At 38.2% G+C, this 112257-nt stretch carries 97 protein-coding genes, 3 tRNA genes, 3 rRNA genes and 2 pseudogenes (1 of these 105 cut by a window edge); 66 read left to right on the top strand and 39 right to left on the bottom strand.

Annotated elements, in window-relative coordinates; translation table 11 throughout:
• The first annotated feature begins 376 nt into the window (after window positions 1–376).
• From F981_RS16760 to F981_RS16735, 6 genes are all read left to right on the top strand, one after another.
• A 16S ribosomal RNA gene (locus F981_RS16760) occupies window positions 377–1915 on the top strand.
• 59 nt (window positions 1916–1974) lie between these two features.
• Window positions 1975–2051: transfer RNA gene (locus F981_RS16755), tRNA-Ile, on the top strand.
• Window positions 2052–2095: 44 nt separating this feature from the next.
• Window positions 2096–2171: transfer RNA gene (locus tag F981_RS16750), tRNA-Ala, on the top strand.
• A 337-nt stretch (window positions 2172–2508) separates the two neighbouring features.
• Window positions 2509–5399 (top strand): 23S ribosomal RNA (locus F981_RS16745).
• A gap of 235 nt (window positions 5400–5634) precedes the next feature.
• A 5S ribosomal RNA gene (rrf, locus tag F981_RS16740) occupies window positions 5635–5749 on the top strand.
• Together the 16S, 23S and 5S rRNA genes with 2 tRNA genes alongside form the textbook arrangement of a ribosomal RNA operon.
• Before the next feature lie 185 nt (window positions 5750–5934).
• On the top strand, window positions 5935–6246 hold the full coding sequence (locus F981_RS16735) for an ankyrin repeat domain-containing protein (RefSeq protein WP_004723570.1): 312 nt from the start codon (window positions 5935–5937) through the stop codon (window positions 6244–6246).
• Between the two features lie 266 nt (window positions 6247–6512).
• Here the strand turns inward: F981_RS16735 and F981_RS16730 are convergent, their stop codons facing one another.
• Genes F981_RS16730 through tssH form a run of 6 tightly spaced genes read right to left on the bottom strand, consistent with a single transcriptional unit; the run spans window position 6513 to window position 14082 of the window.
• The gene (locus F981_RS16730; RefSeq protein WP_004723569.1) at window positions 6513–7496 is read right to left on the bottom strand and encodes a M15 family metallopeptidase; all 984 of its coding nucleotides are present in this window, start codon (window positions 7494–7496) and stop codon (window positions 6513–6515) included.
• Window positions 7493–8089 (bottom strand): hypothetical protein, encoded by a 597-nt coding sequence (locus F981_RS16725; protein WP_004723568.1) that lies wholly within the window; start codon window positions 8087–8089, stop codon window positions 7493–7495. The genes F981_RS16730 and F981_RS16725 overlap by 4 nt, the downstream gene beginning before the upstream one ends.
• 11 nt (window positions 8090–8100) lie before the next feature.
• The gene (gene icmH, locus F981_RS16720; RefSeq protein WP_004723567.1) at window positions 8101–8901 is read right to left on the bottom strand and encodes a type IVB secretion system protein IcmH/DotU; all 801 of its coding nucleotides are present in this window, start codon (window positions 8899–8901) and stop codon (window positions 8101–8103) included.
• Window positions 8902–8915: 14 nt separating this feature from the next.
• On the bottom strand, window positions 8916–10280 hold the full coding sequence (gene tssK, locus F981_RS16715; RefSeq protein ID WP_004723566.1) for a type VI secretion system baseplate subunit TssK: 1365 nt from the start codon (window positions 10278–10280) through the stop codon (window positions 8916–8918).
• 6 nt (window positions 10281–10286) lie between these two features.
• Window positions 10287–11390 (bottom strand): type VI secretion system protein TssA, encoded by a 1104-nt coding sequence (gene tssA, locus F981_RS16710; protein WP_004723563.1) that lies wholly within the window; start codon window positions 11388–11390, stop codon window positions 10287–10289.
• A 19-nt stretch (window positions 11391–11409) separates the two neighbouring features.
• Window positions 11410–14082 (bottom strand): type VI secretion system ATPase TssH, encoded by a 2673-nt coding sequence (gene tssH / locus F981_RS16705; protein ID WP_004723562.1) that lies wholly within the window; start codon window positions 14080–14082, stop codon window positions 11410–11412.
• Window positions 14083–14447: 365 nt separating this feature from the next.
• Here tssH and F981_RS16700 point away from each other — a divergent pair, with 365 nt between their 5' ends.
• From F981_RS16700 to F981_RS16645, 13 genes and pseudogenes are all read left to right on the top strand, one after another.
• A complete protein-coding gene (locus F981_RS16700) occupies window positions 14448–15092 on the top strand; it encodes a hypothetical protein (protein WP_004723561.1) in 645 nt (214 codons plus the stop codon).
• 29 nt (window positions 15093–15121) lie between these two features.
• A complete protein-coding gene (tssB, locus tag F981_RS16695; protein ID WP_004723560.1) occupies window positions 15122–15631 on the top strand; it encodes a type VI secretion system contractile sheath small subunit in 510 nt (169 codons plus the stop codon).
• Window positions 15624–17105, top strand: a complete 1482-nt coding sequence (gene tssC / locus F981_RS16690) for a type VI secretion system contractile sheath large subunit (RefSeq protein WP_004723559.1) — start codon at window positions 15624–15626, stop codon at window positions 17103–17105. The genes tssB and tssC overlap by 8 nt, the downstream gene beginning before the upstream one ends.
• A gap of 46 nt (window positions 17106–17151) precedes the next feature.
• Window positions 17152–17655, top strand: coding sequence for an Hcp family type VI secretion system effector (locus F981_RS16685; RefSeq protein ID WP_004723558.1), 504 nt, complete (start codon window positions 17152–17154; stop codon window positions 17653–17655).
• 63 nt (window positions 17656–17718) lie between these two features.
• Window positions 17719–18192, top strand: coding sequence for a type VI secretion system baseplate subunit TssE (tssE, locus tag F981_RS16680; RefSeq protein WP_004723556.1), 474 nt, complete (start codon window positions 17719–17721; stop codon window positions 18190–18192).
• A gap of 17 nt (window positions 18193–18209) precedes the next feature.
• Complete coding sequence (gene tssF / locus F981_RS16675) at window positions 18210–20018, top strand: type VI secretion system baseplate subunit TssF (RefSeq protein ID WP_004723555.1); 1809 nt, start codon at window positions 18210–18212, stop codon at window positions 20016–20018.
• Window positions 19982–20974 carry a type VI secretion system baseplate subunit TssG gene (gene tssG, locus F981_RS16670; protein WP_004723554.1) on the top strand — a complete coding sequence of 331 codons (993 nt, stop codon included), beginning with the start codon at window positions 19982–19984 and terminating at the stop codon, window positions 20972–20974. The genes tssF and tssG overlap by 37 nt, the downstream gene beginning before the upstream one ends.
• Window positions 20975–22366 carry a hypothetical protein gene (locus F981_RS16665; RefSeq protein ID WP_004723553.1) on the top strand — a complete coding sequence of 464 codons (1392 nt, stop codon included), beginning with the start codon at window positions 20975–20977 and terminating at the stop codon, window positions 22364–22366.
• A gap of 34 nt (window positions 22367–22400) precedes the next feature.
• The gene (gene tssM / locus F981_RS16660) at window positions 22401–26306 is read left to right on the top strand and encodes a type VI secretion system membrane subunit TssM (RefSeq protein WP_004723552.1); all 3906 of its coding nucleotides are present in this window, start codon (window positions 22401–22403) and stop codon (window positions 26304–26306) included.
• A 34-nt stretch (window positions 26307–26340) separates the two neighbouring features.
• Window positions 26341–26737, top strand: a pseudogene (gene tagF / locus F981_RS24440) (type VI secretion system-associated protein TagF); the annotation flags it as partial.
• A 71-nt stretch (window positions 26738–26808) separates the two neighbouring features.
• Window positions 26809–27300 (top strand): annotated as a pseudogene (locus F981_RS24435) (type VI secretion system-associated protein TagF); the annotation flags it as partial.
• A 118-nt stretch (window positions 27301–27418) separates the two neighbouring features.
• Entirely contained in the window at window positions 27419–28069 is a 651-nt protein-coding gene (locus tag F981_RS16650) for an OmpA family protein (RefSeq protein ID WP_434087049.1), read from the top strand.
• Between the two features lie 38 nt (window positions 28070–28107).
• Window positions 28108–28374, top strand: coding sequence for a PAAR domain-containing protein (locus tag F981_RS16645; protein WP_004723549.1), 267 nt, complete (start codon window positions 28108–28110; stop codon window positions 28372–28374).
• A gap of 226 nt (window positions 28375–28600) precedes the next feature.
• Here F981_RS16645 and F981_RS16640 read toward each other — a convergent pair whose 3' ends face one another.
• Window positions 28601–29143, bottom strand: a complete 543-nt coding sequence (locus F981_RS16640) for an NADPH-dependent FMN reductase (RefSeq protein ID WP_004723548.1) — start codon at window positions 29141–29143, stop codon at window positions 28601–28603.
• A 158-nt stretch (window positions 29144–29301) separates the two neighbouring features.
• On the opposite strand from F981_RS16640, the gene F981_RS16635 reads away from it, so the two are divergent.
• A complete protein-coding gene (locus F981_RS16635; protein WP_004723547.1) occupies window positions 29302–29868 on the top strand; it encodes a 5'-methylthioadenosine/S-adenosylhomocysteine nucleosidase family protein in 567 nt (188 codons plus the stop codon).
• Between the two features lie 103 nt (window positions 29869–29971).
• On the opposite strand, the gene F981_RS16630 is transcribed toward F981_RS16635, so the two are convergent.
• From F981_RS16630 to ubiG, 14 genes are all read right to left on the bottom strand, one after another.
• Complete coding sequence (locus F981_RS16630; RefSeq protein ID WP_016539535.1) at window positions 29972–30586, bottom strand: TetR/AcrR family transcriptional regulator; 615 nt, start codon at window positions 30584–30586, stop codon at window positions 29972–29974.
• An 805-nt stretch (window positions 30587–31391) separates the two neighbouring features.
• Window positions 31392–32189, bottom strand: coding sequence for an ATP-binding cassette domain-containing protein (locus F981_RS16625; protein ID WP_004723545.1), 798 nt, complete (start codon window positions 32187–32189; stop codon window positions 31392–31394).
• Window positions 32190–32198: 9 nt separating this feature from the next.
• Window positions 32199–33020, bottom strand: coding sequence for an aliphatic sulfonate ABC transporter permease SsuC (ssuC, locus tag F981_RS16620; RefSeq protein ID WP_004723544.1), 822 nt, complete (start codon window positions 33018–33020; stop codon window positions 32199–32201).
• Window positions 33017–34186 carry an FMNH2-dependent alkanesulfonate monooxygenase gene (ssuD, locus tag F981_RS16615; protein WP_004723543.1) on the bottom strand — a complete coding sequence of 390 codons (1170 nt, stop codon included), beginning with the start codon at window positions 34184–34186 and terminating at the stop codon, window positions 33017–33019. Before ssuD ends, ssuC begins: the two co-directional genes overlap by 4 nt.
• A 21-nt stretch (window positions 34187–34207) precedes the next feature.
• Window positions 34208–35140 carry a sulfonate ABC transporter substrate-binding protein gene (locus tag F981_RS16610; RefSeq protein ID WP_085942780.1) on the bottom strand — a complete coding sequence of 311 codons (933 nt, stop codon included), beginning with the start codon at window positions 35138–35140 and terminating at the stop codon, window positions 34208–34210.
• Between the two features lie 94 nt (window positions 35141–35234).
• A complete protein-coding gene (locus F981_RS16605) occupies window positions 35235–36194 on the bottom strand; it encodes a sulfonate ABC transporter substrate-binding protein (protein WP_004723541.1) in 960 nt (319 codons plus the stop codon).
• Window positions 36195–36530: 336 nt separating this feature from the next.
• A complete protein-coding gene (gene argA / locus F981_RS16600) occupies window positions 36531–37886 on the bottom strand; it encodes an amino-acid N-acetyltransferase (protein ID WP_004723540.1) in 1356 nt (451 codons plus the stop codon).
• Between the two features lie 420 nt (window positions 37887–38306).
• A complete protein-coding gene (locus tag F981_RS16595) occupies window positions 38307–38669 on the bottom strand; it encodes an RcnB family protein (protein ID WP_004723539.1) in 363 nt (120 codons plus the stop codon).
• Window positions 38670–38862: 193 nt separating this feature from the next.
• On the bottom strand, window positions 38863–39159 hold the full coding sequence (locus F981_RS16590) for an RcnB family protein (protein WP_004723538.1): 297 nt from the start codon (window positions 39157–39159) through the stop codon (window positions 38863–38865).
• A gap of 206 nt (window positions 39160–39365) precedes the next feature.
• Window positions 39366–39767, bottom strand: coding sequence for an RcnB family protein (locus F981_RS16585; protein ID WP_004723537.1), 402 nt, complete (start codon window positions 39765–39767; stop codon window positions 39366–39368).
• Window positions 39768–40048: 281 nt separating this feature from the next.
• A complete protein-coding gene (locus F981_RS23965; RefSeq protein WP_004723536.1) occupies window positions 40049–40204 on the bottom strand; it encodes a hypothetical protein in 156 nt (51 codons plus the stop codon).
• A 215-nt stretch (window positions 40205–40419) separates the two neighbouring features.
• Window positions 40420–41166, bottom strand: coding sequence for a YciK family oxidoreductase (locus F981_RS16580; RefSeq protein ID WP_004723535.1), 747 nt, complete (start codon window positions 41164–41166; stop codon window positions 40420–40422).
• Between the two features lie 261 nt (window positions 41167–41427).
• Window positions 41428–42102 carry an HAD family hydrolase gene (locus tag F981_RS16575; RefSeq protein WP_170266086.1) on the bottom strand — a complete coding sequence of 225 codons (675 nt, stop codon included), beginning with the start codon at window positions 42100–42102 and terminating at the stop codon, window positions 41428–41430.
• A complete protein-coding gene (gene ubiG / locus F981_RS16570; RefSeq protein WP_004723533.1) occupies window positions 42099–42812 on the bottom strand; it encodes a bifunctional 2-polyprenyl-6-hydroxyphenol methylase/3-demethylubiquinol 3-O-methyltransferase UbiG in 714 nt (237 codons plus the stop codon). The genes F981_RS16575 and ubiG overlap by 4 nt, the downstream gene beginning before the upstream one ends.
• Window positions 42813–43041: 229 nt before the next feature.
• Here ubiG and F981_RS16565 point away from each other — a divergent pair, with 229 nt between their 5' ends.
• Complete coding sequence (locus F981_RS16565) at window positions 43042–43659, top strand: thiol:disulfide interchange protein DsbA/DsbL (protein ID WP_004723532.1); 618 nt, start codon at window positions 43042–43044, stop codon at window positions 43657–43659.
• A gap of 80 nt (window positions 43660–43739) precedes the next feature.
• Here the strand turns inward: F981_RS16565 and F981_RS16560 are convergent, their stop codons facing one another.
• The gene (locus tag F981_RS16560; protein ID WP_004723531.1) at window positions 43740–44384 is read right to left on the bottom strand and encodes a TetR family transcriptional regulator; all 645 of its coding nucleotides are present in this window, start codon (window positions 44382–44384) and stop codon (window positions 43740–43742) included.
• A 174-nt stretch (window positions 44385–44558) separates the two neighbouring features.
• On the opposite strand from F981_RS16560, the gene F981_RS16555 reads away from it, so the two are divergent.
• The 6 genes from F981_RS16555 (at window position 44559) to F981_RS23960 (ending at window position 50866) form a co-directional block, all read left to right on the top strand.
• Complete coding sequence (locus F981_RS16555; protein ID WP_004723530.1) at window positions 44559–45581, top strand: ferredoxin reductase; 1023 nt, start codon at window positions 44559–44561, stop codon at window positions 45579–45581.
• Window positions 45582–45700: 119 nt separating this feature from the next.
• Complete coding sequence (locus F981_RS16550) at window positions 45701–46840, top strand: fatty acid desaturase family protein (protein WP_004723529.1); 1140 nt, start codon at window positions 45701–45703, stop codon at window positions 46838–46840.
• 365 nt (window positions 46841–47205) lie between these two features.
• Window positions 47206–47922, top strand: coding sequence for a ribonuclease PH (gene rph / locus F981_RS16545; RefSeq protein ID WP_004723527.1), 717 nt, complete (start codon window positions 47206–47208; stop codon window positions 47920–47922).
• A gap of 219 nt (window positions 47923–48141) precedes the next feature.
• A complete protein-coding gene (locus F981_RS24340) occupies window positions 48142–48270 on the top strand; it encodes a hypothetical protein (RefSeq protein ID WP_004723525.1) in 129 nt (42 codons plus the stop codon).
• A 20-nt stretch (window positions 48271–48290) separates the two neighbouring features.
• Window positions 48291–50471, top strand: a complete 2181-nt coding sequence (locus tag F981_RS16540) for a phosphocholine-specific phospholipase C (protein ID WP_004723524.1) — start codon at window positions 48291–48293, stop codon at window positions 50469–50471.
• A gap of 230 nt (window positions 50472–50701) precedes the next feature.
• A complete protein-coding gene (locus F981_RS23960; RefSeq protein WP_004723523.1) occupies window positions 50702–50866 on the top strand; it encodes an ABZJ_00068 family colistin stress protein in 165 nt (54 codons plus the stop codon).
• 14 nt (window positions 50867–50880) lie between these two features.
• Here F981_RS23960 and F981_RS16535 read toward each other — a convergent pair whose 3' ends face one another.
• From F981_RS16535 to nadC, 3 genes are all read right to left on the bottom strand, one after another.
• A complete protein-coding gene (locus F981_RS16535; protein ID WP_004723522.1) occupies window positions 50881–52758 on the bottom strand; it encodes an LTA synthase family protein in 1878 nt (625 codons plus the stop codon).
• 171 nt (window positions 52759–52929) lie between these two features.
• Complete coding sequence (locus tag F981_RS16530) at window positions 52930–54093, bottom strand: tetratricopeptide repeat protein (protein ID WP_004723521.1); 1164 nt, start codon at window positions 54091–54093, stop codon at window positions 52930–52932.
• Between the two features lie 150 nt (window positions 54094–54243).
• Window positions 54244–55089, bottom strand: a complete 846-nt coding sequence (nadC, locus tag F981_RS16525; protein WP_004723520.1) for a carboxylating nicotinate-nucleotide diphosphorylase — start codon at window positions 55087–55089, stop codon at window positions 54244–54246.
• Window positions 55090–55564: 475 nt separating this feature from the next.
• On the opposite strand from nadC, the gene ampD reads away from it, so the two are divergent.
• Window positions 55565–56137, top strand: a complete 573-nt coding sequence (gene ampD, locus F981_RS16520; protein ID WP_004723519.1) for a 1,6-anhydro-N-acetylmuramyl-L-alanine amidase AmpD — start codon at window positions 55565–55567, stop codon at window positions 56135–56137.
• A gap of 88 nt (window positions 56138–56225) precedes the next feature.
• Complete coding sequence (gene murJ, locus F981_RS16515; RefSeq protein ID WP_171066951.1) at window positions 56226–57776, top strand: murein biosynthesis integral membrane protein MurJ; 1551 nt, start codon at window positions 56226–56228, stop codon at window positions 57774–57776.
• 264 nt (window positions 57777–58040) lie between these two features.
• Here the strand turns inward: murJ and F981_RS16510 are convergent, their stop codons facing one another.
• The 5 genes from F981_RS16510 to F981_RS16490 all read right to left on the bottom strand — a co-directional run bounded on the left by F981_RS16510 (window position 58041) and on the right by F981_RS16490 (window position 63426).
• Entirely contained in the window at window positions 58041–58730 is a 690-nt protein-coding gene (locus tag F981_RS16510; protein WP_004723517.1) for a BamJ family beta-barrel-assembly machinery protein, read from the bottom strand.
• A 46-nt stretch (window positions 58731–58776) separates the two neighbouring features.
• Window positions 58777–59484 carry a BamJ family beta-barrel-assembly machinery protein gene (locus tag F981_RS16505; RefSeq protein WP_004723516.1) on the bottom strand — a complete coding sequence of 236 codons (708 nt, stop codon included), beginning with the start codon at window positions 59482–59484 and terminating at the stop codon, window positions 58777–58779.
• Between the two features lie 190 nt (window positions 59485–59674).
• Complete coding sequence (locus F981_RS16500) at window positions 59675–61870, bottom strand: polysaccharide biosynthesis tyrosine autokinase (protein WP_004723515.1); 2196 nt, start codon at window positions 61868–61870, stop codon at window positions 59675–59677.
• Between the two features lie 22 nt (window positions 61871–61892).
• Window positions 61893–62321, bottom strand: coding sequence for a low molecular weight protein-tyrosine-phosphatase (locus F981_RS16495; RefSeq protein ID WP_004723514.1), 429 nt, complete (start codon window positions 62319–62321; stop codon window positions 61893–61895).
• Between the two features lie 4 nt (window positions 62322–62325).
• Window positions 62326–63426 (bottom strand): polysaccharide biosynthesis/export family protein, encoded by a 1101-nt coding sequence (locus F981_RS16490; protein ID WP_004723513.1) that lies wholly within the window; start codon window positions 63424–63426, stop codon window positions 62326–62328.
• A 399-nt stretch (window positions 63427–63825) separates the two neighbouring features.
• Here F981_RS16490 and rfbB point away from each other — a divergent pair, with 399 nt between their 5' ends.
• From rfbB to galE, 18 genes are read left to right on the top strand one after another with little or no spacing between them, the layout of a single operon-like run.
• On the top strand, window positions 63826–64884 hold the full coding sequence (gene rfbB / locus F981_RS16485) for a dTDP-glucose 4,6-dehydratase (protein ID WP_004723512.1): 1059 nt from the start codon (window positions 63826–63828) through the stop codon (window positions 64882–64884).
• A complete protein-coding gene (gene rfbA, locus F981_RS16480) occupies window positions 64884–65756 on the top strand; it encodes a glucose-1-phosphate thymidylyltransferase RfbA (RefSeq protein ID WP_004723511.1) in 873 nt (290 codons plus the stop codon). The genes rfbB and rfbA overlap by 1 nt, the downstream gene beginning before the upstream one ends.
• A gap of 2 nt (window positions 65757–65758) precedes the next feature.
• The gene (locus tag F981_RS16475; RefSeq protein WP_004723510.1) at window positions 65759–66166 is read left to right on the top strand and encodes a sugar 3,4-ketoisomerase; all 408 of its coding nucleotides are present in this window, start codon (window positions 65759–65761) and stop codon (window positions 66164–66166) included.
• The gene (locus F981_RS16470; RefSeq protein WP_004723509.1) at window positions 66166–67230 is read left to right on the top strand and encodes an ATP-grasp domain-containing protein; all 1065 of its coding nucleotides are present in this window, start codon (window positions 66166–66168) and stop codon (window positions 67228–67230) included. Before F981_RS16475 ends, F981_RS16470 begins: the two co-directional genes overlap by 1 nt.
• Window positions 67227–68126, top strand: a complete 900-nt coding sequence (locus F981_RS16465; RefSeq protein WP_004723508.1) for an NAD-dependent epimerase/dehydratase family protein — start codon at window positions 67227–67229, stop codon at window positions 68124–68126. The genes F981_RS16470 and F981_RS16465 overlap by 4 nt, the downstream gene beginning before the upstream one ends.
• A complete protein-coding gene (locus F981_RS16460; protein ID WP_004723507.1) occupies window positions 68110–68718 on the top strand; it encodes an HAD family hydrolase in 609 nt (202 codons plus the stop codon). Before F981_RS16465 ends, F981_RS16460 begins: the two co-directional genes overlap by 17 nt.
• Window positions 68719–68721: 3 nt before the next feature.
• Complete coding sequence (locus tag F981_RS16455; protein ID WP_004723506.1) at window positions 68722–69306, top strand: acyltransferase; 585 nt, start codon at window positions 68722–68724, stop codon at window positions 69304–69306.
• Between the two features lie 21 nt (window positions 69307–69327).
• Window positions 69328–70443, top strand: coding sequence for a DegT/DnrJ/EryC1/StrS family aminotransferase (locus F981_RS16450; RefSeq protein ID WP_004723505.1), 1116 nt, complete (start codon window positions 69328–69330; stop codon window positions 70441–70443).
• 2 nt (window positions 70444–70445) lie between these two features.
• On the top strand, window positions 70446–71699 hold the full coding sequence (locus tag F981_RS16445) for an O-antigen translocase (RefSeq protein WP_004723503.1): 1254 nt from the start codon (window positions 70446–70448) through the stop codon (window positions 71697–71699).
• On the top strand, window positions 71699–72844 hold the full coding sequence (locus tag F981_RS16440) for a glycosyltransferase (RefSeq protein ID WP_004723502.1): 1146 nt from the start codon (window positions 71699–71701) through the stop codon (window positions 72842–72844). Before F981_RS16445 ends, F981_RS16440 begins: the two co-directional genes overlap by 1 nt.
• Before the next feature lie 20 nt (window positions 72845–72864).
• Window positions 72865–73752, top strand: coding sequence for a glycosyltransferase family protein (locus F981_RS16435; protein ID WP_004723500.1), 888 nt, complete (start codon window positions 72865–72867; stop codon window positions 73750–73752).
• 3 nt (window positions 73753–73755) lie between these two features.
• Window positions 73756–74835, top strand: a complete 1080-nt coding sequence (locus tag F981_RS16430) for an EpsG family protein (RefSeq protein WP_004723499.1) — start codon at window positions 73756–73758, stop codon at window positions 74833–74835.
• On the top strand, window positions 74835–76013 hold the full coding sequence (locus tag F981_RS16425; RefSeq protein ID WP_004723498.1) for a glycosyltransferase family 4 protein: 1179 nt from the start codon (window positions 74835–74837) through the stop codon (window positions 76011–76013). The genes F981_RS16430 and F981_RS16425 overlap by 1 nt, the downstream gene beginning before the upstream one ends.
• The gene (locus F981_RS16420; RefSeq protein ID WP_004723497.1) at window positions 75997–76617 is read left to right on the top strand and encodes a sugar transferase; all 621 of its coding nucleotides are present in this window, start codon (window positions 75997–75999) and stop codon (window positions 76615–76617) included. The genes F981_RS16425 and F981_RS16420 overlap by 17 nt, the downstream gene beginning before the upstream one ends.
• Window positions 76618–76641: 24 nt before the next feature.
• Window positions 76642–77517, top strand: coding sequence for a UTP--glucose-1-phosphate uridylyltransferase GalU (galU, locus tag F981_RS16415; protein WP_004723496.1), 876 nt, complete (start codon window positions 76642–76644; stop codon window positions 77515–77517).
• A 14-nt stretch (window positions 77518–77531) separates the two neighbouring features.
• The gene (locus tag F981_RS16410; protein WP_004723494.1) at window positions 77532–78791 is read left to right on the top strand and encodes a nucleotide sugar dehydrogenase; all 1260 of its coding nucleotides are present in this window, start codon (window positions 77532–77534) and stop codon (window positions 78789–78791) included.
• A complete protein-coding gene (pgi, locus tag F981_RS16405) occupies window positions 78788–80449 on the top strand; it encodes a glucose-6-phosphate isomerase (RefSeq protein WP_004723493.1) in 1662 nt (553 codons plus the stop codon). The genes F981_RS16410 and pgi overlap by 4 nt, the downstream gene beginning before the upstream one ends.
• Before the next feature lie 17 nt (window positions 80450–80466).
• Window positions 80467–81486: a UDP-glucose 4-epimerase GalE gene (gene galE / locus F981_RS16400; protein WP_004723492.1), complete on the top strand. Its 1020-nt coding sequence runs from the start codon at window positions 80467–80469 to the stop codon at window positions 81484–81486.
• 55 nt (window positions 81487–81541) lie between these two features.
• On the opposite strand, the gene F981_RS16395 is transcribed toward galE, so the two are convergent.
• Entirely contained in the window at window positions 81542–82912 is a 1371-nt protein-coding gene (locus F981_RS16395) for a phosphohexomutase domain-containing protein (protein ID WP_035372168.1), read from the bottom strand.
• Window positions 82913–83329: 417 nt separating this feature from the next.
• Between F981_RS16395 and F981_RS16390 the strand changes: the two genes are divergently transcribed.
• The 3 genes from F981_RS16390 to F981_RS16380 are packed head-to-tail and all read left to right on the top strand — an operon-like array spanning window position 83330 to window position 88280.
• Window positions 83330–84895, top strand: coding sequence for a TolC family protein (locus F981_RS16390; protein ID WP_004723490.1), 1566 nt, complete (start codon window positions 83330–83332; stop codon window positions 84893–84895).
• On the top strand, window positions 84892–87027 hold the full coding sequence (locus F981_RS16385) for a type I secretion system permease/ATPase (RefSeq protein ID WP_004723489.1): 2136 nt from the start codon (window positions 84892–84894) through the stop codon (window positions 87025–87027). The genes F981_RS16390 and F981_RS16385 overlap by 4 nt, the downstream gene beginning before the upstream one ends.
• A complete protein-coding gene (locus tag F981_RS16380; RefSeq protein WP_004723488.1) occupies window positions 87024–88280 on the top strand; it encodes an HlyD family type I secretion periplasmic adaptor subunit in 1257 nt (418 codons plus the stop codon). The genes F981_RS16385 and F981_RS16380 overlap by 4 nt, the downstream gene beginning before the upstream one ends.
• Before the next feature lie 183 nt (window positions 88281–88463).
• On the opposite strand, the gene F981_RS16375 is transcribed toward F981_RS16380, so the two are convergent.
• Window positions 88464–88539 (bottom strand) — tRNA-Gly (locus tag F981_RS16375).
• 217 nt (window positions 88540–88756) lie between these two features.
• On the opposite strand from F981_RS16375, the gene F981_RS16370 reads away from it, so the two are divergent.
• The 4 genes from F981_RS16370 to F981_RS16355 all read left to right on the top strand — a co-directional run bounded on the left by F981_RS16370 (window position 88757) and on the right by F981_RS16355 (window position 90825).
• The gene (locus F981_RS16370; protein ID WP_004723487.1) at window positions 88757–89065 is read left to right on the top strand and encodes a BolA family protein; all 309 of its coding nucleotides are present in this window, start codon (window positions 88757–88759) and stop codon (window positions 89063–89065) included.
• Window positions 89066–89083: 18 nt separating this feature from the next.
• The gene (locus F981_RS16365; protein WP_004723485.1) at window positions 89084–89476 is read left to right on the top strand and encodes a SirB2 family protein; all 393 of its coding nucleotides are present in this window, start codon (window positions 89084–89086) and stop codon (window positions 89474–89476) included.
• Window positions 89477–89561: 85 nt separating this feature from the next.
• Window positions 89562–90398, top strand: coding sequence for a ParA family protein (locus F981_RS16360; protein ID WP_004723483.1), 837 nt, complete (start codon window positions 89562–89564; stop codon window positions 90396–90398).
• A 13-nt stretch (window positions 90399–90411) separates the two neighbouring features.
• Window positions 90412–90825: a hypothetical protein gene (locus F981_RS16355; RefSeq protein WP_004723482.1), complete on the top strand. Its 414-nt coding sequence runs from the start codon at window positions 90412–90414 to the stop codon at window positions 90823–90825.
• A 67-nt stretch (window positions 90826–90892) separates the two neighbouring features.
• On the opposite strand, the gene F981_RS16350 is transcribed toward F981_RS16355, so the two are convergent.
• Window positions 90893–91543, bottom strand: coding sequence for a DedA family protein (locus F981_RS16350; protein ID WP_004723481.1), 651 nt, complete (start codon window positions 91541–91543; stop codon window positions 90893–90895).
• A 196-nt stretch (window positions 91544–91739) separates the two neighbouring features.
• Here F981_RS16350 and F981_RS16345 point away from each other — a divergent pair, with 196 nt between their 5' ends.
• The 4 genes from F981_RS16345 (at window position 91740) to F981_RS16330 (ending at window position 95672) form a co-directional block, all read left to right on the top strand.
• On the top strand, window positions 91740–92156 hold the full coding sequence (locus F981_RS16345) for a DoxX family protein (RefSeq protein ID WP_004723480.1): 417 nt from the start codon (window positions 91740–91742) through the stop codon (window positions 92154–92156).
• A 124-nt stretch (window positions 92157–92280) separates the two neighbouring features.
• A complete protein-coding gene (locus tag F981_RS16340; RefSeq protein ID WP_004723479.1) occupies window positions 92281–92907 on the top strand; it encodes a hypothetical protein in 627 nt (208 codons plus the stop codon).
• A gap of 120 nt (window positions 92908–93027) precedes the next feature.
• Window positions 93028–94596: a glutamine-hydrolyzing GMP synthase gene (guaA, locus tag F981_RS16335; RefSeq protein WP_004723478.1), complete on the top strand. Its 1569-nt coding sequence runs from the start codon at window positions 93028–93030 to the stop codon at window positions 94594–94596.
• A 155-nt stretch (window positions 94597–94751) separates the two neighbouring features.
• Window positions 94752–95672 carry a restriction endonuclease gene (locus F981_RS16330; RefSeq protein ID WP_004723477.1) on the top strand — a complete coding sequence of 307 codons (921 nt, stop codon included), beginning with the start codon at window positions 94752–94754 and terminating at the stop codon, window positions 95670–95672.
• 146 nt (window positions 95673–95818) lie between these two features.
• Here F981_RS16330 and F981_RS16325 read toward each other — a convergent pair whose 3' ends face one another.
• A complete protein-coding gene (locus F981_RS16325) occupies window positions 95819–96586 on the bottom strand; it encodes a putative porin (RefSeq protein WP_004723476.1) in 768 nt (255 codons plus the stop codon).
• 484 nt (window positions 96587–97070) lie between these two features.
• On the opposite strand from F981_RS16325, the gene prfB reads away from it, so the two are divergent.
• The 5 genes from prfB to F981_RS16300 all read left to right on the top strand — a co-directional run bounded on the left by prfB (window position 97071) and on the right by F981_RS16300 (window position 102108).
• A protein-coding gene (gene prfB / locus F981_RS16320) for a peptide chain release factor 2 (RefSeq protein ID WP_151027092.1) occupies window positions 97071–98166 on the top strand; the annotation gives its coding sequence in 2 pieces (ribosomal slippage) (window positions 97071–97142 and window positions 97144–98166; 1095 coding nt in all).
• Between the two features lie 140 nt (window positions 98167–98306).
• On the top strand, window positions 98307–98606 hold the full coding sequence (locus tag F981_RS16315) for an ArsR/SmtB family transcription factor (RefSeq protein WP_016539735.1): 300 nt from the start codon (window positions 98307–98309) through the stop codon (window positions 98604–98606).
• Window positions 98607–98644: 38 nt separating this feature from the next.
• Window positions 98645–99703, top strand: coding sequence for an alkene reductase (locus F981_RS16310; protein WP_004723473.1), 1059 nt, complete (start codon window positions 98645–98647; stop codon window positions 99701–99703).
• A gap of 350 nt (window positions 99704–100053) precedes the next feature.
• The gene (locus F981_RS16305) at window positions 100054–101334 is read left to right on the top strand and encodes a 3-deoxy-D-manno-octulosonic acid transferase (RefSeq protein ID WP_004723472.1); all 1281 of its coding nucleotides are present in this window, start codon (window positions 100054–100056) and stop codon (window positions 101332–101334) included.
• Between the two features lie 60 nt (window positions 101335–101394).
• Window positions 101395–102108 carry a 16S rRNA (uracil(1498)-N(3))-methyltransferase gene (locus F981_RS16300; RefSeq protein WP_004723471.1) on the top strand — a complete coding sequence of 238 codons (714 nt, stop codon included), beginning with the start codon at window positions 101395–101397 and terminating at the stop codon, window positions 102106–102108.
• Here F981_RS16300 and F981_RS16295 read toward each other — a convergent pair.
• A complete protein-coding gene (locus F981_RS16295) occupies window positions 102091–103074 on the bottom strand; it encodes a mechanosensitive ion channel family protein (RefSeq protein ID WP_373868811.1) in 984 nt (327 codons plus the stop codon). The two genes, F981_RS16300 and F981_RS16295, sit on opposite strands and share 18 nt — an antisense overlap.
• Window positions 103075–103532: 458 nt before the next feature.
• The gene (locus F981_RS16290) at window positions 103533–104114 is read right to left on the bottom strand and encodes a DUF805 domain-containing protein (protein WP_004723467.1); all 582 of its coding nucleotides are present in this window, start codon (window positions 104112–104114) and stop codon (window positions 103533–103535) included.
• A 293-nt stretch (window positions 104115–104407) separates the two neighbouring features.
• Between F981_RS16290 and acs the strand changes: the two genes are divergently transcribed.
• A complete protein-coding gene (gene acs / locus F981_RS16285) occupies window positions 104408–106351 on the top strand; it encodes an acetate--CoA ligase (protein ID WP_004723466.1) in 1944 nt (647 codons plus the stop codon).
• A 168-nt stretch (window positions 106352–106519) separates the two neighbouring features.
• Complete coding sequence (locus F981_RS16280) at window positions 106520–107704, top strand: acyl-CoA dehydrogenase family protein (RefSeq protein WP_004723465.1); 1185 nt, start codon at window positions 106520–106522, stop codon at window positions 107702–107704.
• 217 nt (window positions 107705–107921) lie between these two features.
• On the opposite strand, the gene ampC is transcribed toward F981_RS16280, so the two are convergent.
• From ampC to msuE, 3 genes are all read right to left on the bottom strand, one after another.
• The gene (gene ampC / locus F981_RS16275; RefSeq protein WP_409360508.1) at window positions 107922–109046 is read right to left on the bottom strand and encodes a class C beta-lactamase; all 1125 of its coding nucleotides are present in this window, start codon (window positions 109044–109046) and stop codon (window positions 107922–107924) included.
• Between the two features lie 345 nt (window positions 109047–109391).
• Window positions 109392–110510 (bottom strand): dimethylsulfone monooxygenase SfnG, encoded by a 1119-nt coding sequence (gene sfnG, locus F981_RS16270; protein ID WP_004723462.1) that lies wholly within the window; start codon window positions 110508–110510, stop codon window positions 109392–109394.
• A gap of 46 nt (window positions 110511–110556) precedes the next feature.
• Complete coding sequence (msuE, locus tag F981_RS16265; protein ID WP_004723461.1) at window positions 110557–111294, bottom strand: FMN reductase; 738 nt, start codon at window positions 111292–111294, stop codon at window positions 110557–110559.
• Between the two features lie 378 nt (window positions 111295–111672).
• Between msuE and F981_RS16260 the strand changes: the two genes are divergently transcribed.
• Window positions 111673–112257 carry the 5' portion of a response regulator gene (locus F981_RS16260; protein ID WP_004723460.1) on the top strand. 69 nt of this gene lie beyond the right edge of the window, so 585 of the gene's 654 nt are visible here — the first part of the coding sequence; its start codon is at window positions 111673–111675; its stop codon lies beyond the right edge, outside the window.

The following is a 112257-nucleotide window of genomic DNA, read 5'->3' as shown; positions in this document are numbered from 1 at the left end:
GAATGCTGTAGAATGCACATCCATCGGCGGTGATGTTAAATAAAACTTCTGATAAATCAGGCACTTGATTAAGTTGTTAAGATTTCGAATTGAGATTTTAAGATGAGGTTAGGGTTGGGTTTGTTAGAAAAAATAATTAACATTATTGATTGACTTTTTAGAGATAGAGAGTAGTATAGCCGACCTAGCTTGATGCTGACGAAGCATTGAGAAGATCATTAAGAGAATATGAAGAACAACTTGTGTGGATTTTTACTGATTGATTGATCGAAATATTATCATTGATTGATTGGTTTAAATTACTCGAAGTTTATTTGAGAGAATTTGTCAGTACATTGATGAGCCAGAATTGTGACCTTAAGTCACTAATGATTTTTAACTGAAGAGTTTGATCATGGCTCAGATTGAACGCTGGCGGCAGGCTTAACACATGCAAGTCGAGCGGGGGAGATTGCTTCGGTAATTGACCTAGCGGCGGACGGGTGAGTAATACTTAGGAATCTGCCTATTAATGGGGGACAACATCTCGAAAGGGATGCTAATACCGCATACGCCCTACGGGGGAAAGCAGGGGATCACTTGTGACCTTGCGTTAATAGATGAGCCTAAGTCGGATTAGCTAGTTGGTGGGGTAAAGGCCTACCAAGGCGACGATCTGTAGCGGGTCTGAGAGGATGATCCGCCACACTGGGACTGAGACACGGCCCAGACTCCTACGGGAGGCAGCAGTGGGGAATATTGGACAATGGGGGGAACCCTGATCCAGCCATGCCGCGTGTGTGAAGAAGGCCTTATGGTTGTAAAGCACTTTAAGCGAGGAGGAGGCTCTCTTGGTTAATACCCAAGATGAGTGGACGTTACTCGCAGAATAAGCACCGGCTAACTCTGTGCCAGCAGCCGCGGTAATACAGAGGGTGCGAGCGTTAATCGGATTTACTGGGCGTAAAGCGTGCGTAGGCGGCTTTTTAAGTCGGATGTGAAATCCCCGAGCTTAACTTGGGAATTGCATTCGATACTGGGAAGCTAGAGTATGGGAGAGGATGGTAGAATTCCAGGTGTAGCGGTGAAATGCGTAGAGATCTGGAGGAATACCGATGGCGAAGGCAGCCATCTGGCCTAATACTGACGCTGAGGTACGAAAGCATGGGGAGCAAACAGGATTAGATACCCTGGTAGTCCATGCCGTAAACGATGTCTACTAGCCGTTGGGGCCTTTGAGGCTTTAGTGGCGCAGCTAACGCGATAAGTAGACCGCCTGGGGAGTACGGTCGCAAGACTAAAACTCAAATGAATTGACGGGGGCCCGCACAAGCGGTGGAGCATGTGGTTTAATTCGATGCAACGCGAAGAACCTTACCTGGTCTTGACATAGTAAGAACTTTCCAGAGATGGATTGGTGCCTTCGGGAACTTACATACAGGTGCTGCATGGCTGTCGTCAGCTCGTGTCGTGAGATGTTGGGTTAAGTCCCGCAACGAGCGCAACCCTTTTCCTTATTTGCCAGCACTTCGGGTGGGAACTTTAAGGATACTGCCAGTGACAAACTGGAGGAAGGCGGGGACGACGTCAAGTCATCATGGCCCTTACGACCAGGGCTACACACGTGCTACAATGGTCGGTACAAAGGGTTGCTACCTAGCGATAGGATGCTAATCTCAAAAAGCCGATCGTAGTCCGGATTGGAGTCTGCAACTCGACTCCATGAAGTCGGAATCGCTAGTAATCGCGGATCAGAATGCCGCGGTGAATACGTTCCCGGGCCTTGTACACACCGCCCGTCACACCATGGGAGTTTGTTGCACCAGAAGTAGGTAGTCTAACCGTAAGGAGGACGCTTACCACGGTGTGGCCGATGACTGGGGTGAAGTCGTAACAAGGTAGCCGTAGGGGAACCTGCGGCTGGATCACCTCCTTAACGAAAGATTGACGATTGGTAAGAATCCACAACAAGTTGTTCTTCATTGATGTATCTGAGGGTCTGTAGCTCAGTTGGTTAGAGCACACGCTTGATAAGCGTGGGGTCACAAGTTCAAGTCTTGTCAGACCCACCAAGTCTACTGAACACAGAAGAGCAGATATATTAAGATCTTAAGCTGGGGACTTAGCTTAGTTGGTAGAGCGCCTGCTTTGCACGCAGGAGGTCAACGGTTCGACTCCGTTAGTCTCCACCACTAATTAAAGACTAAGTGATTACAGAACTTAGTAAGCAGATAGCTTATTAAGTTCTGTGATTTATCACAGTTAACTACTCGCTGACGAGGCGGTAGTGAATCATTAACAGAATATATTTGAGTTGAAATAATTGTTTAAACTCGTTTTAGTTGATATTAGCAAGTAATTGTTAATGTTGAATGAAATGAGCACTAGCGATAAAACTGAATCAAGCGTTTTGGTATATGAATTAAATTGAAGCTGTATAGTGATTAAGTTCACAGGCAACAAATAGAAGTGATTAAGTTCACATTGTTGATCCTCCTTGTAGGGATTAACGACTGTTTGGGGTTGTATAGTCAAGTAATTAAGTGCATGTGGTGGATGCCTTGGCAGTCAGAGGCGATGAAAGACGTAATAGCCTGCGATAAGCTTCGGGGAGGCGGCAAATATCCTGTGATCCGGAGATTTCTGAATGGGGAAACCCACTTACCATAAGGTAGGTATCGCATGATGAATACATAGTCATGCGAGGCGAACGAGGGGAAGTGAAACATCTCAGTACCCTTAGGAAAAGAAATCAATTGAGATTCCCTCAGTAGCGGCGAGCGAACGGGGATCAGCCCATTAAGTTATATGTGTTTTAGCGGAAAGCTCTGGGAAGTGCTACCGTAGAGGGTGATAGTCCCGTACACGAAAGGGCACATATAATGATGACGAGTAGGGCGAGGCACGTGAAACCTTGTCTGAATATGGGGGGACCATCCTCCAAGGCTAAATACTCCTGACTGACCGATAGTGAACCAGTACCGTGAGGGAAAGGCGAAAAGAACCCCTGTGAGGGGAGTGAAATAGATCCTGAAACCGCATGCATACAAGCAGTGGGAGCCAACTTGTTTGGTGACTGCGTACCTTTTGTATAATGGGTCAGCGACTTATATTCAGTAGCAAGGTTAACCGTATAGGGGAGCCGTAGAGAAATCGAGTCTTAATAGGGCGTTTAGTTGCTGGGTATAGACCCGAAACCGGGTGATCTATCCATGAGCAGGTTGAAGGTTGGGTAACACTAACTGGAGGACCGAACCCACTGTCGTTGAAAAGCCAGGGGATGACTTGTGGATAGGGGTGAAAGGCTAATCAAACTCGGTGATAGCTGGTTCTCCCCGAAAGCTATTTAGGTAGCGCCTCGGACGAATACCATAGGGGGTAGAGCACTGTTTCGGCTAGGGGGTCATCCCGACTTACCAAACCGATGCAAACTCCGAATACCTATGAGTACTATCCGGGAGACAGACTGCGGGTGCTAACGTCCGTAGTCAAGAGGAAAACAATCCAGACCGCCAGCTAAGGCCCCCAAATTATAGTTAAGTGGGAAACGATGTGGGAAGGCATAGACAGCTAGGAGGTTGGCTTAGAAGCAGCCACCCTTTAAAGAAAGCGTAATAGCTCACTAGTCGAGTCGGCCTGCGCGGAAGATGTAACGGGGCTAAAACTATATGCCGAAGCTGCGGATGTATACTATGTATACGTGGTAGGGGAGCGTTCTGTAAGCCGATGAAGGTGTATTGAGAAGTATGCTGGAGGTATCAGAAGTGCGAATGCTGACGTGAGTAACGACAATACGAGTGAAAAACCCGCACGCTGAAAGACCAAGGGTTCCAGTCCAACGTTAATCGGGGCTGGGTGAGTCGACCCCTAAGGCGAGGCCGAGAGGCGTAGTCGATGGGAAATTGGTTAATATTCCAATACTTCTGTGTAATGCGATGAGAGGACGGAGAAAGTTAAGTCAGCCTGGCGTTGGTTGTCCAGGTGGAAGGCAGTAGGCATGCATCTTAGGCAAATCCGGGGTGCTCTATGCTGAGAGCTGATAGCAAGCTAGTTTACTAGCGAAGTGGCTGATACTATGCTTCCAGGAAAAGTCTCTAAGCTTCAGTTACACAGGAATCGTACCCTAAACCGACACAGGTGGTCAGGTCGAGTAGACCAAAGCGCTTGAGAGAACTCTGCTGAAGGAACTAGGCAAAATGGTACCGTAACTTCGGGAGAAGGTACGCTGCTGACGGTGATAGGACTTGCTCCTTGAGCTATTGGCAGCCACAGAAACCAGGCCCCTGCAACTGTTTATTAAAAACATAGCACTCTGCAAACACGAAAGTGGACGTATAGGGTGTGATGCCTGCCCGGTGCTGGAAGGTTAATTGATGGGGTTAGCGTAAGCGAAGCTCTTGATCGAAGCCCCAGTAAACGGCGGCCGTAACTATAACGGTCCTAAGGTAGCGAAATTCCTTGTCGGGTAAGTTCCGACCTGCACGAATGGCATAATGATGGGGGCGCTGTCTCCAGCAGAGACTCAGTGAAATCGAAATCGCCGTGAAGATGCGGTGTACCCGCGGCTAGACGGAAAGACCCCGTGAACCTTTACTGCAGCTTGACATTGAACTTTGATCTTACTTGTGTAGGATAGGTGGGAGGCTTTGAAGTAGTGACGCCAGTTGCTATGGAGCCATCCTTGAAATACCACCCTGGTAATATTGAGGTTCTAACTCTGTCCCGTTATCCGGGACGAGGACCATGTCTGGTGGGTAGTTTGACTGGGGCGGTCTCCTCCTAAAGAGTAACGGAGGAGTACGAAGGTGCGCTCAGCGTGGTCGGAAATCACGCGTAGAGTATAAAGGCAAAAGCGCGCTTAACTGCGAGACCCACAAGTCGAGCAGGTACGAAAGTAGGTCTTAGTGATCCGGTGGTTCTGTATGGAAGGGCCATCGCTCAACGGATAAAAGGTACTCTGGGGATAACAGGCTGATACCGCCCAAGAGTTCATATCGACGGCGGTGTTTGGCACCTCGATGTCGGCTCATCTCATCCTGGGGCTGAAGCAGGTCCCAAGGGTATGGCTGTTCGCCATTTAAAGAGGTACGCGAGCTGGGTTTAGAACGTCGTGAGACAGTTCGGTCCCTATCTACCGTGGGCGTTGGAAATTTGAGAGGATCTGCTCCTAGTACGAGAGGACCAGAGTGGACGAACCTCTGGTGTACCGGTTGTGACGCCAGTCGCATCGCCGGGTAGCTATGTTCGGAAGGGATAACCGCTGAAAGCATCTAAGCGGGAAGCCTACCTCAAGATAAGATTTCCCTAGGACTTTATGTCCTCTAAAGAGCCGTTGAAGACTACGACGTTGATAGGTTGGATGTGGAAGTGCGGTGACGCATGAAGCTGACCAATACTAATTGCTCGTGAGGCTTGACTATACAACACCCAAGCAGTTGTATATGAAGCATCATTTGATTCATAAAAGATCAAACATACTTGATTTAGTTATAAAGCTAGTTACATGAGCGAGGAATAAACAAACATTAATTATGTTTGTCCGAGCGCAAGACATTAAGCTATGCTTTATGTTAAAATCAACTCAAATGTTCTGTTAAACTCATTTGGTACGAAGTAAGGCATTTAAATAAGACCCGAACAAGTCCATAACAGTTTGCTGGCGACAATAGCAAGAGTGAACCACCTGATCCCTTCCCGAACTCAGAAGTGAAACCTCTTAGCGCTGATGGTAGTGTGGGGTTACCCATGTGAGAGTAAGTCATCGCCAGCTTTTAAATCTAAAACACCCCGATCTTTAACGAGATTGGGGTGTTTTTTTATGCGCGGTGTTTATTAGCGAAATGAAATAGATCTAGTTATATTAAGCTAATTGATCACTGAATTCATTGAATAATGAACTGTTGACCTTTAAAATTTTTAGCTAAATAATAATTGAACAAAAATTTGGTATTTCTTATGAAACTTAACTCATTCTCACCGCTTCCTAATAATGATGAAGAATTACATCTTCCTGAACTGGTATATGCTGCATCTTTAGGAGAGTTTGAACAGGTCGAACAACTATTATCACAAGGTGTTGATGTCAATCAAACTGATGATGAAGGCTATAGTGCGCTACAAGCTGCGGCGGAAAATGATCATTTAGATATCGTTAAATTATTGATTTCTAAAGGCGCAAACAAAGACTATAAAAGCCAATTTACCGCATTAGAGCTCGCAGAAATGGCTGAAAATCAACAGATTATTACGTATTTAAAGGGTTTATAGATTCTCAAACAATATGATGTGAATCAGATATTCTATAGATATAAAAAGAAAACCCCATCATCCTGATGGGGTTTTCTTCGTATTGGTGTGTTAGATCTGACTCCTGTCGAATCTCACGTTCCTGATGCTCAGACGCTTTATTGTTGTTTTATGTCTGGGAAACTTCCTGTTCCCTATAACTATAGAATATAAGACTGTGCTTTGATCGTATAGATGACAATCGCTGTGATTGCTGTAAGCATTTTCCTACACAGACAACATGGCTATTAATTTACATCAATATTATTTGCCATAAGTCCTTTGCCTTGTGCTTCAGCAATCAAGCGTTCAGCAGATTCACGGTTTTTACGCAGTCCTGGCATACGGAACTCAGTATGACCATAGTCGTGAATGCGTGTCCAACGTCCACCCCATGTTAAACCTACAGATTCAGCAACAACCCCATACAATTGATAACCTTTCCATGCCCAAGGATCTCGTTCAGAAATAACAACTTTACCATCTCGTTTAAAGGCAACATCGGCTGCTAAACCAAATTGATGATAACTTTGATAGGCTTTGGCTAAAGTCGTGGCTGTATTGCCAGATAAACGAGTTTGACGCTCTGGACTACGATAACCTTCTAAAAGCACCATTTCATAACCATGGCGCTCTTTCATGATTTTAAAGACCATCAGTAAACGCTGCTTATAACTTGGATGCATTTTGTCCCATTTACGGTCAACCATTGCTGTATCGAAGCTGCTACGTTGATCTCCAACCCCTTCATTATCAATAGCTGATGGATTTACACTCGGGAATTGATGATTTGGAACAGGGTTGTCTCTTTCTAATATTTGTGCTTGAACAATCGCAGCATCAATTAAGCTTTCATCCACTGCAGGAGGAGGGGTTAAAACTTCACCATTTAATAGTGCATAAATTTGTGGGTCAGTTTTTCTTAAATATTCTGCTTCAACCTTTGTCGGATCAATTGGTCGTGTAAATGCAAAAACAAGAATGCTGGAAAGTAAAAAGAAACCCGCAATCAAAATCCACCATTGCTGTAAATGCCAATGGGTTTGGGTCTGATTGGCTGAGGCTGCTTGATTCATTTGTTCTGCAAAGTGCTTTGCAGAAGCCAGCTTTCTCTTACCTTGCGGTAAAAGTGCTTTAAGGTAGTCTAAGGTTTTATGTCTAATTTCATAAGACATCAGAAAAGTTAGACCAAGCACCAAAAAGATAAAGCAAATGACAACAAACAAAATCATGGTTTGTTTTCTATGACTTTACGGTCTATCGTCATTTTCACTGTACCTTCAGGGGAAGCTTCTTGCGCTTCCTCTTTTTTAGGTGCGGCTTCTTTTTCAGTAGGTTTAGCAGCAACTTCTGGCTTTGCTTCTACTTTAGCTTTTGGTACTGGTTTTGCGGTTATTGCAGCTTGTGGTCTGGTTGCAGCTGGCGGTGGCACTGCTGGTTTCGCCTCCGGTTTTAGCATTTGTTCAAACGGTGAGGCATTCGGATTTGGGTTTTTCTGAGCAGCAACCTTATTTTCATGTTTAAAAATCTGATTGAAATCTTTTTCATTGATATGCTGCTTATATGCACCAGCATTTTCATCATGATGATTGGTTGCTGCTTCTTCAGCATGCACGTCACGTAGCTCAGGTTCTTGTGTTGCAACCGAATCTGTATTGGTACTGGCACTTTCTGTTGGGTTCATATTGATAAAAACAAAAAAGAAAATAGCAGAAATAACCATCCCAGCAATTAAACCAAGTAGAAAAACAAATGATTTCCCCAATGTTTTTTTAGCGGGTTTACTTTGTAATATACGAATAGATGTTTGTTTTTCTTGTGTCATAATTCAACCTGTCAAGGCAATTGAATAGTGATATGTGCTTGTTCAGCAGGTGCAGAAATCACATTATTAAATTTCGCAATAGAAGCATTTTCCGTCTTATTCAACATGAATTTTAGGCCAGCGAAAGCCAGTACAGCAAATAACAACAGGAAAATTAAAATCCAAACAAAGGGTAATTCTTTATGAATAATATTTTTGATTTGATCTGGTAAAGCCGCAAAAGGAGAAAAGGCAGTCTTTTTGCCTTTTAAATAATCGATTTCATCACCGACTCGTGCCACAAGATGATTTAAACTTTCAATCGATTCAATACGATACTTACCTTGGAAACCAAGCAATAAGCAATAGTGAAAAACTTCGAGTGAAGCCAATCTTTCTTTACCACGAGCACGAATCAGTTCGAGAAACTCAAAGAATCGATAACCTGCAAGTTGTGAACCAAATAAAGTTAATTGAAGTGGACTGATTAACCAATGATTTTGCAGGTTAAAGAATGATGGATCTTGTTGAGTAACAATGGTTTCATCAATTAGGGCACAATATGCATATTTTGCATCATGGATATCTTCAGGAGAAAACTGCAGTTTTTTTGCTTGATGTTCAAAACGATTTAACAAGTCTAAAATTTTGTCTTTAAAGCCGTTTGCATTTTCTGGCACATACTGATTCTTCAATAAGAAAACAATATAAAATCCGTCATGTAGAAGGTCGACTAAATTGGTTGCTTGTGTGATTTTGGATTGTTGCGGTAAAGAACCTCCACCGATTTGTCCATCATCAAACAGTGAGGGGGCAATATTATTCTGGCTCATGACATACTCCTCGCTTAACCATTCATCACTGCAATTAATTCAATACTGATATCTGGGAAACCTGCAGGGACATAAATACAGATGGTTTCAGAATCAAGCATACGTTGATACATTTCATGATGTGGTTCAATTTCAAAATAATTCACACCAGAACGCACCGGGATAGCAGTTGGAATTTGGACTAAATGATGAATTGGGATTGCAGGAAGTGCCGCAACAACACGTTGTTCAACATCGACAGTATTCCCGACTTTGAAACGCAGTGGGACAATTTGAATCAGTTCATGGGTTTGCATCATGCTACTAGAAACAGCGATATAAAGTCTTGATTCTTTGGTGATTTTATCTGTTTCTAAGCTTCCGACCCAATAAGATGGGCGAATTTCTTTTAGCGCAATACTGATATAACGACTTGAAATAATCGTATCGAGCAATTCGCGTAAAATTTTATCAAGCTGACTAAAGCTATCTTGCAAGTTATGATGTTGATATTGTGGCAAATGTTCAACTTCATATGCGGTAGAGAATGTCAGCAATGAACCCGTTAAACGCAGAAGTTCAAAAAATAGTTTTTCAGGGTGAATCTGCGGATTTTGTAACAGATGATTCAAGGTCGCATGAGCAGTATTTAGTGCATTGACCAACCAGAATGAAACAATATCACCCGATCTAAATTCAATGAGCTTTTGTTCATTTTCACGATTATTGGTTTGAATCATTTTAATTTTGGCACGAACAACGTTCAATGTTCGCTTCAAATTTGCCAATAAGGTTTCATTTGACTGAATATGTAAAATTGGTGGAATATATTTTGAATCAATCTCAAAATTCCCTGAACTATGACGTCGAATTTTTCCGATAGCAAGATATAAAAAACCATCTAAATCTTGATTTGGATCTGCTTGAACATCAAAAAGTTTAAATTCAGTTCGGCGTCGAAGAAATGTAATTTCAGCAGGGGATGCATCAGTAAAAAGATCGTGAGTTTCATTCAAATATGAATGGTAGCGAGCAGGTTGTTTATCCTGTTCATCAGAGATGTTCTTTTTATTCGGTTGTAAAATAGGCAATGCTAAGTAGATTAACATTTCCCCACGCAAGTTCAGTTCATCCAATAAAATTGGTTGTGGTAACAGATCTTTGGCCGGCGCTTGGTAAATTTCACCATCCTGCCAAATCATATCGATTTGCTCTAAAGCAAGCACATGTGTGCCCAGTTGTGTTTCGTCAAATCGAAGATTTTTAATTCCATAAGGATAAGGAATCGTTGAACGAATGGTGTGGTTAAGTCGTTGTTCTTGATACGTATCTTGTAATTGGAAGTGTTGTGGTCTTAAAAATAAACCTTCACCCCAAAGAACTTTTTCTGCTTTAAACATAGATGATTACCATTCAGAAGATTCATTATTTTGGTTTACGCCCAATAATTCTTGAATAGAATCAAGGGGATTATCATTTTTAATGACTTGAGTTAACCATTCATGTAAAGGCATTTGGCTCCATTTAATTGTTTTTTGCAGCATATAACTCACAGGACTATGCGGCTCATTGGTTTGAAAGTAATCGGCAATCTCTTGTAAAACCCGCATTGCCTGTTCACGGTTTTGTAAATGGCTTTGTGGTTGAGGTTGAAATGTTTGCGCTTGTGGAATTGGAGCTGAATGCGTTGTTTCTGTTACTGGCATTGTCATTTGAGCTGGGGTATCTTCAACTGCAGCTGTATTGGTGTTGTTTCCAAATGAGTCTGCTTTATAGATTTTTTTCAGGTTCATTTGAATATTTTCAAACTGTGAATCGATACTCGCAAAACTTGGTGCTTCCAGCTCCATTAATGCATCTAATGTTTGTTTGATAATATTCCAATGCTGCAAAATTTCTTGAAATTGCTGATAATTTTGATACTGAAAAGTCCGTGAGGTGTTGAATAGCGCCTGATTGAATTGATCTAATTCTAAGGACGCTTCTACACTGTCAGAATCTTCGGCTTGCTTACGACGATTATTCTGTAGATGTAAGAATTTTTCGTATTGGGCAAGTGAATAAAACGGTTGAATGTTGATGAGCGGAACATTCTTTACCAAGCTCGGTAATTGGGTGGTAAAACCTTGCAGTAAGCCTAAGCGTTGATCTAAGTCGTCATCTTCAATTTCAGGATGAATCTTTAACCAGAACTGTTCTAAAACACGGTGACTCAGTTCCAGTCCTTTAATTAAGCCTTCAAAGCCATAGAGGTTTGTCCAAGCTTCTGTAAGCCAGGTTAATAAACGAATATCTTTGGTTTTTTGCGTGAGTAATTGGATTGATTTTTCTGCAACAAATGACCAGTCGGCTTGCTTTGGCTCAGAAATCCAATCACCTTGGTCTAATAAAGGATCATCATGGGTACGTGCTTTTTTGATTTCGTGAAACTCATTGGAAAAAGATAAATCTTCTCCACACGGATGAGCATCAGAAATAGGCTCTAATAAGACGTCTAAATTTATATCCATTTTCTATACTCGTATATATTTAAGCTTCCACAACTTTTGACTTTTTGCTCGACTTTTTCTTTGCTGGCTTCGCTTGTGGATCTAATAGGTAAATGATTTCATCATCTTTAGTATCAATATGAATGACTTTTGGTATTTTTTGTTCAGCCAAAGCCACCAATATTTCAGTGGCCAAAGCAGGTAACACTGAGGCATTTAAAATGTTATCAACATTACGTGCGCCACTATCAACTTCAGTACAACGACTTAGAATTAATTCGATTAAATCATCGCTATATGTCACTTTGGTTTCATACTGCTTTTCGAGTCGTGCTGTAATTTTTCCTAGTTTATGCTCAATAATTCTGACTAATAGATCATCATGTAATGGGAAGTAAGGGACAATTCGCATACGGCCTAAGAATGCTGGCTTAAATTGTTTGTATAAGCTTGGTTTGAGTTGTTCAGTCAGCTCTTCAGCACTTGGCCATTCTTCGACAGGTTGATTTAAGCATGCCTGCATGATGGCATTTGAGCCCGTGTTTGACGTCAGTAATATCGTGGTGTTTTTAAAATCAATCACACGACCTTCACCATCTTCGAGCGTACCTTTGTCAAAAACTTGGTAGAACAGTTCTTGGACATCGCTGTGTGCTTTTTCAATCTCGTCTAATAACACAACGCTATACGGATTACGTCGAACGGCTTCAGTCAAAACACCGCCTTGACCATACCCGACATATCCTGGAGGCGCACCTTTAAGCGAAGAAACCGTATGCGCCTCTTGGTATTCAGACATATTGATGGTGATTAAATGTGACTCACCACCATAAAGTTCATTGGCAAGTGCTAAGGCAGTTTCTGTTTTACCCACACCACTTGGACCGACAAGCATGAAAACACCCTGTGGTTTATTTGGGTCTTCTAAACGTGCTTTTGATGTTTTAATACCTTGAACCAACTGATGTAGGGCATAATCTTGTCCCATCACACGTTTTTCAAGTTTTTCTTCCAGACTGAGAATTTGCTTAATTTCATCATTGACCATTTTACCAACAGGAATACCCGTCCAGTCTGAAATAATTTCATTAATAATTTGGGCATTTACACGTTCAAAGACCAGTGGTTGCTGACCTTGTAGCTCAGATAGCTGCGTACGTGTACTGAGAATCTCATCTTTGTTGGAATCAGCCTGTTCAGCAGTTTCTAATGTTTGGATTTTTTGAATCAGTGCCAATTCAGCTTGCCATTGTTGTTCTGTTTGCTGAATTTCTTGATCAAGCAATTCCAATGATGATGTTAATTGAGCTAAACGTTCTTCATGAATTGGCTGGTGACGGTGTTCATTTTCAATAATATTGAATTCAAGATTTAAATTATGTTGTTGTGCTTTAAGTTGATCGAGTTTGACCGGTTGAGCATTTTGGGTTAGCGCAACACGAGCCGCAGCGGTGTCAAGCACACTAATGGCTTTATCTGGGAGTTGGCGGCCACTAATATAACGATGTGAAGAATGAACAGCGGTGATAATCGCTTCATCATCAATGCGTAAATTAAAGTGATTGGCCATCACTGGAATCATGGCACGTAGCATATCGATCGCGACTTCTTCAGTCGGTTCTTCTACTTTGACCACTTGGAAACGACGACTTAAAGCAGCATCTTTTTCAAAATATTGTTTGTATTCAGCCCAAGTTGTTGCTGCAATTGTGCGTAATTCACCGCGCGCAAGTGCAGGTTTTAATAAGTTCGCAGCATCATTTTGCCCAGCTTGGCCGCCCGCACCAATCATGGTGTGAGCTTCATCAATAAACAAAATAATTGGATGAGAAGACTGTTGTACTTCTTGAATCACTTGTTTTAAGCGGTTTTCAAACTCACCTTTAACACTTGCACCCGCTTGTAACAGGCCCATATCCAAAGAGTGTAATTGGACATTTTTTAACGCATCGGGCACTTGGTTCTGTGAAATTTTTAATGCCAGACCTTCTACAACAGCCGTTTTTCCCACACCAGGTTCACCCGTTAAAATAGGGTTGTTTTGACGACGACGCATCAAGATATCAAGCATTAAACGGATTTCATATTCACGACCAATGACTGGATCAATCCCACCTTTTTGGGCTTTTTCAGTCAAATTAATGGTGAACTGATCTAATGCAGGTGTCTTTTTGCTCGAAGCGGAATTGTCTGTTGGCTGATTCTTAAGTTCAGCTTCTTGTTCTTGAGAATTTGTTGGAATATTTTCGGCGCTGTTTACACAAATTTCCAAAAATTTATGCTTCATCGTATCGATTGGAAACAGATCAAATAAGCTCGATGCTCGAATAGCAATTTGGTAAAGATCAGATGCTGTTAAAAGTGCAATTAATAAATGACCGCTTCGGATCACTGGGTCTGGTTCAGCCGAAGCAAGTAACCAAGCTTGTTCAAGAAGTCTAACAATTGATTTGGAAAAAATAGGTGTACGGGTATTTCCTTTAGGAAGTTGAGAAATACACTCTAATAAATCCGTTAAAAGTGCATCTTTTGAAATTTTGTATTTATTAAGTAGAAGTTCAAGATCATTGGATTGTTGTTCTAATAATTTGACAAAAAAATGTTCGATTTCGATTTCAAAATTTTGATGGTTTACACATAAGTTGGCGGATTGTTCTAAAGATGTACGTGAAGATGCTGATAACTTTTTAATCAAAACTTTTAGATCTGTCATTTTCTGTCTCTCTCAAAAAACTTTATTTCTAGGCAAATAAATTCTAAATTTTCTAGCCTATAAATTTGGCATTAAAATTAGTATATTGAAATCAAATATTTAATAATTTTTTAAAAATCACTGGAAATATTTTACATAAAAAAAAACTTTTGTGAAGACAGGATATTATGTATATTATGCAACCAATTAAAAAAGTCATTTTTATCAAACGGTTAAAATATTGATACGAAATTTAACTTGACGAGGGTACGTTTTTTTAGTCTTATTTTTAAGTCTTTAACGAAATTGCTTAATTATACATATTTATAAAACATCAAAAGTAAATCTATTGAATAACTGAATCAAGTAAATATTGAGGTTGGATTTTGAAGAATTTTATTCCATATATTTTAGTTCTTGGCGCATCATTGGCGACTACATTTGTCTACGCGGATGATGAAATCAAACTAAAAAGATCCTGTATAAAAGATTACCCAATGGTCGAGGGAGAAACCAATCCTGAGTTGTTGGCGGTCTATTCACAATTGTGTGATAAGAAAAATAAAGACAATAAAAACAAACTGTTGGTCTCAGCGGCAGAGAAGTTTCAGCAAATTGGAAAAAATGATAAAGCCATCCAAATTGTCAATTATTTAGAAACGCAAAACATCCAAAGCAATGAATTAACGGATGTCAAATTCCTTGCAGGAATTGGCTTAGCTTCTGACGCATTGAATAAAATGCGCACACGTGAAATGAGATATTTGACTGAGGATAAAACCTATCCTGTTGCGAAAAGTTTTACTGACGCAGTTAGACAAGCAATGCCAGCAGCAGTTTTGGTTGAAAAAAATCAGGAAAGTGCCCCAGTTGTAGAGCGTGCTCGTCCACAGAAGGTAAGTCGCCCTCAGAAGAACCGTGCTACACCAACACGCTCAACGCCTGCTGCAAAACCAGCGACAAAGCCTACTGCGACGCCAGCGAAACCGAAGTCTACGTCATCAGCACCAAGACCGAACTTCCCAACATAATTTATTGCCCAAATTAATGGATAACAAAAATGTCAAAACGTGAAAGTGTACAGAAGAAATTACAGCGAATCCGACCACCACGTGTTCAACTGACTTATGATGTTGAAGTCGGTGATGGTAAAGAAATTAAAGAGTTACCTTTTGTTGTCGGTGTTTTAGGTGACTTTTCTGCTGCTTCTGAGTTAGAAAAAACCAAATTAAAAGATAAAAAATTCATCAATGTCGACTTAGAAAACATTGATGAAGTGATGGAGTCGTTGTCTCCACGTGCCGCATATCAAGTTGAAAATACGCTGACTGAAGAGGGTGGGCGTATGTCGGTCGACTTAACCTTTAAATCGATGGAAGATTTCAGACCAGAACAAGTGGTACAACAAGTAGAACCATTGAGAAAATTAGTTGAAGCTCGTGAACGCTTAACGGATTTGAGAAATAAGATTTCAAATAGTGAGCGTTTGGAAGATTTACTTGATGAAGTCTTACAAAATACTGATCAGATTCGTAAATTAAGCGCTGAGGCGGGTCCTGAAAATGAGTAATTTACAAACCAATACTGTGCAAGATGCAGACGTAGAAGAAGTAAGTTTACTTGATTCTATCGTGGAGCGTAGCCGAATTGCACGTAATGACGAAGAGCATGACCGTGCGAAAAGCTTGATTGGTGAATTAGCCAAAGAAGTGATGGCAGGAACAATCACTGTTTCAGAAAATATGTCTTTATCGATTGATAAGCGTATTGCTGAAATAGATGCGTTGATTTCAAAGCAGCTCAGTAAAATCATGCACAATGAGCAGTTTCAGAAAATTGAATCGACTTGGCGTGGTTTGTATTACTTCTGTCAGGAGTCACCTTCAAATCCATTGATCAAAATTCGTATGTTAAACACAACGAAAAAAGAATTGGTCAAAGATTTCCAAGGTGCGACAGATTTCGATCAAAGTACTTTGTTTAAAAAAGTTTATGAAGAAGAATACGGTTCATTCGGTGGTGCACCTTATGCAACATTGATCGGTGACTTTGAGTTTGACCGTACTCCTTCAGACATGTATCTGTTAGAACAGATTTCACATGTTGCAGCAGCGGCACATGCTCCGTTTATTTCGGCAGCAAGCAGTAATATGTTAGGCCTTGAATCATTTACAGATATTGATCGTCCTCGTGACGTTTCAAAAGTATTTGAAACAGCAGAATATGTACAGTGGCGTTCTTTCCGTGAAAGCGACGACGCTCGTTATGTTGCGTTGACAATGCCACGCGTTTTAGGCCGTTTGCCTTATGATCCAAAAGAAGGTTGGGCGACTGAAGGCTTTAACTTTGTGGAAGAAGTTTCAGGGCAAAACCATGATGAATATTTGTGGATGAATGCAGCTTATGCGTTTGGTACTCGTTTGACCAATGCATTTGACCTCCATGGTTGGTGTGCTGCGATTCGCGGAGTTGAAGGTGGTGGTATGGTCGAAGGCTTACCAGTACATACTTTCAAAACCAATGATGGTGAAGTTGTATTTAAGTGCCCAACTGAAATTGCGATCACTGACCGTCGTGAGAAAGAGTTGAGTGACTTAGGTTTTATTCCACTTGTTCATTGTAAAAATACAGATTACGCAGCATTTTTTGGTGCACAGTCTACGCAAAAACCGAAGAAGTATGACAGTGATACGGCAAATGCGAACTCATCATTATCTAGCCAGATCCAATACATCATGGCAGTTTCACGAATTGCACATTATTTAAAAGCAATGATGCGAGATAAAGTCGGAAGCTTTGCTTCAGCGGGTAATGTAGAAGCATTTTTAAATGAATGGCTATCACAATACGTATTGCTTGATGATGGTGCTTCACAAGAAGCTAAAGCGCAGTATCCATTGCGTGAAGCTTCTGTAAAAGTTGTAGAGAATCCTGCAGAGCCAGGGCACTACAAGTCTGTGGTCTTCTTAAGACCGCATTTCCAGCTAGATGAGTTGTCGGTTTCTTTGCGACTTGTCACTGAGTTACCTCAGTCCTCGAATTAAAATAGAGCGTGGCTAAATAATAACTTTAAAAAATAAGGGTAATCCAATGAAAGATATATACGTTCAATTCCAAGGTAAGTACAAGGTTGATGGCGAGTCACGTGATTCTGAGCACAAAAATTGGCTAGAAGTTAATTCTTGGTCTCATAATATTCGTCAGCCGAAATCTGCGACTTCTTCAAGCGTTGGTGGTCATACTGCTGAACGTGTAGAACACTCAGATATGCTTTTTGTTAAAGATTTGGATGCAACTAGTCCAAAACTTTGGGAAGCTTGTTCTGCGGGTTATACATTTGATGAAGTTCAAATTGACTTCTACCGTGCAAATGGTGACAAACGTATTAAGTACCTTCAAATCAAACTTAAGCATGTACTTGTTTCAAGTGTAACGCCTACGGTAAATGAAGAAGGTGTTCCAACTGAAGCATTTGGTCTTAAATATGCTGCGGTTGAGTGGACTTATAATCAACAAGATATTAACGGTTCTGCTAAAGGTGCCGTTACTAAGAAATGGTCTCTTTCTAACAATACAGCATCTTACGCTGCTTAATTGTTTGTTGGAACAGATAGGGACTCGGGTCCCTATCTGTTTCATATTATTAGAATATACATTATGAATTTAGATCAACTATACCCATATGGATTTCGATCTACACTATTTGATCGTTTAATTGTTGAAGATGATTATATTAAAGGGCTTTCGATTCATGAGTTAAGAGAGTCTGTTGCTCATGATTTAGAAGATTTATTAAATACACGAATTGCCAAGCTAGATCTGGAAATCGATGATTTTCCTTTAGTGAAAAAGTCTATTGTACAATTTGGCATTATTGATTTTGTTGGGCTTTCAACAGCGAATCCAACCGATCGAGATACCATCTGCCAGTCTATAGAACAATCGATTGCTGCACATGAACCACGCTTAAAACAAATTAAAGTAGAAATGCAGTTAGATGACCAAAATGTTGGTTCGTTATGCCTAAGCATTCAAGCTTATTTAAATATCCACCCACTTTATGAACCTGTAATTTTTGATGCCTTACTTAAGCCAACAACACAGCAATATGTGATTTCTGCCAGATCTTAAAATAAAGTAGGTATGTCGTGATAGAAGAACTTTTACCGTATTATGAAAAGCAATTACAAGAATTTGGACAGCAGTCGCGTGCCTTTGCAGATAAATACCCAAAAATTGCACAACGATTATCTTTAAATCAAGAACAAATTGATGATCCACATATTGAACGCCTGATACAGGCATTTTCTTTAATTGCCGCACGTATTGATAAAAAGTTAGCTGATAGTTACGACATCTTTACACGTTCTTTATTTGAGGTGATGTTTCCTCAATATTTACGCCATTTCCCGGCGTGTTCAGTTGTGAGTTTTGAAGACTTAAACAAGCAAAAACAATTGACAGATGTTCATATTATTCCCAAAGGGACCACTTTAAAATCGAGAAGTTTCAAAGGTGTCCAATGTGAGTTTAATACCAGTGCTGAAGTTAAATTACTGCCGATCCAACTGGAAAGCCTGAGTTTCCAAACCAATCCTAGCGCACATATTCATTTAAACCAAAATGCGACATTAAATTTAAAATTTGAGTTATTAAACCCTGCTAAAAATTGGTTGAAAAATGAAAAGCTCCCCATTTATTTGGATGCGATTTCAAACTTTCCTTTGCAAGTTCTAGATCATATCTTTCATAAAGAGACCAGTTTTAGTCTTCGTATCAATCATAAAGTTGTGGCGATAAAAAATCCGTTTGAAGTGATGGGTTTTGATGAAAATGAAAGTTTATTGCCGGTTGATCAACATACCCATCATGCTTACCGATTATTAATCGAATATTTCTGCTTTCCTGAAAAGTTTAGTTATTTAAATTTGAATTTAGATTTTTTAAAATTATTAAAAGAAGAAAATCTAAGTTTTGAAGTGCAGATCCATTTAAAACTGAATTTAAATGACCAAGCCATTATTCGCAATTATTCAGAATTGAATGTGGCAAATTTTAAGTTATTTACCAGCCCAGTCGTCAATTTGTTTGAGAAACAAGCTGAGCCACAAAAAATCAATCATAAAAACTTAGAATATCCTTTGATGACAGATGCACATCATCCTGAGTTCTATCAAGTGTATTCAATCGTTGAAATGAATTTGATCCGTGAAAAAAGCAACCAAGATCAAGTGGTTTATCCGATTTTACCTTTCTTTGCCATGAGTCATTATCACGGTGATGATATTCAGTTTTTTTATGCATTAAATCCAACCGTTTTACAAAATCAATATGTCGAAACGGGCTATTCGATTATTTCTAAACAATTAGAACCGCACAGTATTAAGTCTGATTTTGTCAGTTGTAAATTGTTATGTTCCAATCGTGAATTACCGCACGAAGCTTTGGGTCAGTCAAATAATGTCTTGAATTTGAATGACAGTACCGTTGCTCGTCGTGCATTGGTGTTAAAAAGACCTACTGCACCGTTCCAATTTGAAAAAAATAAGAATGAACAATGGCGTATTATTTCGCATCTTTCATTAAATACTTTAGCGTTAATGAAAGGTGATGCTGTCAGCCATATTAAAGAATTATTAGAGCTTTATAACCTACCAAAATCTAAAGAAAATCATTTAATTATTGATGCAATTAAAAACATTGAGTTTGAAATCACCAATAAACTGGTTGAAGCCAAACCCTTTCCAATGTTTGTACGTGGGGTGAAGGTTTTAATGGATGTAGATGTCCAAGTCTTTAGAGGGCATAGCTTATATATTTTCAGCGAATTGATCAGTCATATCTTTAACTTAAAAGTACAGATGAACAGTTTTGTTGACGTTTTTGTTCGAGATTTAAATACAAAACAGGAGTTATACCAATGCGTACAGAACGTTGGTGGCAAGAAGCTTCTGTAATTGATGAGCTTTTTAAAACCCCTACAGCTTTTGAATTTATCCAATCCACACGATTATTTAGACATGCGCCCAATACTGCTGTTTTAAAGAATTGGTCTGACGATTTTCTTTTTGAAAGTTCATTAAATTTGAACTTCCCAAAACATGAAATTGAATTACTCGAACAACAAGATGAAAAAATTCATCTTACCAATTTGATTGTCGGTTTAACTGGTATGCAAGGCGCAATGCCGTATACCTATACCAATAAAGTGAAACAAGCACCGCGTAAACAGCGTGTTGAAGTTCAAAAGTTTTTAGGCTTATTTAATCATAAGCTTACAGCTCAATTTGTTGAAGCCAGTTTAAGTTATAACCTGCCTGTACGTTATGAGGTTGAGAAAGAAAATAATTACTTAGAAATCCTGCATGCATTAAATGGTTATATTCGGACACAACATCAACAGAGTGATTTAGACGATTATTTTGCTGAATTTTCTGGGCTGATGCAGGGGCAAAACAATACAGCCCATGCACTAAAGACAATGCTGACCTGCGTATTCAATCAACACGTTGAAGTCAAAGAATATATTACCGAAAAGTTTAAACTCGGCGATGAACAGAAAACTACATTGGGAGGCAAGCAACCCTTTTTGTTAGGTGTAAATACTTTTTGTGGAGAAACGATTCGACAAATTGATGGAAAAATTGAGATTCAAATTGGACCATTGAGCCATGCACAGTATTTAGAATTTTTACCCAAGAAAAAATTGAGTAAGAAGTTAAAGAAAATTCTGCAAAGTTGGTGTAGTCCCACCTTACTTGTCGATCTACGTTTAGTCTTGGCAAAAGAGGAAGTCCAGCCTTTACAACTGAGTTCAACAACACAAATCGGTTTGGCACAAGGTGCTTTTGTGATGCCAAAAACTCAAAGTGACAATGATGAAACCTGTTATGCACTGATTGGAGTGTCATAAGTGATCAAAATAATTTTAGGAACTTTAGTCAGCACAATATTACTGGTTTCGGTAATCGTGGTGTTTTATTGGCGTGATATTAAATATGACCCAAATGGGCAAGATTTTCTGATTTTCTTTGGGGTGATTCCAGTAGCGATTACTTTGTTAATTCTAAGCCCAATGTTGATCAAAAAGATTTATCAAAGCCGCCAAGAGAAGAAAGAACAACAAAGAATTGAGGCAGAACAATATTCAGAACAACAACAAACCACTGAAGCTAAAGTTGAAGAAAAAATTGAATGGGTAGACTTGAAAGTTTATTCAGCGACAAGTTTAAGTGCCTTAGGCGAAAATGAAGCACAGCTTGATCAGCTTCAAGATGTGGCAAGTCCTGAACTTGATTCGCAATTGGTCAATGGTTATGGCTTACCGATTCTTTCATTCCGTGTTCAAGAGATTGAAGAACCGTTAGAGGATGAGGCATCTAGTCTTTCCAGTCGTCAAAAGCGTATAAGTGCATTAATTCAGCAGCAATTAGAACAGAATACTGAAACTTTATATCAAATTGCAGAGCACCTAAAAAACTCAGCACTCTTTTATGATGCGAAACTTGCACATGAATATCGTATGCATCCTGCTTGGATTGACCCGCATCGTGACTATGAGGATGAGCCGATAGAACAACAGGTCGCAGAAGCAGTACCGCGACTTAATCGTTTGAATATTCATATTATTTTGCCAGAAAATTTATTCCATAGCTGGGATGAAAGTTCAGCTTCAGAATTGGTTCATCATTACCTTACTGAACTGGGCATTCTCGATCAGCAATTTGGCACTGAATATCATTATTGGGGTGAAACAACTGCGTATAAAGACTGGATTAAGTTGCTGAAAAGAACCCAACTTCTGGATTCTGAGGCATCACTGTTTATTGCAGTAGATTCAGAAATTGATCAAGAAACCATAGATGATCGGACGTGGATGACTGAAAAATATATTCCATCTGAGTATATCAGTACCTGTTGTATGACAAATACTCAGGTCGAATTGCAAAATTTACAAGCAATAAAGTATATTCGAATTGCTTTAAATTCTGATCAGGCATCTAAAACATTAAAAGAGTTGAATTTAGACCAAGCAGAACAGTTTGATCAAGAACAGCCCTTTGTCTTGGTCTTAGACGACCCAGCAGAGATCAAGCTGTTAAAGAAACTTGAACAAAACTTTGCCGAAACAGCGATTGAAGCGCATCATTATCTTTATAGTAAAAATAGCCTAGGCCATACCCAACCCTTAGCCAAAGTTTTTGGTTTTATGTTGAGTTTGCACTTTAAAGATGAGTTGTACGGTTATGTTTATAGTGCTGAACATCAGCAAACCCAAGTGCTTGTTGGGACTGAGTTTGCATAGAACTTACAGATAAATTTAGAAAGAAATAGAGAAAATGATACAAACAATTTTAAGCTATGCATGGCAGTACATCACAAACCCGAAACTGGTGATTGCGCTTTCGATTCTGGTGGCGATCGTTTCTTCATATAGTGTAGTGCCGCGTCAGTACTTCTTTATGATGGTTGCAGCTTACATTCTTGGATTGGTGATTTACGGCATCTACTGGTTGATCCAGCGCCGTAAACATGCAGAACAAGGTGAAGCATTGGCTGAAGCGATTCAACAAGACACCACTGCTGAATATGGAAAACAAAAAGATAAAGAAGAATTAAATCTGATCAATCAGCAGATGAAAGATTCGATCCAGTTGATTCGTAAGTCTAAATTGGGTGATAAAAGTGGTAATGCGGCACTCTATGAGTTGCCTTGGTATATGGTGATTGGTAACCCTGCTGCGGGAAAAAGCTCGGCAATTTACCATTCTGGACTAAAATTTCCCTTTGAAGAGACCCATCAAAAAGTGGTGTCTTCAGGACTCAGTGGTACCCGAAACTGCGATTGGTTTTTCTCAACAGAAGGGGTCTTGCTGGATACAGCTGGTCGATACTCTGTGTATTCTGAAGACCATTCAGAATGGTTAGGCTTTTTAAATATTCTGAAAAAGAACCGCTCTAAAGCGCCGATCAATGGCTTAATTGTGATTGTTAGTGTGGCTGAATTGGTCAGTCAAAGCCCTGAAAAATCGATCAAATTGGCGAAAAGTTTAAGAGCGCGTATTCAAGACTTAACTGAACGTTTAGAAATTTTTGCACCTGTTTATTTGGTCTTTTCTAAAATGGATTTGATTGCAGGATTCACTGAATTTTTTGAATGTTATGAATCTGCTGAGTTTGATCAAGTGTGGGGTGCGACCTTACCTTATGACTCTGAATCATCACAGAATGCTGTAGAACATTTCGAGAAGCACTACAATATTTTATATGATGGATTAAAAGGGGTCAGTACCACCCATTTAAGTCGCCGTCATGCGCAAAATATTTCGCCAAGTGTGATGACTTTCCCACTTGAATTTAAGACTTTAAAACCTGTATTAAAAACGTTTATTGGTACTTTATTTGAAGAAAACCCGTATCAATTTAAACCAGTCTTCCGTGGCTTTTACTTTACCAGTGCTTTACAAGAGGGCGTGATAGAAAGCCCGATGACGGAACAAATTGTTGATGATTTTCAGCTGACTAAAATCCCCAATAGCGAACATGGTATTCCACAAAATTCAATTTCTCAGAATCATGGCTATTTCTTAAAAGGTTTATTCTCAGAAGTCATTCTCAAAGATAAAAACCTAGTTAAACAACATATTAACCCGACCACAAAGCGTAAACGTTATTTGGCGTTTATTGCATCATTATTGGGTGTTTCCATCATTTTAGGTCTATGGGTATGGTCTTATCGTAATAACCAACAATTGATTGCAGATGTTCAGGCCGATTTAAATAAAGTTGTGCAAATGGAGCAAACTTCGGGTCAAGAGCTCTCTACCCAAATCGATGCTTTACTGATTTTGCAACAACGTTTAGAGCAATTAGATGATTTTGATCAGCATCGCCCATTGAAGTTTTCGTTTGGTCTATATCAAGGCAATGACTTAAAAGAAAAATTAAAAGCTGAATATTTAAAAGGTGTGAAACAGATTGTTTTAGCGCCGAGTCAGCAAAACATTGCACAATATTTACAACGTGTAAAAGGCAATGAGCAGACGCTTAAGCAAAATCATGTCAATGTAGAAATTAAACAAGCGTCTTCGACACAGATTGCATCAGAACCTTCTGATACCAATCCACAAGATGCCTACAATGCGTTAAAAGCCTATTTGATGATGAGCAATCCACAATATATGGATGCGAGTCATTTAAGTGACCAAGTCACTCGCTTTTGGCGTTCATGGTTAGACACCAATCGTGGGCAAATGCCACGTGGCGAAATGATTCAAAAAGCTGAAAAAATATTGAGCTATTCAATGACTTTAGCCAATGATAAAAAGTTTCCAGTGTTAGAGTCTGATGCGCAATTGGTCGATCAAACCCGTCAAGTGTTGCTCTCTGTTGTACGTGGAATGCCAGCACGTGATCGCGTTTATAATGAAATTAAAATGCGCGCGGCAGTTCGATTCCCTGCGGTGACGGTGGCGCAAATTGTCGGTGAAACCAATCGTAATGTCATGCTCGGTGGTTATGCATTGCCTGGTATATTTACCCAAAAAGCATGGGATGAATATGTCGATAAAGCGATTGAAGAAGCTGCGAATAAGCCAACAGATACCAAAGATTGGGTGTTGAATAGTACCCAGTCAGATGATTTAACTTTTAGTGGTAGTCCTGACCAAATTCGTAAACAGTTAACCCAGTTGTATAAGCAAGAATATATTGCTGAATGGAAGAAGTTTATTAATGCTACCCATTATGCGAAAGGTGCTGATTTTGTTCAGCAAGCCAAGGTCATGGATGTGTTGGGTGAGCCACAAAACTCTCCAATCCGTACCTATATTGATCGTGTTGCAAAAGAAACCAGTTGGGATAATCCAGTCGTTCAAGCTGAACTTGCCGCGCCACAAACTGGCTTTATTGCTTGGTTTAAGCGTAAAGTTTTAGGTCAAGGTAAAACGGATGATATCCAACGTGCATCGAATCAAGCACAAGGGCAGATTTCTCAACAATTCCAAGTATTCTACCAATTGGTCCGTAAACGTGATGATTTACAGAACAAATCACTGTTGGATGATTATTTACAGAATATGGCGCAAGTCAGAAGTAAGTTGAATGATCTACGCAGTGCAGGTGACTTTGGTCCAAGTGCTTTGGCCTTAGCGAAACTGACCATTAACGATCAAAGTTCAGTTTTCAACACCACTCAAAAAGTCGTCGATGAAAAATTGACGGTTGGTTTGGGTGAGTTGGATCAGCAAATGGTTCAAAAATTGTTGGTGAGTCCATTAACTCAATCTTTTGACAGTTTGTTGACCCCAGCACAGGATGAAATTAATAAACTTTGGACCTTGCAGGCTTTCCAACCATTTAGCCAAACACTTTCGCAAAAAGTTCCATTTAACTCTTCTGGAACCATTCAAGCGACCAGTAGTGAAATTAGCCAAATTTTTGGTGATAACGGCAGCATTTCTAAATTTGTAAAAGAAACCCTTGATCCATTCGTTATTCGTCGTGGTTATACGTTGTCATCGAAGACATGGAAAAACATGGGTATTGGTTTAAATCCTGAATTCGTGATGAATTTTGAGCAATATACCACACCAATTAATGGTGCTTCTGCGGGAGCATCAGGTGGTGCTCCAGTTGCAGCCAATCAGTCAAATTTCCAATTCTATCCAATCCCTAACAATAAATTATTGTCCTATACCATTGATATTGATGGGCAGCGCTTGGTTTATGAAAATGGCATCCAACAATGGGTTAACTTCATGTGGCCAAATCCTGGTGCAATACCGGGAGCACGGATTACTGCAATCGATTTAGATGGGCAAACCCATACCATATTTGATGAGCCGGGTGAATACGGGATCAATAAATTAATTGATAGCGCACAACGTAAGTCATTGAATGGAAGCTTTGAAATGACATGGGCAAGCAAACAAAACAGTGATTTGTTTGTGAAACTTCAATTCCGTTTAATTAGTGGTAATGCTTCAAATCCAATTGGTTCTAATCGTGGCTATGTTGGATTAAAACTGGTTGATCGAGTCACAAGTCCTAAAGCACCATTGGTTGTTGCAGCACAGGCAGCGCCTGTTACAGTAAGTGCAAACTCACCAGCGGCTTCACCATTTGGCGGTGCTACAGCACCGACAGCAGCAGCACCTAAGCCTCAGACAACCGCACCAGCAAGCCCAACTGCGGCACCTGCTGGCAATGTGGCAAATGCTGCTGGAAAAGGAGTGGCTCAATGATTAAAGGGAACGATTTGACGCGAGGGATTAAAGTATGCAAACGATAAAGTCTACACCGTTGTATTATGGAAAATGTCCCGCACGTGGTGATTTTCTGAAAACAAAAGGGCAATATTCATTGATTCAAGTGATTGATCAATGGATTACGGAAGCTTTAGAGCTTGCAATGCGAGAAGAAAATTTTAATCAAGCTTATGAATCATTAGCACCTTTAGACTTCTTTATCGCAAACCCTAAGGAAAGAATGTTTCTTGCGGCAAATATGGTGACCAGTGAAGACAGTTCTGGTCGTCAATTTCCAATGGTTTTAAGTCAGTTATTAGAAGTTGATCACCCCTTTCAAAACTTACTCTATGCGCCGTTTAAATATAAACCGGTATTGATTGATTTATTTCAAAAAAATCGAAGCATCCGAACCATTCGTGATCCTGAAGTATTGATCAATAAGCTGGGTGAAATTGATCGTGAAATACAGGTTCTACCTGAATTAAAAACGCAGGACTTTTTTGAAAATCATACCATGCATTCATTTGCACAAATGATGAAGATCACGCCTTATGAATTGGCACAAAGTATGTTGGGTTTGGGCTTATTACTACAGCCGGTGCTTAAACACGGTACCAGTAAGTTATCTAAGGTGCTTATTTTACCGATTAATAATCATAATTATTGCTATGAAATTGCTGCCTTTTGGGTCAACTTAATCGGACGCTTTTTAGAAAAAAGTAATACAGAGATCTTGATTGGTATTCTTCACCAGGAGTCTCCAATTTTATTATTTGGATTCCAAGGGGCAGATATCACGGCTTTGAGTAATATTTTCACTCAAAATATGCAAAATGATCATTGGGTGTCTTTGGTCAAACCGTTATGGATTGATGCCTATTTGGAACAGAATGCAGGTCTAGCAGCACTAGAACAATCTTTATGTGAACGTCAATTGAGTCTGGTTCAAGGCATGAAAATTTTTAGACAAACATTTATAGATGAATAATGATATGAAAAATAAACAAGTCAAAATATTGAAAAAATTTGCGCTTATTTCTAGCTTATTTTGTTCATTCAATGTGTTTGCTGCCCCGATTGTAGTTGAAGGTGCTGTGCCAAATGACATGACCAAACAAGCAATCTTGGCGAAATTAAAAGCGGTTTATGGTGATGATCAAGTTGTTGATAAAATCCAAATTCGAGCCGTATCCGCACCGAATGGCTGGAGTGATTCGGTTACACGTGTGATTACTCCAGATTTAAAGAAGATTAGCCAAGGTAAGCTCTCTGTACGAGGCACGCAAGTTGAATTGGTTGGGAAAATGGGTGTGCAAACTGATATTCAGCCAACCACCAGTTTATTCCAATCCTTAGTTCAACCACCTTATCGATTTAATTCTCAAATTTCAGTGAATGCTGCTGAGCAATCTGTGATTGATAATGCCCTAAAAAATCGAATTATTGAGTTTGAATCTGGCAAAGCTGTACTTACCGCAACAGGTACACAAATCTTAGACGAGATGGTGGTTGCATTAAATAAAGTCCAAGGTAAAAATGTTAAAATTGTGGGGCATACTGACAGCCAAGGTAATCCACAGAAGAATCAGGATTTGAGTTTGCAACGTGCTGAAGCGGTGAAGCAATACTTAACTACGAAAGGCATTGCACCGACTCGTTTAAGCACAGCTGGTCTGGGTTCAACCAAACCTGTTGCTGATAATGCAACTGAAGATGGGCGTAAAAAGAACCGCCGTATTGAGTTCGATGTTTTATAAATTTTTATTCAATAACAAAACAATAAAAGGTAGGCACTATGGCACTTCCATATATCACGTTAGGGTCACCCACGACAGGTGGTGGAAAAATTATTTCTGCTCAGTCTTCTTTTCTGATTGATGGTAAAGCGATTGCGTGTGTAGGGGATAAGGCGACCTGTCCCAAGCATAAATGTGTCGCCAGCATTGTTGCAGGTGATAATCATATGTTGGTGATGGGGAAGCCCGCTGCTCAGCATAATTCACCTTTATCTTGCGGATGTAAATGTATTGGTGATCAGTCATTAACAGTTGGGCAAAATTAAAAAGTCCAAGTTATAAAAAAAGCCCCATCATCCTGACGGGGCTTTTTCGTATTGGTTCGCTAGGTAAACTCCTGTTCTACCTCACTTCCTGATGTACAGACCGATTATTATTGTTTTATGTCTGGGAAACTTCCTGTTCCCTATGACTATAGAATAGGGGATTTGCTTCAACTTCCCTAGCCGTCAATGCATGCAAGTGATGTAAGCTAAAGCGTACAATGTGATTTTAGACATTGGCATATTGGATGAGTTTGTTTACCACAGATTTGACTGCTTTATTATCAAACTCATTTCCTTCAAAGGTTTCACTCTTACCACGTTGTCCAATATCTCGCAGTTCAATGACAGCATTAGAGTCAATCATGCCAATAAAAGCACAGACTTGTTTAATTTGATCGATTGAACGTGAACCGTTGGTACCGCCATAACTGACAAAAGCCGAAGGCTTGCTCTGCCATTCTTTATAAACGAAGTCGATGGCATTTTTCAGTACAGGACTATAGCCGTGATTGTATTCTGGGGTAATGAAAATAAAGGCATCGCCAGAAGCAACTTTTTTCGCCCATTCTTGCTGTTTAGGCTGATCATAAATTCCTGAGGCGGGTGAATTTTTCCCAGCAAAGAAAGGTAAATCCCATTCTTTTAAATCTACAATTTCAACATTGAGGGTACTGAAGTCGAGTTTTTGGATTTCTTTAAGTAACCATTCTGCGACTTTAATGGCAACACGACCTTCTCGAATACTACCCACGATGATTTGGATATTCATTTATTTTCATCTCTATTTTTCTATGAAAACATTATGCGCAATCAAGGTCATAGGTACAGTAGTGATTTGTATATGATTTTAAAATTTTGAGTTAACAATAAGATTGATCAGGATTTGAATTTCCATTCTAATAAGGAAAATTTTAATTCTGAATAGATATGAAAGACGACATTGCACTGATTATGGCTTTACCCAATGAATCTAAAGGCTTATTTGAACAAGCAGGTATCACCGTCCACTATAGCGGGATTGGCAAGATTAATGCAGCCTATACGGCATTCGATGTTATTCAAAAAACCGGTTGTAAAACCATACTGAATTTAGGTAGTGCAGGAAGTTCTTTCTTTGATGCCCATGAGTTGATTGAGGTAAAAACCTTTGTGCAACGCGATATGGATGTTTCTCCACTCGGTTTTGATGTGGGCGTTACGCCAATGGATAAGCATTTTCCAGGCGAAATTCATTTAGAATCGTATTTTCCACATTTAGCGCAGGGTGTTTGTGGTACAGGGGATAGTTTTGAAACAGGACAACCCAAAGTGAGCTGTAACTTGGTCGATATGGAAGGCTATGCACTGGCTAAAGTCTGTAAAAAATTAGATGTGCGTTTCGTTTCGATTAAATACATTACAGATGGTGCAAATGACACCGCACATTTAGATTGGGAAGATAATTTATTATTGGGTGCACAAAAGTTGTTAAAACTATATCAGTCTATTTATTAAAGACTTAGTTTATTTGCGTATTATATAAAGTTTAAAATTGAGTCTTGGCGACCATAGAACTCTATGGCCGTTTGCCAAAATAACCAATAAGTATATTGGATGATTAATTGCGCGGTAACACACCATATAAAGTCATATGGATTGTATGTTCAATTGCGCGTTGACACATACTTTTATTACGCAAAGTTTTACCAGTCACCATTTCGATTTGAGTACTAAAGTCTGCATAATTTTGAGTCAATGCCCAAATATTAATAATCAGCAACTCAGCATCGATTTGATCTGATATTTTACCTTGCGCCTGCCAGTTTAAAATCACTTTGGCTTTACGTTTAAAGAGCTTTTTAAGCGGGCCTTTGAGGATCGGTAAAATATGTGGTGCGCCTTGAATCACTTCTAATGCAAAAAGTTTTGAAGCTTTAGGCTGAGTTCTAGAGATTTCAATTTTGGTCATGATGTAATGTGACAAAGCCTCTGTCGGTTCCAATTCTGACTCAAGCGACTGCAACGGTGCTAACCATTTCTGCATAACTGTTGTTAGCACTTCAACATATAAGGCTTCTTTATTTTCATAGTAGTAGAAAATATTGGATTTATGCATATCTGCTAATTGAGCGATTTCATCTAGACTTGCGCCGTTGAAACCATAGACAGAAAATACGTCAAGTGCAGCATTGAGCAGCTGCTGGCGTTTTTGAGCACTCTTTTTTTGTTCCATCGCATCTTTAATCGAAAAACTGATTATTAAATTGTACGGTAAAATGTTTGATTTGTGCACAGAAAGCAGCATTATTTTGGTATATTTCTGATAAATAATGATGAAGTTTTATTATTAAGTCGATCGTAGATCCCTATTATCTAATTTTGCACTAAACTGGAGCAAATCTTATTTTAAAATTCTGTCAGTTATGACTTAATATTTAAATTTTGTGACATTTTTTAGTATAAGGTTAATTTTTGAGTTAATTTAAAAATTAGATAATCTTAAATAGCATGATTTAATTTTCATTTAAGAAAACTGACTTTCTTTAAAATACCCAGCTCATTTTTAATCAATAGAAACAGCTGAAAACTTAAACATATTTGTGACAGCGAACATTTTCTATCCGATCAAAACGACAAAATATTCGATTTAATTATTCTAGATCAGCAACATGGTTCCGCAAGGTTGGGGTCTGCTAACAATTCGTCTAAGTTTGCGACTACGTGTGATTTTTAGGCGATACTAGGCGCGAAATACGAAATTTAGTCATTCTAAATAATGAGAAACATCGTTTCGCAAGGTAACGACGTAGCGACAAAAAGCACACTAGTCCCGAAGGGTTGTGGCTAAAATTATCTCAGCCTGTGTTATGAAACTCGAAAATAGTCTCGCTATTCTCTTCGTTTCATGCCTTGCCTGCTCAATTTTAACCTACAACGCAAACCATTTATGAAATGTCAGCAGACCCTAATATGTAAAGACAAAAATATTCTGCTCGACAATACCTTGCGTTGCCAACAAAAGGGTATTTTGTTGCTGTTCATGTCGCAAGCACAGCACTGAGTACCTGTTGTTCAAGTTCGGCAAATGCTACACCCTTTTGACGTGGACGTGGTAAATCGACTTGAAACTGTTGCGCAATATGTCCTTTATCCAAAAGAATAATACGATCTGCGAGTTGAACTGCTTCACTAACATCATGGGTAACCAGAATGGTGGTAAAACCTTGTTCTAACCATAACTTTTCAATTAAATTCTGCATTTCTAGTCGCGTCAATGCATCTAAAGCACCTAAAGGTTCATCCAGTAATAAAACTCGTGGTGTATGTGACAAAGCACGAGCAAGCGCCGTTCGTTGACGTTGTCCACCAGAAAGCTGTGATGGCCAAAGTCCAGATTTCTCCTTTAATCCGACCTTTTCTAATAATTGCTCAGCTTTAGAAAATTGGTTTTTGGCTAGACCCAATTGCACATTTTTTAGAATACTTTTCCATGGCAATAAGCGTGGATCTTGGAACATCACCCGAATATCATCTGCAATAATCCCTTCACGGAAATTTAATAAGGATTTAAATTTGATTTCACCATAACTGGGTTGTTCTAAATCGGCAATTAAACGCAGTAGGGTACTTTTACCACAACCACTACGTCCCACAATTGCAACGAATTCACCTGCTTCAATGTTTAAATCTAAGTCCTCAAGAACTTTAACTTCGCCATAATATTTATGCAGTTGTTCGATCGAAATTTCGGCACCAATTTTTGCTTGTTGTTCTTCAATAATCTCGGTTGGTGCCACCAAGTCATTGGCATATTGGCTAATGCTTAAATCGGTCATATCAGACTCCTATTTTTGATAACCTGCGTGCCAACGCAATAGGTATTTTTCTAAAAATTGTGCAAAAACATCGGCAAGTTTGCCTAAAAGGGCATACAGCAAGATACCCACTAGCACGATATCTGTTTGTAAAAACTCACGCGCATTCATGGTCATATAACCAATTCCAGATTGTGCAGAAATTGTTTCTGCCACAATCAGCAGTACCCAAACCAACCCCAGTGAAAAGCGTAAACCCACTAAAATTGAAGGCATTGCGCCCGGTAAAATAATGTCTTTATACAATTGCCATCTGCTTAATCCATAGCTTTTTCCCATTTCTATCAATTGAGGATCAACTGAACGAATCCCATGATAGGTATTGATGTAGATCGGGAAAAACACACCGACAGCCACTAAAAAGAGTTTTGCAGACTCATCAATTCCAAACCATAAAATAACCAATGGAATCAGCGCCAATGCTGGAATATTTCGGATCATTTGCAAGGTGGTATCCAATAAGTTGGATGCAACTTTTGATGAACCATTAAGCAGTCCCAAAAATAGACCGAGCCCACCACCAACTAAGAGGCCAAGTAGCGCGCGACCAGCACTGACTTTGACGTGCTGCCAAAGCTCACCGCTGACTAAAAGTGTCCAAAACGCAGAGACTACCGCTGTCGGTGCAGGTAAAACACGGCTTTCAAGCAATCCTGTTTTAGACGCAATTTGCCAAATGACAATCAGTAAAATCGGCACAATCCAAGGCAGCAAACGCTGCCCAATTTGTTTCGTTCCACGTGAAACGGCAGTACTTTTGGCTGGAGCAGCATTGTTAATTAAGGCATTCATGCAGGCTCCTGTAATGGTTTCTTATTTTCTTCAGGGGTGTAATTATTGGCAACGATTTCGCCAAATGGTCCAGTCAAATTAGGTTGCGTGAGTTTCTTGCGTGTTTCCAACGGCAGTAATGGGAATACTAGTTCAGCAAAGCGAATAGATTCTTCCAAATGTGGGTAGCCTGAGAAAATAAAGGTATTGATGCCTAAATCTGCATATTCTTGAATACGATCTGCAACAGTCTGTGGATCACCGACCAAAGCCGTACCTGCACCACCACGAACGAGTCCAACTCCTGCCCAAAGATTTGGTGATACTTCAAGCTTACTACGATCACCATTATGTAGCTCAGCCATACGGCGCTGACCGACGGAATCCATTTGTTTAAATTTTTTCTGTGCAGCGGCGATCGTCGCATCATCTACATATTGGATCAGTTCATTGGCAGCTTGCCATGCTTGTTCATTGGTCTCACGAACAATGACATGTAAACGAATACCATAATTAAGTTGACGACCTTTGGCATCGGCTTTCGCTTTCACTACTGCAATTTTTTCTTTGACAGCAGCAGGTGGTTCGCCCCAAGTCAAATAGGTATCAACTTGCTCAGCAGCCAATTCAATCGCATCTTCAGAAGAGCCCCCAAACCAGAGTGGTGGGTAAGGCGCTTGAATCGGTGGATAAAGCAGCTTGGCATCATCTACACTTAAACGTTCGCCATGGAAGGTAAATGATTCACCTGTATGTGAACGTTTTAAAATTTCACGCCAAATCGTGGTGTATTCAGCTGCTGTTTTATAACGTGAAGCGTGGTCTTCGTATACGCCATCACCTTTCAATTCTTGCTCATCACCACCTGTAACGAGGTTGAGTAAAACCCGTCCATTGGATAGACGATCAAAAGTTGCAGCCATACGTGCCGCGAGTGCAGGCGTTGTTACGCCTGGACGTAACGCAACCAAGAATTTTAAATTTTTAGTCGCATCAATCAGGCTCGCAGCAGTAATCCATGGATCTTCACATGAACGTCCCGTGGGAATGAGTACACCTTCATAGCCCAAATTATCCACAGCTACAGCAATTTGTTTCATATAAGCATGGTCCACTTGGCGAGCGCCTTTGCTTGTGCCTAAATAACGACTGTCACCGTGAGTAGGAATAAACCAGAAGATTTTCATTTCATTCATCCTTAGAAAATATTATTTCGCTGTCCAAACGGCTTGTTTAATATCAATGCTGTTTGGAATAATTTTGAGTTCGCTAAAACGATTGGCCAGTTGTTGCTGATCTGCAATTACTTTTGCTGAAAGCGGTGCTGCACCCGAAGGTCTTGGGCGTCGCTCAATAAAAGTTTGACTAACTTTCGGTTTTAAACCAGTGCTTTGCCCGATGGCTTGTGCTGTTGCGACACGATTGGCTTGTACCCATTTATCAGCAGTATTAATTTGCTGGATAATGCCTTTAACTGCTTGAGGATATTTCTTTACAAAATCTGGCGATGCTAAATAGAAGGTATAATTCGGACTTAAACCCTGCCCTGAGGCGAGGATACGCGCCTGATCTTCAACTTGAGCAGAAGCAAAGAATGGGTCCCAAATCGCCCAAGCGTCGACAGCACCTTTTTGAAATGCAGCACGGGCATCAGCAGGGGTTAACCAAATCGGTTGAATGTCTGACCATTGCAAACCAGCTTTACGGACAGCTTGTACCAATAAATAATGCGCACTTGAGCCTTTCTGTAACGCAATACGTTTACCTTTCAACTCATTCAGTTTGGTGATTTTTGAATCTTTAGGCACTAAAATTGCCGAAGCCAACGGCTTGGCTGCTTCATAGGCAATGTAGTACAGCGGTTTATTCGCGGCTTGGGCATATACTGGTGGGGTATCGCCAGTGACACCAACATCCAGAGAACCTACAGCAAGGGCTTCTAAAATTTGAGGACCCGCAGGGAATTCATTCCAAGTGATTTTGGCATTTGGGAATTCTTTCTCATACAACTTTTGTTGTTTGGCGATTGCAAAATTAATAGAACTTTTTTGAAAGCCAATACGTAATTCTTTTACCGTTGGATCGATTGCCCACACAGAGGCTGAACCCAGCATTGCGCTACAGATCAACATCGTGGTCATGGCATGAGTCGTTGCATTGAACCATGAGGCTGTGTTTTGTTGTGCGATTTGCTGGGTCATATTGATGTCCTCTTTAACGGCGCTGTTGGCGAAATTAATTCGCTAAAACAGCTGCTTGAATGTTGATTTTATTGGGAATGAGTTTTTGTTGATAAAAAGCATCTGCGACAGCTTGCTGTTTCTTTACCACATCGTTAGAAATTGGAGTCACACCAAAACCCATACGAGAAATTGAGGTATTCAAAATATCAAGCGGTAATCCCGTCGGTTTTTCTAAGAGTTTTGCCGCATCGGTTTGATGTTGAGACACCCACTGCGTTGTCGTATTCAGTTCATTGACCACAATTTTTAAAACATCGGGATGTTGTTCGGCAAACTTACGATCAGCCAAATAGAATTGGTGGTTGTTGACCAAGTTTTGACCTGTCGCAATGACTTTGGCATTGAGTTGTTTTTCAGCAGCAGCAAAGAACGGATCCCAAATGACCCAAGCATCTACAGCACCTTTTTCAAAGGCAGCACGTGCATCAGCTGGTGGTAGGTAGACCACTTGAATATCATCAAGTTTTAAATGATTTGCTTCTAAAACTTTCAGTAAAAGATAATGTACATTTGAACCTTTATTCAAAACTACACGCTTACCTTTTAAATCTTGGACTGATTGAATGGCTGAATCTTGCGGCACAATTAAGGCTTCAGCCAAAGGTGCAGCAGGTTGATTGGCAACATAGACCAGATTTGAGTTTGCAGCTTGGGCGAAAATAGGCGGTGCTTCCCCAGATTCACCAAAGGCCACACTACCGACATTTAAACCTTCTAGGAGTTGAGGACCAGCAGGGAATTCAACCCATTTCACATTTACCCCTTTTTCCTTTAGGGCTTTATCTAAGTCGCCACGTGCTTTGATAATGGGCAAGACCCCATATTTTTGAAAACCGATATTTAAGGTTGTAGTTTCTTGTGGTTTTGAGCATCCAGTAAGCATCATGATGGTGGCAAGGCTAGCACTAATAAGGGTGATTTTTTTCCACGAAGGTTGAAATAAGCTCGCCATGAGTCACGATGCTCCTATAAAGTCAGAAAAAGGCATGAGCATCAGCTTAAAAGGCTTTGTATTTTCAAAAAAATAAGTTTTTAGTGATTGCTAATGAAAAAAACAGATAAATAATTAACTGCTAAGCTTAGCTGTAAATGAGAAATATAAAGTGGATATTCTATAAAAATATAATGTTATAAGAATTTGAAAATTATGATGTTATTTGTATTATTCAATCACCATATATAGATTCCACTCTCAAGAATAAGAAAATATTCTGCTTGATGGAATCTATAGCGATAAGCTTAGCAGCAAATGTGATAATTCTTTCAGAATAAAAAAATTTCATCAATTTTAAGTAATTGATTTTTTAAAGACCATCGAATTACGTTGATAGTTATATAGCGCTTGTCGGGCTTCGGGTAAATCATCAACATTGGCCAGTTTAAATCCATGCTCTAAGAACCAGTGTGCGGTTCGCGTGGTTAATACAAACAGTTGTTGAATACCCAATTGACGTGCATTTTCTTCTAGGAAATGCAAAATTTGGCTACCACGATTAGATTTGCGATAGCTTGGGTGTACGGCTACACAAGCAATTTCGGCCGATTGCACTTCATTGTCTGTTGATGGAATTGGGTAGAGCGCAGCACAGGCGAGAATTGTTCCATCTCGTTCAATGACGGCAAACTTTTCGATTTCATTTTCTAAACGTTCGCGTGAGCGATAGACTAAAATACCTTCATCTTCCAAAGGGCGTAATAGATTAATCAAACCGCCAACATCACCAATATTTGCCATACGAACTTCTTCATAATGGGCATCGGTGATCATGGTGCCATGTCCATCACGAGTGAAGAGCTCTTTGATCAATGCACCATCATCGCTATAGGAAAGCAGATGAACGCGATTTACGCCTTTTAATGAGGCTTCTTTTGCATTGTGCAAATGCAAAGCGATTTCAAAATTTGAATCTTGGTATTTTTCAATATGCTTATCGAGTTGCTGCGGGGTAATTTCACGTCTCAATTGCCCATATTCATCCATTAAGCCTTGTTGATTACCTAAAAAAATCAATTTATCGGCTTTGATATGAATGGCCGTTTTTGTCGCAACTTCTTCCGCAAGCAAGTTAAATACTTCACCTGTGGTGGAATACCCTGTAGGGCCAAGTAACACAATATTTTGATTGCCTAAATGGCCTTGAATGGCTTCAGTATCAATCGTGCGAACTTCGCCAGTGAGTTGGAAATCGACACCATCACGAATGCCATACGGCTTTGCTGTGACAAAATTACCTGAGACCACATCAATGCGTGCGCCAAACATAGGTGAATTGGCTAGTCCCATAGACAATAAAGCTTCGATTTGTAGACGAATCGAACCAACGGCACTCATAACACAAGGCAGTGATTCACGTGTGGTGACACGACGGTTGATATGGATCGGGCTTTGAATTTTATTGTGAAGCAAGTTGGCCGTAATTTGCGGGCGAGCGCCGTGGACTAAAATGAGTCGTATGCCCAATGAATGCAGTAGCGCAATATCATGAATAATATGCTGAAAATTTTCATGTTCAACAGCTTCACCACCAAACATCAATACAAAAGTTTTACCACGATGGGCATTGATATAGGGTGCAGAGTGACGAAACCAATGCACGTATTCTTGCGTTGTGCTTTGTATTGTTTCTAAACTGTCGGTTTGCATGCCTATCTCAGTATTGATGATTGCGATACAGCGATTCTAAACAAAAATAGTGCAAGAATAATAGTCAAAATAAAAAAAGCACTCGAACGTGGGAGGACGAGTGCAAAAGGGTCATATGCGTGTTGCGATTCACATTGGATTATTGAGTTAAAAACCAAATATTTTAAGGATTACTGTTCATTGAAATTACACAAGTTAATCTTTTCATTTTGAAAAATTTAATGAGGATATTTGTCTTTCCTAACTAACTCAATAATTAACCAGTTCAGATTAAATTTAATCGTAAAATATAGAGAAACTATGGAGATATAAATGAAAGTATGTAGTTTATTTATTTGCCCAATCAATTAGATTTTAATCATATTCTCAAAATATGAAAAAACCCAAGCTGAGTTGGGTTTAAAAGTTAAAATATAGACATTAACCAATCACACGAATAATACGATTATTTCGCTCATTTACCAGCACATAATCACCATTTACTTTATACCATTGCTGATATCTTCCAGGTTTAGGTAACTGACGGTAGTTTTTATAATTGACATGATAACGCGAAGAATTGAATTGAGTCGGGAAGTATTGCCCTGAGCGCCAGCGCTGACTCGAATTTACTCGGTTGTCATAATGGTTGTTGTTATTCCAACGATGGTCATGTTTATGATCCCAATGGCTTTGTTGATAGCGATTGTGATCATTTCGATGATAATCATGAGGTGCAGCCATCGCAGACGTTGCAATCAGCGCACTCATCGATAAAGCCAGTGTCGTTAAGATATTTTTCATTTGATTCACCTGAATTGAACTTTTGTCCTTTGATGTAATTAAATTACTCAATAATTTGAGATAAACGGTGAGCAAGATTTAGGTGAATTGTGAAATGTATGAAGACTTGATGAAGAGACCCATTGAGGTTTTTCTTTTCATAAATAAAAAAGCCCAAAAAAGAATTTGGGCTTTAAATATCGTAGTTTGGATATTATCGAATCACACGGATAATATGGTGGTTGCGTTCATTAACCAGTACATAACGACCATCTACTTTATACCAGCGTTCAAATTTAGCCGGTTGATGCAGGTTTTTGTATGCACGATAATCATTCACATAATAGCGATTGTCATGATAACGATCAGGTAAAATTACACCTTCTCGCCATTCAAATTTTTCATGTGATGCAACAGGGCGATGATTTTGACCATGATCCCAGTCAGCCATTGCTGAAGTAGCAACTAAGGCACTGAGTGATAGTGTGATTGCGCTTAGAACTTTTCTCATTTGAATCGACCTTTTCAGACGGATGCTTTATCCGATTATTCAAATTACACTTTAAGTTAAGATAAAAAATGGAGAAATATCATCTAATTGTCAATTTTATGGAGATTTATGGAATTTTTTAAAAACAGATTGGAATGATGAAATTTAGACAAAAAAAAGCTCAAACAAAAAGGTGTTTGAGCCTATGAAACCAAAATATTTAAAAACTACATCCCTCGGATATTCACAATATTATTATTGTCTGAGTCGACCAAGATATAGTCATTGTTGATCTTATACCATTGTTGATTACGTGAAGGCTTTGGAAGATTTTCATCTTTATAATCAACTTTGTAACTATTACCACGATAATGTTGTGGCATTACATAACCCATTTGCCATTTGTGCTGTTGCAAACGTTTTACACCACGTTCTTCACGTTCACGACGTTGTTCTTGAATGTTGTCATCATCATTACCACGATCACGATGATTGCGTCCACGATCTCCACGTTCGCTTTTGCCACGATCAAAACCATTGTCATTGTCAAAATGAGGACCTGCACTGCTGATCTGAGCCGTCAACAGCGTTGATAAAGAGATGGCGATGATCGCTAAAATCTTTTTCATAATCGTCCTCGCTTATTCAATATGTTTATTTTGACCTCACTACTGTACTGCTAAATTGCAGAGAAACTGTGAAGAAAGTTCAGTTTTTCATTTAAAATGACAGACATAATAAAAACATATTTCTGTAAAAGTGAAAAGAGTTATTGCAAAGCTTTGAGCTGTAATGCATCGCAGCAAATTTTTTTAAGCGGAATGTGTGACTAAAAAATGTAAATATTTATGAAAATAAACTTGTATGCAGGCTTAGAGAGATGACCCCACTATAAATTGAGCCTGAATGATTAATACCACTGCTGATTCATCTCCTTTAAATAATTGATTGCTTTGATCATCTCTTTAGCTTGATGAGCATCATCTAAGGCCTGAATAAACTGATTTGGAAGCTGTAATTGTTCGATAGAACGAATCATCTCTACTTTATGTTTTAAATCTTTCATAAAAAAACGCCTCAAATTGATCTGCTTAACTTGAGTAACACTATAGAGGAAGCGTTATGATTTAAGAAACTGAATAAAGTTATAGTTTTTATTGGGTAAAGCGATTTTGATGTGGGCTTTTATTAAATTTTTATTTTGACTCTGTGATCAATATTTTAAATGACAGTATCTCTTATGATTTTCTCCACGCTTCGAAAAGCGCGGAGAAACAGACCCTAATCTTGTGCGTCGATACTCTCACCATTCAACGCAAGGCTATCATCTCCCATGAGGTAGAGATAAGCAGGCATGATGGCTTCAGGTGATGGTAAAACCTTTGGATCTTCATCAGGATAAGCTTTGGCACGCATAGCGGTACGGGTCCCACCTGGGTTGATACAATTATATCGAATATTTGGATAAGTATTTTCTTTAGCAAATATTTTACTGACCGCTTCAATCGCAATCTTTGAAACCGAGTAAGCACCCCATTGTGCACGTGCTTCACGTCCTACACCAGAGCTAGCGAAAACGACTGATGCATTTTCAGATTTTTCCAGTAAAGGCAGTAATTCTTGGGTGAGCACAAAGGGTGCACGTAAATTCACCGCCATCACATCATCCCAGACCTCTTCTGGATAATGTGCCAGCTCAACACGCTCTCCTAAGATTCCGGCATTATGCAAAATACCATCTAAGCGGCCAAATTGTTGCTCTAGAGTATCGACGAGCAGTTCATAGTCACGTGAAGAGGCAGTAGAAAGCTGCAAAGGAAGAATGGCAGGTTGCGGGGCACCAAGTGATTCAATTTCATCATAAATGACTTCAAGTTTATTGAGCGTGCGACCATGTAACACGACTGTTGCGCCGTGTAAGGCGTAGCTGAGCGCAGCTGCACGTCCAATACCGTCTCCCGCACCCGTAATAAGGATAATTTTATCCTTCAATAAATCTGGGCGAGGTTGATATTCTGAATACTTCATGGGAGACCTCCTATAGTTGTTATGATGTCATTTAGGCTTTGGACGCAATGTCGTTACCCAATCAAACAATGTTTCTCATCATTTAGAATGATTAAATTTTATATGTCTTACTTTGCACTGTTGGAAAAGAACTGCTTCTCGTAAAGCGAGCCGAAGTGCCAACAGAGCTATCTTCTATATAAAAACATTGAAACATCATATTCAAGATGTTTCAGTGTTATTTATCATGTTGTTGGGTAAATTGAATGATTTTCTTGAACTTTAACTATTCACAAGTTTTCGAATAACTTGATGTAATTCATCGACATTCTCTACGATACAGTCGGCTTGCCAAGCATTTAAATCATCTTTGTACTGTAATGGTAAATAACCATATGCTGCGAGGATTGTATACATTTGCGCATTACGTCCTGCATCAATATCGCGCGGATGATCACCCACATAAATACATTGTTCAGGTGCAATCTCAATTTGCTTTGCCGCCAGATACATTGGCTCAGGATCTGGTTTGGTCTGAGCGACATCTTCAGGACAGACCAGAACAGCGCAACGTTGTGTGAGGTTCAATGCGTTCAATAATGATTCACTTAACCAACGTGGTTTATTGGTCACAATACCCCAAGGGATCTGTTGGCTTTCTAACTCTGCCAAAAGTGGATACATACCAGCAAACAGGTCTGTGTCTACAGCAATGTCATCACCATACTGATCTAAAAAGCGTTGGCGATGCACTAAAAAGACTGGATCATCCACTTCGAGTTCAGGATAAACCAGTTTTACCATTGCACGTGCGCCCTCAGAAACCTGAGTACGGATCAAATCCGCATCAACCACTGCACGTCCTTCTTCTCGACACATATTTTGAATAATACGGATAAAATCCGCAGCCGTATCAATCAGTGTTCCGTCTAAATCAAAAAGAACAGCTTGCATCAAACACCTTCATTCACAGTATAAACCATGTAATTCACATCAACATTGGGCGCAAGCCAGTAATGCTTTGTGAGTGGGTTGTAGTGTAAGCCAGTCATATCTTTAAGTTTTAAACCTGAGTTACGAATGTCATCTGCAAGTTCAGACGGTTTAATAAATTTATGATAATCATGGGTGCCTTTTTTCAATAAACGTAATACATATTCCGCACCAATAATTGCGAATAAATAAGACTTAGGATTACGGTTAATTGTTGAGAAAAACACATGACCATTTGGTTTAACTAACTTTTGACACGCTTGGATGATGGATGCTGGGTCAGGAACATGTTCTAGCATTTCCATACATGTAACAATATCGTATTGTCCTGCTTGTTCTTCTGCGAGTTGTTCCACAGGAACCTGGCGATATTCAATATTTTGAACATTTTCTTGTTCAGCGTGTAAGCGAGCCACATTCAATGGCGCTGCCCCCATATCGATACCTAAAACATCGGCACCACGACGCGCCATACTTTCAGCCAAAATCCCGCCGCCACAGCCCACATCAAGAATCTTTTTGCCTGTAAGACCATTGGCATGTTCATCAACCCAGTTTAAACGCAGTGGATTGATTTGATGTAAAGGTCTGAACTCAGAGTGTTGATCCCACCATAAAGCAGCAAGTGCTTCAAATTTAGCAATTTCCTGTGGATCAACATTAAGTTGCGACATGCCGGGCACCTCTAAGTAAATTGTTTTAATCAAAAATTAAGTTCAGTTATGCTAGTGTTTGTTAACACTTCGTCTATTTATGAAATATCAACAGACCCTAGTGTAACCATAAATCCAGAAAAAGCGATGAATCGTGTAAAAAACTTCACAGAAGGAAAACGATTTTCCCATATTTGTTTTATAGTGAATGCATAAGCTATACGAGATGACTACGAGGACAATAAAGTCAATGAAAAAATTTATTTTAGGTGGCATGACTGCCATGGTGATGGCGTTTTCTGTAAATGCCATGGCTGCCGATTTTGTTGCAGGTAAAGATTATACCGTGGTGCAAAACCCAGGAAAAGTTTCAGTTCCTGGTAAAATTGAAGTACGTGAGTTTTTTTGGTATGGATGCCCTCACTGCTTTACATTAGAACCGCATATGCAAGCGTGGTTAAAGAAGATCCCTAAAGATGTTAACTTTATCCGTACACCTGCAGCAATGAATCCATTATGGGAACAAGGTGCTCGTGCATATTATGTGAGTGAAGCATTGGGTGTACGTAAACGTACGCATTTGCCTTTATTCCATACCAATCATGCAGGTAATCAGCAAGTTCTACAAAAAGATGCTTTTGCTAAATTCTTTACTCAGTACGGTGTGCCTGAGGCGAAATTTAACAGTATGTATAGTTCTTTTGCGATCACTGCAAAAATTGCTGAATCAAACCAATTGGCACAACAGTACCAGCTTTCAGGGGTGCCTGCTGTTGTGGTAAATGGTAAATATGTGGTTCAAGGTGAAGATGGTAAAGTGACGCAAGTTGTTGACTATCTGATCAATAAAGAACGTAAAGCCAAATAAGCTTTGCTGTTTTTAAAACCCGCAATTGAATTGCGGGTTTTTTTATTGCTGATGATATAGAGGCGAGTTTGGGAGATAAATTAAGCTTTATCTCGGTCCCAATTTTCGATGCCTTTAAAAATTAAGCGGATTTGCGTTACCGATTGCTTTTTAAGCACCATTTTTTGCAACTCAAGTTCTATGCCTGAATATTGTCGAGATAAGTTGATCCATGACATTGCCCAAGTAAAAGATAAATTAATCAAAATATTGGTGATCACTTTTAAATCATTTTCATCATGAAAATTTGCGATAACTTCAAACTTCTTTAACGCGTTGGCAAGGTCATCGTTTAGGAAGTCAATTTCACGGGCGATGGCTTTACGCACAACTTCTGAACCACCCCAACGTTCCGCGATCATAAAAATCCATTGTTGCGAACTGCTGTCTACAGCCTCAAAAAACAGCGCCATGCTGGTTTTGGTTTTCGCTTCAGGATGCGCTAGGCCTTTGCCTAATTGATGTAGGACATTCTTTAAATAAAGCGCAACTTGATCCACCAGCTCTTTGCCCAACTCATCCATATCTTGGAAATGGCGATAAAACGCTGTCGGAACCAAACCAACTTCACGGGCAACTTCTCGCAAACTGATACTCGAAAATGAACGACCCGATGTGCTTAAGGTTAAAGCAGCATCAAGTAAAGCCTGACGGCTTTGCTGTTTTCGTTCATCGCGTATCGACATTCTGGTATCCAAAGATTTTTGTTGTGATGAGTCTATCAAAAATAAAAACAAATTAAACGACGAATGTCAGTGTACAGGTGTTGACTGAATTTAAAAAATGATTATAGTGTACATATGTTCACTAAAAGAACGTTTGTTCACTCAATAAATAGCAAGCACAAAGAGGAACGTCACATGAGTAGCTATATGCAGTATCAGCCAGAATGGGTTCGTGAGGATTTTGTCGATTTTATCGCTGAAAAAATCAATCCTGTTTGGGCTTGGAAAAAGGTAAAAGCCACGATTATTAAAACTCGTGCATTAAGCCCTGATTTTTATCAAATTCAATTACGTCCAAATCGTAATTTTAAGCATCAACAGTTTAAAGCAGGACAATCTGTTCTTGTAACTGTTGAAATTGCGGGTGTGCGTCAACAACGTAGTTACTCTGTGGTTAAATTTTTGAATAATGGCGATCTGATCATTGCTGTAAAACAGCAGGGTAAAGTCTCCAATGCACTGAGCCAAATGGCTTTTGGTAGCATTGTTGAGTTGTCACAAGCTCAAGGTGATTTTGTTTTAGCTCAAGATGCATCGCCATTGTTATTGATTGCGTCAGGCAGTGGAATTACCGCAATCCATTCTTTATTGCTTGAAGCACTTAAAGATTCAAATCGTCCAATTGATTTAATTTATTTTAGTCGTGATGAGGCTTTTCATACAGATCTAGAACAGCTTTATCAGCAACATGCGTTGTTGAATTATCACTATATTCACACAGCTCAGCAAAAGCAGCATTTAACTGTCGAGTTATTGGAAAGTTTGGTTCCTGATTTCAAGCAGCGTCAAAGCTATGCGTGTGGTGCACGTGCAATGATGCAAAGCATCAATCAAATTTTTCAAGATTTGAATATCACAGATCGTTTGAAACAAGAGTATTTCCAGATTGCGGTAGATGAAAGCCTAGAAGCACAACCGATTGTTTTTTTACGCTCACAACAAGAGTTTGCTGCGAAATCAAACCTACTTGAAAGTGCTGAACAAGCGGGATTAAAGCCAACTCATGGTTGTCGTATGGGGATTTGTAATACCTGTACTTGTACCAAAGTGAGTGGTTCGACCAAAAATATGCTGACAGGTGAAATTGACCATGCTTCAAATACACAGATCAAATTGTGTATCAGCCAAGCGATAAGCCCTGTGGTCATTAATCTGTAAATTAAAACAATCATTTCAATAAATTTAAACAACTTCTCGGTCTGTTGAACCTAGGCGTAGGAAGTTGTACCCAAAATTCAGCTAAGGCTTCTAAAAATGAAGTGCTGAGGAGCAAGACAATGAATATGTCAGTTACTTTTCCAAACAGTAAATCGAAACATTTAAACCCAGAACAAACCGCAGAGTTTGGTCGCCGTGTTGATGAAATCCGTCGTGAAATCATGGACAGTTTAGGTGAACAAGATGCCAAGTATATTTATAAAATCCGTAATTTTGTCCGTTATAGTGAAATTGCTTCACGTGCTATGTTGATGTTTGGCGGATGGATTCCACCTGTTTGGGTGGTGGGTACGGGATTGCTGGGAATTTCCAAAATCGTAGAAAATATGGAGCTGGGTCATAATGTTATGCATGGTCAATTCGATTGGTTAAATGACCCAAGTTTGAATGGTGCAAACTACGACTGGGATACCATGGCAACAGGTGATGATTGGAAATACACACATAATTATGTGCATCACACCTATACTAATATTGTGGGTAAAGATCATGATGTGGGTTATGGTTTACTCCGTGTTAGTGAATCACAAAAATGGGAACCGCGCTTTTTGTTTAATATCCCTTTAGCGATTCAATTGATGGTGTTTTTTGAATGGTATGTTGGCTTACAAAATCTACATTTGGAAGATGCGCTGATCTATAAAACAAAAACTTGGAAACAGGTCTGGGCAGATGCGGCAAAATTTCGTAAAAAAGCCCGCCGTCAAATTCTAAAAGATTATGTGTTTTTTCCTGTGATTGCAGGCCCCAATGCTTTGCCAGTGTTAGCTGGGAATGCCATTGCCAATGTGATCCGCAGTTTGTGGTCTTCAGCGGTAATCTTTAATGGTCATTTCACTGAAGATGCAGAGACTTTTGAAGCAGATAATGTGGAAAATGAAACCCGTGCTGAATGGTATTTACGTCAGATTCGTGGTTCTAGTAATTTTACTGGAACAGACTGGTTGCATATTTTGAGTGGGAATTTAAGTCATCAGATTGAACATCATTTGTTCCCTGATATGCCAGCCAATCGTTATTCAGAAGCTGCTCCAAAAATTAGAGCTTTATGTGCAGAATATGGCATCAATTATAATGAAGCAGATTTCCTGAAACAATTTGGCAGTGTATGGGTGCGTTTAGCCAAATGCTCTTTGCCAAATAGTCTGACAGCAACCATTACTCAGTCTTTACAAAAGTTGAAGGGTATTTTTGCTTAAACAAAGTTTTTGCGATGTGTAAGCATTGGTGTTGCTAAGGTGTTTATCTCGCTTCATTCAACTGGTGCAATAGCTGTTGAAAATAGATCCTCAATTGTTGTTAGAAGAACCTTATTGAGTTAAATAAGGTTCTTCTATTGCTTTTAATGCGATGTTTTAGATTCAGTGATTTTTAATTTTTTTGCTAAATTTCGAAAATTTTAAAACGTGGTTTGTATATCTATCTTTTTGTATAGACGTTTATTTAAGTCACCACATATAGATTTAGCGAGCAATTTCAAAAACCACCATCTTGTAACAAAACCATCTCTCTTGGATCTGTTATAATAAGTCGCAATATTTTTTGAATCCCATAAGGACAAGCTATGCGTATCGACCAACGTGCATTAGATCAATTACGTGAAGTTAAAATTACCCGTAACTACACCCGTTATGCGGAAGGTTCAGTATTGGTTGAATTTGGTCATACAAAAGTGCTGTGTACTGCAAGTATTGACAATTCAGTGCCACGTTTCTTAAAGGGTCAGGGCCAAGGTTGGGTGACTGCGGAATACGGTATGTTGCCACGTTCTACCCATACACGTAGCGACCGTGAAGCTGCTCGCGGTAAGCAATCTGGTCGTACTCAAGAAATTCAACGTTTGATTGGTCGTAGCTTACGTGCAATGGTGGATTTGAAAAAATTGGGTGAAAACACTATTACCATCGACTGCGATGTGATTCAGGCAGATGGTGGTACACGTACTGCTGCAATTACGGGTGCTGCGGTTGCATTAATTGATGCTATGAATGTACTTCTTGAGAAAAAGAAAATTAAGCATGATCCATTAAAAGGGCTTGTTGCTGCGATTTCTGTCGGCATGTATCAAGATGAAGTATTGCTTGATCTTTGCTATGAAGAAGATTCTAACTGTCAAACTGACTTGAATGTGGTGATGACTCAAGCAGGTGAGTTTATTGAAATTCAAGGGACTGCAGAAGAAAAACCATTTACACGCGCTCAATCCAATGCAATGCTTGAAATGGCTGAAAAAGGTATTCAGGAATTGGTAAAAAAACAACAAGAAGCGCTTGGTTGGTAATTCGAAAATATTGATTTATTTTTATAAACAAAACGCATCTTCGGATGCGTTTTTTATTGCATAAAATGATTTTAACCTAATTCGGTTATTTATAAATTAAAACAAATATTTGATATTCATAATTTTTTAAAAAGTATTCATCAAACTGCCATAAAAACTTCACTCTAGCGTCATAGCAGTTGTATTGACTATCCCTACCTTTATTTCATGGATAGGACAATGCAAAATTTTTTGCTGATTTTAGTGACCAGTCTGAGTGTCTTACTCAGTGCTTGTAATGATGATAATGAAAGCTCAACGACGAATCCACAGCCACCCGCTGCGTGTAAAGTACATTGCGCACCATAATAAAAAATAAGGAAATAGAGATGAACCGTCGTGATTTTTTAGTCAATTCAACAAAAACAATATTTGGTACAGCCGCTTTAGCCAGCTTTCCAGCCAGCATCCAAAAAGCTTTAGCCATTGACGCCAAAGTCGAAACAGGCACGATTAAAGATGTAAAACATGTCATCATTTTGACGCAAGAAAATCGCTCGTTTGATAATTATTTTGGAACGTTAAAAGGAGTTCGTGGGTTTGGTGATCGTTTTACCATTCCGCTATCCGACAACCGTAAGATTTGGGAACAATACGATAAAGATAAGAATAAAATCTTTCCCTATCATTTAGACAGTACTCGCGGTAATGCACAACGTGTTAGCGGTACGCCACACTCATGGACAGATGGGCAATTTGCTTGGAACCATGGCCGTATGGGCAATTGGGTACAATATAAACAACCCCAATCTATGGGATATTACAAACAAAAAGAAGTTGAATTTCAGTTCTCACTTGCCAACGCCTTTACCCTGTGTGATGCATATCATTGTGCAATGCATACAGGAACCAATTCGAATCGTATGTTCTTATGGACAGGTTCAAACGGTCCTAAAGCTGCGGGTGTTGCCAGTGTTGTAAATGACTTGGACAGTATTGGTGCATCAAGCACAGGCTATGATTGGACAACCTATCCTGAGCGCCTACAACAAGCGGGTGTGACGTGGAAAGTTTATCAAAATATGCCCGATAACTTTACCGACAATCCTTTGGCTGGCTTTAAACAATATCGCCGTGCCAATGAATTATCCGGTAAACCTGTAAACAATGACAGCACGTGTCCTGCTTATGATCCCGCCATTGATGCAACACAACCATTGTATAAAGGGATTGCCAATACGATGCCTGATGGTGGATTCCTTACTTCATTTAAAGATGATATTGCCAAAGGTCAATTACCTCAAGTCAGTTGGATGGTTGCACCTGCGGCCTATAGTGAGCATCCAGGACCATCAAGCCCTGTACAAGGTGCTTGGTACATTCAGGAAGTTTTAAACGCTTTAACGGAAAACCCTGCGATTTGGAGTCAAACGGTTTTATTGGTCAACTTTGATGAAAATGATGGCTTTTTTGATCACATTCCATCACCAAGCGCACCTTCAAAAGATGCTTCAGGTGTGATGCAAGGTAAAACCACCTTGAGTGAAGAACAAATCTCATATGAATACGCTACGCACCCCAAAGCTTCAGCAGGACAACCTAACTTTACTGATCCTAAAGTCAGCAATGGTGTGGGGGTCTATGGTCCAGGAATACGCGTACCTATGTATGTGATTTCTCCGTGGAGTCGTGGTGGTTGGGTAAATTCACAGGTTTTTGATCATTCGTCTGTTATTCGTTTCTTAGAGCAACGTTTTGGCGTGCAAGAACCGAATATTAGTCCATATCGCCGTGCTGTATGTGGTGATTTAACCACAGCTTTTGACTTTAAAAATCCAAATACCACCGCTATTTCGGACTTAATGGGTAAAAAAACCAAAAATGATGCAGATGCGATTCGTAATGCACAAGCGCTATTGCCACCGGTTTCCCGTCCTTTAAGTCAGGTCTATCCTGTTCAAGAGTTAGGAACACGCCTCTCTCGGGCATTGCCTTATATTTTACATAGTAGTGCGAAAGTTGATGTGGCAACAAAAACGGTGAAGTTAATGTTCTCTAATACCGGAACACACGCCGCAGTTTTCCATGTTTATGACAAATTGAATTTAGACGCGATTCCTCGTCGTTATATGGTTGAAGCAGGTAAGCAATTGGATGATGTATGGAAAGCTTCAAATGGACTATATGATTTATGGGTATTGGGTCCAAATGGTTTCCATCGTGGCTTTGCAGGAGATTTAGTCAAGTCTGCACAAATAGAGGCATTGCCAGAAGTGCGTGTATGTGTTGAAGAGTGTGATCCTAAACTCTATTTAAAAGTTCGTAATGATGCTGCGAAAACAGCAAAATTGACCGTGAAAGCCAATGCTTATCTACCCAATAAGACATGGAATATCGAAACGGCTTCTACAGAAAAGGAGTTGAATTGGAATATGTCTGATTTCGGTGGTTGGTATGATTTTACTGTAACAATAGAGGGTGATAGCACCTTTAAACGCCGTTTTGCTGGGCGTATTGAAACGGGTAAAGATTCATTTTCTGACCCTTATATGGGATTTATAGAATCTTAATTTTAAATAGCTGAATTTTTATAATTTAAATAAGGTGCGAATTGCACCTTATTTTTAGTTGATAGAAGGCCACATAATTTGCGCAAACTTACATGATTAAGATTCCAATCATCTATTTACGTCAATAGATACATAAATCAGCTGAAATCCCTTGTTTCGTATACAGACTCTACAAATCTTTTCATCAACCGATATTTAGAATATTTCAAACTTTAGCAAATGGCAGGCTTATGAAAATACTCATTGTTCTATTCGCAGTGATTACCTTTGTATTGATGGCTGGAGATCCACGCCGTGAAGATTTCGAAAGCAAAGAATTTGACGCAAAAAATAATGAACCACAACAACATGCTGAACAGCAGCATGATCAAGAAGACTCTGGAGAACCTTCTTGATCATTTGGATAGGACTAGCTTTCAGCTTTTGATTTTAACATCTGATAAGTGAAATTCTTACCATTTAGCACATCCATATTCATGTCTTTATACTGTTGTAGAATCTCTGTTTGATCAAATTCACAAGATTTTTGCGTTTGCGTGCCTGTCTGATGCACGGTCGTATAACAAGCGCTCACTTTATTCACAAAAGCATAGTAAGGTGAAAGGGGAATATGCGCTGCTTCTAATACTTTGGGTGCTAAGAAATGTGCCGCCACAAAAGGCCCTTTAAATTGCTTTTGATCAATGGGGAAATTTGCCCAAACTGCAAGTGGTGTTTCAAAGAAGCGCACATCTTTTTTCTCAGCTTTTTCTTGCGCTGATTTAAAGAAGCCATACTCATCGTAAACGCTTTGTAAGTTGGGTAAATGGTCACCAAAGAAAATCACAATTGTTGGGCGATCAAGCTGTTTGACATGCTCAATCAGGGTTTTAAATTTATCGTCAGCACGTTGCATACCCGTTAAATAAGTATTCAGTGCACGTTTACTGTTCTCACTCACACCATCTTTGGTGATTTTAAAATGATCTTTACCAAAGCGATCATCACTGTACATTGGATGATTTTCAACACTGATCGCATAGATAAATTGAGGTTTATCCGTATTTTTAAGCTGATTTTCAATACTGTTATAAATTAAATCATCAGTAGCCCAACCCGCAGCATTAATATATTTAGCACGGTCAGCCATGTTGATCATATTTTCAATTGAAGTAAAACGGTTAAAACCTAGATTTTGATAAACTGCGCTACGGTTATAAAAATATTTGCCGTTGTTATGCATTGCAGTTGTTTCATAACCCAATGTATTTAAATACATCGGTAATGAATAAGTTGGACGTTTTAATTTTGAGACATAAGCCAGTTCATTATGATTTAAATAGGTATTTAGACTGGTTAACACTTCAAACTCAACGTTAGCAGTTCCTCCACCAAAACTTGGAGACAATAAGCTAGAAATCTGATTTTTACTAATCGTTGGGGTGATGTTAGGTGGAATGCTTTTGTCTAATTTTCTGGCATCCCAATGCGACTCGCTCATCACAAAAACGATATTTGGCAATTGTTTTTGTTGTGACGGATCATCTGATGCTAGATTCGATGTAGGTTCTTCATCATGTTCAACCGCCATCGGTTGATAAAAAGTAGCAACTTTTTCTTCAGGGATGACTTGTGTTTGGAAAATTTTATTATTTAAGCCATCAACCGTTTTGGAAAAAAAGAAGGTCGAAAAACCTAAATATTTAATGGTTAAATGATCACCGATCCAGTCACCACGGGTATTGGGTAGATATTTTGCATATTGGCAAATTGAGTTTTTTGCCGCGTTGGCACAAGCTTCACTAAAATTATTTTTAAAATTCGCAGTGATAAAGAAGCCAAGGATAGCAAAAGATAAAATGCTGTTTGTCAGGAGGAGAGGCTTTGTCCCTAATTTCTCTTTTTTATACAGAAATACAAATAGTCCAATAAACACTGCAATTGCTACAAAGACCGCAATTTTGAGCATGACTGGAGAGGCGATAAAGGTTTCTTTAAATAATAAAAAATCACTAGGAACCAAACTTGCAGAAAGATATTGCTCTTTCTTGATATTGATAAAGCTCAGTAAAAAAATAATAAATTGACTGAGTAAAATGGTCGCAAAGGTTTTTCTTAAGATTAAATAAAATAAACTAATAAAGGCGTAGTTTAAGAGAATTGAAAAGCCATATTTATACAGACGTGGTTTTAGATAGATGTCACGTAATTGAAAGAAACGCGTGATATCTTCTTGGTATAAGAAAAAAGCAAATACAGATAAAAAAGCGACAAGTAAAAACAAAACTTGTTGTTTCAAAGTCTTCATTGGCCTAATTACAGGAATGTATTGGAAGCCAAAGATTATAGGCTTATTCAGACGGCTTTTCTATGTAAAAACTGCTTGTTTTGTAAGCAAAATTAAAACTAATCAATAAAAAATAGCAAACTAAAGCATCAAACTTGCCCAAAGAATGTAGATATCCTTTGGGCAATTTTTTTACTGGCTTACACGTTGTATCGCTTCATCATAAGTCGCGCTTGGTTTGTATTGATTGGCCAATTGGTAATGTTGCTTAGCTTGGGCATAATCTTGGTTATTTTCATAGATTTTACCCATATTATAGTGAGAATAAGCTTTGGTATTGTTATTGGTCGCCAAAGCAATGGCTTTTTGATTTGCCCATAAAGCTTCTGAGGAACGATTGAGCTTTTGATAAGCAACAGCAAGATTACTATAGGTTTGGCCAACATTTGGATTGTAGTCGATAGACTGTTGATAGAGCATTGCAGCTTGTTCAATCTGGTTGTTTTGATAGGCTTTATCCGCACTTAAATTAAGTGTCTTGGCTCGTTTTTGCGCATCTGCTGAGACAGGAACGATATTTACCCGAGTTGTTTGATTTTGATAATTTGATACTGTTGAACCCACTTGGCTTGTGTTAACCGTGGTTCCTGAAATACGATTGATGTCTTGAATTTCACCTTCAGGACTAATGCGAAATACAGTCCATAAATTACCCGTTTGACCAGTTGGAATATAATAAGAACGAATCAGTGATTCCCCTGCATAGACCATGACTTTGGCTTGGCTATTGGATAAGTTGGCCGTAGTTGGTTGAGTGCGATCAGAATAGTCATGTACTGAATACACATAATATTGACCCTCTAAACGTTTATCGATAGTGACGGTTTCAGGACCATAAGAGTCGGTGTCATCCACATCCAGATTTGCAGCCAAACCTTGTTTACTGTCCCAATATACATGTTGATTTTTATAACTTAAGTGTGAATCGAGATCTAAAGGGTTTTGCCCCCAATTCAGTACAATTCGCATACTGTTGAGATCTTTGAGTACAGGACTTAAGGCGTAGGTCATGCCATCACATGGACATTTTGCAACCAGTGTTGAATAACCTGATTTTTTGATAATCAGTAAATTATCTGAACTGTCTATAGTATTACTATTGACTGTGGCTCGGCCGCTTGTATTGGTAGAACTTGAGGCAGAGCGCTCACCATTTTTTTGCAAAATTACTTCAGCATTGGCAATATTTTGATCTTTGACTGTTGCACTTAACACATGCACATTGACGGTGTCTGCATGGCTCAGGATCGGAATAATGGATGCGAATAGTGATGAATATAAAATATGTTTTTTCATTGTTTATCTCTTTTGTTGGTACACATAATTTGATTGTTATTTAGAAGATCTTTTGCATAAAATTAGCTGATTATTTATTGACTCATCGTTATATTTTGTAATAAAAAAGCAGTATATAGATACTGCTTTATGGCTCATATGATTGAGTGATTAGTCATTAAAACGCATAGATAAATCAATCGCTTTAACATCTTTAGTCAATACACCCATCGAAATATAGTCAACACCTGTTTGTGCAACTTGACTTAAATTCTCAAGAGTTATATTTCCAGAAGCTTCTAATTTACAACGCCCTGCTACATGTTTAACCGCATCAATCATTTGTTGTTGGCTAAAATTATCTAGCATGACGATATCGGCTTTGGCTTCAAGTGCTTGATTCAGTTCATCCCATGTTTCAACTTCGACTTCAATAGGCTTACCTGGTGCGATTTGATGCGCTTTGGCAATTGCTTGAGCAATACCACCGGCAGCCATGATGTGATTCTCTTTAATTAAGAACGCATCGAATAAACCAAGGCGGTGGTTTTGACCGCCACCTACAGCAACTGCGTATTTTTGTGCAATCCGTAAACCCGGCAAAGTTTTACGCGTATCTAATAATTTGGTTGGAGTACCTTCTAGATATTTTACATATTCAGCCGTTTTGGTTGCGACTGCAGACAGGGTTTGCACAAAGTTTAATGCAGGACGCTCAACAGTCAGCAAACTACGCGCAGAACCTGCCAATTTATAAATGGTTTCATTGGCTTTGACCCAGTCACCATCATTTTTAAGCCAAGTAATCTGTACAGTTGGATCATACGCTTTGATCAGCGCATCGACCCAAGGTTGTCCCGCCAAGACCATATCTTCACGCGAAATGATCGTGGCCGTCGCTTGCTCATCTTCTGGTGTGAGTAGGGCAGTAATATCAGCATCGCCAATATCTTCTTGGAGTGCTTGTTGAATATTAATTTGAATAGATTGTTCAAGCAAAGATTCAGGTATGCTCATGGATATCCCTATTTTAGTCACCCTTAAAAACTGAGCGATATATTAGCACTGTCATTGCAAGTTTGAAGAAGTTTTTATTTTATACAGATAAGGATCTGTTAACATTTCATAAATAGTTTGCGTTGTCGGTCCAAATTAAGCACGAGACGTATACATCGTAAAACATGAATGAGAATAGTGAGACTATTTTTAAGTTTCATAATACAGACTGAAATAATTTTAGTCATAATCTGAACAAGAACAAAGCATTACTTTATTCGCAGTGAAAGTCGAAGCTGAGGACTAGAGTATTTTTTGGTGCTACATCGTTACGAACTACTCATTTAGAATGACTAAATTTCGTATCTCGTGCCTTGTATCACCTAAAAAATACTCGTCGTCGCAAACATAGACGAATTGTCAACAGCCCCGAGACTACACTAAAATATTGAAAATCAGCTTTATTGAAAATAGAAAAATTCTGTAGGAATAAGATATGCAATCTGCACCACAGTTTCAGGTCGTGAATGGTCAATTGATTGGCGCAAGACAAGTCCCATCTCCTAACTATAATCAACGCCCTGAAAATACAGAGATTCAGCTGATTGTGATTCACAATATTAGTTTGCCACCTTCACAGTTTGGTGGAGGTTATATTGAACAGTTTTTTCAAAATCAACTGGATTGGTCAGTCCATCCTTATTTTCAAACCATTGAGGGTATGCAGGTTTCTGCACATTTGCTGATTTTAAGAACTGGTGAAATTATCCAGTTTGTTAATTTTAATGATCGGGCTTGGCATGCAGGACGTTCAGCTTATCTGGGTAAAGTTGAGTGTAATGACTATTCAATTGGGATTGAACTTGAAGGAAGTGATGATAGCGATTTTGAAGCGATCCAATATCAACAACTGGTTGATGTGGTAGCCGCTTTGCAACGCGCTTATCCAAAAACTGATCATCATTTAACAGGACATTCTGATATTGCATCAGGACGAAAAACTGATCCTGGACCACATTTTCAATGGCAGCAGTTTAGAGAAAGTTTGAATCAGAAAAAATTAAGATAGAACAAGTGAAGTAAATAAGCGTCTGTTTATGATTTAACAACGCAATTTTAAGAATATTTAATTACAATAGCGACTTTATTTTAACTAGGTGAATACGATGGCGCTGTGGCGATCCACCTTTATAGTCAGTGCAATGACCATGTTGTCACGAGTCTTGGGCTTAGTCCGAGATATGGTTTTGCTCAATGTATTTGGGGCAGGTAAGGATTTTGACACCTTTGTGGTTGCTTTTCGTATTCCCAATTTTTTCAGGCGTTTATTTGCAGAAGGGGCTTTTTCGCAAGCCTTTATCCCGGTACTCACCGAATATAAAACTACAAAACTGCATGCGGAAGTACAGATTCTGATTAGTCGTGTGTTTGGCTGTTTGTTAATGGTGATGTCACTGTTAACTTTGATCAGTATGATCATTGCGCCTGTGATCTTGTATGTCTATGCACCTGGTTTTCATAATGATCCTGCAAAATTTGATCTGGCTGTAGATATGTTTCGTTTAACGATTCCCTATCTTATGTTTATGTCGTTGACTGCATTTGCCAGCAGTATTTTGAATAGTTATGGATCTTTTGCTTCGCCAGCGTTTTCGCCTGTCTTACTCAACGTGGCAATGATTGCTGGTGCTTGGTGGTTAGCCCCGCATATGGCTCAACCGATCATGGCTTTAGGATGGGCTGTGGTTGCGGCAGGGGTTTTACAACTTGCCATTCAAATCCCTGAATTATGGAATAAAAAATTACTGATTCCACCTAAAGTTGATTTTAAACATGAGGGTGTAGATCGAATTTTAAAACTGATGTTGCCCGCTTTATTTGGTGTATCAGTCACTCAGATTAACTTATTACTAAATACAATTTGGGCGTCATTCATGCAAGATGGTTCGGTGTCATGGTTATATAGTGCCGAGCGGATGACCGAGTTACCACTTGGATTGATTGGTGTTGCGATTGGTACCGTGATTCTTCCGTCTCTTTCCGTGAGTAAAGCAGAACAAGATCAGGCCAAGTTCCGTAGAATGTTGGATTGGGCTGCACGCGTGATTGTCTTGGTGGGTGTGCCAGCCAGCATTGCTTTGTTCATGTTATCTACGCCGATCATTCAAGCGCTTTTCCAGCATGGTGCTTTTGATGCACGTGATACGCAAATGACCGCTATGGCACTGCAATGTATGAGTGGCGGTGTACTGGCATTTATGTTGATTAAAGTTTTTGCACCAGGTTTTTATGCCATTCAGGACACCAAAACACCTGTACGTGTTGGCTTAATGGCGGTTGCAGCCAATGCGATTTTAAACATTATCTTTATTGGTATTTTTAAATTGATTGATTGGCAAGCTGAGCATATGGCCTTAGCCATTGCTTCTTCAGGCTCAGCTTTGGTCAATGCAGGGATGTTATATTTTTATTTACATAAGAAAAATATTTTCCGTTTTGGTGCGCACTGGAAAAAATTATTCGTTCAATTTGCCATAGCCAATATCGTGATGATTGGTGCGCTATGGTTTGCTTTAAATTGGTATGATGGTGCAGCTTCGCAATGGCTTCGAATTCTTGAAGTTGTCGGATTATGTTTAGTCGGTATTGTGGCTTATGGTGTTGCTCTACTTGCAGCAGGTTTTAGACCAAGACATTTAAAGCACTAAATTAAGACCAATCAATAGAATATAAATGAGATAGCTTTTACTTTGAGCATCATTTAATCATATATTCTGTATCTAGCGCATGGTGACAAGGATGTCGTCCATAGCGTGTAGGATAGAATTTAAATTCTAAATATAAGATACAGTACTGTAAGTTTGACCAAGGAATGAATTTACGTCTATGAAATGCGATAAGATTTTTATTAGAGCATAAAAAACATCGCAATTGAGCGATGTTTTTATTTTAAAAGCTATTTCACATTTAACTTAAGGTAAAACTTTTAATAGTTCTACATCAAAGATTAATGTGCTGTTTGGGCCAATCGCATCACCCGCACCAATCTCACCATAGGCAAGTTTCGCTGGAATAAAGAAACGATATTTCGCGCCTTCTTTCATCAGTTGCAAACCTTCAGTCCAGCCTTGAATCACTTGACTAACTTGAAATTCTACCGCTTCATTTCGTGCAAAAGAACTGTCAAATACAGTACCATCAAGCAAACGACCTTCATAGTTTACAGAGACTTTAGATTTTGCTGAGGGTGATTTTCCAGTACCTTGCTGTAAAACACTATACTGCAAACCACTTGGGCGAGTAATCACACCTGTTTTCTTTGCATTTTCTACAAGAAAAGCTTCACCTTGTTTGGCATTTACATCTGCAGCTTGTTTAAACTCTAGCATTTGTTTTGCTTCGGTTTGCTGTTTATATTGTGCAAGTGCTTTTGCCATTTCTTCATCAGTTAAGCTTGCTTTCTGACCTGTAGAACCTTCTTTGATCCCTTGGATAAAGGCATTTAAATTAATTTGTTTTAAGGTATCTGCATTGGTACGGCCCATGACATAGCCATAGCTATAACCCAGTTGATCTTGTTGGGAGCTTTTATTGTTAATCGGCGCTGAGAAAGCTGCACTACTCAGCAGACTAAGACTAAGCACAATAAGTGTTTTTTTCATAATTAAAATCCAAAAAAGGAGAGTAAATCTCTCCTTTTCTTAAATGTTATTTCACTTTAACAAGTTCAACATCGAAAATTAAAGTGCTGTTTGGAGGAATCGTGCCAGGAACACCTTGTTCGCCATAAGCTAATTTTGCAGGGATATATAAGGTTGCTTTACCGCCTTCTTTCATCAGTTGTAAACCTTCAGTCCAACCTGGAATCACTTGGTTTAAAGGGAACTCAACCGGTTGACCACGATCATATGAACTGTCGAATACTTTGCCATCTAACAACTGACCTTTGTAATGTACCGTGACTTGTGAAGTAGCAGCAGGCTGTTTACCTGTACCTTCTTTGGTGATTTTATATTGCAATCCTGAAGCTGTTGTTTTAACACCTTCTTTTTTCGCATTTTCAGCTAAGAATGAGTCATTTGATGAAGCTGTTTCTTTGCTTTGTTGTAATTGCTTTTGTTGCATTTCTTTTTGGAAGTCAACATACGCAGCTTGTAATTCTTCATCTGTATAGGCACGTTGCTTTTTAGCATGACCGTCACGAATACCGCTGATAAATGTATTCACATCGACTTCAGGTGGCGTTTGGCTCGCAACTTCATAACCAAGTGCATAACTAATTTTTTCTACAGGTTTAGCATTTTTTGACATTGAGTGACTGTTTACATCAGCAGGATGTTGAGATGCATAATAAACAGGTACAAGTGCAGCACCACCTAAGATTACAGCAATTGCGATGGGTAAGGCTTTACTCATAAAAATTTCCAAATTTTAATCTTTTAAGAGGCTAATTTGATCATTAGCATAATCTGCTCAAGCATATAACTTCTTCATCATAAACGATATAGTTATCTGATGACGACAACTAAAAATATACAGTTATATTGATCAAAAAATTGGCACAAAAAAGCCAGATAGAATCTGGCTTTCTCTTCATTATTTGTTATTAATCATCTTTGGAAGCGGTGTAGGCATAAGCATAATTATAGCCATAATTACCGCCTACAGTTGCTCGGACATCATTGAGAATAATACCATTCACTTTGCTTCCCGCCTGTTCAAAGCGATTAATGGCTAATTCTAATTCTCTCATTTGTGTTTTTGCATAACGTGCAACCACAAGGTTTACACCAGCAAATTGAGAAATGATGATGCCATCAGTTACCGCCAAGATAGGCGGTGTATCGATAATAATATGATCATATTGCTGAGAAAGTTGTTCTAATAATTCGCTAAAACGATCTGAACTGAGCATTTCGGAAGCATGATTATGATTTTTACCACGCGGCAGAAAATCTAAATGGTTTACGGTATTTGAATGAACAATACATTGTTCAAGCGTGCTTTGTCCTGCTAAATATTCAGTTAAACCAGGTGAAGTGTCATGACTGAAATATTTATGTAAATAGCCTCGACGGATATCTGCATCAATCAATAAGACTTTCTTATTGCCTTGTGCAAAAATCGCGGCGAGGTTCGTTGAGATAAATGATTTACCAATTTCTGGAGCTGGTCCTGAAATCGCAATAATATTATTTTTAGCTGTGTTTAAAGCAAAGTGAATGGTAGTACGAATACTACGTAAGCTTTCAATGGCAATGTCTTCACTATTTTTAGCAGCAAGAATAGGAATCGATTTTTTCTTTTTCAGTAACTGTACTCGGCTTTCTTGAATCGGAGAGCGAGGCACAGTGGCATAGACGGGTAGATCAAGTTCATTTTCAATACGGCTAGAATCTTTAATCCCTGATGAAAGCATATTACGCAATAATGCAATAACAACACCAATAAATCCGCCCACAAAAATTGCAAGAAGTAACACAATTAATTTTTTAGGCTTTATTGGTTTAACTGGCTCTACCGCAGTATCAATGATACGAACATTACCAATTTCACCTGCTTTAACAATTTTTAATTGTTGGTAGCTGTTTAATAGTGATGTATAGAGTTCTGTATTGACTTTCACATCACGATAGAGTTGTAAATATAGGCGTTGAGTTTCAGGTAAGCGTTTAATGGCTTGATTCAGTTCAATAGACTTCTTATCAATTGCTGCGAGTTGTGCATTGATCTCTGTCATTAAAGGGTGATCAGGAGTATATTTAGCAGAGTATTCAGCTTGTTTTTGCTTTAATTCTATCCGCATTTTCTCTAATTCAATATTCTGCTTTAACATCAACTCTGATTCTTGAGTGACATCCACAGTATTGTATTGTTCACGGAATCTATTAAATTTAATTTCTGATTCTTCAAGTTGCTGTTTTAGCTCAGGTAGTTGTTGATCGAGAAAACGTAAAGTTTGTTTAGATTCTAAAGTTTTACGTTCAATATTCTGTTCATGATAAACGCTCAGAATATTATTGAGAACTTGAGTAATGTGTTGTTGATCACTTCCGCTATAACTCAGGCCAATCACACCTGTCATTTTACCTTTTTCAGCAACTAAGTAATTTTCTTGCATCAGTTTAACTGCTGAAGGAAGTGCAAGCTTAGTGAGTGTAAAATCTTGCTGAAATGGGTTTAGGCTGTTAATTTGGACTGACCATAATCCTTTATTGTCTTGAGCTTGGTTGAACTGATTTAAATTGCCTTTGAATACAACCTGATCTTGATAACTCAAACTAAACTGATTTTTATTTATAAAATTTAAAGTAAGCTTTTTATCAGAATAATATTCTGGAATATCCAACTTTAAAATCGAAAAGCTAGACTGATTTTTTTGAAAATCAACTGCTTTAGCACTATAACTGAGCTGAGTTTTTTCTTTGGAAATTAACTTATGTAAAAAAGTATCTTCATTATCTTGAATTTGAATATTTAAATTCAAATTATTAATCACTTTTCCAAGTACAAGGCGCGAATTTAAGATTTCAATTTCGGCATCAGTAGGAGACTTTTGCCCTAAGCCGCCAGCAATATCTTTGAGTTCACCCATTAAAGCAGCTGAGGCAGCACTTTTACCGTCTTCAACTTGAACCATTGCATCAGTGGAATAGACTGGAGAGGTAACGCGTAAATAAAGTAAGGCACAGATTAAGGTTAAAATGACACAAAGTACAATCACTTTCCATTGAGCGATTAAAGAGAAAAATAACTCTTTTAAGTCAATCGTATCATCATTAGTTTGTAAATTTTGATTCATAAGTTAACAACTAATTTAAAATTTATAGATGTGATTGCCAGTCATTGGCATAAACTTGGATATTTTTACATGTTTCATCAAAAAAAGCTTGATCATGTTGATATGGATCAGGCACATTTTGACCTTGCCAATGTCCTAAGCGAAATACTTTACCTTTAGCAAAGGGCCATTTTTGTTCTATATGTTGTGATTGGTTTTTGCTCATCACTAGAACAAGATCGGCTTTTTTGATCAGTTCCGCATTAATTTGTCGTGCAATATGGCTGCGCATATCAATATTGAGACTGTCCATACAAGCAATGGCTTTGTTGTCTGCTGAATGCCCAACCATAGCGGAAAGACCTGCTGACTCAATGTTTAAATTTGGATGACTTTGTTTTAAAAAGAATTCAGCCATTGGGCTTCGACAAATATTGCCAACACATACAACAAGAATATTATTAATATCCATAAAATTAGTTGTTCCCTAATAATTGGAAAGAATAAATTGCACTGGCAAAAGGTACAATTTGCCCAATAACACGTTGCCAGCGAGTTAGACCTGTTGCATCAATATAGACAATATCGTTTTTTTGCATGGCAAATTGATTCGCTAAAGCAAAGTTTCCTATACTATTTAAATTGAGTTGATAGATTGTAGATTGCTTGGTATTTAAATCAGTACGCATCACATAAATTCGTGCAGCACTGGCAGAATATGGGCTAATTCCCTCACTTTCACCAAGTACATCACTTAAGGTCATGCCTTGATCACGTAAAACAAGGGCTTGACTTTTATTTGATTCACCCATGACATAGAGCTTTTGATCTTGTTTAGAATTGACGAAAATTGTGTCGTTGGGTTGAATCAATAATTGATGTAAAGATAAACCTTGCTTTTCTAACTGAATCGTATTTAGGTTGTAGGTTTGCCCATTTCTGATCAGTTGGATATTGGTTGTATCACCTGTTTTAGTATCTACTCCACCCGCTTGGCCCAATGCTGTATAGATACTGATAGGTTGATCATTTAGATTGTATTGACCGCCCTTCATCACTTGGCCATTAACAAAGTAACGACGTCCTTCATAAGAAAGTACTCGAACAACCACATCAGGATGTTTTAGATATTTAGCAAATTGATTATGTAAAAAGCGATTGGTTTCAGCTAAAGTTTTTCCAGCAATATGTACACGGCCAACAAGTGGTAACTGTATATAACCCTCCATGTCAATTGGATAACCTACAGAGGACGTACTTTTATCTTGAATTGGTGGTGTGATTTCTGGATATGCCCAAAGTTGAATAGAGAGGACATCACCAGCACTTAGACGATAAATACTTTGCTGATGATGAAATAAAGAAACAATATTATTTGAACTGAGTTGATCAGCCTTATTTAGATTTGGAATGTTATTTTGATTGAGCTGTATAACAGAAAGTTCCGCACCTTGATCAGTTTTATAATGGCCTTGTTCTGGTAGATCGTAGGTTTGAAGTCCTGAAGTGATAGTACAACCAGAAAAAGAAATCGAAATAGCTAAAATTGTAAACAGTGATGTGTGCGGATACTTCACATTCAAAACCCTTATTTTATATTGCGTTGTTGCTTAGAATCTCATCTTGAAAACGAATTGTAAGCTAAAAAAACTAGGTTGGATATCTTATTGTAGGGAGGTAATTGTATTAAAATCGAAAAAGAAGTGTGTTGACTTGTATTTATTCAATGATTTTGTAATTTAAAAAGAATAAAGTATCTCATCAACGGTAATCGGTGATGAAAATCAAAATTATTTTGTTTTTGCTGGAAGCCGTTTAATATATGATTTTAGGCTGAGTTTGGATATAATCTTTTTAGTGTAAAAGTGGATGAAAATCATCCTTTGTAAAAAAATGATTTTGGTGTTTTGATGAAGTTGTTATTGGAACATTTTAACTATTAGATTTATTAAAAAATGATTTGCAGGATGTAGGGTATGAGAGTTTTGGTGACTGGTGGTGCAGGATTTATTGGATCAGCAGTGGTACGATATATTATAAAAAATACAAATGATGAAGTATTAAATATTGATAAGCTGACTTATGCTGGAAATCTAGAATCTTTAAAAGAAGTCGATTCAGACTCACGTTACCAATTTAAGCAAATTGACATTTGTGATACAGGAAAATTAACGCAAGCTTTTGATGAATTTAAGCCTGATGTGGTGATGCATTTAGCTGCAGAGTCACATGTAGATCGCTCAATTGATGGACCTGCTGAATTTATTACCACTAATATTTTGGGTACATATACCTTATTGGAAGTGGCTCGAAAATATTGGTTAGCGCTTAGTGATTCGCAAAAGCAACAATTTAGATTTCACCATATTTCAACCGATGAAGTGTATGGTGATTTAGAAGGTACGACAGATCTTTTTACTGAAACAACAGCTTATGCACCAAGTTCTCCTTATTCTGCAAGTAAAGCCAGTTCAGATCATTTAGTCCGAGCATGGCAAAGAACTTATGGTTTACCTACGATTGTCACCAATTGCTCCAATAATTATGGTCTTTTTCATTTTCCTGAAAAATTGATTCCTTTAGTGATTTTAAATGCTTTAGACGGTAAGCCTTTACCGATCTATGGCAAGGGTGATCAAATTCGTGATTGGTTATTTGTTGAAGATCATGCACGTGCACTCTATAAAGTTGTTACTGAAGGTGTGGTGGGTGAGACTTATAATATTGGTGGTCACAATGAAAAACAAAATATTGAAGTGGTCAAAACGATTTGTAAAATTTTGGATGAGTTAAAACCGCAGGCAAATCATCAACCATATGAAACATTGATTACCTTTGTGAAAGATCGTCCTGGGCATGACTTACGTTATGCAATTGATGCAAGAAAGATTAAGAAAGATTTGGGTTGGGTTCCTGAAGAAAGTTTTGAAACAGGCATTCGGAAAACAGTAGAGTGGTATTTAAATAATTTAGAATGGTGCCGTCGTGTACAAGACGGTAGCTATCAACGTGAACGATTAGGTGTAAGCGCATAATGACAACAAAAGGTATTATTTTAGCGGGTGGCTCAGGTACTCGTTTATATCCCATTACCAAGGGTGTATCTAAGCAGTTATTACCCATTTATGATAAGCCTATGGTTTATTATCCTTTGTCTGTACTGATGCTTGCAGGAATTCGAGAAGTACTGATTATTAGTACGCCTGAAGATATTGACGGTTTTAAGCGCTTATTAGGTGATGGTTCACAGTTCGGTGTTGAGCTGACTTATGCTGTACAACCCAGTCCAGATGGTTTGGCACAAGCTTTTATTATTGGTGAAGATTTTATTGGTGATAGTAATGTCTGTTTAGTGCTTGGTGATAATATTTTTTATGGCCAAGGCTTTACACCAATGTTACGTCAGGCTGTAGCGCGTCAAAAAGGTGCAACAGTTTTTGGCTATCAAGTCAAAGATCCTGAGCGCTTCGGCGTGGTCGCGTTTGATGATCAGAAACGTGCTGTCTCATTAGAAGAAAAGCCAAAACATCCAAAATCAAATTTTGCAGTCACTGGTTTGTACTTTTACGACAATGATGTTATTCAAATTGCCAAAAATGTAAAGCCTTCTGACCGTGGTGAGTTGGAAATTACCACAGTAAATCAAATGTATTTAGAGCGTGGTGATTTAAGCGTGGAATTGTTAGGCCGTGGTTTTGCTTGGTTAGATACAGGTACCCATGAAAGTTTACTTGAAGCAGCTCAGTTTGTGGAAACCATTGAAAAACGTCAGGGGTATAAAGTCGCATGTTTAGAAGAAATTGCACTACATAATGGCTGGTTAACTAAAGAGCAAGTTTTGGAAATTGGTCAAAGCATGAGTAAGAATGATTATGGTCAATATTTGATTTCTTTGGTGGATGAATAAGAATGAGCTTAATTGAATGGATTGAAATACCTGATTTAGGCGATCATCGTGGCTCGTTAATTGTTTTAGAGACAAATAAAAGTATCCCTTTTGATATTAAACGTCTTTATTATATTTTTAATGTAAAACCTGATGCTCCCCGTGGGTTTCATGCCCATAAAGAATTAAAACAAATAGCATTTTGTATAAAAGGTAAATGCAAAATGTTGATGGATAATGGTGTTGAAAAACAGGAAGTTTGGATTGATCAGTCTAATAAAGGATTGCTAATTCCCCCTATGGTTTGGCATGAAATGCATGATTTCTCAGATAATTGCATTATGTTGGTGTTGGCAAGTGATTATTATGATGAGAATGATTATATTCGTGATTATATGCAATTTAAACAATTAATAGAGAGAAACGTGTAATGTCAAAAATTTTGATAGCCGGAGCTGGTGGAGCACCTTCAGAAGGTGTGATTTATTCATTAAAACAAAATCCAGCGAATGAAGTTATTGGGATGGGATCAGAGCCAACGGATCTAATCTTATCTGCTGCTGAAAGAAAGTATTATATTCCTTATGCAAATACACCTGAATATAAAAAATCACTTTTAAAAATTTTAACAACTGAGAAGCCAGATTTAGTTCATTTTCAAAATGATTTGGAAATTTATTATGCATCATTAATTAGAGATGATATTCAGGCAACAGGCGTTAAAATTTTTATGCCTGAACATTCTGTGATAGATACTTGCGTACATAAATATAAATCTTATTTAGCATTTAAAAAGGCTGGTGTCGTCGTTCCTGAAAATATTAAAATTAATACAGAAGATGATTTAAAAAAAGCATTTAAAGAGCTTAGTGATTCTGAAGGTAAAATTTGGCTCAGAGATAGTGGGATCGGTGGTGGCGGAAAAGGGGCTTTACCTACTAACGACTATTCCTTAGCTAAATCATGGATCGATCATTATAATGGATGGGGTGATTTTATTGCTGCTGAGATGTTAACACCAAAAACAGTGACATGGCTCTCAATTTGGCATGAAGGTGAATTGATTGTAGCGCAAACACGTGCAAGAAAAGGCTGGACACATGGTAATAGAGCTATTTCTGGAGTAACTGGAGTAACTAAAGTTGGTGTGACGATTTCAGATGATCAAATTAATGAAATAGCGATCAATACGGTTAAAGCTGTGAGTGATAAGCCACATGGAATTTTTGGAGTAGATATGGCTTATGATAAAAATGGAATTCCAAATCCAACTGAAATCAACATATCGAGATTTTTTACTACAGTAAGATTTTTTACAGAAGCTGGAATGAATTTCCCTGAAATTTTTAAGCAATTAGCGCTTGGTGAAAAACTTATGATAAATAAAGGGGTGGTTAATCCTTTGGAAAATGGTTTGATATGGTTAAGAGGGATGGATACACAACCAAAGTTACTTAAAGAAGGGGATATTGAGCAAAGGATTATTTTTGGATGAAGATTTTATTAACAGGAGCATCTGGCTTTATTGGTAGTCATGTACTAACGGGGTTAATTGAAGCTCTTGGTAAAGAGTCTATAGTCGTTTTAACATCAAAAGAAATTCCCAGTGTGAATTGTGTGCAATATAAAACTTATAAAGAATTTGGTTTGAATACAGATTTTTTTGATGATATTACTCATATTATTCATGCTGGCGCATTTACACCAAAAGATTCAAAAAGTTCTAATGATTTAGATGCATGTTTTAGTAATATTGAATATCTAAAAGAGTTACTTTCATTTAAATTAATGAGTCTGACTAGATTTGTTAATCTGAGTACTTTAGATGTATATGCTTTTACTACAGAAGTTCTTTCAGAGGAGTCTGTAATTAAACCTATAAGTTTATATGGTTCCTCTAAATTTTATTGTGAAGAAATGGTAAAATATTTTTCTCATAAAAAGGGTGTTGATTATATTAACTTAAGAATAGGGCATGTTTATGGGCCAGGAGAAGAAAAATATAAAAAGGTTTTACCTATTTCGATCCAAAGAATATTGGAAGATAAAAATGTGGAAGTATTTGGTGATGGTAGTGAACTAAGAAGCTTGATTTTTATAAGCGATGTTGTTGACTCTATAATAAATGCAATTAAAGCACCTCTAAGTAATATTAATGTTAATGTTGTGTCAGGTGTTTCTATTTCTATTAAAGAATTGTTATCTAAACTAATTGAAATTAGTGGTAAGCCTATAGATATAGAACAAAAAGAGTCAAATCATGAAAAAAGAAATCTCGTATTTAATAATGATCTTTTATTAAATACTCTTTTAAAAAATGAGACAGATTTAATGAATGGCTTAAAAGCTGAATATGAATATATGAAAGAAAAATATGAAAATAGTATTTGATTTAGATGGAACATTGATTTGCTCAAAAAAAAGACTCTATGAACTTTTTTGTGACCTTGTTGAAACAAAGGAATTAACATTTGACTCATATTGGAAGTTAAAATTTTTAGGTAATACTAATCAAGATATTTTAAAAAATGAATTTAAATATTCTGAGGATGAGATAGAGCTTTTTGTTAACAACTGGATGAAAAATATAGAGAGAGATAAATACTTAGAGATGGATACTTTAATTAATGGAGCAGAAAGTTTTTTATGTGAAATAAGTAAAAGTAATCAACTCTATATTTGTACCGCGAGGCAGTCTCTTTCACAAGCAACTAAGCAGCTAAATAAGCTGGGAGTATTGGATTTTTTTCAAGAGGTTTTTGTAACTGAGCAAAAAAAAACAAAAAAACAATTATTAATTGATAGCGATTTAAATTTTTCCATTGAAGATTGGTTTGTTGGAGATACTGGGCATGATATTATGACAGGAAAAGATCTTGGTATGACTACTTATGCAGTCTTAAGTGGTTTTATGTCCAAAGCGAAGCTTCAACTTTACTCTCCTGATTTTATTGTAAATGATATTACTTTTTTGGATATATGAAAGATGCTAAATTCTATTAAGATTTTTTTATTAAAAAAACTCAATAAAAGCCATGTTTTTTGTGAAAACGATGTAAGAATATTGGGTCAGTTACCGCATTTCAAGTTACCTAGAAATGGAAAGGTTTTTTTAGGAAACAAGGTGGTACTTAACTCAGATTTTAAAAAAACTAACACGGCATTGACGTATCGTTGTAAATTTGTAACGGGTTATGATGGGCTTATTAAGATTGGTAACAATACTATGTTGAATGGTGTTTGTATAGTTTCGTATAAAAAAGTAGTAATTGGTGAAGAGTGCCAAATAGCATCTTCTACAATTATCTCAGATACTGATTTCCATCCAGTAGATCCAAAGTTACGTTCTAGGCAAGTTAAAGGAGAAAGCTTTCCATTTGATAGTGTTGGAAAACAGGAAATAAAAATAGGAAACAATGTGTGGATTGGATGGAATTGTACAATCCTCAAGGGTGTAGAAATTGGAGATGACAGTATTGTTGCTGCTGGAAGTGTAGTATTGGCTGGGAAATACCCAAATGGTTCATTGATAGCTGGTAATCCTGCTAAAGTTATTAAAAGCTATATTTAAAATTAATTCAGTGGAAATAATATGATTCCTTTCTTAGACTTAAAAAATATTAATAAACAATATAGAGATGAACTAATAGAGGCGTGTACTCGTGTTATTGATTCAGGCTGGTATATTGGTGGTGGTGAGTTAGAGAAGTTTGAGCGAAACTTTGCTGAATATTGTGAAGTAAAGTTCGCAATAGGTGTTGCGAATGGTTTAGATGCATTAATTCTTACACTTCGGGCTTGGAAAGAGCTTGGGAAATTAAAGGATGGTGATGAGGTCATCGTCCCCTCGAATACGTACATCGCAAGTATTTTGGCAATTACAGCAAATAGTTTGACACCTGTTTTAGTTGAACCAGATATTGCTACTTATAATATTGATCCTGCAAAAATTGAGGTTGCAATTACATCAAAAACAAAAGTGATTCTACCTGTCCATTTATATGGTCAATTAGCTTCTATGCCACAAATCATGGAAATTGCAAAAAAGTATAATTTATTAGTTTTAGAAGATTCTGCTCAATCACATGGCGCTGAAGTAAATGGCAGAAGAGCAGGAAATTGGGGGGATGCCTCAGGTTTTAGTTTTTATCCTGGTAAGAATCTAGGTGCACTTGGTGATGCTGGTGTAATAACAACCAATGATAAAGAGCTTGCTCAAATGTTGTGTGCTCTTCGTAATTATGGGTCTCATGAAAAATATAAGAACTTGGTGCCAGGGGTAAATAGTCGACTTGATGAAATCCAAGCGGCCATGCTTGATATAAAACTAAAGTTTTTAGATAGAGAAACACAACATAGACGTAAAATAGCTAACTTATATTTAACAGAAATCAGAAATTCTTTAATAAAGCTTCCATTAAGCGATATCAATGCTGAAGAATATCAACAACACGTTTGGCATTTGTTTGTGATTAAAGTTGAGTATCGTGAAGCTTTACAGAAATATCTAGCTGATAATGGTGTCCAAACTCTAATTCATTATCCTATTCCACCACATAAGCAACAGGCCTACAAAGAATGGAATAATTTAAGTTATCCAATATCTGAACAGATTCATGCAGAAGTCCTAAGCTTACCTATTGGACCAACATTGAGCTTAGAAGAAGCGAAAAAAGTGATTCAGCTTTGTAATGCATTTAAAGTTTAACAATGAATTTACTGAAAACCAGTATATTGAACGGAATTGCTGTTTTAATAAAAACAGCAACAATGTTTGCGCTAAATAAAATTTTGGCTGTTTACGTTGGTCCAGCAGGTTATGCTGCTATTGGGCAGTTTCAAAATTTTATTCAAATGGTGACAACATTTGCTGGAAATGCAATAAATACCGCAGTTATTAAATACACAGCTGAATACTATGAAGATGAGCATAAGCAGCAATCCATTTGGAGAACTGCTGGAAGTATAGTTTTAATATTTAGTTTGTTGTTTTCGATATTGATTTTAATCTTTCAAAAGCAACTTTCTATTTATATTTTTCATACAACTATATATCAATCAGTTTTTGTATGGTTTGCAACATTTTTAACATTTTTTACATTTAATGCATTTTTTTTAGCAATTTTAAATGGTAAAAAAGAAGTTTTAAAGTTGGTTATAGCCAATATAGTTGGGAGCTTGTTTTCGTTAGCGATTACAAGCGCATTAGCAATCAAATACAATTTATATGGCGCATTAGTTGCGCTTTCAATTTACCAATCATTGGTCTTTTTTGCGACTTTATTTTTATGTTATAAGGCTAACTGGTTTAGGCTCTCATATTTATTTGGTAAAATAGACAAAGATATAGCAAAAAAATTTGCAGCGTTTGCATTGATGGCTTTAGTAAGTGCGGTTTGTGTTCCTCTTTCGCAAATGGTCATACGAAGTTACTTAACATATGAATATGGCTTAACATATGCCGGTTATTGGGAAGCGATGGTTCGCCTGAGTGCCGCTTATTTAATGCTTGTAACAACCACGCTAGGTGTATATTACCTCCCGAGACTTTCAGAACTCTCAAAAGTTCAGGAAATTAAATCAGAAGTCTATCTTGGCTATAAATTTATATTTCCATTGGCTGTGGTTGGTGGTCTTTTTGTTTATTTATTAAGAGATTGGATAATTAAGTTGCTGTTCACGCAGGCTTTTTTACCTATGCGAGATTTGTTCTTTTGGCAAGTAATTGGTGATTCTTTAAAAATTGGGAGCTGGATTTTAGCTTATCTCATGTTGAGTAAAGCAATGACCAAGCTATTTATAACAACTGAAATTATTTTTGCTATAACCTCAATTTTACTAACTTATGTATGTACTCAGCTACATGGGTTTGAAGGTGTATCAATTGCTCATTTACTTAATTACGGAATGTATTGGATTGTAATGAGTGTTTATGTTTTTAAAAGTTTAGGTGATAAAAAATAATGAAAATTTTATTGATTGGAGAGTATTCCGGTGCTTACACTCATTTAAGTAAAAAATTAAAACAAGAAGGCCACGATGTTGTTTGGATTCATGATGGTGATGCATATAAAAATTTTTCAGGCGCAGATTTTAATATTAAATATATAAAAAAAGAAACAAGTTCAATAATTTTAAAAATTTTTTATATTTTCTTAGATGTATTTGGAATAAAAGGAATTTTAGCGATAAAAAAATATAAAAAAAAGATAGAATTGTTAAAAGATTTTGATGTTGTGCAAATTATTAATACCAATCCTTTAGGTGAATTTGGTTCATTTGCTAATATTTACTTTTTAAGAAAAATATTTAAGCAGAATAAAAAAGTCTATCTATCAGCTTTAGGTGATGATTATGTTTGGGTAAAAAATTGCCTTGAGAAAAAAGTTATATATTCTATGTTTGATAGGTTAACTTTGAAAAATTTTTATCGCTATAGTTGGGCATTGTTGTATGTTTATGGTATTGGTTATATTAAGTTAAATAATTTAGTACTTGATAATGTCAAAAAAATTATACCTGGTTTATTTGATTACTATTATGCATATCAAAGTCAGGGTATAGAGAAATGTAGTGATCTGGTCTCATTAATCATTGAACCGAATGAAAATAATGATGTGGATTTTTTTTCGGAAAAAATTAATATTTTTCATGGTTGGCAACATAATAAAGAATTACGAAAAGGTAATGATATTTTTGATCGTGCTATTAAAAAATTAAAAAATAAGTACCCAGATAAAATTAATTATGAAATCGTTAGCGGTTTGCCATATTCTGAATATATACAAAAATTCTCCAATGCACATATTTTTATTGATCAATGTTTTAGTATGGATCAAGGGATCAATGGTCTTTTAGGAATGGCCTCTGGAAAGGTAGTATTTAGTGGGTATTCAGAAGAACTTAGAGAGTATTTACAAGAGAATGATATTGAATATTTAATTAATGCATTACCAAATGAAGATTATTTGTTTAATAAGCTTGAATATCTTGTAAAAAATCCAAATGAAATGAAAAAAATTTCGACTAATGCTGTATCGTACATTAAGAAATATCATGATGCTGATGTAATTTATAAACAATTACTAAGTATTTGGATCGAAGAGTAGTTTGAATTAGGTATGTTAAAATGAAGATCGGTATAACTTTGAAACGAAATGCATATACACCGGAAGCATTTGCATATCAAAAATACTTAATAGGTAGAGGACATCATGTTCAATTAGACTATGATTTAGATATAAATAACGATATAAATATTTATTTTATGGGGTTAAGGCCTCTTTGGACAAAGAAAAAAATAGGAGCTTTAGAAGTTCATGAATATCAAAGCTTATCTATACCACCTTATGTCAAAATAAAAGATACTCTAAAGAGGTTGGTGAATCTGAAGCCAGATGGAAGGATTTTTTTGAATGAGAAAGTTAAGAATGGTTTAAATTTTAATGATAATATTCCTTTTATCGAAAGAGACATGGGGGTAGACAGTAGTTTATTTCAAACTCCTAAAAAAAATGTTGATTATGATATAATTTATTCAGGCTCAATAAATGGAAGGATAGGGCTGGTTGATATTCTAATTAAACTTTCAAAAAAGAATAAGGTTATTGTTGTTGGTGAAGTTGAGGGTGATATACAGAAAATTTTTAATAAGAATAATATAACAATGACAGGTAAAGTTGGTAGAGAATTTTTGCCTGGGCTTTATGCTAATGCTGAATATGGTTTAAACTATACCCCTAATATTTATCCCTTTAATATACAAACAAGTACGAAAACTTTGGAATATTTAGCATCAGGTTTAAAACTAATAACTAATAAATATCATTGGATTGAATGCTTTTGTTCTAATCTGGAATATGAACCTGTTTGGATTGAAAATCTAAATGATAAAATAGAAATGGACTTAAAAACTTCAAATATTCCAAATATGGATACATATAGCTGGGATTATATTTTAAATAACTGTAAATTTGAAGAGTTTCTCAAAGGTCTTTTGATTGATAAAGGCGTTTAGGTTATGCTAATCTATTGGTTTTTCTGGTTTTTCTGGTTTTTTTTATCAGTATTTTCAATTTTGAGTAATAATAAAGTATTGTCAAAAAAAATATTCTTTTTAACAATACTTATTATTTATATTTTTGTGGGTTTTAGATTTGAAGTCGGTGTTGATAGGGATGATTATTTATTATTGTATCAACATATAGGAGGTTTATCTCTGAAAGAGGCTTTATTTTATAATGATCCAGGTTATGCTTTTGTAAATTATGTTGGGAACTATTTTAACTTTAAAGATATGATCTTTGTAAATAGTGTGTGTGCTGCAATTTTTATTTATACTTTTTATAAGTTTTCTAAAAAATTTCAATATTTTTGGGTTCCTCTTTTTGTTAGTTATACTTATTTAGTAGTTGTAGTTTCTATGAATTACATTAGGCAATCAGTAAGTATTTCATTATTACTTATGGGGTTGTATTTTTTAATTAATAATAAGACTTATAAATTTTTATTTTTATTATTACTGGCAACCTTGTTTCATAAAACAGCAATTATTTTTATTGTTTTTTTACCAGTTTTTTACTTCAAAAATTGGAAAATTGGAAAATTGATTTTGGCAACATATACTTTAGTTTCATTATTTTTTATTACATATATTTTATATTTGGCATCAGTAAATGATGCAAATATTTATGTTTCTGGAAATGATGTTTCATCAAGTGGAGCTGTTTTTAGGGCTCTTTTTCATTTGGTTCCAGTTGGTTTATATTTGTATTTTAGAAAATTTTTTGAAAATGAATATAAAGGCAATATTTATATATTGGATTATATGGTCGTTTTGGTTGTATATTGTTTTGCCTTGGCGTTTGTTTTTTCGACATTATCAGATCGATTTAATCTGTACTTATCTTTTTTTGATATTTTAATTTATGCCAAAGTTTGTGAAATATTAAGTTTGAAAAAAAGAAATTTTCTAAACCTTTATCTATTTATATTTTTTTCTTTTACTTTTTTTATATGGCTAAACTTTGGTAGTTGGGCTGATTATGGCTGGATACCATATCAAAATTATATTATTAATTTCTTATCAAATTCTTTTTAATGATGGAGGTTTTTTTGAATAAGATTATTTTAATTGGCACTACAGCCGATAGTATTACAGGGTTTAGGTCCGACTTAATAAAAAAAATGGTACTTTATGGATATGAAGTTTTTGCTTTTACTTGTGAGTATAACGACAAACAATTAGAGGAAATATCAATATTAGGAGCAACACCTGTAACTTATAAAATGAGTCGCGGAGGACTGAATCCATTCTCTGATATACAGGCATTACTTAGCTTAAAATCAGAAATTGAAAAAATTAATCCAGACTTAGTACTTTCATACTTTACCAAACCAGTCGTTTATGGATCTTTAGCGTCAAAATTATGTAAGACACCAAAAATAATCGGTATGATAGAAGGATTAGGTACCCCATTTACTGAACATCAAAATGGCCAGTCATTAAAAGTTAAATTGATTAAAATTTTTCAAATCACCCTTTATCGCATAGTTTTTCCATTTATTGATAAAATTATTTTTTTAAATAGTGATGACCCTCATGATTTGATATATACAAATAAAATAAAACATAAAAGTAACTCAATTAATATCCTAGGGCCGATTGGGCTTAATTTAAATGATTATCCTTATAAAAAATGGGATGAATCTTCAAATATTTCATTTATTTTTATTGCTCGGTTAATAGCTGAAAAAGGAATTTTTGATTTTGTTGAAGCTGCTAAAATTGTTAGAAAAAAGCATAAAGGTATAAAATTTACAATCATTGGTGGTTTAGATATAGAAAATCCATTTGGGTTGTCCAAAAACCAACTAGATGAACTAATTGCTTCAGGATTGATTGATTACCCAGGTTTTGTAACCGATGTTGCCAAACGCATACAAGATAGTGCAGTTTTTGTTTTACCATCTTATTATCGTGAAGGTGTACCACGGAGTACGCAAGAAGCAATGGCAATAGGGCGTCCTGTGATTACGACAGATGTTCCTGGTTGTCGTGAAACTGTTGAGGATAGTGTGAATGGTTTTCTTGTCCCTAAGTGGAATCCAGAAGCTTTGGCAGAAAAAATGTGTTACTTTATAGAGAACCCTGAGCAAGTGAATATAATGGGGTTGAAGAGTTATCAAATAGCTCAAGAAAAATTTGATGCTGAAAAAGTGAATTCCAAACTTATAGAGATCATGGGTTTAAAAGATCTAAATGAAAAGATTAATTGATATTTTTATTGCTTCAATAGCACTTATTTTACTTTCGCCAATTTTTTTAATTGTGGCATATAAAGTACGTAAGAACTTAGGCTCTCCCATTTTTTTCTATCAAGAGCGTCCAGGCAAAAACGGTAAGCTTTTTAAAATGATGAAGTTCCGGTCCATGAAGGATGCCAAAGATGCCAATGGTAATCCCTTACCTGATGAGCAACGGATTACACCTTTTGGACAAAAATTACGTTCAACCAGTTTGGATGAAATGCCTCAACTGATTAATGTTTTAAAAGGTGATATGAGTGTGGTTGGACCACGACCAATGCTGAAAGAATTTGTTGAACTTTATTCACCTGAACAAGCACGCCGTTTAGAAGTTCGTCCAGGTATGACAGGATTAGCTCAAATTAGTGGACGTAATGAACTTGATTATGAAGAACGTTTTAAATGTGATGTTTGGTATGTAGACCATCATAATGTATTTGTAGACTTTAAAATTATGTTTAAGACAGTTTCTGTAATGACAAATCGAGAGGGTGTTAATGCTCCAGGTCATGTAGGTCCTTCCCTATTTAAGGGGAATGATACACAAACTAAAAATGATGAAGTAAAATCTTAAAAATTGAGTTGAAGTTGTAAAATCATGATCAAAAAAGCCATTCTTCCTGTTGCTGGACTAGGGACACGTTTCTTACCTGCAAGTAAATCAATCCCTAAAGAAATGGTGACTGTTGTAGATCGTCCTGCAATTGAGTATGTTGTCAAAGAAGCTGTAGCTGCTGGAATTGAACAAATCATTTTAGTGACACATTCTTCAAAAGCATCCATAGAAAATTATTTTGATCGTAATTTTGAACTGGAAACAACCTTAGAAAATAAGAAAAAATTTGATCTACTTAAAGAAATTACTGAAATTTTACCAAAACATGTCAGTGTGGTGAGTGTCCGTCAACCTCAGCCATTGGGTTTAGGGCATGCTGTTTTATGTGCGAAATCAGTAATTGGAAATGATGACTTTGCTGTGTTATTACCAGATGTTTTAGTGAAAGAAAAAAGTACAGAAAATGATTTAGCGAGAATGATTCATCGTTTTAATACATCTAAAGCTTCGCAGATTATGGTAGAGGCGGTTCCTGATCATCTTGTGGATCAATATGGTATTGTGGATGTTGCATCTTCACCTGTTGAGGGTGAAAGTATCGTGATGAAAGGTATTATAGAGAAGCCTGCAGTCGGTAGTGCACCTTCAAATTTATCTGTAGTGGGTCGTTATGTACTGCCTGCTAAAATTATGCAATTATTAGAACAGACACCTAAAGGTGCGGGTAATGAAATCCAATTGACGGATGCCATTGCTGCATTACAAAAATTGGAAAAAGTCGAAGCTTATCGTATGAAAGGTCAGACTTTCGACTGTGGTAGTAAAATTGGTTATTTAAAAGCAGTATTACACTATGCTGTGGAGCATCCTAAATTGGGTGAAGAATTTAAATTGCTCATCAAAGAATTGAATTTATAATAATTGGATCTGATATGAATATTTGTGTATTTGGCACAACACTCCAAGCTGGCGTACTCGCTGGCTTGTTTGCTGAATATGGACACCACGTGTATTGGTGTCCCCGAGTAGGCGCTGATCATCAATCCTCAGTACACTACCAAGATGAAGATTTAAATCAACTCATTCAAAAACAGATTAAGAACAATTCAATTCAATTGGTCGGGTTAAAACAACTTCAATTACAAAGTGAAGTTTTTTTATTCAGTTTTAATCCTTCTGAATTTGATCAAGCCAAACACTTGGCTGAAGAATTAAAACGTTCTCCTATTATTCATCCAAGACTGATGATCAATGGTTCTACATTCGGTTTACAAGGTACTGAAGAACTAAAACAAATTTTAGTGGCTGATCATTGGGCTTATTTGCCAGACACCATTCAAGAAGGCAATGCGATTCAAAGTTTTATCGATCTAAAGCAAGTGATTGTTGGTGTGGATAACTCCGCGACACAACAGATTATCAAAGAATTATTAAGGCCTTTTTTTCAGTTAAAACATCAATATCTGTTTATGCCATTTTTAGATGCTGAATTTACCAAATTGAGTATTTCTGGCATGTTGGCAACACGCATCAGTTATATGAATGATATGGCGCAAGTCGCTGAAAAATTAAATATTGATATCCATAATGTTAAACAGGGATTAGCATCTGATAGTCGAATTGGCGCATCATATTTATCTGCAGGTGTCGGTTTTGGTGGGGAAAACTTCTCTCATGATATTTTAACCTTAACAGGTACAGTGGCAGGTTCAGGGATCAAAAGCCAATTGCTGGATCAGGTTTGGAATATCAATGAACAACAAAAAGAAATTTTATTTAGAAAACTGTGGAATTACTATCAAGGGCAGTTAACAGGTAAAGTTGTGGCGATTTGGGGTGCTTCTTTTAAAGAAAATACCTCGAGTATTGAGAATTCACCGATTCATGCCATGCTTGAAGCACTTTGGGCACAAGGCGCGATTGTTCAGTTGCATGATCCACAAGCTTTAGAGCGGGTAGCCAATTTCTATGGTGAACGCGCTGATTTGATTTTATGTCATGATCAATACCAAGCAGTAGAAAATGCACATGCATTGTGTTTATTGACGGCTTGGAAGCAATATTGGAGTCCTGATTATTCACAACTTTTACAGAAAATGGCCCATCCTTTGATTCTCGATGGTCGTAATATGTTAGATCCAGATTTCGTCAAAGCACAAGGTTTTGCTTATCAGGGTGTAGGGCGAGTATGACAAATTCTATATTAGACAATGACCAAAGAGAGCAGTATTTAGCACGATTGCAAAATCTTGCTACAGAACAACAGCAATGGCGTTTGACCGCTTTATTTGAACAAGATCCACAGCGTTTTGACAAGTTCTCAGTGCATTTTAATCAACTGAGTTTTGATTATAGTAAACATCGCATTGACCAAAATACATGTGATGCCTTGTTTAAATTTGCAGATTCAAAACAATTAACGCAATGGATCAAACGTTTATTTACCGAAGAATCGATCAATTATACGGAAGACCGAGCAGCAATGCATTGGGCATTGCGCTTACCGAAACATGATCAAGATTACCCTGAACTGGCTGAATTGGTACATCAACAATTAGATCGCATGTATCAGCTTGTTGACAAAGTTCATGCGGGACAATGTCGTGGTTCGACAGGTGAAGTGATTCAAGATGTGGTCAATATTGGGGTGGGTGGTTCTGATTTAGGACCATTGATGGTAAGTCATGCCTTATCAGACTATAAAGTCAGTACTGCTAAACCATTAAAAGTACATTTTGTTTCAACTATGGATGGTAGTCAGCTTTCTGATTTACTACATCAATTACGCCCTGAAACCACCTTATTTATTATTTCATCAAAGTCTTTTGGTACCATTGATACTTTATCTAACGCACAAACAGTTCGTCAGTGGTTAGAAAAAGATTTGGGTACGCAAAACAGTGTGATCCAACATCATTTTATTGGGGTTTCAACCAAGCCTGAGAAAATGACAGAATGGGGAATTGCACCAGAAAACCAGTTCTTACTTTGGGATTGGGTCGGTGGTCGTTACTCATTGTGGTCATGTATTGGTTTACCGATTGCATTGCAGATTGGTGTTGATGGGTTTAAACAATTGCTCGCAGGCGCTTATGCGATTGATCAGCATTTCCAAAAAGCTTCATTTGCACAAAATATTCCAGTACTGATGGGGTTACTTGGGGTTTGGAATAATAATTTTTTAAATATTCAGACCCATGCAGTATTGCCTTATGATGGCCGTCTAAAATATTTTGCTTCTTATTTACAGCAACTAGAGATGGAATCGAATGGGAAGTCGATTCAAAGAAATAATGAAAAAGTTGATTTAAAAACCTGCCCAATTGTCTGGGGCGAAGTGGGCCCAAATGCGCAACATGCTTTTTATCAGCTTTTGCATCAAGGCACCCATGCGGTGAGTTGTGATTTTATTGCGCCGGTGCAGCGTTATAATTCGAATCAATTCACTTATGCTGAAAGTGCAGAATCCTTAATTGAGCAACATCATCTGGCTTTATCCAATTGCTTGGCACAGTCGCGATTATTGGCTTTTGGTAACACGGCATTAAATGCCAATGAATTATCAGGCTTACCTGTATATAAACAATATGAAGGCAATCAACCAAGCTCAACGCTATTGTTGCAAGAACTAAGCCCTTATAGTTTAGGGATGCTGATTGCATTGTATGAACATAAAGTGTTTGTACAATCTGTCATTTGGAATATTAATCCATTTGATCAATGGGGGGTGGAAAAAGGCAAAGAAATTGCCAATCAATTACTCCCTATTCTCAATGGTAAAGAAAAAGACGTGTCTCAACTGGATGCTTCAACACAAGGTTTAATTAAGATCTTGCTGGGTAAAGAGTAGATATACTGGAAAAATTTATGGCAAATATTTTAGTAACAGGTGGTGCCGGTTATATTGGATCGCATACTTGTGTGGAGTTACTTGAGGCTGGGCATGAGGTTATTGTTCTAGACAATCTATCAAATAGCTCTGAAGAATCATTAAAACGTGTCCAAGAATTGACTGGAAAAACACTGAAATTTGTTCAAGGTGACATTCGTTATCAAAATGATTTAGATCAAGTTTTTTCAAACAATAAAATCGATGCTGTGATTCATTTTGCAGGTTTAAAAGCAGTGGGGGAAAGCCAACAAATTCCACTAACTTACTTTGATCATAATATTGCGGGATCAGTACAGTTGGCTCAAGCGATGCAAAGAGCGGGTGTTTTTAATTTAGTTTTTAGCTCGTCTGCAACTGTATATGATGAAGCGAATATTTCTCCTTTAGATGAAAATATGCCGACAGGTATGCCGTCAAATAACTATGGTTATACCAAGTTAATCGTTGAGCAATTGTTGGAAAAACTATCAATTGCGGATGAGCGTTGGTCAATTGCTTTATTACGTTATTTTAATCCTGTTGGTGCGCATAAGAGTGGCCGTATTGGTGAAGACCCACAAGGTATTCCAAATAATTTAATGCCTTATGTCACTCAAGTTGCTGTTGGGCGTCGTGATAAACTTTCGATTTATGGTGATGACTACGACACTGTAGATGGTACAGGTGTGCGTGACTATATCCATGTGGTTGATTTAGCCAATGCACATTTATGTGCTTTAAACAATCGCTTAGCTGCTCAAGGTTGCCGTGCTTGGAACATTGGTACAGGAAATGGTTCATCTGTACTTGAAGTGAAGAACACTTTCGAACAGGTAAATGGGGTTTCTGTTGCATATGAAATTGCACCGCGTCGTTCGGGGGATGTCGCAACTTCATTTGCAAATAATGCACGCGCAATTAAAGAATTAGGTTGGACGCCAAAATATACTTTAGAAGATATGTTGGCAGACAGTTGGAATTGGCAAAAACAAAATCCAACAGGCTATCAAGCATAAATTTAACAGTAAAAAATAGGCGCATTAAGCGCCTATTTTTTATCGCCATTTAAAACTAACCCTGAATCAACTGAGTTAACTCATCTACATAATCTTGCATTGGTTTTGGATTTTTATCTGCACGGCTTTCAATATTTAAGCGTAATAATGGCTCGGTATTGGATGCACGGACATTTAAACGCCATGCACCAAAATCAAGGCTAACGCCGTCTGTTTGATCAATTGCAGGGTTTAAATCAGCAAAATGATCAAAGATTTTTTGAATGGTTTTTTGTGTATCTTCGACTTTAAAGTTGATTTCACCACTGCAAGGGAAACGTTCAATCATCCCTTCGACCAGACTTGATAACGATTGTTGAGTTTCTGATACCACTAAAATCGCCAATAACCAAGGGATCATCCCGCTGTCACAGTAAGCAAAATCACGGAAATAGTGATGTGCACTCATCTCTCCGCCATAAGCTGCATTGTGTTCACGCATCACATCTTTAATAAAAGCATGTCCAGATTTAGATTGAACAGCAATCCCTTGATACTGCTCAATGATATCCAGTGTATTCCAGACTAGGCGAGGATCATGTACGATTTTTTCACCGGCTTGTTTTAACAAAAAGGCTTGAGCTAATAATCCAACAATATAATAGCCTTCAATGAATTGACCTTTTTCGTCGAATAAGAAACAACGGTCAAAGTCACCATCCCACGCAATTCCCATATCCGCATGATGTATTAAAACAGCATTGCGGGTGCTATCTCGATTTTCCACCAAGATTGGATTAGGAATACCATTTGGGAAAGTACCATCTGGATGATTATGGATTTTAATAAATTCTACTGGGATATTGAGCGCTTTGAATTTTTCTTCGATTGCGTCAACAACATGACCCGCTGCACCATTGCCTGCATTCATCACCAGTTTAAGTGGGCGGATTTTGCTTGGATCAATATAGGTGAGTAGGTGTTCAATAAATTCAGGGAGGATATTATATTTTTGAGTTGTACCCTTTTTCTCAACTTCAATGAACTGTTCCGATTCAGCCAACGATTGGATATCTTTTAGTCCCGTATCTGCACTGATTGGTCGAGCATTTTCACGAACCAATTTCATACCATTGTAATCCATCGGATTATGGCTTGCTGTGATTTCAATCCCACCCTGAACATCGAGATGAAAAGCACCAAAGTAAACTTCTTCTGTTCCCGTCATGCCAAGATCAAGAACATCTACGCCAGCATCATTTAAACCACGAATCGTTGCTTGTTTTAAGTCTTCGCTGGTTAAACGGACATCACAACCAATGACAACAGTTTTGGGTTGATAGATTTGACCATAAGCACGGCCTACTTTATAAGCGATTTCTTCATTTAGCTCTGTGCCAAGTTTGCCTCGAATATCATAGGCTTTGAAACAAGTCAGTTTATTCATGTTCATCTTTATATTGTTTAAGGTTGGCTGGTAGTGAAACATCATTTTAACCTTAAAGTGTATAAGAAATTATATTGGAAGATGTAAATTTAGTTTGAAGTACACAATTGACTACGTTTCTCTTGCATCAAGCTTATTTTTTAATAATGTATTGGATCATCAATGATAATTTGCACATTGTGGATTTACAGCTTTTGAGATGATCTATGTGAAATTTTATAATTCATGTGATAATAGTCACATTTTTTCGCTGTTAGTATTTGAATTTAAAATATTTTATTAAAGAAATTTAACTTTAAAAAGTAAAAATAAGCATTTGATTAGATTTTATAATGTTTAGAATAGAAATGAGGTAGGGAAATAATTCAAAATAATTCAATACCGATAATTAAAAGCTTTTCTAGGTGCCATTCGCGAATGTTAATAGCAAAAAAGCCCACTATATTGTTAAAAAGTTTGAGTGCTGTGAGTTTATTGGTTCTATTGCAGAACAATGGTTATACACAAGAAACAAGCTACTTAAAAAATATCAAAGAAGGTGTGACAGGGTTTATAAAACCCAAGGATGATCAGTCATTTAGAACCGTCCAACTCAAGGATTTGACCGATTTTAAATATCAACCCGATGCACATATAGGCAATCAGAATCAACTCCCTGTTGTAAAGCCATATACTGGACAAAAGGCTTCGCTCAATAATTTATATTTAGAACAAGCGCAAACACAAACAACCCATGCGTATTCAAGCCAAGGGAAAATCTTAAGTCTTGAAGATGCGATTCAGATTGCAGTAAAAAGAAACCCCAATATTGCTCAAACAATTTCAACATTAGCAGGACAAAATGCCAATATTGACGTGGCAAAAGCGCAATATTATCCACAGTTAAAAGCGGGTATGAATACAGGTGATTTTACCTCCAATGATAAAGGTCGCCAATTGTATTCAGTTGAAGCCAACCAACTGCTTTATGACTTTGGTAAAGTAAAATCCAGTGTCACCACACAACAAAATAAATTGGCAGTTGAGCAAGCCAATGTATTAATCAGTATTGATGATATCTCGACTCAAACCGCACGAGATATTTTATCCTTACTGCGCTATCGCAATATTATCAAAATAGCGCAAGATCAATTTAATGGGGTTAGTCGTTTACATGAGATTGCACGCTTAAGAGCAGACGCAGGAATTAGTAGCAATGCCGATCCTGTGCAAGCACAAAGCTATGTTGAGTATGCACGTTCCTACTTAATTACTCAGCAAAATTTTTTAAAACAACAAGAACAAAAATTACGCACATTATTGGGTTTTGATGTGAGTCAAATGGATTTTAATATTCCTGATGAGTTTGTAAAACAATCAGGTCTTTATGATGATCCTGAAATGAATACCATTCCCACGATGATCGCAGCAAAAGCAGAAATTGATGTTGCACAGAGTCAGAAAAAACAAACCCAATTGAGTGCTTATCCGACAATTTCATTGGTGGGATCAGTCAGTAAAGCATTGAATGGTCAAAATCCAAATACCGGTTTAGAAAATGATACCGATGGTTCTGTCGGCGTGCAGATGTCCAGTAATTTTTATCAAGGTGGTGCACTGGGATCTCAAGTCAAAGCTGCAAATTTTGCTGAACAGGCTGCACGGGCAAAGTTGAATGCAACTTACCTGAATATTATGGATCAAACACAAATTGCACGAGAAAGTATTGAAAACACGGATAAGCAAATTTGGGTTCTATTGGATCGGGAACGCTCAACAGCAAAAACCCGTGAGCTGTATGAAGAACAATATAAATTAGGTAAGCGTTCGATCTTAGATTTATTAAGTTCAGAACAGTCCTATCAAAGTTCAAGAATAGAAAGGGAAGCAGCACGCTTTGATATCTATGACACGATCGCGGTGTATATCAAGGTAACCGGTAAAAGTAGAAATGCTTACCATTTAAATAACATTCAAATTCAGGGGTTTGAAGTTCAACCATGAATACAAAAACATTAAATTATCAACCCTGGTTACAAGCGATCATTACGGTTGCGCAGCATTATCGGATGCAACCTGCTGAAGAACAAATTCGTCTGCAACTGGATTGGAATAAATACACAAATATTGACGACATGTTGTCCATTATTACCCGTCAAGTGGGTTTGAATGTTCGCAAAGCAGACTTTAGCACGGATGTACTGAATCCATGGCGATTGCCTGTTGTTGTTGAATTTAATAATGGTCAAGTTGCGGTTATCGAGAAAGTCGACAATGAGGGTAATGCAAGCTTACAGTTAAGTGGTGATCAAGGCCTTTCACAAACTTTTAATTTGCATGAACTTCAGGCCAATGCCAGTCGCGTTTATATTTTTCGACCAGAAACTTCGATTCCCGATGCACGTGTTGATGAATATATCAAACCTTATGAAAAAAGCTGGTTCTGGGACATCGTTTTAAAAGATTGGAAACGTTATACCGATATCATGGTTGCTTCAATGATTGCCAATATTCTGGCATTGGCGACCATTATTTTCTCTATGCAAGTCTATGACCGAGTTGTGCCTTCTCAGTCTATTCCAACCTTGTGGGTGCTTGCGGGTGGGGTATTGATTGCAGCTGTTTTTGAGTTTGTGTTGCGCATTGCACGGGTTTATTTGTCAGACATTATTGGTAAACGTGCAGATCTCAAGATTTCAGACCGCGTCTTTGGTCATGCACTGCGTATCCGTAATAAAGATCGCGCCCGTTCAACAGGTTCGTTTATCTCACAGATTCGTGAACTTGAAGGTGTTCGTGAATTGGTGACGTCAACAACGATCAGTGCAATTGCAGACTTACCGTTTTTCTTCCTGTTTTTAGCGATCTTTTGGATTATCGGGGGCAACATCTTTTGGGTGATGTTACTGGTTGTGCCATTGATGATTATTCCTGGCTTCTTGGTGCAGAAAAAGTTGGCTCAGTTGGCCACTGAAGGGATGCGAGAGTCTGCGATTCGCAACGCGATTTTGGTCGAAGCGGTTCAAGGTATTGAGGATATCAAGTTATTACGTGCTGAAGCCAGATTTCAAAATCAATGGAATCACATGAATGAAGTATCTGCCGATGTCAGTATGCGGCAACGTAAAATTGTGGGTTGGTTAAATGCTTGGACACAAAAAATTCAAGGACTGACTTATGCAATTGTGGTTTTAGTAGGTTGTTTTGCGGTGATGAAAGGCGATATGACCACGGGGGCATTAGTGGCGTGTTCGATTTTATCTTCACGTATGCTTGCACCGATTTCACAAGTTACAGGTGTACTCGGTCGTTGGCAGCAAGCCAAAGTGGCTAAAAATGGTTTAGATGAGCTGATGCAAAAGCCAGTAGACCGTCCTGATCGGGCACAATTGATTCAACGTAAAGTCCTTTCAGGTGATTATGATTTTAAAGGTGTGGTATTTAAATATACTGAAGATGATCCACGCCCAACTTTAGTCATTCCACAGTTAAAAATCCATGCAGGTGAAAAAGTTGCAATTCTTGGGCGTAATGGGGCAGGGAAATCTAGCTTATTACAATTACTTTCAGGAATGCAATTGCCGGTACAAGGCAAGATCAGTTTGGATGGTGTCGATCAATCTTTGCTTGATCCTGATGATATTCGTCGTGATATGGCATTACTAAATCAAAATGCGCATCTGTTTTTTGGGACCATCCGTGAAAATTTAACTTTGGGTGCACCATTGGCAAGCAATGATGAAATTATCCGTGCATTACAAATCACCAATGCTTTAGAAATCGTGGAACAAAAAAAGGAAGGTCTGGATCATCTTATTCTTGAAGGGGGTGTGGGATTCTCTGGAGGGCAGAAACAAGCACTGCTACTCACACGATTATTGCTCAGAAATCCAAATATTGTGTTGTTGGATGAACCGACTGCTTCGATTGATGATGTTTCTGAAAAAGTATTGATACAGCATTTAAAAGAATGGCTAGGTCATCGGACCTTAGTGGTGGCGACACATCGTCCTGCTGTTTTGCAACTTGTTGATCGTATTATCGTTGTGCATGAAGGTAAGATTATCAAAGATGGGCCGCGTGATGCCATTCTAAATCCTGCACAGCAAGCAAATGCAGGAGGGACTTCAACATGAGCCAAGAAAAAAATGACCCAAATATCACAGTTCAAGAAGCAGAATCTGCTCAAGTTGATCATGCATCCAATGTTTTACAGCGACCAACCAATCCTTCTGCGTTAAAGTTTTCAGAACCACCGTTACCCAAATCCACATTTATTATTTGGATTGTTGCCATCGGTCTGCTGGCTTTCTTGATTTGGGCCTGTGTATTCAAGTTGGAAGAAGTTTCTACAGGAACAGGTAAAGTTGTTCCTTCATCCAAAGAACAGACGATTCAATCTTTAGATGGTGGTGTGTTGACCAGCTTGGATGTTAAAGAGGGAGATATTATTCAAAAGGGGCAGACGCTTGCGCAAATTGACCCTACTCGATTCGAGTCACAAGTCGGTGAAAGCCAAATGAAATTACTTGCGACACTGGCTACGGCAGCACGTTTAGAGGCTGAGGTGAATGGTACCGCGATCAAGTTTCCAAAACAGGTTTTGGCCGTTCCTGCTTTGGTGAGAGAGGAAAGTGCATTATATACTTCGCGTCGCGCAAATTTGGATGAGTCGATTACTGGTTTAAAGCACGCATTGTCTTTGGTTCAAAATGAATTGCAAATGACACAACCTTTGGTGGCGAAAGGTGCTGCTTCTGAGGTTGAAGTCCTACGTTTAAAACGAGATATCAATAATTTTGAAAATCAAATTAACGACAAGCGGAATGACTATTATGTAAAGTCACGTGAAGAATTGGCACGAGCCAATGCCGATATTCAATCATTACAGCAAGTTGTTGCTGGTCGTAATGATTCGGTGAAACGCTCTACTTTTAAAGCACCTGTACGTGGTGTGGTAAAAGAAATTGCGGTGACAACCATTGGTGGGGTTATTCCACAAAATGGTAAATTGATGACCATTGTACCGATTGATGAGCAGTTATTGATTGAAGCGCGTATTTCGCCACGAGATATTGCGTTTATTCATCCGGGCCAACCTGCATTGGTAAAAATCACAGCATATGATTATTCAATTTATGGTGGCTTAGAAGGGAAAGTAACGGTGATTTCTCCTGATACCATCCGTGATGAAGTTAAACAAGATCAGTTCTACTATCGAGTCTATATTCGGACCGATAAAGATAAATTGACCAATAAGGCGGGAAAATCTTTCTCAATAACACCAGGTATGGTGGCAACGGTAGATATTCGTACAGGTCAAAAAACAATTATTGAATACTTGTTGAAACCGTTTAATAAAGCCAAAGAAGCGTTAAGAGAGCGATAATTGCATCATATGATGATTATTTTAAAAACCAATCTTCGGATTGGTTTTTTTGTGCTTTTACAGTTTTGTGATCAACATGCTGATTGAGTGAATACAGAATAAAGTGTGTAAGTATATGCTGATGATTTATAAACCAATAATGCAAAAAAAAGCCCCAATCTTTCGATCAGGGCTTTTTAAATTTGGAGCGGGAAAGGAGACTCGAACTCCCGACCCCAACCTTGGCAAGGTTATGCTCTACCAACTGAGCTATTCCCGCATGCGGTGTATAATACATCAACAGATGGTAGGGTCAAGATTTTTCTGCAAAGGAAAACACTAATTGCATAAAATAAAGACATTTTTATGAAAAAACTTCAAAATTTAATTTAAAAAAATCAAATCGAACAGCAAAAGCTTTGCTGAACACACAGCGATGCTCAAAGAATCCGCTATACTATGTCATTCACCCATTGATCGATCTCTAAGGAATCAGCATGAGTTTAGAACAACAATTGATTGAAAGTTTAAATCAACTTGAGCCATCACATTTAGAAGTGATCAATGAGTCTGCTGGTCATGGCGGGTATTTTCCTGGAAAAGAGTCGCATTTTAAAGTGATCATTGTCAGTGAACAATTTGCAGGGTTACGTTTGGTACAACGCCACCAAAAAGTGTACGCAGAAGCCAAAGCCTTACTCAGCCCTGGAAAAATTCATGCCTTAGCGATCCATGCTTATCTTCCAAGTGAGTGGCAAGGTCAAGCCCCAGCAAGTCCAGACTGCGCTCATGCACCTAAAGTATAAAGTGCAGAGTTAATTAAAATGGATACACATTTACTGATTAAAATCATTCACATGACCAGTGTTGGGTTATTAATTCTGGTTTTTGTTTTACGCGCTTCAACATTATTTATTGGAACACACAACCAGCAGCCGAATCCTAAAGGGCGGGTGGCTTTTGTTGCCTTGCAACATCTTTCCCTCACGGTGGTTATATTTACAGGGCTAACTTTATTGATTATGAATGAGTTTAAAGTGCAGCCTTGGTTCTATGCGAAAATTATTTTGTTTATGGTTTTCCTTTCCTCACAAATAAAAGCCTATAAAAAGGATGATACCGTTCTTTTAACACAACGTAGAGCAGGTTTAGTGATTGGCGGAATTGCTTTGCTTGCAACTTTAGTTTTGGTGGTGCTTAAACCAGTTTTTAGTTGATTGTTAGACATGAATTTCACACTTGTATAGCGTCTAGGTTAAACTAGATACAAGTTTAAAAATAATGATAGCTTAGGGAACTTGTATGCTAACTCGTGTGGTATTTAACCAAAAAGGCGGTGTAGGAAAATCAAGTATTACGGTGAATCTTGCTGCGATTAGTGCGTATCAAGGTTTTAAAACATTGGTGATTGATTTAGATCCTCAAGCAAACTCTAGCCAATATCTTTTGGGTGATGACGCCACCTATTCTGCTGAAAAAACTGCATTAGAGCCGAATATTGAAAACTTTTTTAATGACGTACTTGGGAATCATCAACAAAAAGGATTGATTGGCAATGCTATTGGTAGCCTTTTAAAAACAAAAAATAAAGGTTTTGAGCAATATATTCATCGTTCACCGTTTAAAGATTTGGATGTATTACCCGCCAGCCCGAGCTTAGGCGAGTTAGAACATGCATTAGAATCAAAGCATAAAATTTATAAGTTACGTGATGCGATTCAGACCTTAACCAGTCAATATGAGCGTATTTATATTGATACACCGCCAGCATTTAACTTTTTTACCTTATCGGCATTGATCTCAGCGGATCGTGTTCTGATTCCGTTTGATTGTGATGTGTTTTCAAAACGCGCATTACAGACGCTTATTCAAAATGTCATTGAAACTCAAGATGATCATAATGATCGACTTGAAATCGAAGGTATTGTGGTCAATCAATATCAAGCTCAGGCAAAATTACCGCGTGAAGTGGTACAACAGCTTAAAGATGAAGGTTTACCAGTTTTAGAAAATATGTTGCCACCTTCTGTATTAATGAAAGAATCGCATCATAAAAATCTGCCATTAATTCATTTGGCTACAGATCATAAATTGACTCAAGCCTATCAATCATTGTTCAATGAGATTGATAAAAAATAATTTCGAGATCGTGATGAAATCATTGAAAATGACTTCTGTTAAATTATCAGTCGTTGCCTTAATGGCGCTTGTCGTATCTGCTTGTACGACGACGGTTAAACCCACTTATGTATCGCCTACCCAGTATCAGGCGATGAACTGTTTGCAATTGACGACAGAATTTAATCGTATTCAGCAATACATTAATAATGGCGTACAACCTGCGAAACGTACAGGCGTGGGTGTTGGATTAGGTGTTGGTGGTGGTTGGGGCAGCGGTGGCTGGGGTTGGGGGATTGGTCCAAGTATTTCTGTAAACTTAGGGCAATCTTCAAATACCAAAAATACTGAGCTTTCCCGATTGTATGGTGAGCAAGATGCCTTGTCTCAGGCGGCTCAATTTAAGAACTGCCCTTACGTCCCTAAACGTCAGGAAGTTAAAAAATAACGGATTTTACCCCCATAAAAAAGCCGATTTTAGAAATCGGCTTTTTTATCAGCTTTAAATATGCTGTTTATTGACGGTTTGGCATTTTATTTTTATTAAAAAATTTATGACGTATATAACCAATCACACCAGGTAACACGCTGAGAATAATGATACCGAAAACCAAATGGGTGAAATTATCTTTCACAATTGGCATATTCCCGAATAAATAACCCAAGGTAATAAACGAGCCAACCCAGCAAATTGCACCGACTGCATTATAGGTTAAGAAATATTTATAATTCATGTTTCCTGCACCCGCAACAAAGGGTGCAAAAGTACGGGCAAAAGGGATAAAACGGGCAAAAATAATGGTTTTTCCACCATGCTTTTCAAAAAACTGTGATGTTTTCAGCAAGTGTTGTTTGTTGATAAATTTAGAATCAATTTCAAAAACACGCGGTCCGACATATTTCCCGATATGATAATTGAGGGTATCGCCGAGCACTGCTGCAATAAATAGCAGAGTGATTAAAACCACAGGATCCATTGCACCCGTCGAAGCAGCTAAAGCGCCAGCAGCAAAAAGTAAGCTATCCCCGGGCAGGAATGGCATTACCACGAGACCTGTTTCAACAAAAATAATCAGGAATAAAATTCCATACACCCAGATACCATAATTTCTAATAAATTCAAACAGGTGTTCGTCTACGTGCAAAATAAAGTCAATCAGATCCATAAGGCAGAAACTATGCGAATTGGTGCACAAATCCTAGCAGTGTGAGTTGTGAAAGTCAGTATTAAAAAGTAATTTTTTAAAACTTATTATTGTTCTTAATTTGCAACGATGAGTTTAGTTTTTAAGTATTTAACTTGAAATGTTTAGTGATTAATATGTATACATCTTCAGAACGAAATACAAATTAGGTCAGACCATGTTTAATCCAAATGTTGTTGTTAAAAATATTGTGAATCAACCCACCGCCAATGCGAGCATAGCATTGATTGCACGTATTCTTATGGCATATATTTTTCTTGTTGCAGGTTGGGGAAAAATCACAGCTTACAGTGCAACTGTCGGTTATATGGAATCAATGGGTGTACCAGGTGCCATGTTACCTTTAACCATTCTGGTTGAGTTCGGTGGTGGTTTGGCATTGTTATTTGGTTTTCAGGCACGCTTTGCAGCATTTGGTTTGGGCGTATTTAGTTTGATTACTGCATTCCTATTTCATGGTGGTGAAGCAGATGCAATTAACTTTATGAAAAACTTCGCAATGGCAGGTGGTTTGTTTTTCTTGATGTTGCATGGTGCTGGGAAATTGAGTCTTGATCATCTAATAGAAAAATAATTTAAACATAAATAAAGTTTTGAAAAGCCAGATCTGTATCTGGCTTTTGTGTGTGTTCATTTAGCACTATTCAAATGGATCAATTGGTTTATGCTATCTAAAAATATTCAATTCAGTTTTAACAATGAAAAAAGAAATTCTAGACAGAATAAAAGCACTGGGCGGTAATGTTGATCAAGTCAAAGGTGTGTCATGGGTTGATGACCTGTGCGCTATCACCTTTAATACCGTTTTATATGAACGGCCTCAGGATACACCTTGGGCGGCAGCCGATGATCAAGAACCAATTTATGGTTTGGGTGATTATATTGATCAACATCAAGCCGAGCTAGATCTAAATCCAGATGGATTTTTTAATCAACTGATTCAAGAGTATTATCAGTTAACAGAAGAAGGGCGCGGACAAACCTTTTGGCAAGCTGTGCGCTTTACTCCATATCAAGCAGATACAGCTGATTTTGATGAATGGAACCGTGATTTTTTAGAGGATGATATTGATCTCAAAGCAGTGATTCAGCTGACCCAAAATCCAAAACCTGATTTTCTACAATTGTTTTATCGTTATAGCTTTCCTGATCGATACTATATCTGCTTGTCTGATCCAGACCCTGAAAATCCAACATTATTTGGTACAGATCATGAGGTGTTTTTTACAGAAGTGACCCATGAAGGTTCTTTAGAAGATTTTTTTAATCGTTGTATGACCCCCAGTGAACTGATTAGCATCATTAAAGCCAAAATGAACCTATAAGCTGATTATTTAAAATGATTTTTTAGAAAGCTAAGGAACTTGATTGAATGGAGTGCGTACGGCTTATAAAAATGATAGAATATGGCGCTTATATTCGTTTGCCTGCATAGTTGTTGACTCATGACTACCAATACTCAAATTACTGAAGATCGTATCCTTATCTTGGATTTCGGTTCTCAATATAGCCAGCTTATTGCACGCCGTGTACGTGAAGCTGGTGTATATTCTGAAATGTATGCTTTTGATATGTCTGAAGAAGACATTCGCGCGTTTAATCCGAACGGTATCATCTTGTCTGGTGGTCCTGAAAGTGTGCATGAGGAAGGTAGTCCACGTGCGCCAGAAGTTGTGTTCAACTTGGGTGTACCTGTATTGGGGATCTGCTATGGTCTGCAAACCATGTCAGAACAACTTGGCGGTAAAGTAGAGCCAGGTACTGTACATGAATTTGGTTATGCAGCAGTTGACGTTTTAGTACGTGATCAATTGCTTGGTGATTTAAATGATGGCGATGACAAACTCAATGTTTGGATGAGCCACGGTGACAAAGTTTCTGCGATTCCCGCAGGCTTTAAAGTGACTGCAAGCACACCAAGCTGCCCATTTGCTGCAGTGAGTGATGAAACGCGCCGTTTCTACGGAGTGCAATTCCACCCAGAAGTGACACATACTGCCAAAGGCGCAGAGTTACTGTCTAACTTCGTTCACAGCATTTGTGGTTGTCGTAATCTTTGGAATTCTGAAAACATTATTGATTTACGTGTTGAACAATTACGTGAACAAATTGGTGATCAAAAAGTTCTTTTAGGTCTTTCAGGTGGTGTTGACTCATCTGTAGTTGCAGCATTGTTGCATAAAGCAATCGGTGACCAACTGACCTGTGTATTTGTAGACAATGGCTTACTTCGTTTAAACGAAGGCGAGCAAGTGATGGACATGTTTGCGAAAAACATGGGGATCCGTGTGATTCGTGCTGATGCAGAAGATCGTTTCTTATCTGCACTTGCAGGCGAAGTTGATCCTGAGAAAAAACGTAAAATCATTGGTCGTGAGTTCATCGAAGTTTTTGCTGAAGAAGCGCGTAAGCTTGATGGCGTAAACTTCCTTGCGCAAGGTACGATTTACCCTGACGTGATTGAGTCTGCTGCAACTAAAAATGGTAAAGCGCATGTGATTAAATCACACCATAACGTGGGTGGTTTACCTGAAGATTTAGCATTTGAATTGGTTGAACCAATTCGTGACCTATTTAAAGATGAAGTACGTCGTTTAGGTACAACTTTAGGTTTACCACATGAAATGCTTTATCGTCATCCATTCCCAGGTCCAGGTTTGGGCGTGCGTATCTTGGGTGAAGTGAAAAAAGAATATGCTGATATTCTTCGTCTTGCTGATGACATCTTTATGCAAGAGCTTCGTGCAAGTGGTTGGTATGACAAAACTGCCCAAGCATTTGCAGTATTCCAACCGGTAAAATCAGTGGGTGTCGTGGGTGATGGTCGTCGTTATGCGTGGGTCATTGCACTTCGTGCTGTGGAAACGGTTGACTTTATGACAGCTCGTTTTGCGCACTTACCGTATGAGTTGGTTGATAAGATCTCAACACGTATCATGAATGAAATTAAAGATGTTTCTCGTGTGGTGTATGACGTTTCTTCTAAACCACCAGCAACAATTGAATGGGAGTAATTCAGGGATTTCAAGAAGCGAAGCTTCTTGCCTGAATTACGCCAAGGGCTATGCCCGCGGTAGAATTCGATACATTACTTTTAAAAAGAGCGCTTAGGCGCTCTTTTTCTTTTATACTTGAATTATTTAAAGCAAAAAATATTAAGAGAAATAGAATGTCTTTGCCTAATCATCAGGAATTAATGCTACCACTATTGAAACTCCTCAATACGCAAGGGCAAGCGATCCAAATTAGTCAAGTTGGTAAATTGTTGGCAGAACAATCAAATTTGACTACAGATGAATTAAATCAAATGATTCCGAGTGGGAAAAGAACAGTTTTTTATGATCGTGTGGGATGGGCCAAAACATATTTGGTTAAAGCAGGCTTAGTTAATCAGCCTGATTGGGGGATGTGTGAATTATCTGAAGAAGCGAAAAAATTAGATTTAAATATATTAGATAAAATAGATAATAATTTTTTAATGCGTTATGAAAGTTTTCGTGAGTTCAAGGTTCTAACAAAAATAAGGCAGAATAAAGAAAAGATTATTTGTATTGAAGAAAATGATGATATTGAAACACCTGAGGAATCATTACAAAGAATTAATGAAATGCTACTTACCAATTTAAAAGATGATTTATTGAATTTGATTCAGACAAAAAATCCATATTTTTTTGAAAGATTAGTTGTCGATTTACTGGTTGCTATGGGCTATGGCGGCTCACATCAAGATGCGGCCCAAGCCATTGGTAAAACAAGTGACGGCGGGATTGATGGAATTATTAGTGAAGATCGTTTAGGTCTAGATAAAATTTATATTCAAGCCAAACGTTGGAAAAACACTGTTGGACGACCAGATATTCAACAATTTAAAGGCGCTTTAGCAGATCAAGTCGCTAAAAAAGGGGTGTTTATTACAACCTCAAATTTTAGTAAGGAGGCTGTTGAATCTGCAAAGAAATCGGGAATTGTTTTAATTGATGGAGATAAATTGACTTCTTTAATGATTGAATTTGGTTTAGGTGTTCAGGTTGAAAGAAGCTTTAATATTTATAAGATAGATCAAGATCGGTTTGATGAAGACAATTTTTAGAAGTGTTTAAAAGAATTTTAATATTCTGACATTTACTACAAATTTAATAAAACGTATTTAATTAATGATGCATACACATATAAAAAAGCCAGTCAATTGACTGGCTTTTGTTGCTCTAAAAGAGCGATTGCTAAATAGATTTAAACTTAGAAACGGTATCCAGCACGAACACCGTAAGTGTTGTAGTCATCACCAAAACCTACACGACCTTCTAAGCTAACGTTTTGATTAAAGAATTTCTTCGCAGAAATACCCCATTCATCACGATCAGTTAAATCATTGTTGTAGTAGTCAGCACCTACACTTAAGGTCTTATCTAAATACAAGTCACCACGTACTTTGTACTCATCCAAGTCACCGAATGCACCAAAAGCTTCAAAGTTAGCGTCATATTGACCTACTTTAGTTACATATTTAGCACGTACAGTTGGGTCTGCGCCATCATCACCATTTTTAACATCATAACCTGTCACACCAAGTGCAAGTAACAAACCAGGAGCTGGTAAATAACCGACTTCAGCGCCATAAGTCGTTACTTTATTGTCGATGTTGGTGTTATCAACTTCAAGTTCATCACGACCTACACGACCACTTACATAGAAGTCTGAGTTAGGTACATAGTATTCAAGACCCGCACCATATTGGCTGTCTTTTACACCATCATTTTTAGCATAATTTACATTGGCTTTTACATTACTTGCGCGATCTAAGAACGCAGCCTCATTAAGCGGTGAATTACGAGTTTGTACTGGTTTGAAATAATAAGTACCATCTACACCAAAGCTATGAGTTGCATCAAAATTATCTGGATCATTATATGTATATGAACCACCAACTTCGGCTTGGTAAGCATGTGCAGTGCCAGTTAAAGCGGCTACGGAAAAGATTGCAGATGCGATTGCTAATTTTTTCATGGAATTCGCCCCTATGAAGAATTGATTGATTTATACATGTTTAGTTACAATTTTGAGTCTAGGGCAAATATAAAAATCGTCAACCATGCTATGGTAACCGGAATGTAATATTAGTGAGTTTATGTAACAATTTTGATTTAAGTTATTGAAAATAAATGTATAAAACTTATGTGTTATTTTATTAAAATTGTGTAGATAGTGTGGATATTGGTACGCTTTGAGTAAGGGTTGGACATAATTTGTAATAAAAAAGCTTTCAGAAATTAAAATACTCTTAAGTAAATGATCAATTGTAGAATTTATAAACACAAGCTTTGACTACGATAAGACGATCTTTCTGATTGCAAAAAGCAATTCATCTCACTTCTCTTGTTACAGCATGATTGAGCTGTAGATGGATCTATAAAATGCCATATCTCAACTTTTTCCACTCTGTGGTAGAATGCGTGCGAATTAAAAGACGTCAAATGTGAGATTAAAACTCGTGGAAATTAATCCTTATCTAGTTCAGCTAAAAGACTTAAATGACCGTGGTCTAACACTACGGGGGTATCTTTGACTACGATCTAAAGAAAGAGCGTTTAGAAGAGGTTCTCCGCGAGTTAGAAGATCCAGCGATCTGGAATGATCAAAGCCGTGCACAGGCGATGGCAAAAGAAAAAGGCGAGCTTGAAAACGTGATCAACGTTTTAGAAAGCTTGGCGACACAGCTTGATGATGCACAAGCCATGCTTGATCTTGCTGTTGAAGCAGATGATGAAAGCTTATTGGCAGATGTTCAGTCGGAATTGACTGCAGCGGAAGAAGAGTTAGCAAAACTTGAATTCCGTCGTATGTTTAGTAATCCAATGGACCCAAATCCATGTTATGTGGAAATTCAAGCTGGTTCAGGCGGTACTGAAGCACAAGATTGGGCTTCAATGCTGTTACGTATGTATATGCGTTGGATCGAACGTCATGGCTTTAAAGCAGAATTGATGGAAGAATCAGATGGTGATGTTGCAGGGATTAAATCTGCAACAATCCGTGTTGAAGGCGAGTATGCTTATGGTTGGTTACGTACCGAATCTGGCGTACACCGTTTAGTGCGTAAGTCACCATTTGACTCAGGTAATCGCCGTCATACCTCATTCTCGGCAGTATTTGTATCACCTGAAGTGGACGATAATATTGAAATTGATATTAATCCTGCTGACGTGCGTACAGATACATATCGTGCATCTGGTGCAGGTGGTCAGCATATTAACAAAACTGACTCAGCAGTACGTTTGACTCACGCACCAACTGGGATTGTGGTGGCATGTCAGAACCAACGTTCACAACATGCAAACCGTGATCATGCTTGGAAACAATTACGTGCAAAATTGTACGAATTGGAAATGAGTAAACGTAATGAAGCTGCTCAAGCACTTGAAGATTCAAAATCGGATATTGGCTGGGGCAGTCAGATTCGTTCATATGTACTGGATGACTCTCGTATTAAAGATTTGCGTACTGGTGTTGAGAACTCGAACACGGGTGCAGTATTGGATGGCGATCTAGATAAATTTATTGAAGCCAGCTTAAAACAAGGTCTTTAATTTAAATTTTTAACAAAAGCAAAGCTTTATCTGTATTTTTGCAATATATCTAAAAAAATCGATATTAAAATCGAAAAAATGCGATATATTGGATGCAAAGATGCTGAATGGAGCTTTGCTCTGAATTGAATGTGTCTAAGATGGATATTGATTTAATTTCTAAAGCATTAGCGAATCCGACTCGCCGACAGATTTTGGAATGGCTCAAGAAGCCACAACAATATTTGTCGGAAGAGCAGTGCGGTGGCTTTGGTCGTGGTGTGTGTGCAGGGAATATCGAGAAGCTCGGTAAGGTCTCTCAATCTACGATGTCAAATCATTTGTCTGTTTTGCAACAGTCAGGATTAATTCAGGCCGAGAAATATGGTCAATGGTCATATTTCTCGCGTAATGAAGCTTTAATTCAGCAATATATTGATTATCTACAAAACTCGCTTTAAAGCCTGATTTCAATCAGAAAGCGAGTGATGAGGCAAATATGGCTGAACTTAACTCTCCCCTTGTACTTGGCGATTTACATTTAAAAAATCGTGTCGTGATGGCGCCTTTAACCCGTAGCCGTGCTACCGCTGATCGGGTACCCACGGCAATCATGGCTGAGCACTATGCACAGCGTGCCAGTGCAGGTTTAATCATTTCTGAAGCAACAGTGATTTCAGAACAAGCCAATGGTTATTTAAATACACCAGGGCTATTTACCGATGCGCAAGTTGAGGGCTGGAAGTCTGTAACCCAAGCGGTTCATGACCAAGGTGGTTTGATTGTGGCGCAGTTATGGCATGTGGGACGTGTCTCACATCCAGATTTACTCGATGGGGAAACGCCTGTATCTGCAAGTGCAATACAACAAGCAGGACAAGTCAGCTTATTACGTCCAAAACGTGACTATGTTGTGCCACGACCTTTGGAAATCTCTGAAATTCATACCATCACCGAACAGTTTAAACAAGCTGCAATTAAAGCCAAGGCGGCTGGTTTTGATGGCGTTGAATTACATGCTGCCAACGGCTACCTGATTGATCAGTTCTTACAAAGTTCAACCAATCATCGTGAAGATGAATATGGTGGTTCTGTTGAAAACCGTGCGCGTCTTTTACTAGAAGTCATGGATGCTTTAATTGAAGTATGGGGCGCAGGCCGTGTGGGCATACATTTAGCGCCTCGTGGCGATGAGCATGATATGGGGGATGCTGATCCACGTGAAACCTTTGGTTATGTCTTGGAACAATTAGGTAAACGTAAAATTGCGTTCTTCTTTACACGTGAATATTTAGCCGATGACAGTATCAGCGAATATATGAAGCGACGTTCAAACGGTGTGCCATATATTGCTAATATGCGTTTAAGTCGTGAAGATGCCATCAAACTCTTGGCATCAGGTCAAGCAGATGCGGTGTCTTTCGGTAAAGCTTATATTGCCAATCCTGATTTGTATGAACGTTTGATTCAAGACGCACCTTTAAATGAATTGGTGTTTGAAAATATGATTGGTTCACAAACTGCGGAAGGCTATATTGATTATCCTGCTTTGGGATAAAACAAAGACTGTATTTTCTCTGGATGTGAATGGAATACCCATTCACATCCACAACTCAGATAAATTTAACCAGTTTTCTTTTTGTATCGTTGACTCTTACAAGGCATATCTATTGTACATGGCATGGATATCGCCATTGGTTAAGGCGTACAACACTACCTCTTAACCAATAAGCGTTTTTTCATCCCTGTAAAGCCAAGTTTTGCTAGCGTTGTTGCTGGTTGATGGATCAGATTTGCTCTAGCATGAGGTTGACTACCTTGCTGACAACAAATCGTTAAATATTATTCATTAACAACTGAATATGGCTCTGTTATATTTGCCCATTCATCTATATTGAGACATTCTGTTTGGCTACTCCTTTTTGGTATAACACAGCACTTAAAATCGTTAAGCCTTTGTATCAATGGCGTATCAAAAAACGTGCGAAAGATAGCGCAGAATACCAACAAGAATGTCTTGAGCGCTTTGGCCCCTTTCAAGATGTAAAGAATCAGCATGCCATTTGGTTTCATTGTGTTTCAGTCGGAGAAACCAATGCTGCTCAGCCTTTAATCGAACATTATTTAAAAGCAGGTCATGCTGTTTTAGTCACCAATACGACAAAAACAGGCCAAGCACGTGCCAAATCGTTATTCTTAAAAGCACCTTATCAAGCATTATTTCAAGCGGTATATTTGCCTGCCGATCAGCGCTATTTAGTTGCTGATTTTTATCAGAAATACCAACCCAAATTGCTGATTTTGGTTGAAACTGAACTATGGCCAAATCTTATTGACCAAGCTCAACAGTTTAAAGTGCCTTGTATTTTAGTGAATGCACGGCTTTCAGAAAAATCTGCCAAAGGCTATGCCAAAGTTCCAAGCCTAACCCGTCCAATGCTACAGAAATTAGATCAGTTATTGGCGCAAGATGTTGCAACGCAGCAACGCTTTATTGATCTAGGTATACCACAAAATAAAACACAAGTACTTGGAAGTATTAAATTTGATATTTCTGCACCTGAACAATTTATCCATAAAGCACAACAGTTGCAGCAGGACTGGAATTTAGCAAATCGAAAAATCATCACCATCGCCAGTACACACGCACCTGAAGAAGAAAAATTATTTCTCGCATTTAAAACCTATTTAGAACAATATCCAGATTGGTTGTTAATCGTTGTCCCGCGCCATCCTGAACGTTTTGATGAGGTTTTTGCTGCTGCACAAAGTTTAAATTTAACAACACAGCGTCGTAGCTTAGGGCAGGCGATCGAGTCGAATACCCAAGTCTATTTGGCAGACAGCATGGGTGAAATGTGGCTGTGGTATGCATTGAGTCAGGCATGTTTTGTTGGTGGGTCGTTAAATGAACCCGGTGGTGGACATAATATTTTAGAACCTATGGTTTTAGATGTACCCACCGTGATTGGACCGCATTATTTTAATTTTCAAGCCATTGTGGATGAGTTCTTACAGGCAGATGCCTTAAAAGTGGGGCAAACTGTTGATGAGGTGGTTCAGTTATTGGTGCGCTGTTTGGAAGATCAAGCTTTTGCCCAGCAATTAAGCCAGCATGCGATTGATGTTTTAAAGCGTAATCAGGGTTCTTTATACAAACATATTGCAGTGATTGATCAGTATTTATAATTTATACATTGTTGATGAATAAACACCATCAGCTAAAAGTAAAACGAACCAGAATTTTTTATGAACATCGTCCTTCTTGATCCTCGTCAAACACAAGCTGAAACTTGGACAATCAGTTCAAAAAGGCAAGTTGAACATTTGCACACGCATCTTGCCGCTAAAGTCGGAGATACGCTTAAGGTTGGTGTCCAAGGTGCCAGTCGTTATTTAACTGAAATTGTTGATATTTCAGAACATACGATTTTACTTCGACCGATTCAAGAAGAGCCTGTTCCAGCAAAATTGCCCGTAACTTTAATTGTGGCATTACCACGCCCCAAAGTGTTACGCCGCTTAATTATGGATGCGGTGACACTGGGGGTAGAAAAATTAATTTTGATTCATAGTTATCGCGTTGATAAAAGTTATTGGCAAAGCCCTTTTTTACAGCAAGTTGATCATTACATTACCTTGGGATTAGAACAGGCGGGGGATACCATCGCTCCTCAAATTGAACTTTACAAACGCTTTAAACCCTTTGTTGAAGATGTCTTACCTAGCTTCATTACGCCACAAAATCCTGCTTATGTGGCGCATCCATATACTGAACAGAAAATGCCATTTGCTATCGATCATTCATGTACTGTGATTATTGGACCCGAAGGTGGTTTTATACCTTATGAGGTGGATTTACTGATAAAAAACGGCTGCCAAGCAGTGAGCTTAGGCAACCGTATTTTGCGTACTGAAACCGCGATCCCTTATGTATTGGGGCGCTTATTTAGCACGAGCTGATTCGATGTCATCCGCTGATGGATCACCGCGGTAGACTTTGACTTCCTGAACAGGATAAGGAATCGAAATATTATTATCCGCAAAGGCTTCAAGCACACGTTCTTGAATTTCACTGATCGAAGCCGCAGTAACCACTTGCGTGGTATCTACCCACCAACGAACGGTTAAATTGACAGAGAAATCCGCCAAAGCAGAAACATTCACAGTAAAGCCCGGCTGGCTTAAAATACGTTGATCTTTATCAAGCAATTTAAGAATAATGTCTTTGGCTTTCTGTACATCATCTTCATAACCAATCCCAACCACAAACTCACAACGACGGCGTTGGTAAGCGGTATTTACCGTCACGGCACTGGTATACACAGTTGCGTTTGGAATCACGATACGTCGTCCATCAGGGGAACGTAAAAAAGTTGCACGAATTTGAATATCTTCGACAGTACCTTCCATATTGTTGACAATGATGTCATCACCAATCTTGAACGGTTCACCCAAAAGAATCAAAATTCCAGAAAGGAGATTTTGGAAAATATCTTTAAATGCAAAACCAATCGCGACCGAACCAATCCCCAAAGCACTCATCAGTTGAGCAGGAGTAAAGCCAGGAATTGCAATGACCATGGCGATTAAGAAACCAAAAAAGATAATTGCGGTACTGCCGACACGATTCAGTACCAGAACTAAATTTTGGCGAGTATAAGTACGGTTTTCGAGTGTTCTACGGACAAAGAATTTAAAAAGCTTAGACAACAACCAGAAAATAGTGATGACGATCAGCGCAATACATAAATATGGCATACGCTCCCAAAAACCATCAACAAACTTGTCGATGGTTGAGTATGCGTCTTTATATTTTTCAGTATGTTGAATCACTGTTTGTGCAGTTTTTTCGCCTGCAGAATGGATCAATTGAGTCGTGTCTTGCGCAACGGTACTCAATGCATTTGCTTCTTCAGCCACAATCATGTCCAATAAAATAATTGGCATATTTTGCCTGAAATTTCAAAGAAGTTAAGCTTTGATTACAGTTTTTCTTATGACGGACAAATAAAAATAATATTTGTGAATCAATATTCAACTCATGTTAAGGCATCATTAAGGAATGGGGTCTGTAGGCATTTCATAAATGGCTTGCGTTGTAGGTTAAAATTGAGCAGGCAAGGCATGAAACGAAGAGAATAGCGCGACTATTTTCGAGTTTCATAACGAAGGCTGAGATAATTTTAGCCACAACCCTGAGCAAGAACAAAGCACTGCTTTGTTTGCAGCGCAAGGCGCAGCGGGGGACTAGCGTGTTTTTTGCCGCTACGTCGTTACGAACTACTCATTTAGAATGACTAAATTTCGTATTTCGCGCCTAGTATCGCCTAAAAAACACACGTAGTCGCAAACATAGACGAATTGTCAACAGACCCCAATTATCCTTAAAAATATTTAGTCCCTTTTTCAATGATTGTTGTTGGATTTTCAATTTCTCCAGTCCCCAGCATAAATGACACCACACTTATAGAGCTAACTAAGCTGATGATAAAGCCTATTAGCATGAGCCCAGCCATTAATTTTTCAATAAAAGTCGATGGACGTGGGTGACCAAAACGATTGGCGCGATTACAACCACGTGCAAGGAGTAAATACAGCAGTATCAAGAATTGCACAATGGGAATCAGCAATAACAGAATAAACCAACCAGATTTATTACGATCATGCAGCCTGCGAATAATCACAACCATCATTCCATATAAATAAAGACAGCTGAGTACGAGGTAAGTGAACTGTCCTAATCCTGAAATCGAATTTATCGCATGTTGGCTGAATTGCAGTGAATGTAAATTTACAATGCCAAAGACTAGACCGAGGGCAAGCAATGCAATGGTAAAAATGAGATGCAAAAATCCAAACCAAGCAATATAACTCAAACGATTAAAGCGGCCTTGAGTGGAAAGGGGATAATCTACTGGTGATACTTGATGCTTTGAAAAAAAAGTCGACGATTCTTGTATTTGCATGATGATCGCGTCCAGCTGAATGAGTTCGGTAAGGAAATGTTTTTTTCTGAAAAAAACCATATGCACTTCTGACTACAAATTATAAGATCAAAAAAACTCCATAGATATTGAAAATTCGAATATTTTGGCAAATGACTTAAGATTTTCCGATGGTTAAAGTGACCCCCGTGTCTACGACCAAAGCACAATTGTTAACCGAAATGCGCTATCGTAATACTGAACACATGCAGCAAATAAAATCAAGAACGTAGGCATACATCTCGTGATGAGGTGGCAAATCAAGGAAGCAGAATATGAATGAAGTCTATCCAGTTCCAGAACAATTTGTTAAAACAGCAAGGACCAATGAACAAGAATACTTTGAACGTTATCAACAGTCAGTAGAGCATCCAGATGAGTTTTGGGCAGAAGCTGCAAAGAAATTGGACTGGATTAAGCCATTTACTCAAGTAAAAAATACCAGCTACGACAAAGATAATTTTAAAATTGAATGGTTTGCAGATGGGCAACTGAATGTCAGTGCCAACTGTTTAGATCGTCATTTAAAAGAACACCCACTGAAACCTGCAATTATTTGGGAGGGGGATCATCCATCTCGCCATAAAATCATTTCTTTTGAAGAGCTGCATGATGAAGTGTGTCGTTTTGCCAATGTCTTAAAGAAAAATGGAATCGGGAAAGGTGATCGAGTCATTTTGTATATGCCGATGATCCCTGAAGCGGCGATTGCCATGCTGGCCTGTACCCGAATAGGGGCAGTGCATTGTGTGGTATTTGGTGGATTCTCTCCAGACTCATTGGCAAGTCGGATAGAAGACAGTCAAGCTAAATTGGTGATTACCGCTGACCAAGGTATGCGTGGTGGTAAAACGATTCCTTTAAAAGAGAATGTAGATGCAGCATTGGCGCTGGATGGAACCACTTCCGTTGAAAAAATGATTGTGGTGCATCGAACAGGCCATCCAATAACAATGCAGGAGGGGCGTGACCTGTGGTATCACATGGAAATTATGACGGTCACAGATATCTGTCCGCCAGAACCGATGAATGCCGAAGATCCTTTATTTATTTTATATACGTCTGGATCAACAGGAAAGCCTAAAGGAGTGTTACATACTACGGGTGGTTATTTAACTTATGTCAATTCAACTTTCCGTGAAGTTTTTGATATTAAACAAGATGATGTGTTCTGGTGTACCGCAGATGTGGGTTGGATTACGGGGCATTCTTATGTGCTTTATGGACCATTATCCAATGGTACAACCACCGTCATGTCCGAAGGTATCCCACAATATCCAACATGGGCACGCACAGGGCATATTGTAGATAAGCATAACATTACCATTCTCTATACTGCACCAACAGCGATCCGCGCCATGATGCGTGAGGGTGATGCTTTTGTGCGTGAAAGTGACCGTAGCAGTTTGCGTCTATTGGGTACCGTGGGTGAGCCGATTAATCCAGAAGCATGGAATTGGTACTATACCGTTGTGGGTGAAAGCCGTTGTCCAATTGTGGATACATGGTGGCAAACTGAAACAGGCGGTATTTTAATTTCTCCACTGCCGGGTGCAACTCCACTTAAACCAGGTTCGGCCACTCGTCCACTGTTTGGCGTACAACCTGCATTGGTTGATGCTGAGGGTCAAGAACTTGAAGGTGAAGCAGAAGGCAATTTGATTATTAAGAATTCTTGGCCGGGCCAAATGCGGACCATTTGGGGCGATCCTGAGCGATTTATTGAAGCGTATTTCTCGACCTATCCGGGCAGTTATTTTACTGGTGATGGTGCGCGCCGTGATAAAGATGGTTATTACTGGATTACAGGCCGTGTAGATGATGTCTTGAATGTTTCGGGCCACCGTTTGGGCACTGCTGAAATTGAAAGTGCATTGGTTGCGCATGCAAAAGTCGCTGAATCAGCAGTTGTTGGTATGCCACATGAGATTAAAGGGCAAGGCATAGCGGCCTATGTGACCTTGCAGGCCGGTGAAGCTGAAACTGAAGAATTACGTAAAGAATTGGTCAGTTGGGTACGTAAAGTGCTGGGACCTGTAGCAACACCTGATGCAATTTATTGGGCACCTGCTTTGCCAAAAACCCGTTCTGGAAAAATCATGCGACGCATTTTAAGAAAAATTGCTGCCAATGAGCTAGATAGTTTAGGTGATACTTCTACTTTGGCTGATCCAGGTGTGGTAGATCAGTTGATTACAGAGGTTAAGGCCAATTCTTAGTGATTGAAGTCTCTTGATTTTGCTAGCCAAAAGTTGAATACCGTTAGAGAAATTCTAGCGGTATTTTTTGTTATTGATTTTCAAACCACAGAATAAGTAATGCAGGCATTGAGATAAGGAAATCTTACTTGATTTGATAAGCTCAAGGCACTGGGAATAAGAGTAAATATGATGAATGCACCTCAACAGGCGTTAAACCTTTCTGCTTTAGCAACGGCAAAGCAATTGGCAGAACAATTTGCGCAGACTGCTGCTGAGCGTGATAAAGCAGGTGGTAATCCAAAGCTGGAACGGGATTTGATTCGTCAAAGTGGCTTATTGGGACTGTCTATTCCACAACAATATGGCGGGCAAGGAGCGAACTGGAAAACAATTTTCCAGACCATTCAAAGTATTGCACAAGTCGATAGCTCCTTGGCACATGTATATGGCTTTCATCATTTATTAATCGCCACCGTACAGTTATTTGCTCAACCTCAACAATATTCGGCATGGTTTGAACACACTGCCCGCAATAACTTGTTTTGGGGCAATACTTTAAACCCTTTAGATCAGCGCACGAAGGTACAACAACTCACTGAGAACGACTTTATTTTTCATGGTGATAAAAGCTTTTGCTCAGGATCAATAGATTCAGACATACTGCTTTGTTCGGGCTTTAATGATGCTGGAAAATTACTGATAGCTGTGATCCCAACACGTCGAGAAGGGGTCAGTTTTTTAGGCGATTGGAATAATATGGGGCAGCGTCAAACGGACAGTGGAACCAGTCATTTTGAACAGGTCAAAATTCACAAAGATGAGTTATTGTTAAATCCAGGACCATTAAGTACACCTTACTCCAGTTTACGACCTTTGATCGCACAATTGATTTTTGTGCATCTGTTTTTAGGCGTTGCTGAAGGTGCCTTTGACCTTGCAAGACAAACCATACAAAGTCAGAAAGCATGGTCAACATCTTTGGCTGAAAATGCGGTGAATGATCCATTTACCCAGAAGCATTTTGCTGAGTTTTATGTACAGCTTGAAAGTGTACGTTTACTTGCCGATAAAGCCATTGCAGCATTGCAAACGGCTTGGAATATTGGTGAGCAATTAACAGCAGAACAACGTGGTGAAGTCTCAATTGCCATTGCGACTGCAAAAATTGCTGCAACCAATAGCTCACTGTTTATAACGCAAAATATTTTCCAAGTGATGGGTGCCAGAGCGACAACAGCCAAATTGAATTTAGATCGTTTTTGGCGAAATGTCCGTACTCAGACTTTGCATGATCCGATTGATTATAAGTATCAGGAAGTAGGGGAATGGGTATTGACTGGAAAAGTGCCTGATCCAAGTTTTTACGCTTGAACCTAAGCTGACCGATGACATTTTATAAAATTTCATTCTTAGCGCTTTAGCGTTGGTATTGCCATAGCTTAGATTGAAAAAAATCTGTGTTGGATAAGGGGTAGGTCTTATACCTCCCTACCAACAGCGACAATTATGTTGCCCTGCAATAGATACAACATGAATGATTTAACAATGCACAAAGCAAAAGCCTAACGAGATCTGGCATGCTTCAGCATCAAGGATTGGATTTTTGCTTTAAGCTATTGAGCACTTCATACGCTGCCTTAATTCGCTCAGCATTGGGAATTTTTTTATTCATTAACATCACCAAGCCAAAGTTCTCTTGTGGAATATAAATAACATAGGTCCCAAAACCATTGGTAGAGCCAGTTTTATGGAAGATTCTTGAACCAGTCTTCACGAGGGTTTTTTCAACAGGGTTGGATTGCATCACAACCCGATCAGAATTGCTTTCTAATAGTGTGTTTAATGTGGCTGGGTAGCTGAACGATTCCCAGCCAAGGGCTTGGGTCATACCACCCATTTTAAAGTAACCCGTATGTGTCGCGAGAATTGCGGGTTTAATCGCTGCTTTGGCTTGATCTGGATTTAAGTTTAAATTTAAAAAATGTAGCATGTCCGGCAGGCTAGATTTCACCCCATAGGCCTGCGCATCAAAAGCGCCAGCAGTGACCCGAAGCGGGTGATTATTTTGATCATAACCAAAGGCATAGTTGCCTTGTTGTGCTTTAGGAACTTGGACATAAGTATGTTGGAGTTCTAGCTTGGGGAAAATCACTTGCTCTAATAAAGCGCTAAAAGGCATGTTCATGGCTTTAGCGGTCGCTTCACCGAATAGACCTATGCTTGGATTAGAATATTGTCGAAATTGACCAATAGGGTTTTTGACTTTCCAATCTTGAAAATATTTAAGTGTTTGCGCATCTGTTTTTATTTGATCAGGAAATTGCAATGGAAGATTACCACTGGTGTAGGTGGCCAATTCTAAGAGTGTGACTTGATTAATGTCTGAGTTTTTTAATGCGGGTAAATATTTCTCAGGATGGTCTTGAAGAGAAATTTTGCCTAAATTTTGTGCATAAGTGCCTGCTGTTGCAGTAAATATCTTACTGACTGAGCCTAATTCAAAAAGGGTATTTTTATTTACGGCTTTCGCATTCGCAAGTGATTGTACGCCGTAGTATTTTTCATAACTTTTCCCGTTATACAAAACACCTATTGCCATACCGGGCACTGCATAAGTTTTCATTAATGGCTGAAATGCCGTATTCATCGCAGTTTCAACCTTTATAGACGTTGCAGGTATCTCGTTGGCGTTTACATAGGTCGTCAAGCTCATACTGCCAATGAGGACACAAAATATCGTTTTTGTTTTATTTAAAACTACCATACCCACTTTTTCCATCTATGCTACAAAAAGGGCGTATTTTAAGGTTGAAAGAAATTTTTTCCAAGATTGCGGTTGTTGAGTATATGTATAGAACAAATACACTCAATAAAACAAAAAGCAAAAGTTGGCTAATTTATATAAGGATAATTGTACTGATTTATACGATTCTATTTTTATAAATACTTTTTATTTATTCTAAAAAAAATCCCTCAAGCCGAGTCAAGAGGGAAAGCTGCAAAGCTGTTTTAGTTATTTATTGTTGTTTTCACAGCACCATCGATGAAGAGATAGGCCTTAAGCTGATTTTGCAGTAATTTGATCTTTTTGCGCTTCTTCAATTTGACGAACCAAAGGCAAGACCTTTTCACCGAAATACTCAACTTCTTCGATGAAATGTAAAAAGCCAGATAACACCAGATCTACGCCTACATTTTTGAGTGCAACAATACGTTCAGCAATTTGTTGCGGTGTACCAATCAGATTAGTTTTAAAGCCATCGTTATATTGCACCAAGTCTTCAAAGGTTGATTTTGCCCAGTTACCTTCACCTTCTTTAGATGCTGCGCCCGCTTCACGGGTTGCGTCGCCAAAGGCATTTACTGCTTCAACATTGGCTTGGTCAATAATCTCTTGTAGAACCGCTTTTGCTTCTTCTTCAGTGTCACGAGCAATGATAAAAGCATTGACCCCAATTTTGACTGAGTGATTATTTAGCTTGGCTTTTTCACGAATATCATCGATTTGTTTTTTGAGTTCCTCAGGTGTATTGCCATTGGTAAAGTACCAATCTGAAACACGCGAAGCCATGTCACGTGCAGCACGTGAACTTCCCCCTTGGAATACTTCAATATGGGGTTTTTGCAAAGGCTTTGGTTTTAAAGTGTAGTCTTTAAACTGATAATATTTACCATCAAAACTATAGTTATCTGTTGTCCAAATACCTTTTAACGTACGAATAAACTCTTCTGAGCGAACATAGCGTTCATCATGTTCAGGCCATGGCTCACCAATGGCATCAAACTCGCCACGGAACCAACCACTTACTACATTAATCGCAATACGCCCATTGGTCAGGTAATCAATGGTCGCCAACTGTTTTGCGGCTAAAACAGGTTTCCATGGTCCCGGAAGAATTGCTGCAATTACTTTTAATTTTTCAGTTTTGGCTAAAAGTGCATGACTAAAACTCACAGATTCATGTTGATTTTCAGCGCCATACCCTGCGGTAAAACGAATTTGAGTGAGGGCATATTCAAAACCACTTTTTTCGGCAGCTTGTGCCAAACGGACATTGTAGTCATAGCTCCAGTCTGTACGTTGTTCAATATTACTGACCACTAAGCCGCCACTGACATTGGGAACCCAATAGGCAAATCGAATTGCTTGGCCATTATTCGATGAAAACTGTGACATATCATAACCCTCAATTTTTTATGATTTATTCATAACAAGGTTGCGCTTAAGCAACCTGTGATTGTGGTGTTTTGGATTTTGCATGTAGACGAGACTCTGCCGCATCTAAGTCTGGTATCGCCGCGGAAGGAAGCACATCATCTTGCTCAATCTGTTTGTTGATGCCTAAATTTTGATTGGCTTGTTCTGTTTTGGCTTTCACCACTTCTGCTCGCTGACCTTTTGCAGGTGCCCATTCTAAAATTGGCAATGCACGTGCGACGGCTAAAGTGATACGGTCTTGGATGTGTTCACTTTTAATGGTGTACTCAGGCGTAAAGTCACGATCTGTTGCATAGACACCAATAGGCAGCGTTTGCGCTTGAAAGAAGCTAAATAATGGACGTAACTGATGCTCTAGAACTAAAGCATGACGGTCACTACCACCCGATGCAGCAAGCAATACAGGAACATCGACTAGCGCTGTTTGTTCAACAAAATCAAAGAAATGTTTAAATAAACCAGTAAATGATGCACGATAAACAGGTGTTCCCACGATGAGCGCATCTGCTGCTTCTACGGCAGCTAAGTCATCTTGAACACGTTGTGGCAGTTGGTTGCGATAAATTGCGCCCCCTAACAAATGGCCTATTTCACTGAATTTAATAAAATGAACATGAATCGGTGTTGCCTGACCCAGCTCATCTAAAATCGCTTGAACTAAACTTTCGGTTTTTGAAGGGTTATTTAATCCCCCTGAAACAGCAACAATATTTAATGGTTTTTGTTGAGTATAAATAGACATGTTGGCAACCTAATAAATTGAATCTCGGAATGCCATTCATTAATCTATATTTGACGAAGCAGTGTAAAATAATGAAAAACAGATTGGTTATCTGTTTTTAAGATAAACCACAAAGCCTTTGAATAATGCACGATTTCGTCTTTTAAGTATTTGAAGTTAAATAATATTCTTAAAATGAATAAGTAATTCATTTTTAACTGTTTATTTTATATTTAAAAGTGATATTCAAATCTTAATTTCGATAAATGACCTAAAGATTGTAGGGAATTTTAATTAAAGCCGACAAATTATTCAAAAATTCGTTAATATTTACGTATCCTAAATAGCAATAGTGCGGTTAGAATGAAATAACTGCGCTAGAGATCTCTCGCTTCGCTTATGAATATTTTAATCGTTGATGATCATCCACTGTTTCGCCATGCGTTAATTCAGGCGGTTCGTTATAGTTTGCCACAGGCTCAAATTAGTGAAACTGCGGCTGTTAATGAATTTTATGAGCGTTTGGAAAATGGTCCAGAACCAGATCTCGTCTTGTTGGATTTAAATCTGCCAGGCGCATCGGGTTTCTCTGCATTGGTACATGTTCGTGCACAGTATCCTGCACTTCCTATTATTGTGGTGTCTGCTCACGAAGATGCGTCCATTATTCAACGTGCAATTGCACATGGCGCAATGGGCTATATTCCTAAATCTGCGCATCCAAGCCATATTGGGGAAGCAATTCGCCAAGTGCTGGATGGTGATATTTGGTTACCGCCAAACTTACCCGCAGCGAATATGAATTTTGACCCGCGTGCCGCAGATGAAACAGCTTTAGCTGAACGTATTCAATCGTTAACACCACAACAGTTCCGTGTATTGATGATGGTTGCAGAAGGTTTATTGAATAAGCAAATTGCTTATGAACTTGATGTTTCGGAAGCGACTATTAAAGCGCATGTGACGGCAATTTTCCGTAAATTA

It is taken from the genome of Acinetobacter guillouiae CIP 63.46 (genome assembly GCF_000368145.1).
GTDB classification, from domain to species: Bacteria; Pseudomonadota; Gammaproteobacteria; order Pseudomonadales; family Moraxellaceae; genus Acinetobacter; species Acinetobacter guillouiae.
Note: the sequence above shows the minus strand (reverse complement) of the source record. Positions and strands in the feature narration are given on the sequence as shown.

What these genes read in the sequence shown, in the direction of transcription:
- F981_RS16735 (WP_004723570.1), top strand. Translation starts at nt 5,935, where the DNA reads ATGAAACTTAACTCATTCTCACCGCTTCCTAATAATGATGAAGAATTA.
- F981_RS16730 (WP_004723569.1), bottom strand. Translation starts at nt 7,496, where the DNA reads ATGATTTTGTTTGTTGTCATTTGCTTTATCTTTTTGGTGCTTGGTCTA.
- F981_RS16725 (WP_004723568.1), bottom strand. Translation starts at nt 8,089, where the DNA reads ATGACACAAGAAAAACAAACATCTATTCGTATATTACAAAGTAAACCC.
- icmH (WP_004723567.1), bottom strand. Translation starts at nt 8,901, where the DNA reads ATGAGCCAGAATAATATTGCCCCCTCACTGTTTGATGATGGACAAATC.
- tssK (WP_004723566.1), bottom strand. Translation starts at nt 10,280, where the DNA reads ATGTTTAAAGCAGAAAAAGTTCTTTGGGGTGAAGGTTTATTTTTAAGA.
- tssA (WP_004723563.1), bottom strand. Translation starts at nt 11,390, where the DNA reads ATGGATATAAATTTAGACGTCTTATTAGAGCCTATTTCTGATGCTCAT.
- tssH (WP_004723562.1), bottom strand. Translation starts at nt 14,082, where the DNA reads ATGACAGATCTAAAAGTTTTGATTAAAAAGTTATCAGCATCTTCACGT.
- tssB (WP_004723560.1), top strand. Translation starts at nt 15,122, where the DNA reads ATGTCAAAACGTGAAAGTGTACAGAAGAAATTACAGCGAATCCGACCA.
- tssC (WP_004723559.1), top strand. Translation starts at nt 15,624, where the DNA reads ATGAGTAATTTACAAACCAATACTGTGCAAGATGCAGACGTAGAAGAA.
- F981_RS16685 (WP_004723558.1), top strand. Translation starts at nt 17,152, where the DNA reads ATGAAAGATATATACGTTCAATTCCAAGGTAAGTACAAGGTTGATGGC.
- tssE (WP_004723556.1), top strand. Translation starts at nt 17,719, where the DNA reads ATGAATTTAGATCAACTATACCCATATGGATTTCGATCTACACTATTT.
- tssG (WP_004723554.1), top strand. Translation starts at nt 19,982, where the DNA reads ATGCGTACAGAACGTTGGTGGCAAGAAGCTTCTGTAATTGATGAGCTT.
- tssM (WP_004723552.1), top strand. Translation starts at nt 22,401, where the DNA reads ATGATACAAACAATTTTAAGCTATGCATGGCAGTACATCACAAACCCG.
- F981_RS16650 (WP_434087049.1), top strand. Translation starts at nt 27,419, where the DNA reads ATGACCAAACAAGCAATCTTGGCGAAATTAAAAGCGGTTTATGGTGAT.
- F981_RS16645 (WP_004723549.1), top strand. Translation starts at nt 28,108, where the DNA reads ATGGCACTTCCATATATCACGTTAGGGTCACCCACGACAGGTGGTGGA.
- F981_RS16640 (WP_004723548.1), bottom strand. Translation starts at nt 29,143, where the DNA reads ATGAATATCCAAATCATCGTGGGTAGTATTCGAGAAGGTCGTGTTGCC.
- F981_RS16635 (WP_004723547.1), top strand. Translation starts at nt 29,302, where the DNA reads ATGAAAGACGACATTGCACTGATTATGGCTTTACCCAATGAATCTAAA.
- F981_RS16630 (WP_016539535.1), bottom strand. Translation starts at nt 30,586, where the DNA reads ATGGAACAAAAAAAGAGTGCTCAAAAACGCCAGCAGCTGCTCAATGCT.
- F981_RS16625 (WP_004723545.1), bottom strand. Translation starts at nt 32,189, where the DNA reads ATGACCGATTTAAGCATTAGCCAATATGCCAATGACTTGGTGGCACCA.
- ssuC (WP_004723544.1), bottom strand. Translation starts at nt 33,020, where the DNA reads ATGAATGCCTTAATTAACAATGCTGCTCCAGCCAAAAGTACTGCCGTT.
- ssuD (WP_004723543.1), bottom strand. Translation starts at nt 34,186, where the DNA reads ATGAAAATCTTCTGGTTTATTCCTACTCACGGTGACAGTCGTTATTTA.
- F981_RS16610 (WP_085942780.1), bottom strand. Translation starts at nt 35,140, where the DNA reads ATGACCACGATGTTGATCTGTAGCGCAATGCTGGGTTCAGCCTCTGTG.
- F981_RS16605 (WP_004723541.1), bottom strand. Translation starts at nt 36,194, where the DNA reads ATGGCGAGCTTATTTCAACCTTCGTGGAAAAAAATCACCCTTATTAGT.
- argA (WP_004723540.1), bottom strand. Translation starts at nt 37,886, where the DNA reads ATGCAAACCGACAGTTTAGAAACAATACAAAGCACAACGCAAGAATAC.
- F981_RS16595 (WP_004723539.1), bottom strand. Translation starts at nt 38,669, where the DNA reads ATGAAAAATATCTTAACGACACTGGCTTTATCGATGAGTGCGCTGATT.
- F981_RS16590 (WP_004723538.1), bottom strand. Translation starts at nt 39,159, where the DNA reads ATGAGAAAAGTTCTAAGCGCAATCACACTATCACTCAGTGCCTTAGTT.
- F981_RS16585 (WP_004723537.1), bottom strand. Translation starts at nt 39,767, where the DNA reads ATGAAAAAGATTTTAGCGATCATCGCCATCTCTTTATCAACGCTGTTG.
- F981_RS23965 (WP_004723536.1), bottom strand. Translation starts at nt 40,204, where the DNA reads ATGAAAGATTTAAAACATAAAGTAGAGATGATTCGTTCTATCGAACAA.
- F981_RS16580 (WP_004723535.1), bottom strand. Translation starts at nt 41,166, where the DNA reads ATGAAGTATTCAGAATATCAACCTCGCCCAGATTTATTGAAGGATAAA.
- ubiG (WP_004723533.1), bottom strand. Translation starts at nt 42,812, where the DNA reads ATGTCGCAACTTAATGTTGATCCACAGGAAATTGCTAAATTTGAAGCA.
- F981_RS16565 (WP_004723532.1), top strand. Translation starts at nt 43,042, where the DNA reads ATGAAAAAATTTATTTTAGGTGGCATGACTGCCATGGTGATGGCGTTT.
- F981_RS16560 (WP_004723531.1), bottom strand. Translation starts at nt 44,384, where the DNA reads ATGTCGATACGCGATGAACGAAAACAGCAAAGCCGTCAGGCTTTACTT.
- F981_RS16555 (WP_004723530.1), top strand. Translation starts at nt 44,559, where the DNA reads ATGAGTAGCTATATGCAGTATCAGCCAGAATGGGTTCGTGAGGATTTT.
- F981_RS16550 (WP_004723529.1), top strand. Translation starts at nt 45,701, where the DNA reads ATGAATATGTCAGTTACTTTTCCAAACAGTAAATCGAAACATTTAAAC.
- rph (WP_004723527.1), top strand. Translation starts at nt 47,206, where the DNA reads ATGCGTATCGACCAACGTGCATTAGATCAATTACGTGAAGTTAAAATT.
- F981_RS24340 (WP_004723525.1), top strand. Translation starts at nt 48,142, where the DNA reads ATGCAAAATTTTTTGCTGATTTTAGTGACCAGTCTGAGTGTCTTACTC.
- F981_RS16540 (WP_004723524.1), top strand. Translation starts at nt 48,291, where the DNA reads ATGAACCGTCGTGATTTTTTAGTCAATTCAACAAAAACAATATTTGGT.
- F981_RS23960 (WP_004723523.1), top strand. Translation starts at nt 50,702, where the DNA reads ATGAAAATACTCATTGTTCTATTCGCAGTGATTACCTTTGTATTGATG.
- F981_RS16535 (WP_004723522.1), bottom strand. Translation starts at nt 52,758, where the DNA reads ATGAAGACTTTGAAACAACAAGTTTTGTTTTTACTTGTCGCTTTTTTA.
- F981_RS16530 (WP_004723521.1), bottom strand. Translation starts at nt 54,093, where the DNA reads ATGAAAAAACATATTTTATATTCATCACTATTCGCATCCATTATTCCG.
- nadC (WP_004723520.1), bottom strand. Translation starts at nt 55,089, where the DNA reads ATGAGCATACCTGAATCTTTGCTTGAACAATCTATTCAAATTAATATT.
- ampD (WP_004723519.1), top strand. Translation starts at nt 55,565, where the DNA reads ATGCAATCTGCACCACAGTTTCAGGTCGTGAATGGTCAATTGATTGGC.
- F981_RS16510 (WP_004723517.1), bottom strand. Translation starts at nt 58,730, where the DNA reads ATGAAAAAAACACTTATTGTGCTTAGTCTTAGTCTGCTGAGTAGTGCA.
- F981_RS16505 (WP_004723516.1), bottom strand. Translation starts at nt 59,484, where the DNA reads ATGAGTAAAGCCTTACCCATCGCAATTGCTGTAATCTTAGGTGGTGCT.
- F981_RS16500 (WP_004723515.1), bottom strand. Translation starts at nt 61,870, where the DNA reads ATGAATCAAAATTTACAAACTAATGATGATACGATTGACTTAAAAGAG.
- F981_RS16495 (WP_004723514.1), bottom strand. Translation starts at nt 62,321, where the DNA reads ATGGATATTAATAATATTCTTGTTGTATGTGTTGGCAATATTTGTCGA.
- rfbB (WP_004723512.1), top strand. Translation starts at nt 63,826, where the DNA reads ATGAGAGTTTTGGTGACTGGTGGTGCAGGATTTATTGGATCAGCAGTG.
- rfbA (WP_004723511.1), top strand. Translation starts at nt 64,884, where the DNA reads ATGACAACAAAAGGTATTATTTTAGCGGGTGGCTCAGGTACTCGTTTA.
- F981_RS16475 (WP_004723510.1), top strand. Translation starts at nt 65,759, where the DNA reads ATGAGCTTAATTGAATGGATTGAAATACCTGATTTAGGCGATCATCGT.
- F981_RS16470 (WP_004723509.1), top strand. Translation starts at nt 66,166, where the DNA reads ATGTCAAAAATTTTGATAGCCGGAGCTGGTGGAGCACCTTCAGAAGGT.
- F981_RS16465 (WP_004723508.1), top strand. Translation starts at nt 67,227, where the DNA reads ATGAAGATTTTATTAACAGGAGCATCTGGCTTTATTGGTAGTCATGTA.
- F981_RS16460 (WP_004723507.1), top strand. Translation starts at nt 68,110, where the DNA reads ATGAAAATAGTATTTGATTTAGATGGAACATTGATTTGCTCAAAAAAA.
- F981_RS16455 (WP_004723506.1), top strand. Translation starts at nt 68,722, where the DNA reads ATGCTAAATTCTATTAAGATTTTTTTATTAAAAAAACTCAATAAAAGC.
- F981_RS16450 (WP_004723505.1), top strand. Translation starts at nt 69,328, where the DNA reads ATGATTCCTTTCTTAGACTTAAAAAATATTAATAAACAATATAGAGAT.
- F981_RS16445 (WP_004723503.1), top strand. Translation starts at nt 70,446, where the DNA reads ATGAATTTACTGAAAACCAGTATATTGAACGGAATTGCTGTTTTAATA.
- F981_RS16440 (WP_004723502.1), top strand. Translation starts at nt 71,699, where the DNA reads ATGAAAATTTTATTGATTGGAGAGTATTCCGGTGCTTACACTCATTTA.
- F981_RS16435 (WP_004723500.1), top strand. Translation starts at nt 72,865, where the DNA reads ATGAAGATCGGTATAACTTTGAAACGAAATGCATATACACCGGAAGCA.
- F981_RS16430 (WP_004723499.1), top strand. Translation starts at nt 73,756, where the DNA reads ATGCTAATCTATTGGTTTTTCTGGTTTTTCTGGTTTTTTTTATCAGTA.
- F981_RS16425 (WP_004723498.1), top strand. Translation starts at nt 74,835, where the DNA reads ATGATGGAGGTTTTTTTGAATAAGATTATTTTAATTGGCACTACAGCC.
- F981_RS16420 (WP_004723497.1), top strand. Translation starts at nt 75,997, where the DNA reads ATGAAAAGATTAATTGATATTTTTATTGCTTCAATAGCACTTATTTTA.
- galU (WP_004723496.1), top strand. Translation starts at nt 76,642, where the DNA reads ATGATCAAAAAAGCCATTCTTCCTGTTGCTGGACTAGGGACACGTTTC.
- F981_RS16410 (WP_004723494.1), top strand. Translation starts at nt 77,532, where the DNA reads ATGAATATTTGTGTATTTGGCACAACACTCCAAGCTGGCGTACTCGCT.
- pgi (WP_004723493.1), top strand. Translation starts at nt 78,788, where the DNA reads ATGACAAATTCTATATTAGACAATGACCAAAGAGAGCAGTATTTAGCA.
- galE (WP_004723492.1), top strand. Translation starts at nt 80,467, where the DNA reads ATGGCAAATATTTTAGTAACAGGTGGTGCCGGTTATATTGGATCGCAT.
- F981_RS16395 (WP_035372168.1), bottom strand. Translation starts at nt 82,912, where the DNA reads ATGAATAAACTGACTTGTTTCAAAGCCTATGATATTCGAGGCAAACTT.
- F981_RS16390 (WP_004723490.1), top strand. Translation starts at nt 83,330, where the DNA reads ATGTTAATAGCAAAAAAGCCCACTATATTGTTAAAAAGTTTGAGTGCT.
- F981_RS16385 (WP_004723489.1), top strand. Translation starts at nt 84,892, where the DNA reads ATGAATACAAAAACATTAAATTATCAACCCTGGTTACAAGCGATCATT.
- F981_RS16380 (WP_004723488.1), top strand. Translation starts at nt 87,024, where the DNA reads ATGAGCCAAGAAAAAAATGACCCAAATATCACAGTTCAAGAAGCAGAA.
- F981_RS16370 (WP_004723487.1), top strand. Translation starts at nt 88,757, where the DNA reads ATGAGTTTAGAACAACAATTGATTGAAAGTTTAAATCAACTTGAGCCA.
- F981_RS16365 (WP_004723485.1), top strand. Translation starts at nt 89,084, where the DNA reads ATGGATACACATTTACTGATTAAAATCATTCACATGACCAGTGTTGGG.
- F981_RS16360 (WP_004723483.1), top strand. Translation starts at nt 89,562, where the DNA reads ATGCTAACTCGTGTGGTATTTAACCAAAAAGGCGGTGTAGGAAAATCA.
- F981_RS16355 (WP_004723482.1), top strand. Translation starts at nt 90,412, where the DNA reads ATGAAATCATTGAAAATGACTTCTGTTAAATTATCAGTCGTTGCCTTA.
- F981_RS16350 (WP_004723481.1), bottom strand. Translation starts at nt 91,543, where the DNA reads ATGGATCTGATTGACTTTATTTTGCACGTAGACGAACACCTGTTTGAA.
- F981_RS16345 (WP_004723480.1), top strand. Translation starts at nt 91,740, where the DNA reads ATGTTTAATCCAAATGTTGTTGTTAAAAATATTGTGAATCAACCCACC.
- F981_RS16340 (WP_004723479.1), top strand. Translation starts at nt 92,281, where the DNA reads ATGAAAAAAGAAATTCTAGACAGAATAAAAGCACTGGGCGGTAATGTT.
- guaA (WP_004723478.1), top strand. Translation starts at nt 93,028, where the DNA reads ATGACTACCAATACTCAAATTACTGAAGATCGTATCCTTATCTTGGAT.
- F981_RS16330 (WP_004723477.1), top strand. Translation starts at nt 94,752, where the DNA reads ATGTCTTTGCCTAATCATCAGGAATTAATGCTACCACTATTGAAACTC.
- F981_RS16325 (WP_004723476.1), bottom strand. Translation starts at nt 96,586, where the DNA reads ATGAAAAAATTAGCAATCGCATCTGCAATCTTTTCCGTAGCCGCTTTA.
- F981_RS16315 (WP_016539735.1), top strand. Translation starts at nt 98,307, where the DNA reads ATGGATATTGATTTAATTTCTAAAGCATTAGCGAATCCGACTCGCCGA.
- F981_RS16310 (WP_004723473.1), top strand. Translation starts at nt 98,645, where the DNA reads ATGGCTGAACTTAACTCTCCCCTTGTACTTGGCGATTTACATTTAAAA.
- F981_RS16300 (WP_004723471.1), top strand. Translation starts at nt 101,395, where the DNA reads ATGAACATCGTCCTTCTTGATCCTCGTCAAACACAAGCTGAAACTTGG.
- F981_RS16295 (WP_373868811.1), bottom strand. Translation starts at nt 103,074, where the DNA reads ATGATTGTGGCTGAAGAAGCAAATGCATTGAGTACCGTTGCGCAAGAC.
- F981_RS16290 (WP_004723467.1), bottom strand. Translation starts at nt 104,114, where the DNA reads ATGCAAATACAAGAATCGTCGACTTTTTTTTCAAAGCATCAAGTATCA.
- acs (WP_004723466.1), top strand. Translation starts at nt 104,408, where the DNA reads ATGAATGAAGTCTATCCAGTTCCAGAACAATTTGTTAAAACAGCAAGG.
- F981_RS16280 (WP_004723465.1), top strand. Translation starts at nt 106,520, where the DNA reads ATGATGAATGCACCTCAACAGGCGTTAAACCTTTCTGCTTTAGCAACG.
- ampC (WP_409360508.1), bottom strand. Translation starts at nt 109,046, where the DNA reads ATGAGCTTGACGACCTATGTAAACGCCAACGAGATACCTGCAACGTCT.
- sfnG (WP_004723462.1), bottom strand. Translation starts at nt 110,510, where the DNA reads ATGTCACAGTTTTCATCGAATAATGGCCAAGCAATTCGATTTGCCTAT.
- msuE (WP_004723461.1), bottom strand. Translation starts at nt 111,294, where the DNA reads ATGTCTATTTATACTCAACAAAAACCATTAAATATTGTTGCTGTTTCA.